Source organism: Tautonia marina (assembly GCF_009177065.1).
In the GTDB taxonomy this organism is placed as follows: domain Bacteria; phylum Planctomycetota; class Planctomycetia; order Isosphaerales; family Isosphaeraceae; genus Tautonia; species Tautonia marina.
Map to the genome: position 1 here is coordinate 173015 of NZ_WEZF01000005.1, position 115343 is coordinate 288357.

106 protein-coding genes and 1 tRNA gene (2 of these 107 running past the window's edge) are annotated in these 115343 nt (G+C 63.1%); 45 read left to right on the top strand and 62 right to left on the bottom strand.

Annotated elements, in window-relative coordinates; genetic code table 11:
• Positions 1-273: the 3' end of a polyphosphate kinase 1 gene (gene ppk1, locus GA615_RS08010; protein WP_152050760.1), read on the top strand. Its footprint begins 1953 nt before the window's first position; only the last 273 of its 2226 coding nucleotides appear in the window; the start codon falls outside the window, past its left edge; the stop codon is at positions 271-273.
• Between the two features lie 52 nt (positions 274-325).
• Here the strand turns inward: ppk1 and sixA are convergent, their stop codons facing one another.
• The 3 genes from sixA to GA615_RS08025 all read right to left on the bottom strand — a co-directional run bounded on the left by sixA (position 326) and on the right by GA615_RS08025 (position 3014).
• Positions 326-820, bottom strand: coding sequence for a phosphohistidine phosphatase SixA (sixA, locus tag GA615_RS08015; RefSeq protein ID WP_152050761.1), 495 nt, complete (start codon positions 818-820; stop codon positions 326-328).
• 45 nt (positions 821-865) lie between these two features.
• The gene (locus GA615_RS08020) at positions 866-1645 is read right to left on the bottom strand and encodes a dimethylarginine dimethylaminohydrolase family protein (protein ID WP_235905219.1); all 780 of its coding nucleotides are present in this window, start codon (positions 1643-1645) and stop codon (positions 866-868) included.
• Between the two features lie 118 nt (positions 1646-1763).
• Entirely contained in the window at positions 1764-3014 is a 1251-nt protein-coding gene (locus GA615_RS08025; RefSeq protein ID WP_152050763.1) for an ornithine cyclodeaminase, read from the bottom strand.
• Positions 3015-3303: 289 nt separating this feature from the next.
• Between GA615_RS08025 and GA615_RS08030 the strand changes: the two genes are divergently transcribed.
• Positions 3304-3489 carry a hypothetical protein gene (locus GA615_RS08030; protein WP_152050764.1) on the top strand — a complete coding sequence of 62 codons (186 nt, stop codon included), beginning with the start codon at positions 3304-3306 and terminating at the stop codon, positions 3487-3489.
• Between the two features lie 61 nt (positions 3490-3550).
• On the opposite strand, the gene nadA is transcribed toward GA615_RS08030, so the two are convergent.
• A complete protein-coding gene (nadA, locus tag GA615_RS08035; protein WP_152050765.1) occupies positions 3551-4489 on the bottom strand; it encodes a quinolinate synthase NadA in 939 nt (312 codons plus the stop codon).
• 460 nt (positions 4490-4949) lie between these two features.
• On the opposite strand from nadA, the gene GA615_RS08040 reads away from it, so the two are divergent.
• The 7 genes from GA615_RS08040 (at position 4950) to GA615_RS08070 (ending at position 12433) form a co-directional block, all read left to right on the top strand.
• The gene (locus GA615_RS08040) at positions 4950-6365 is read left to right on the top strand and encodes a trypsin-like peptidase domain-containing protein (protein WP_235905221.1); all 1416 of its coding nucleotides are present in this window, start codon (positions 4950-4952) and stop codon (positions 6363-6365) included.
• A 134-nt stretch (positions 6366-6499) separates the two neighbouring features.
• Positions 6500-7642, top strand: coding sequence for a glycerate kinase (locus GA615_RS08045; RefSeq protein WP_152050766.1), 1143 nt, complete (start codon positions 6500-6502; stop codon positions 7640-7642).
• Positions 7643-7654: 12 nt separating this feature from the next.
• Positions 7655-8605: a thiamine-phosphate kinase gene (locus tag GA615_RS08050; RefSeq protein ID WP_152050767.1), complete on the top strand. Its 951-nt coding sequence runs from the start codon at positions 7655-7657 to the stop codon at positions 8603-8605.
• 7 nt (positions 8606-8612) lie between these two features.
• On the top strand, positions 8613-9119 hold the full coding sequence (tsaE, locus tag GA615_RS08055) for a tRNA (adenosine(37)-N6)-threonylcarbamoyltransferase complex ATPase subunit type 1 TsaE (protein ID WP_152050768.1): 507 nt from the start codon (positions 8613-8615) through the stop codon (positions 9117-9119).
• 171 nt (positions 9120-9290) lie between these two features.
• The gene (locus tag GA615_RS08060) at positions 9291-9752 is read left to right on the top strand and encodes a PilZ domain-containing protein (RefSeq protein ID WP_152050769.1); all 462 of its coding nucleotides are present in this window, start codon (positions 9291-9293) and stop codon (positions 9750-9752) included.
• The gene (locus GA615_RS08065) at positions 9749-11056 is read left to right on the top strand and encodes an AAA family ATPase (protein ID WP_152050770.1); all 1308 of its coding nucleotides are present in this window, start codon (positions 9749-9751) and stop codon (positions 11054-11056) included. The genes GA615_RS08060 and GA615_RS08065 overlap by 4 nt, the downstream gene beginning before the upstream one ends.
• A 78-nt stretch (positions 11057-11134) precedes the next feature.
• The gene (locus tag GA615_RS08070; protein WP_152050771.1) at positions 11135-12433 is read left to right on the top strand and encodes a BaiN/RdsA family NAD(P)/FAD-dependent oxidoreductase; all 1299 of its coding nucleotides are present in this window, start codon (positions 11135-11137) and stop codon (positions 12431-12433) included.
• Positions 12434-12451: 18 nt separating this feature from the next.
• Here the strand turns inward: GA615_RS08070 and hslU are convergent, their stop codons facing one another.
• Together hslU and hslV are read right to left on the bottom strand one after the other, a co-directional pair.
• Complete coding sequence (gene hslU, locus GA615_RS08075; protein ID WP_152050772.1) at positions 12452-13822, bottom strand: ATP-dependent protease ATPase subunit HslU; 1371 nt, start codon at positions 13820-13822, stop codon at positions 12452-12454.
• Positions 13823-13877: 55 nt separating this feature from the next.
• Complete coding sequence (hslV, locus tag GA615_RS08080) at positions 13878-14417, bottom strand: ATP-dependent protease subunit HslV (protein WP_152050773.1); 540 nt, start codon at positions 14415-14417, stop codon at positions 13878-13880.
• Between the two features lie 217 nt (positions 14418-14634).
• Here hslV and treZ point away from each other — a divergent pair, with 217 nt between their 5' ends.
• The 4 genes from treZ (at position 14635) to GA615_RS08100 (ending at position 19582) form a co-directional block, all read left to right on the top strand.
• Positions 14635-16539: a malto-oligosyltrehalose trehalohydrolase gene (gene treZ / locus GA615_RS08085; protein WP_152050774.1), complete on the top strand. Its 1905-nt coding sequence runs from the start codon at positions 14635-14637 to the stop codon at positions 16537-16539.
• Positions 16540-16688: 149 nt separating this feature from the next.
• Positions 16689-17810 carry a Gfo/Idh/MocA family protein gene (locus tag GA615_RS08090; RefSeq protein WP_152050775.1) on the top strand — a complete coding sequence of 374 codons (1122 nt, stop codon included), beginning with the start codon at positions 16689-16691 and terminating at the stop codon, positions 17808-17810.
• A gap of 99 nt (positions 17811-17909) precedes the next feature.
• Positions 17910-19319 carry an efflux RND transporter periplasmic adaptor subunit gene (locus GA615_RS08095; protein WP_152050776.1) on the top strand — a complete coding sequence of 470 codons (1410 nt, stop codon included), beginning with the start codon at positions 17910-17912 and terminating at the stop codon, positions 19317-19319.
• Positions 19316-19582 (top strand): hypothetical protein, encoded by a 267-nt coding sequence (locus GA615_RS08100; protein ID WP_152050777.1) that lies wholly within the window; start codon positions 19316-19318, stop codon positions 19580-19582. Before GA615_RS08095 ends, GA615_RS08100 begins: the two co-directional genes overlap by 4 nt.
• Before the next feature lie 39 nt (positions 19583-19621).
• On the opposite strand, the gene GA615_RS08105 is transcribed toward GA615_RS08100, so the two are convergent.
• The 16 genes from GA615_RS08105 to GA615_RS08175 form a co-directional block, all read right to left on the bottom strand.
• Positions 19622-20488: an SPFH domain-containing protein gene (locus GA615_RS08105; RefSeq protein ID WP_152050917.1), complete on the bottom strand. Its 867-nt coding sequence runs from the start codon at positions 20486-20488 to the stop codon at positions 19622-19624.
• A gap of 206 nt (positions 20489-20694) precedes the next feature.
• Positions 20695-22005 (bottom strand): hypothetical protein, encoded by a 1311-nt coding sequence (locus GA615_RS08110; protein WP_390622223.1) that lies wholly within the window; start codon positions 22003-22005, stop codon positions 20695-20697.
• Positions 21992-23098, bottom strand: a complete 1107-nt coding sequence (locus tag GA615_RS08115) for a malate dehydrogenase (RefSeq protein WP_152050779.1) — start codon at positions 23096-23098, stop codon at positions 21992-21994. Before GA615_RS08115 ends, GA615_RS08110 begins: the two co-directional genes overlap by 14 nt.
• A gap of 77 nt (positions 23099-23175) precedes the next feature.
• Positions 23176-24135 (bottom strand): class II aldolase/adducin family protein, encoded by a 960-nt coding sequence (locus GA615_RS08120; protein ID WP_152050780.1) that lies wholly within the window; start codon positions 24133-24135, stop codon positions 23176-23178.
• Between the two features lie 41 nt (positions 24136-24176).
• Positions 24177-24401: a EutN/CcmL family microcompartment protein gene (locus GA615_RS08125; RefSeq protein ID WP_235905245.1), complete on the bottom strand. Its 225-nt coding sequence runs from the start codon at positions 24399-24401 to the stop codon at positions 24177-24179.
• A complete protein-coding gene (locus GA615_RS28085) occupies positions 24304-25101 on the bottom strand; it encodes a hypothetical protein (RefSeq protein WP_235905248.1) in 798 nt (265 codons plus the stop codon). The genes GA615_RS08125 and GA615_RS28085 overlap by 98 nt, the downstream gene beginning before the upstream one ends.
• Before the next feature lie 2 nt (positions 25102-25103).
• Positions 25104-25358, bottom strand: coding sequence for a EutN/CcmL family microcompartment protein (locus tag GA615_RS08130; protein WP_152050782.1), 255 nt, complete (start codon positions 25356-25358; stop codon positions 25104-25106).
• Positions 25359-25380: 22 nt separating this feature from the next.
• On the bottom strand, positions 25381-26808 hold the full coding sequence (locus GA615_RS08135; RefSeq protein WP_152050783.1) for an aldehyde dehydrogenase: 1428 nt from the start codon (positions 26806-26808) through the stop codon (positions 25381-25383).
• A 99-nt stretch (positions 26809-26907) separates the two neighbouring features.
• Entirely contained in the window at positions 26908-27255 is a 348-nt protein-coding gene (locus GA615_RS08140) for a hypothetical protein (protein WP_152050784.1), read from the bottom strand.
• A complete protein-coding gene (locus tag GA615_RS08145; RefSeq protein ID WP_152050785.1) occupies positions 27255-27581 on the bottom strand; it encodes a EutN/CcmL family microcompartment protein in 327 nt (108 codons plus the stop codon). The genes GA615_RS08140 and GA615_RS08145 overlap by 1 nt, the downstream gene beginning before the upstream one ends.
• Positions 27582-27619: 38 nt before the next feature.
• Positions 27620-28813, bottom strand: coding sequence for an acetate/propionate family kinase (locus GA615_RS08150; RefSeq protein WP_152050786.1), 1194 nt, complete (start codon positions 28811-28813; stop codon positions 27620-27622).
• 25 nt (positions 28814-28838) lie between these two features.
• Positions 28839-29117: a BMC domain-containing protein gene (locus GA615_RS08155; RefSeq protein WP_152050787.1), complete on the bottom strand. Its 279-nt coding sequence runs from the start codon at positions 29115-29117 to the stop codon at positions 28839-28841.
• Positions 29118-29226: 109 nt separating this feature from the next.
• Complete coding sequence (locus GA615_RS08160; protein WP_152050788.1) at positions 29227-29514, bottom strand: BMC domain-containing protein; 288 nt, start codon at positions 29512-29514, stop codon at positions 29227-29229.
• 3 nt (positions 29515-29517) lie between these two features.
• Complete coding sequence (locus GA615_RS08165; RefSeq protein WP_152050789.1) at positions 29518-29862, bottom strand: BMC domain-containing protein; 345 nt, start codon at positions 29860-29862, stop codon at positions 29518-29520.
• A 127-nt stretch (positions 29863-29989) separates the two neighbouring features.
• A complete protein-coding gene (pduL, locus tag GA615_RS08170) occupies positions 29990-30667 on the bottom strand; it encodes a phosphate propanoyltransferase (RefSeq protein ID WP_152050790.1) in 678 nt (225 codons plus the stop codon).
• Positions 30664-31494, bottom strand: a complete 831-nt coding sequence (locus GA615_RS08175; RefSeq protein WP_152050791.1) for a DeoR/GlpR family DNA-binding transcription regulator — start codon at positions 31492-31494, stop codon at positions 30664-30666. The genes pduL and GA615_RS08175 overlap by 4 nt, the downstream gene beginning before the upstream one ends.
• A 230-nt stretch (positions 31495-31724) precedes the next feature.
• Here GA615_RS08175 and mutM point away from each other — a divergent pair, with 230 nt between their 5' ends.
• From mutM to GA615_RS08195, 4 genes are all read left to right on the top strand, one after another.
• On the top strand, positions 31725-32636 hold the full coding sequence (gene mutM / locus GA615_RS08180) for a bifunctional DNA-formamidopyrimidine glycosylase/DNA-(apurinic or apyrimidinic site) lyase (protein ID WP_152050792.1): 912 nt from the start codon (positions 31725-31727) through the stop codon (positions 32634-32636).
• A gap of 254 nt (positions 32637-32890) precedes the next feature.
• Positions 32891-34915: a sensor histidine kinase gene (locus GA615_RS08185; RefSeq protein ID WP_235905223.1), complete on the top strand. Its 2025-nt coding sequence runs from the start codon at positions 32891-32893 to the stop codon at positions 34913-34915.
• A 120-nt stretch (positions 34916-35035) separates the two neighbouring features.
• Complete coding sequence (gene ftsH / locus GA615_RS08190) at positions 35036-36958, top strand: ATP-dependent zinc metalloprotease FtsH (protein ID WP_152050793.1); 1923 nt, start codon at positions 35036-35038, stop codon at positions 36956-36958.
• A 123-nt stretch (positions 36959-37081) separates the two neighbouring features.
• Entirely contained in the window at positions 37082-37270 is a 189-nt protein-coding gene (locus GA615_RS08195) for a hypothetical protein (RefSeq protein WP_152050794.1), read from the top strand.
• A gap of 196 nt (positions 37271-37466) precedes the next feature.
• Here the strand turns inward: GA615_RS08195 and GA615_RS08200 are convergent, their stop codons facing one another.
• Both GA615_RS08200 and GA615_RS08205 read right to left on the bottom strand, forming a co-directional pair.
• Entirely contained in the window at positions 37467-38081 is a 615-nt protein-coding gene (locus tag GA615_RS08200; protein WP_152050795.1) for a hypothetical protein, read from the bottom strand.
• Positions 38082-38234: 153 nt separating this feature from the next.
• Positions 38235-43856, bottom strand: coding sequence for an SdrD B-like domain-containing protein (locus GA615_RS08205; protein WP_161602227.1), 5622 nt, complete (start codon positions 43854-43856; stop codon positions 38235-38237).
• 1015 nt (positions 43857-44871) lie between these two features.
• Between GA615_RS08205 and GA615_RS08210 the strand changes: the two genes are divergently transcribed.
• Positions 44872-46131 carry a tyrosine-type recombinase/integrase gene (locus GA615_RS08210; RefSeq protein ID WP_161602228.1) on the top strand — a complete coding sequence of 420 codons (1260 nt, stop codon included), beginning with the start codon at positions 44872-44874 and terminating at the stop codon, positions 46129-46131.
• A gap of 46 nt (positions 46132-46177) precedes the next feature.
• On the top strand, positions 46178-46882 hold the full coding sequence (locus GA615_RS08215; protein ID WP_152050798.1) for a hypothetical protein: 705 nt from the start codon (positions 46178-46180) through the stop codon (positions 46880-46882).
• A gap of 33 nt (positions 46883-46915) precedes the next feature.
• Here GA615_RS08215 and GA615_RS08220 read toward each other — a convergent pair whose 3' ends face one another.
• The 10 genes from GA615_RS08220 to GA615_RS08265 all read right to left on the bottom strand — a co-directional run bounded on the left by GA615_RS08220 (position 46916) and on the right by GA615_RS08265 (position 58809).
• Positions 46916-50002 (bottom strand): type I restriction endonuclease subunit R, encoded by a 3087-nt coding sequence (locus GA615_RS08220; RefSeq protein WP_152050799.1) that lies wholly within the window; start codon positions 50000-50002, stop codon positions 46916-46918.
• Between the two features lie 33 nt (positions 50003-50035).
• Positions 50036-52714, bottom strand: a complete 2679-nt coding sequence (locus GA615_RS08225; RefSeq protein ID WP_152050800.1) for a DUF4268 domain-containing protein — start codon at positions 52712-52714, stop codon at positions 50036-50038.
• 211 nt (positions 52715-52925) lie between these two features.
• Positions 52926-54152: a hypothetical protein gene (locus tag GA615_RS08230; protein ID WP_152050801.1), complete on the bottom strand. Its 1227-nt coding sequence runs from the start codon at positions 54150-54152 to the stop codon at positions 52926-52928.
• Entirely contained in the window at positions 54136-54678 is a 543-nt protein-coding gene (locus tag GA615_RS08235) for a DUF4365 domain-containing protein (RefSeq protein WP_152050802.1), read from the bottom strand. Before GA615_RS08235 ends, GA615_RS08230 begins: the two co-directional genes overlap by 17 nt.
• A gap of 70 nt (positions 54679-54748) precedes the next feature.
• Complete coding sequence (locus tag GA615_RS08240; protein WP_152050803.1) at positions 54749-56008, bottom strand: restriction endonuclease subunit S; 1260 nt, start codon at positions 56006-56008, stop codon at positions 54749-54751.
• 49 nt (positions 56009-56057) lie between these two features.
• On the bottom strand, positions 56058-56327 hold the full coding sequence (locus tag GA615_RS08245) for a DUF2283 domain-containing protein (protein ID WP_152050804.1): 270 nt from the start codon (positions 56325-56327) through the stop codon (positions 56058-56060).
• Positions 56328-56435: 108 nt separating this feature from the next.
• Positions 56436-56666, bottom strand: a complete 231-nt coding sequence (locus GA615_RS08250) for a type II toxin-antitoxin system MqsA family antitoxin (RefSeq protein WP_152050805.1) — start codon at positions 56664-56666, stop codon at positions 56436-56438.
• Between the two features lie 22 nt (positions 56667-56688).
• A complete protein-coding gene (locus GA615_RS08255) occupies positions 56689-56958 on the bottom strand; it encodes a DUF2283 domain-containing protein (RefSeq protein WP_152050806.1) in 270 nt (89 codons plus the stop codon).
• Positions 56955-57227: a DUF4258 domain-containing protein gene (locus GA615_RS08260; RefSeq protein WP_161602229.1), complete on the bottom strand. Its 273-nt coding sequence runs from the start codon at positions 57225-57227 to the stop codon at positions 56955-56957. The genes GA615_RS08255 and GA615_RS08260 overlap by 4 nt, the downstream gene beginning before the upstream one ends.
• Complete coding sequence (locus GA615_RS08265; RefSeq protein ID WP_152050808.1) at positions 57217-58809, bottom strand: class I SAM-dependent DNA methyltransferase; 1593 nt, start codon at positions 58807-58809, stop codon at positions 57217-57219. Before GA615_RS08265 ends, GA615_RS08260 begins: the two co-directional genes overlap by 11 nt.
• A gap of 805 nt (positions 58810-59614) precedes the next feature.
• On the opposite strand from GA615_RS08265, the gene GA615_RS08270 reads away from it, so the two are divergent.
• Together GA615_RS08270 and GA615_RS08275 are read left to right on the top strand one after the other, a co-directional pair.
• Positions 59615-59899 carry a helix-turn-helix transcriptional regulator gene (locus GA615_RS08270; RefSeq protein WP_152050809.1) on the top strand — a complete coding sequence of 95 codons (285 nt, stop codon included), beginning with the start codon at positions 59615-59617 and terminating at the stop codon, positions 59897-59899.
• A gap of 445 nt (positions 59900-60344) precedes the next feature.
• Entirely contained in the window at positions 60345-61637 is a 1293-nt protein-coding gene (locus GA615_RS08275) for a hypothetical protein (RefSeq protein WP_152050810.1), read from the top strand.
• A 1365-nt stretch (positions 61638-63002) separates the two neighbouring features.
• Here the strand turns inward: GA615_RS08275 and GA615_RS08280 are convergent.
• The 8 genes from GA615_RS08280 to GA615_RS08315 form a co-directional block, all read right to left on the bottom strand.
• Positions 63003-63076 (bottom strand) — tRNA-Val (locus GA615_RS08280).
• A gap of 98 nt (positions 63077-63174) precedes the next feature.
• Positions 63175-63735, bottom strand: coding sequence for a ribosome recycling factor (gene frr / locus GA615_RS08285; RefSeq protein ID WP_152050811.1), 561 nt, complete (start codon positions 63733-63735; stop codon positions 63175-63177).
• Between the two features lie 103 nt (positions 63736-63838).
• Entirely contained in the window at positions 63839-64642 is an 804-nt protein-coding gene (gene pyrH, locus GA615_RS08290) for a UMP kinase (RefSeq protein ID WP_152050812.1), read from the bottom strand.
• Positions 64643-64846: 204 nt separating this feature from the next.
• Positions 64847-65719 (bottom strand): translation elongation factor Ts, encoded by an 873-nt coding sequence (gene tsf / locus GA615_RS08295; protein ID WP_161602230.1) that lies wholly within the window; start codon positions 65717-65719, stop codon positions 64847-64849.
• A 310-nt stretch (positions 65720-66029) separates the two neighbouring features.
• The gene (gene rpsB / locus GA615_RS08300) at positions 66030-67028 is read right to left on the bottom strand and encodes a 30S ribosomal protein S2 (RefSeq protein WP_152050814.1); all 999 of its coding nucleotides are present in this window, start codon (positions 67026-67028) and stop codon (positions 66030-66032) included.
• A 139-nt stretch (positions 67029-67167) separates the two neighbouring features.
• Positions 67168-67656 (bottom strand): hypothetical protein, encoded by a 489-nt coding sequence (locus tag GA615_RS08305; protein WP_152050815.1) that lies wholly within the window; start codon positions 67654-67656, stop codon positions 67168-67170.
• A 41-nt stretch (positions 67657-67697) separates the two neighbouring features.
• Positions 67698-68402 (bottom strand): hypothetical protein, encoded by a 705-nt coding sequence (locus GA615_RS08310; protein WP_161602231.1) that lies wholly within the window; start codon positions 68400-68402, stop codon positions 67698-67700.
• Positions 68403-68508: 106 nt separating this feature from the next.
• Positions 68509-69261, bottom strand: a complete 753-nt coding sequence (locus tag GA615_RS08315; protein WP_152050817.1) for a DUF433 domain-containing protein — start codon at positions 69259-69261, stop codon at positions 68509-68511.
• 625 nt (positions 69262-69886) lie between these two features.
• Here GA615_RS08315 and GA615_RS08320 point away from each other — a divergent pair.
• The 8 genes from GA615_RS08320 (at position 69887) to GA615_RS08355 (ending at position 78911) form a co-directional block, all read left to right on the top strand.
• A complete protein-coding gene (locus GA615_RS08320; protein ID WP_152050818.1) occupies positions 69887-70558 on the top strand; it encodes a hypothetical protein in 672 nt (223 codons plus the stop codon).
• A gap of 304 nt (positions 70559-70862) precedes the next feature.
• Positions 70863-72425 (top strand): glutamine-hydrolyzing GMP synthase, encoded by a 1563-nt coding sequence (gene guaA, locus GA615_RS08325; protein WP_152050819.1) that lies wholly within the window; start codon positions 70863-70865, stop codon positions 72423-72425.
• Positions 72426-72548: 123 nt separating this feature from the next.
• Positions 72549-73127, top strand: a complete 579-nt coding sequence (locus GA615_RS08330) for a DUF4190 domain-containing protein (RefSeq protein ID WP_152050820.1) — start codon at positions 72549-72551, stop codon at positions 73125-73127.
• A gap of 128 nt (positions 73128-73255) precedes the next feature.
• On the top strand, positions 73256-73840 hold the full coding sequence (locus GA615_RS08335) for a hypothetical protein (RefSeq protein WP_152050821.1): 585 nt from the start codon (positions 73256-73258) through the stop codon (positions 73838-73840).
• A 207-nt stretch (positions 73841-74047) separates the two neighbouring features.
• Positions 74048-74962, top strand: coding sequence for a hypothetical protein (locus tag GA615_RS27775; RefSeq protein WP_201750139.1), 915 nt, complete (start codon positions 74048-74050; stop codon positions 74960-74962).
• 1146 nt (positions 74963-76108) lie between these two features.
• A complete protein-coding gene (locus GA615_RS08345; RefSeq protein WP_152050822.1) occupies positions 76109-77074 on the top strand; it encodes a DUF1559 domain-containing protein in 966 nt (321 codons plus the stop codon).
• A 25-nt stretch (positions 77075-77099) separates the two neighbouring features.
• On the top strand, positions 77100-77483 hold the full coding sequence (locus tag GA615_RS08350) for a hypothetical protein (RefSeq protein ID WP_152050823.1): 384 nt from the start codon (positions 77100-77102) through the stop codon (positions 77481-77483).
• An 81-nt stretch (positions 77484-77564) separates the two neighbouring features.
• Positions 77565-78911 carry a carboxymuconolactone decarboxylase family protein gene (locus GA615_RS08355; protein ID WP_152050824.1) on the top strand — a complete coding sequence of 449 codons (1347 nt, stop codon included), beginning with the start codon at positions 77565-77567 and terminating at the stop codon, positions 78909-78911.
• A 42-nt stretch (positions 78912-78953) separates the two neighbouring features.
• Here GA615_RS08355 and GA615_RS08360 read toward each other — a convergent pair whose 3' ends face one another.
• From GA615_RS08360 to argH, 8 genes are all read right to left on the bottom strand, one after another.
• A complete protein-coding gene (locus tag GA615_RS08360) occupies positions 78954-80090 on the bottom strand; it encodes a sigma-54 interaction domain-containing protein (protein ID WP_152050919.1) in 1137 nt (378 codons plus the stop codon).
• Between the two features lie 124 nt (positions 80091-80214).
• A complete protein-coding gene (locus tag GA615_RS08365) occupies positions 80215-83037 on the bottom strand; it encodes a HEAT repeat domain-containing protein (RefSeq protein WP_152050825.1) in 2823 nt (940 codons plus the stop codon).
• A 306-nt stretch (positions 83038-83343) separates the two neighbouring features.
• Positions 83344-84636 carry a diaminopimelate decarboxylase gene (lysA, locus tag GA615_RS08370; protein ID WP_152050826.1) on the bottom strand — a complete coding sequence of 431 codons (1293 nt, stop codon included), beginning with the start codon at positions 84634-84636 and terminating at the stop codon, positions 83344-83346.
• A 94-nt stretch (positions 84637-84730) separates the two neighbouring features.
• A complete protein-coding gene (locus GA615_RS08375) occupies positions 84731-85669 on the bottom strand; it encodes a hypothetical protein (protein WP_152050827.1) in 939 nt (312 codons plus the stop codon).
• A gap of 27 nt (positions 85670-85696) precedes the next feature.
• A complete protein-coding gene (locus tag GA615_RS28685; RefSeq protein WP_152050920.1) occupies positions 85697-85921 on the bottom strand; it encodes a type II toxin-antitoxin system HicA family toxin in 225 nt (74 codons plus the stop codon).
• On the bottom strand, positions 85918-86124 hold the full coding sequence (locus GA615_RS08385; RefSeq protein WP_152050828.1) for a type II toxin-antitoxin system HicB family antitoxin: 207 nt from the start codon (positions 86122-86124) through the stop codon (positions 85918-85920). The genes GA615_RS28685 and GA615_RS08385 overlap by 4 nt, the downstream gene beginning before the upstream one ends.
• Before the next feature lie 53 nt (positions 86125-86177).
• On the bottom strand, positions 86178-87059 hold the full coding sequence (locus GA615_RS08390; RefSeq protein WP_152050829.1) for a restriction endonuclease: 882 nt from the start codon (positions 87057-87059) through the stop codon (positions 86178-86180).
• Between the two features lie 29 nt (positions 87060-87088).
• Positions 87089-88465: an argininosuccinate lyase gene (gene argH, locus GA615_RS08395; protein ID WP_152050830.1), complete on the bottom strand. Its 1377-nt coding sequence runs from the start codon at positions 88463-88465 to the stop codon at positions 87089-87091.
• A gap of 255 nt (positions 88466-88720) precedes the next feature.
• On the opposite strand from argH, the gene tenA reads away from it, so the two are divergent.
• From tenA to GA615_RS08440, 9 genes are all read left to right on the top strand, one after another.
• On the top strand, positions 88721-89398 hold the full coding sequence (gene tenA, locus GA615_RS08400) for a thiaminase II (RefSeq protein ID WP_152050831.1): 678 nt from the start codon (positions 88721-88723) through the stop codon (positions 89396-89398).
• A 337-nt stretch (positions 89399-89735) separates the two neighbouring features.
• Positions 89736-90275, top strand: coding sequence for a hypothetical protein (locus GA615_RS08405; protein ID WP_152050832.1), 540 nt, complete (start codon positions 89736-89738; stop codon positions 90273-90275).
• A gap of 164 nt (positions 90276-90439) precedes the next feature.
• Positions 90440-91546, top strand: coding sequence for a cytochrome-c peroxidase (locus GA615_RS08410; protein ID WP_201750141.1), 1107 nt, complete (start codon positions 90440-90442; stop codon positions 91544-91546).
• 348 nt (positions 91547-91894) lie between these two features.
• Positions 91895-93040, top strand: a complete 1146-nt coding sequence (locus tag GA615_RS08415) for a hypothetical protein (protein WP_152050833.1) — start codon at positions 91895-91897, stop codon at positions 93038-93040.
• 551 nt (positions 93041-93591) lie between these two features.
• Positions 93592-94734: a hypothetical protein gene (locus GA615_RS08420; RefSeq protein ID WP_152050834.1), complete on the top strand. Its 1143-nt coding sequence runs from the start codon at positions 93592-93594 to the stop codon at positions 94732-94734.
• A gap of 324 nt (positions 94735-95058) precedes the next feature.
• Complete coding sequence (locus GA615_RS08425; RefSeq protein ID WP_235905227.1) at positions 95059-95940, top strand: cytochrome C assembly family protein; 882 nt, start codon at positions 95059-95061, stop codon at positions 95938-95940.
• Between the two features lie 5 nt (positions 95941-95945).
• Positions 95946-97220: a glutamyl-tRNA reductase gene (gene hemA / locus GA615_RS08430; protein WP_235905246.1), complete on the top strand. Its 1275-nt coding sequence runs from the start codon at positions 95946-95948 to the stop codon at positions 97218-97220.
• Between the two features lie 228 nt (positions 97221-97448).
• The gene (locus tag GA615_RS08435) at positions 97449-97913 is read left to right on the top strand and encodes a hypothetical protein (protein ID WP_152050836.1); all 465 of its coding nucleotides are present in this window, start codon (positions 97449-97451) and stop codon (positions 97911-97913) included.
• A gap of 143 nt (positions 97914-98056) precedes the next feature.
• Positions 98057-99022, top strand: a complete 966-nt coding sequence (locus GA615_RS08440) for a tetratricopeptide repeat protein (protein ID WP_161602232.1) — start codon at positions 98057-98059, stop codon at positions 99020-99022.
• A 55-nt stretch (positions 99023-99077) separates the two neighbouring features.
• Here GA615_RS08440 and GA615_RS08445 read toward each other — a convergent pair whose 3' ends face one another.
• Together GA615_RS08445 and GA615_RS08450 are read right to left on the bottom strand one after the other, a co-directional pair.
• Positions 99078-100385 carry a 6-phosphofructokinase gene (locus GA615_RS08445; RefSeq protein WP_152050838.1) on the bottom strand — a complete coding sequence of 436 codons (1308 nt, stop codon included), beginning with the start codon at positions 100383-100385 and terminating at the stop codon, positions 99078-99080.
• Positions 100386-100529: 144 nt separating this feature from the next.
• Positions 100530-101576 (bottom strand): hypothetical protein, encoded by a 1047-nt coding sequence (locus tag GA615_RS08450; protein WP_161602233.1) that lies wholly within the window; start codon positions 101574-101576, stop codon positions 100530-100532.
• Between the two features lie 420 nt (positions 101577-101996).
• Between GA615_RS08450 and GA615_RS08455 the strand changes: the two genes are divergently transcribed.
• A complete protein-coding gene (locus GA615_RS08455; RefSeq protein WP_152050840.1) occupies positions 101997-102764 on the top strand; it encodes a class I SAM-dependent DNA methyltransferase in 768 nt (255 codons plus the stop codon).
• 107 nt (positions 102765-102871) lie between these two features.
• Here the strand turns inward: GA615_RS08455 and GA615_RS08460 are convergent, their stop codons facing one another.
• On the bottom strand, positions 102872-103342 hold the full coding sequence (locus tag GA615_RS08460) for a quercetin 2,3-dioxygenase (RefSeq protein WP_235905231.1): 471 nt from the start codon (positions 103340-103342) through the stop codon (positions 102872-102874).
• 338 nt (positions 103343-103680) lie between these two features.
• Between GA615_RS08460 and GA615_RS08465 the strand changes: the two genes are divergently transcribed.
• Together GA615_RS08465 and GA615_RS08470 are read left to right on the top strand one after the other, a co-directional pair.
• Complete coding sequence (locus tag GA615_RS08465; protein ID WP_235905233.1) at positions 103681-104403, top strand: 3-keto-disaccharide hydrolase; 723 nt, start codon at positions 103681-103683, stop codon at positions 104401-104403.
• 455 nt (positions 104404-104858) lie between these two features.
• Positions 104859-106961 (top strand): sodium-translocating pyrophosphatase, encoded by a 2103-nt coding sequence (locus GA615_RS08470; protein ID WP_152050842.1) that lies wholly within the window; start codon positions 104859-104861, stop codon positions 106959-106961.
• 72 nt (positions 106962-107033) lie between these two features.
• Here the strand turns inward: GA615_RS08470 and GA615_RS08475 are convergent, their stop codons facing one another.
• Positions 107034-108854 (bottom strand): M61 family metallopeptidase, encoded by a 1821-nt coding sequence (locus GA615_RS08475; protein ID WP_152050843.1) that lies wholly within the window; start codon positions 108852-108854, stop codon positions 107034-107036.
• A gap of 149 nt (positions 108855-109003) precedes the next feature.
• Complete coding sequence (locus GA615_RS08480; RefSeq protein WP_235905235.1) at positions 109004-109486, bottom strand: ribosome-recycling factor; 483 nt, start codon at positions 109484-109486, stop codon at positions 109004-109006.
• Between the two features lie 211 nt (positions 109487-109697).
• Between GA615_RS08480 and GA615_RS08485 the strand changes: the two genes are divergently transcribed.
• Positions 109698-110096 carry a GatB/YqeY domain-containing protein gene (locus GA615_RS08485; protein ID WP_152050844.1) on the top strand — a complete coding sequence of 133 codons (399 nt, stop codon included), beginning with the start codon at positions 109698-109700 and terminating at the stop codon, positions 110094-110096.
• 2 nt (positions 110097-110098) lie between these two features.
• Here GA615_RS08485 and GA615_RS08490 read toward each other — a convergent pair whose 3' ends face one another.
• Both GA615_RS08490 and GA615_RS08495 read right to left on the bottom strand, forming a co-directional pair.
• A complete protein-coding gene (locus GA615_RS08490; protein ID WP_152050845.1) occupies positions 110099-110434 on the bottom strand; it encodes a thioredoxin family protein in 336 nt (111 codons plus the stop codon).
• A 26-nt stretch (positions 110435-110460) separates the two neighbouring features.
• Positions 110461-110841, bottom strand: a complete 381-nt coding sequence (locus tag GA615_RS08495; protein ID WP_161602234.1) for an STAS domain-containing protein — start codon at positions 110839-110841, stop codon at positions 110461-110463.
• A gap of 183 nt (positions 110842-111024) precedes the next feature.
• On the opposite strand from GA615_RS08495, the gene GA615_RS08500 reads away from it, so the two are divergent.
• On the top strand, positions 111025-111855 hold the full coding sequence (locus GA615_RS08500) for a lysophospholipid acyltransferase family protein (protein ID WP_152050847.1): 831 nt from the start codon (positions 111025-111027) through the stop codon (positions 111853-111855).
• Here the strand turns inward: GA615_RS08500 and yidD are convergent.
• The 5 genes from yidD to GA615_RS08525 are packed head-to-tail and all read right to left on the bottom strand — an operon-like array spanning position 111840 to position 114141.
• The gene (gene yidD, locus GA615_RS08505; RefSeq protein WP_152050848.1) at positions 111840-112082 is read right to left on the bottom strand and encodes a membrane protein insertion efficiency factor YidD; all 243 of its coding nucleotides are present in this window, start codon (positions 112080-112082) and stop codon (positions 111840-111842) included. The genes GA615_RS08500 and yidD overlap by 16 nt on opposite strands.
• Positions 112079-112486, bottom strand: coding sequence for a ribonuclease P protein component (rnpA, locus tag GA615_RS08510; RefSeq protein ID WP_152050849.1), 408 nt, complete (start codon positions 112484-112486; stop codon positions 112079-112081). The genes yidD and rnpA overlap by 4 nt, the downstream gene beginning before the upstream one ends.
• Positions 112483-112770, bottom strand: a complete 288-nt coding sequence (locus GA615_RS08515) for a hypothetical protein (RefSeq protein WP_152050850.1) — start codon at positions 112768-112770, stop codon at positions 112483-112485. Before GA615_RS08515 ends, rnpA begins: the two co-directional genes overlap by 4 nt.
• 6 nt (positions 112771-112776) lie before the next feature.
• Positions 112777-113100 carry a MerR family transcriptional regulator gene (locus tag GA615_RS08520; RefSeq protein WP_152050851.1) on the bottom strand — a complete coding sequence of 108 codons (324 nt, stop codon included), beginning with the start codon at positions 113098-113100 and terminating at the stop codon, positions 112777-112779.
• Between the two features lie 48 nt (positions 113101-113148).
• Positions 113149-114141, bottom strand: coding sequence for a DnaJ C-terminal domain-containing protein (locus GA615_RS08525; RefSeq protein ID WP_152050852.1), 993 nt, complete (start codon positions 114139-114141; stop codon positions 113149-113151).
• A 213-nt stretch (positions 114142-114354) separates the two neighbouring features.
• Here GA615_RS08525 and GA615_RS08530 point away from each other — a divergent pair, with 213 nt between their 5' ends.
• Complete coding sequence (locus GA615_RS08530) at positions 114355-114810, top strand: hypothetical protein (RefSeq protein ID WP_152050853.1); 456 nt, start codon at positions 114355-114357, stop codon at positions 114808-114810.
• Between the two features lie 109 nt (positions 114811-114919).
• Positions 114920-115343: the start of an Mrp/NBP35 family ATP-binding protein gene (locus GA615_RS08535; protein ID WP_152050854.1), read on the top strand. It continues 674 nt past the right edge of the window; only the first 424 of its 1098 coding nucleotides appear in the window; the start codon lies at positions 114920-114922; its stop codon lies off the right edge, out of view.

Consider the following 115343-nt stretch of genomic DNA (forward strand, 5'->3'; position numbering starts at 1 on the left):
AACTTCAACCGTCGCGTCGAGTTGATGTTCCCGGTCGAAGACCCCCGACTCCACTCCCGGATCGTCCGGGAATTGCTCGGCGTCTATCTGGTCGATAACACAAAATCCCGACTTCTTTGCGCCGACGGCAGTTACGAACGGCTCCACCCAGAACCGGATGCTCCCGCCTTGCGTGCGCAGACCGCGTTGCAAGAGGAAGCCGTTCGGCGAGAGTTTCCCGAGGCCATGCGCGAGGCCCTCTGTCGACTCGGGTTGCCGGATCGCTCGGCCTGAGACAGGCCGAATCGCCCATTGCCCGAGTCGAGCGGCTCGCGGGTCATACAGATCAGCTTCGCAGTCGTCTCAGAACCCGAGGCGTCACCAACCATTCCAACGAGTACCGCCCCGCCGGGTCCACTTCGAAGCAGGCAAGCCCCCCTTTCTTCAACTCGGCCACCACGGGAGTTCCCGCGCCGAGCGGCAAGACGGAAATCAATTCCGAAAACGCGGGATTGTGGCCGACGATCATGACCGACTCGCCCGGCAGGACCTCGAGCCACCGGCGGATCGACGTTGCCGACGCCTGCGGACGCAATTCGTTCACCAGCTCCAACCGATCTTCGATTTCGAGACCCCTGGCCACAATCTCGGCCGTTTCTCTGGCGCGAGGCAGGGGGCTGGCCAGCATCCGATCGGGCATGACGTCAAGAGCCTTGAGCCCGCGGAGTTGCTCCTTCAATCGCTTCCGACCCTTGGGGGTCAACGGCCGCTCGTCGTCCTCAAAGCCTGGAGTTCCATGCTCCACTGCGATGCCGTGGCGCAGGACATAAAGCTGTCGCACGGAAGGATACCCTTTCGGAAGTGGACCCGCGCGAGGATCTGACTGTCAAACAGCCGCCGATCGGTCCGCGATCGATCGCCACAGGGCGGCATCCTCGCCGTCGAGCCGGAAGGTCAGGCACTTGGCGCTGCCTCCGGCCTTGATGAATTCGGTCAGTTTCAAGGGAATTGTATGGTAGCCGTGGCGTTCCAGAGCTTTCGCCAGCTTCGGAGCCCCTTCGTTCAAGATCACCGACCGGCCAACCACCACGGCGTTGCAACTGAACGAGAACGCCTCTTCGGCCGAAACCTCGATCAGGGTCCGGATTCGGTCCCCGAGGACCGATCGACCATACTCGTCAAACGCTCCAGGAAAAGCGATCGCCGCGTCGGGAGCGATCGGGCAGAAGCAGGTGTCGAGGTGGTAATACCTCGGATCGACCAGTTCCAGGGGCAAGACTTCCACGCCAATCCGGTCGCCGACCCACTGCAGCGTCCTCGCGTCTGACCGAAAGCGATACCCCGCGAACAATGTCTCACCGCAAAACAAGGCGTCGCCGGCCCCTTCGAAGTGGTGATCCCCCGGCGTGTGCTCGATCTGGAAGCCGTGATCGGCGAACCAACGGTCAAAGATCGGCGATTCTCCTTGCCGCTCTCCATAGCGGAATCGCGAGCTGAGGAACAGGTTCCGGTACACCAAGCCCGCGTTGGCGGTGAAGACGAGGTCCGGCAACCCCTCGACCGGGTCGAGCAGTTCCACCATCACCCCCAGATCGATCAACGCATCGTGGAGCGCCTGCCATTGACGCATAGACTCGCCCGGATCACTGCCGATACGGCGATTCATCCAGGGATTGATCTCGTAGTCGATCCTGAAATACGTTGGCGGACACATCAAGATTCGGCGCGTCGAGGACATGGCGAGCACTCCCGATTGATCACCGCAGAGGCACCCCTCAATCACCTCACGCCCCGGTCAATTCCAGAGCAAGCGAACGGAGAAAGGGCTCAACATCGGTCACCATGCCGATCGTCTGAAATGTTCCTCGATCCGCCAGTTTCGTCACCGTCGCCGGATTGATGTCGACACAAACCACCTGAACCGACGCCGGCAAGAGATTTCCCGTGGCGATTCCATGCAGGGCCGAGGCGATCAGGAGGGCAAAGCCAACCCCCTTGCACGCAGCCCGCATCGCTCGCTGCGCCTCCAGGGTGTCGGTCATCACATCGGGTAGCGGGCCATCGTCCCGAATCGACCCCGCCAGCACCACGTCGGCCCCGGCCTTGACACACTCGAACATGATCCCCGAAGTTAATCGGCCGGTCTCGACCGCCTGGCGAATTCCTCCGATTCTCCGAATCGTGTTGATCGCCCGCAGGTGGTTCTCGTGACCGTGCTCGATTGCCTCGCCTTGCTCCAGATCCACTCCCAGGCTCGTGTTGTAGAAGGCCTGCTCAATGTCGTGGGTCGCCAGGGCGTTCCCGGCAAACAGAGTTTGAATCCATCCCTCCCGAATCAACCGCGCGACATGCCCGGCCGACCCCGTATGCACGATCGCCGGCCCGCCGACCAGGAGCACCTTCTTCCCTGCCGCCCGAGTCGCTCGAATCGACTCGGCCACGCTTCGCAGGCTCACCGCCTTCGGCTTCTCGCTGGAAACGCTCGAACTCATGAAGGCGAAGGGACTGGACTCCCTCGGGCGCTCCATCGGCAGGACGCGAACACCATCGTGGCCTACCACGATCGGCATTCCCATCGAGACATCCGCCATCGGAATGCAGCGAGCCGACGAACCTTCCGCGTCAATCGTGATGCCGCAATCCATCTCCTGATCGGCCACGTCGATCCATCGCCCGCCGATCCGAACCTGGGTCGGCTGGTTCGTCGTGCTGTAGAACCCTTCGGGGAAGGCCCCGGTCACGTCGGCCGGTTCGATCCGAGCATCCTCGGGGTGCAACGGCCAGGCACCATGCTCGATCACGTCTCCGACAATCTCGTCCAGTCGATCGGCCGTCTCGGCCCTGACCGCGATGACCGCGCGGCTCGGATCGACGCGGCGGGTGCCGATCGTGCACTCGCGGATCTCGAACGTGCCGCCCATCTGAAGGATCCGGTCAAGGATCTTCGGCAACAGGAGCGAATCGACAATATGGCCCCGAACCTCGACTTCTTCGATCGGGCCGGTCTCTCCAGGGTTCACCTCGGTGGGATCCATGACCGTCAGACTCCTTCGGGTTCCTGGAAGACCGCTCGCTCTCGACACGGGCGCAGAGAAATGTTGAGGTCCTGGAATGCGGAATCAACGGGGCTCTTACCCAAGCTTACGAGCCGAATCGTCACCTTAACCGGAAGAACCGGCAGTGGATTGCCAAATTCTTGGTTCCAGGCTCCGAGAACCACTCATTTCAATGGAATCGTTGAAGCAGGTCGGACGCTTCAACCTTCCGATCAAGCCCTCTCGCAAAGAGTCGATCGTTCCATTGAACCGATGAGGAGTCGCGTCGATGAAGCTTACCGAATTCTACCAAGAGGTTGCCCGTCGGGCCGACACGCCGAAGGTCCAGATCAACGCCGCCGACGTCAGTCGAGTCCTCTCGGTCATGTTCGACATTCTGGAAGATCTCAAGCCGGCGGAGGCCTTCGACCTCATCTCCAAGGGGCTCGCCTCGGCCGAGAAGCGACGGCGTTGACGCATTCGAGACGCGGCCGGGTACGACGATCGCTCGGCCGCATCTCACACACGTCCGCGTCTTACTTCAGAAGACTGCGGCGAAGCACCTCACCTGCCTGTTCGAATTCCGGCTGCCAGTGAATCTCTGGCTGACCGTTCTTCAGGCAATCACGAAGCTTCTCCAGCGTGTTGCGTGCCATATGAGGGCACAGGTTGCACGCGCAGGTGATTCCAGGAGCGGGCAGGTAGGTGTGCCGCGGCACGGCATGTTGCAACTGCCAGAGCATGTTGGCCTCGGTGGCCACGATGAACTCCGTCGGATCAGGGAAACCCTCGACGAAGCGGATCATGGCCTCGGTTCCGCCGATATAATCGGCATGTTCCCGAATATTCACCGGGCATTCGGGGTGGGCGATCGTCTTCGCGTCGGGCTGGCGGCGTTTGATCTTCAGCAAATCGCCTACGCTGAAGACTTCGTGAACCATGCACGCCCCTTCCCAGAGAATCATCTTCCGACCCGTGACCTCCTCCAGATACGAGCCGAGATGCCGGTCGGGAGCGAACAGGATCTCAACATCCTCCGGAATCTTGCGGACGATCTCCTCGGCATTGCCCGAGGTCACGATCCAGTCCGACAGCGCCTTGACCGCAGCCGAACTGTTGATGTAAGTGACCGTCTGAAAATGCCTTCCGGCGGCCCGAAGTGCATCTTGCCGACGCTTCAGGAGCGGAGCCGGACAACTGTCGGCCAGACTACAGCCGGCTTGAAGGTCGGGCAGCAACACACGCTTCTCGGGGTTCAGCATCTTGGCCGTTTCGGCCATGAAGTGAACGCCGCAAAAGACAATCGTGCCCGTGTCGACTGTGGTTGCGGCTCGGGCGAGCTTCAGGCTATCGCCGGTGAAGTCGGCCAGTTCCTGAATCTCGCCGTCCTGGTAGTAGTGCGCCAGGATCGTCGCGTCCTTCTCGACCTTCAGGGCCTCGATTTCGTCATAAATATCGATCGATGTGGCAGGCAAGGTTGGATTTCCTTGTTTTTAACGTGGCGGAGGAAGAACCCACGAACCGGCCGGTCCTTTCGTTCCGGCGGACAGGTGTTCCAACTTCTACGACACCCAGGGGTGCTCGGTTCATTATGGGCGATCGATGAAAGTCGTGCGAGGTCTTTCCCTCCTCCCTTGACTCCACTCCCTCCTGAGAGAAGCCAACGAGGCGGACTTTGAGCGTCTGGATGGCTCGCGCTGGCTCGCCGATCGAACCGCACTTGGTCCCTACGGGAATGTTCTGAATCCCGAGAATCAACCCCAATCCAGGGTCGGTTGTTCGGGTCGTACGGGCCTTCGGGTTGACCACCGAAAACCGCATCACGGGAGGCGAAAGCCGGTCCTCACCAGAGACGATCTCTAGCAACAATCACGACCGATCGTGTGAGCGGATCGGCAGAATTTCCTTAAGAGACCCCCAGAGAGGACCACCAACGTGCTCTTGCCCTGGATGAAGCGGCGTTGGATGTTCTGGCTGTTGTTGACGACGGTCGGAGCGTTGGCCTGGGATGCGTCGACCGCCCTCGCGGGCTCGAACTCTCGACGCACGCCTCTGGTCGAAGCGATCGAACGGTCGCTCCCCGCAGTCGTCAACATTACCAGCGAGAAGCGAGCGGCCTCGAATAGCCGTTGGCCCTTTTCTCCCGAGGAAAACCGCCGACCTTTGGTCAGTGGCATGGGAACCGGGGTCATCCTGGATGAGCGCGGCTTTATCCTGACGAACCAGCACGTCGTGGATAAGGTTCAGGACATCCGCGTCTATCTGGCCGATGGCTCCTCCTATCCGGCGCAGGTCCTCCAGGAAGACCGGTCGATGGACCTGGCCTTGCTGAAAGTGGATGCCGGTCGATCCTTGCCGGCCATCACCATCGGGACCTCGTCCGATCTAATGATCGGGGAAACCGTGATCACGATCGGCAACGCCTTCGGATACGAAAACACGACGTCAACCGGCATCATCAGCGCACTCGGTCGAAACGTCACCCTGGCCGATGATCAGGTCTATCGCAATCTGATCCAGACCGACGCCGGGATCAATCCCGGCAACTCGGGCGGCCCGCTGATCAACATCGATGGTGAACTCATCGGGATCAACGTGGCAACCCGAGCCGGTGCCCAGGGAATCGGCTTCGCCCTTCCGATCGACGACGTGAAGCCCGTCGCGGCCGAAATGCTCAGTACCCGAAACCTGTCGGGATCGTGGCATGGGTTGATTACCGCCGAGCGAATCATCGACGGAGTTCGTCGTGTCGTGGTTTCGTCGATCGAAGGTGGAAGCCCAGCCGAGGCCGCCGGCCTGAAGCCCGGGGACCGTCTTGTTCAGGTCAACAGACTCGATGTCACCAATCCGATTGACCTGGAACGAGCCTTGCTCGATGCGGGCCAGAACACCCCGACGCCCCTCATCGTCGAGCGTGGCGGAAATCGGCAGGAACTCGCGTTGAAGCTTCGGCCGATCAACTCCTTGAATCGTCAGACAGTTGCCGCTCCCAGTGCCGAGGATCAACTCTGGCGATTGCTCGGTCTGAAGACGCAGCACGTTTCGGAAGAATACGTTGCGATCGCCTCGACAAAGCTCCGAGGAGGACTCTACGTCCGAGAGATTCTCCCCGGTGGCCTGGCCGACCGCGCCGCGATTCGACCGGGAGACATCCTCGTCGGCATGCATGTCGGCGACCGCCATCTTGAAACGATCCGGCCCGACAACATTCTGTACATCCTCCGACAGGCTGAGTCAGCTGGTTCTCAGGCTGTTCCGTACTACATTGTAAGACAAAGCATTCTCCACCAGGGAACGCTCAGCCTTTCCGAGATTTACCAGGCACAGGCCGAGGGCTCGACGCTCCGGTAACGGTTGGCAACGATTCCTCGATCCGAAGCGCCGGGAGGCGGGAGACCTGGGTCCTCCCGCCTCTCGGCGTTTTGCTTGGAGGAGCGTCGTCGATCGGCTATGGTGAAGCACCCGATCGACCCCCGAGACGTTTCATGCAAATCGTCGTTGCTCCCGACAAGTTCAAGGGCAGTCTCTCAGCCGTCGAGGCTTCCCGAGCGATGGCTCGCGGACTCCTTCGCGCCTGTCCTTCGGCCATTGTGGACGAAATTCCCATGGCCGACGGTGGTGAAGGGACGGTTGAAGCCCTCGTCACCGCCACGCAGGGCTCGTTTCGGATGATCGAGGTCAGCGGCCCGCTTGGGGAATCGTGTCAGGCGCGTTTCGGCCTCTCCGGAGACGGCCGCACGGCGTTCCTCGAAATGGCCGCCGCGTCTGGTCTTGTCCTCGTTCCCGACTCGCAGCGCGATCCGACCCTCACGACCACTCGCGGCACCGGAGATCTGATCCGAGCCGCCCTCGATCTCGGAGTCGATCGCATCGTCCTCGGGATCGGCGGCAGTGCCACGAATGACGGAGGCGCGGGAATGGCCCAGGCCATCGGTTTCCGTCTCCTCGACGCCGACGGACACGATCTCCCTCCCGGTGGCGGCCCGCTCGATCGGCTTGATCGGATTGATTCTTCGAAGCGCGATCGTCGACTCGATCAGGTCGAACTGGCGGTCGCCTGCGATGTGACCAACCCTCTCTGCGGCCCCAACGGGGCCTCGGCCGTCTACGGTCCACAGAAAGGGGCCAATGCGGTGATGGTCCAGCAACTCGACCACAACCTCGCTCGGCTTGCCGAGGTGATCGCCCGCGATCTCGGCCGCTCCGTGGACGATCTGCCCGGAGCCGGAGCTGCCGGAGGGCTCGGCGCGGGGCTTGTCGCCTTCGCCGGAGGGACTCTCCAACGCGGGGTTGATCTCATCGCTCGGACGGTCGGCCTCGCCGATCGCCTCAAAAGCGCGGATCTCTGCTTTACCGCCGAAGGCTCCCTCGACGCGCAAACCTCACATGGCAAAACCATCGCCGGCGTCGCCCGAACGGCGTCCGAGTACGGATGCCCGGTCCTCGCAATCGCCGGCGGCATCCAACCCGGAGCCGAGGTTTTGCTCGATCAAGGCGTCTCCGCCTACTTCAGCCTGTGCGACCGCCCGATGAGCCTCGACGATGCCATCGCCCATGCCTCCCCGCTCCTCGAACGAGCCACTGAACAAGCCGTTCGAGCGTTCCTGGCGGGGCGGGCCCGCCCCTGAGAGAGGCTGACCATGAGCGATGCACCGATCGGCGAATTTGAATTGATCCGACGCATTCAGCAACGGGCCACGTCCCATCCGAACGTGATTCTCGGAATTGGTGACGACGCTGCTCTCCTCCGTCCTCCCGGCAACGATGTTCCCATCGTCGTCACGACCGACATGCTTCTCGACGGCCGCCACTTCTTGCTGGCCGAGCACGGGGCAGAAGCCGTCGGTTACAAAAGCCTGGCCGTGAATCTCTCAGACATCGCCGCGATGGCAGCTCGACCGGTCGCGGCTTTCGTCTCGGTTGCTTTTCCTCGACATCAGGCCGCGTCAATCGCCGACGGATTGATGCGTGGGATGGCCCCACTGGCTGATCGATTCGGCGTTGCCCTCGCCGGGGGCGACACGAACGCCTGGGATGGACCGCTCGTGGTTTGCGTCACCGTCACCGGCGAGGCCGTTCCGCCCGGCCCGATCCTTCGTTCCGGGGCCAGGGTCGGCAATGCCGTTCTCGTCACCGGGCCCCTCGGCGGCAGCCTTCTCGGCCGTCATCTACACCCAGAGCCGCGAATCGTCGAAGCGCTCGCACTGATCGAGCGCACACCCTTGCATGCTTTAGTTGACCTCTCCGATGGCCTCGCTTCGGATCTGGGTCATATTCTTGAGCAAAGCGGCGGCCTCGGCGCGACGATCGACGCCGATGCCATCCCGATCCACCCCGACGCGCAAACCCTCGCCCATCGTTCCGGCCGTTCCCCCCTCGAACACGCCCTGGCCGACGGTGAGGATTTCGAGCTTTGTCTGGTGGTCGCTCCCGAGTCTGCGGATGACTTGCTGGCCTCGCCTCCTCCGGGCATGCGGCTGCACCGGGTCGGAACCATCGACTCCGAACCCGGCCTGAGACTTCGCCATCTCAACGCCCCGACCGAGTCGGTTTCGATCAAAGGCTTCGACCACCTTGTCTCTGATGAGTAACCACCCAATGCACATTCACCTCGGTGCAAGCGCCTTGATGGTCGAACTTGCCTCGGAAACCGAGACGGAGCAAGTCGGCCGCGCGATCGCCGGGGTCATCGAGCCAGGAACGGTGATCGGGCTTGTCGGCCCCCTCGGCGCGGGTAAAACTCGGCTCTGTCGAGCGATTGCCGAGGGTCTTGGAGTTGATCCGGGAGCCATCGCCAGCCCGACCTTCCTCTTGATCCACGAGTACGAAGGACGCCTCCCCGTTTTTCACGCCGACAGCTACCGGCTTGACGATCCGGAGGAATTCGACGCGCTGGGAATCGTCGATGAGTTCGAGGGGCCAGGCGTTTGTCTGATCGAATGGGCTGACCGAATCGCCGATCGGCTTCCTTCAACCGCCTGGTGGGTCGAACTCGAACCCTCCGGGGTCGCATCGCGACGGCTGGTGATCCGGTCTCGCCCCTCAATCCTTGAGCAAATCGCCGAGCGACTCGCCCCCGAGAATCCGTCCCGCCAGGATCGTTGACCAGGTTTCGTCCGCGACCTAGGCTTCTGCCGAGAACCCGAGGGCTCGGCCAGACAGGGGGATCGGTCCGCGCCCCGGGGGCCTCGGCCCGATTCCTCCTGGGCAAGGGGGACGCGGGTCGGATGTTCGATTGGTCCGGAACTCCCTCCCATCCCCGCCTTGGGACGTTTCATGTCGAAGCTGCGGCACTTCGCTGATTTTGTGGTCGATCACCAACACCTTGACTCCATGATCGACCGCAGACATCAGACCCGCTATGCCTCGAACGGAAGCGAGTGCTGGATTGGCTGGTGGCAAGACGGAACCTGGCGACTGACGACCGCGGGCCTCCGAGACATTAGCCAGGGTGGGGCCGGCCTCCGCCTCCATCGGACTCCTCCCCTGAGGTCAACCATCTGGTTCTGTCCGAAGGAACCGGGCCAGGAAGCCTGGGTCGAGGGAACCGTCGTCCGAATGTCCCGTCCCGGAATGATCCGGATTGTCCTGGGATGTCCCTCCGAGATCGGACTCCGCTTTCGAGAAGAATGTACCTGGGAAACCCTCCGAGCCGCGCTGTTCGGTCTCGGCAACACCGGCAAGAAGACGAGGGTCGTTCCTCCTCCCTTGCCACGATTGGGAGAAATCTCCTCATGAGTGCCGGACCCAGTACTCTCCCCTCCTTTGGCTCTGCCGAAGCCAAACTGTTTCGGCCGAAGGAGGTGACCGACTTCACCTCGGCCGGTCTGAACCCTGCGCTGGTCGAGTCGCTCGTCCTGAAGTTCTTGCTGGGTGTCGGGGTTTCGTCCGGGCGTCGCATTGCCGACGAGCTGGGATTGCCCTTCGGGCCGTTCCCCGATTTCCTCCGCGGCCTGAAGGCGAACCAGATCGTCACCTACACCGATACCGCCGCCGCCAACGATTACTACTTCTCCCTCACCGACGCCGGCCGCTCCCGCGCCCGAGGCTACATGGAAGAGTGTGCTTATGTTGGAACGGCGCCGGTTCCCTTTGCGGATTACCTCGAATCCGTCGCAGCCCAGACCATCGCCACCGAACATCCAAAAGAGGCCGACCTTCGTCGCGCCTTCTCCGACCTCTTGATCTCCGAATCGATGTTCCAGGTCCTCGGCCCCGCGATCAATTCGGGCAAGGGAATGTTCCTGTATGGTTATCCCGGCAACGGAAAAACGAGCATCGCCGAACGGATTACCCGATGTTTCGGCACGACTGTCTGGATTCCAAGAACGATCCTCGTGGAGGGCCAGATTCTCAAGCTCTTTGACCCAACCAACCATGAACCGATCGAAGCCCGACGCGGCGGGATTCTTCGAAAAGACGACCAGGACGACCGCTGGATCGAGATTCGACGCCCCACCATCGTCGCCGGTGGCGAACTGACGATGGACGCCCTCGAAATCTACTTCGACAAGGACAACAAAATCTGCGAGGCCCCCTTGCAGATGAAAGCCAATAACGGAACCTTCCTCATCGATGACTTCGGCCGACAGCGCATGGCTCCCATCGAGTTGCTCAACCGCTGGATCGTCCCCCTTGAAAAACGCTACGACTACCTTCGTCTTCCCAATGGAAAACAAATCCAGGTTCCGTTTGATCAGTTGATTTTGTTCTCAACCAACCTCGAACCCAAGGACCTCGTCGATGAAGCCTTCCTCCGCCGCATTCCCTATAAGATCAACGCCGCCGACCCAACCGAAGACATGTTCCGCAAGATGATCGAAATCTTCGCCCCCAAGCTCGGATTCGAGACGATCAACCAGGACGCCGTCGATTACCTGATCTCCCAGCACTACGCCCGCGTCAATCGTCCGTTCCGCTGCTGCCAGCCGCGCGACCTGCTGCTGCAAATTCGCAACTACTGCATTTACAACGATCTGCCTCTTGAACTCAAACCCGAATACTTCGACTTCGCCGCCGGAAACTATTTCACCGTGCTCTGATCACCCGTGGTGGCCTCGGCTCGGCTCTCGATTCGCTATAATGCTTGCGAATCCCTTCTCCGAGCCCGAGGCCCTCCCGTGACCGCTGTTGACTACGATGTTGCCGTCCTTGGCGCAGGTGCCGCTGGCCTCTTCGCCGCCGTTCGGGCCGCCGAACGAGGTCGCCGGGTCGTGGTGGTTGAGAAGAACCGCCGCCCAGGCGTCAAGATCCTCATGTCCGGGGGCACCCGTTGCAACATCACCAACGCCCGCGGTCTGAAGGATCGTTCGGTCGTTTCCGGTCCCATCGACCCCGCCTTCAACCCGAAAGAAGCCCGAGGCTCTCGGAGCATCATGGAGGCCTTCGGCCCGAACGGCCGATTTCTCGGACCGGCTTTGAAGGCTCTGAGCGTCGAGCAAACCGTCCGGCTGTTCGAAGCCGAGGGTGTCGCAACCAAGATCGAAGGCAACGGCAAGGTCTTCCCCGTCTCCGATAAGGCGGTCGATGTGCTCGATGCCCTGGCCCGACGCCTCGATCGCAGTGGCGCGGAACTTCGTACCCTTTGCCCGGTCAGCGCGGTCGAGGCTCTGGACGATGCCTTCCTGGTCCATCTGCCCGATGGCGCTCTCCGGGCGCGCCGAGTGATCCTCTCCGTGGGGGGCCAGTCCTATCCCGGTTGCGGCACGACGGGCGACGGCTACGCAATCGCCCGCTCATTCGGCCATACGATCGTTCCCCCGAAACCGGCCCTGGTGCCGCTGCGGATCGAGGCCGATTGGGTCCGCGAGTTGAAAGGAATCACCGTTCCTGATGCGGTCGCCCGCGTCCTCGTCCCTAGAGGCCCGAAGCTGGCCGACCGTCGCGAGGCGGTTCTCTTTGCCCACTTCGGCCTCACCGGCCCGGCCATCCTCGATGTCAGTGGCCCCGTCGCCCGCTTCGACGGACCAGCCCCCTTAATGCTCGAACTCGATTTCGTCCCTGACACCCGCCTTGAAGTCCTCGATGCCCAGCTTCAGGCGTCTGCTCGATCCGGTCGGCGCCTCGTCTCGAACCTGCTCCCGGAGGAGCTTCCCCGGCGTCTGACGACCGCCCTGATGCGTGCCTGCGCCGTGCCCGAGGACCGGGTCGGCCCCGAACTTTCCCGAGACGAACGCCGCCGCCTTCTTGCTGGCTTCAAATCCCTCCGGCTCCCGATCGCCGGGACCCTCGGCTTTGCCAAGGCCGAGGTCACCAGCGGAGGCGTTGCGCTCGACGAGGTCGATCCTGCCACGCTCGAAAGCCGACTCCAGCCGGGCTTCCATTTGATCGGAGAGGTCCTCGATCTCGACGGTCGGATCGGCGGCTACAACTTCCAGGCCGCCTGGAGTAGCGGCTGGCTTGCGGGAGATTCCGTTTGAGCCCGCTCGATCTTCGGCTCAGAGGATGTAACGGCTCAGGTCCTCATCCTCGGTCAGGGGAGCCAGTACCGACCGCACCCGGTTTGCGTCGATCACCTCGCGCTTGCCTTTGTGGTCAGGAGCGTCAAAGCTGATCTCCTCGACCACCCGTTCCAAAATCGTATGCAAGCGCCTTGCTCCGATATTCTGCGTCGATCGGTTCACGGCAAAGGCAATCTCAGCCATCGCGTCGATCGCATCCTCGGTGAAATCGAGTTTCAGGCCCTCGGTACCGAGCAACGCCTGATACTGCCGAACGAGCGACGCGCGCGGCTCTCGGAGAATGCGGCCGAAGTCCTCTTGCGTCAGGTCGTTCAGTTCCACCCGAATCGGGAACCGGCCTTGCAGCTCCGGCATCAGGTCCGACGGCTTCGAGCGATGAAACGCTCCGGCCGCGACAAACAGCACAAAATCGGTGCGGACCGGGCCGTACTTGGTTGTCACCGTTGTTCCCTCAACGATCGGCAGCAAGTCGCGTTGCACCCCCTGGCGAGAGACGTCCGGCCCTCGGCTCGACCCTTCATCCCCTGCGATCTTGTCGATCTCATCGAGGAAGATGATCCCCGACTCCTCGGCCAGGGCCACGGCCGCGCGGTTGATCTTCTCCGGGTCGAGCAAGGCTTCGGCCTCCTGCTCGATCAGAAGTGGTCGAGCGTCTCGAACCGCCATACGCCGCGTTTGGCTCGGCTTGGGCATGAGTTTCTCGAACATGCCCTGCAAGTCCATTTCCATCTGCTCAGTATTGCCCGCCCCCAGAATGGAGACCGGGGCCATCGCTCGACCGGGAATGACCAGCTCAACCTCGGCGTCTTCCATCTCTCCCGCGGCGAGGCGCGTTTTCATTTTTTCACGGGTTCGTTTTCGGCGTTCGGCGGCTTCATCCACCTCGCCGGTCGGAGTCGCGGCCCAGGTCGTCCGGGAAGGAGGGGTCACCTCGGGAAGCAGGAGGTCGAGCAACTTCGCCTCGGCTCGCTCACGAGCTTGCGCTTCAACCCGCTGCCGCTCCTCGGCCTTGACGAGGAGGATGCTCGCCTCGACCAGTTCCCGGACCATGCTCTCCACATCGCGACCGTAATAGCCGACCTCGGTGAACTTCGTCGCCTCCACCTTCACAAACGGAGCGCCGACCAGTTGCGCCAGCCGTCGGGCGATCTCCGTCTTGCCCACTCCGGTCGGGCCAATCAAGAGGATGTTCTTCGGGGTCACTTGCCTCCGGATTTCTTCGTCCAGTTGTCGGCGCCGCCAACGATTGCGGAGGGCAAGGGCCACTGCTCGCTTGGCGTCGTGCTGGCCGACGATATCGCGGTCCAGCTCACTCACGATCTGTCGAGGGGTCAGGTCGTCGCTCATCCGGGGAACTCCGAGGATCAGGAATCGTCGAGGTCGTGTCGCCAGTCTCATTGGCTCAGGGATTCGGAAGTTCTTCGACCGTAATGCTCTCGTTCGTGTAGATGTCGATTCCGGCGGCGATCTTGAGAGACTCTCGCACGATTTCCCCCGGGGAAAGCTCGGTATGAGCCACCAGCGCCCGAGCCGAGGCCAGGGCATACGCCCCTCCCGAACCGGCGCAAAGGATGCCGTCGGTCGGCTGGATCACGTCTCCCGACCCACTCAACAGCAAGCTATGCCGCTCGTCGGCCACGATCAGCAAGGCTTCGAGCCGCCGCAAGGCCCGATCGGTGCGCCAAAGCTTGGCCAGTTCGATGGCCGCTCTCGGCACGTTGTTCGGGTAGTCTTTCAGCTTTGCTTCGAACCGTTCGAGCAAGGCGAAGCCATCGGCCGCGCTGCCGGCAAACCCGACAAGCACCCGACCGTCGATCAATCGGCGGACCTTCGCGGCGTCGGCCTTCATGATCTGGTTGCCCAGGGTCACCTGGCCGTCCCCTCCCAGGGCGACGCGATCCCCTCGTCTCACGGTCAGAATGGTGGTCGCATGCCAGGTCATCGGGTCGGATCTCCTCCGGCATCGGATCGGGTCGATCGGCACGCAAGGTGCGAGGCCATGCTGGCATCGTATGCCCTCGACGGGCCGCCCGCCAAGGGCGGTCGCCCGTTCACCCAATGGACAGCGAGATCGATCCCGATTGCGAGATTGGGGAGCGGCACTGTAGGTTAATTCAAAATTCTGTTCGTCCTTCCAACCGAACATCAAAGGGAATTCGATGTCCGCCGAGCCTCGATCGAAGACTCCCGTCTCTCACTGGCGCCCCTCGATCGGGGCCTGGCCCGAAGCCGATGGGGTCCGCTTTCGCGTCTGGGCTCCCAGGGAAGCGTCCGTTTCCCTGGTCATCGAAGACGATCCCCCCCGTGTTGAGCCATTGGAGCGGTTCGCCGACGGCACGTTCGGCGCCTTGATCCCGGGAGTCTCGGTCGGAACCCGATACCGCTACACCATCAGCACGGGCACCTTCCCCGACCCCGCCTCCCGCTTTCAGCCCGAGGGAGTCCACGGCCCCTCCCAGGTCGTCGATCCGGACCAGTTCCGCTGGACCGACCGCGGCTGGACCGGCATCACCCTCGAGGATCTGATCGTCTACGAGCTTCACGTCGGCACCTTTTCTCCGGAAGGAACCTTCCGCGGCGTCCTCGAACGGTTGCCCTATCTCCGAGACCTCGGGATCACCGCCGTCGAGTTGATGCCGGTGGCCGATTTTCCCGGCAACCGCAACTGGGGGTACGACGGCGCGGCTCTTTACGCTCCCGCCCGGTGTTACGGCTCTCCTGACGACCTACGCCAGCTCGTCAACGAGGCCCACCGGCTCGGCCTCGCCGTCTTGCTCGATGTCGTTTACAACCACTTCGGCCCCGACGGCTGTTATCCCCCTGCGTTCAGCTCCTACGTCTTTTCCGAAACGCACACGAATCCGTGGGGCCAGAGCCTCAACTTCGACGGCCCACACAACACACTGGTTCGGCAGTTCTTCATCGAGAACGCCCTGCACTGGATTCACGAATACCGCTTCGATGGCCTTCGGCTCGACGCCACCCACGCGATCATCGACGACAGCGACCGGCCGTTCCTTGCCGACCTCGCCGCCCGCGTCCGCCAGTCGGTCGCCGACCGCGAGGTCGTCATCGTGGCCGAGGATCACCGCAACCTCGCCCCCATGATCCGCCCCGAAGGGCAGGGGGGCTGGGGCCTCGATGGCGTCTGGGCCGACGACTTCCATCACATCGTCCGCGTGGCCCTTTCCAGCGAGCGAGAAGGCTATTACCGCGACTTCCACGGTTCAATGACCGAACTGGCCACCTGCATCAACAAGGGATGGCTTTATACAGGACAGCACTCGATTAACCGTGATGAGCATCGCGGCACCGAGCCGACCGGCATTCCTCCCGCCCGGATGGTCGTCTGCATCCAGAACCACGATCAGATTGGCAACCGGGCGCTGGGTGACCGGCTTCATCACACCTGCGATCCCGCCTCCTATCGCGCCTCGGCCGCCTTGCTCCTGTGCGTCCCGGAAACGCCGATGCTCTTTCAGGGGCAAGAGTGGGCCGCCTCGGCTCCCTTCCAGTTCTTCACCGATCACAACGACGACCTCGGCCGAGCCGTGACCGAGGGCCGCCGCGAGGAGTTCCGCCACTTCGCGGCCTTCGCCGATCCGCAGGCCCGCGACCGCATTCCCGACCCCCAGGCCGAATCCACCTTCACCAACAGCAAGCTCGACTGGTCGGAGCAGGACCGAGAGCCCCACGCCTCGACCCTTCGATTGTTCCGGTCCCTGACGAACCTCCGACGCTCGGAACCCGCCCTGCGCAACACGCAAATGCAATCCGCCTTCGCGTTCCCCCTCTCGGATCAAACACTATTGCTCCGTCGCGACGCAACCGAAGGTCCTTCCCTCCTCGTCTGTTTCCATCTGGGAGGATCGGCTGAGGTTTCACTCGCCGGTCTCTCGGAACTGGACGGTCTGGCCCTCGATCGTTGCCAGCTGGTGCTGACAACCAATGACCGCCCCTTCCTTCCCAACGGTCAGGCCCCGGCCGTAACCCTCAACGATCAGGCCCCTTCGATCCACTTCGAAGGTCCCGCCACCGTGATTCTCCGCGCCTGGCCATCCTGATCCGCCTCACCCCGCAAAAAAACCAGGCCGAACCCGCCACCGAAGGCGTGCGAATCGGCCCCGATCCGGCGATGATGGGAGCGTTCGCGTTCCGATTGCGTGGGAACGCTTCGCTTCGATCTCCGTCTGGAATCACCCCCAAGACTGCCATGGCGATCCGATCCAACCAGCCTCCCGTCCGCATCGCACTCATCGGTGCGGGGGCCGTCAGCGATTATCACCACGTCCCCGGTATCCGCATCGACCCCCGCGCCGAGCTGGTCGCCGCCTGCGACAGCGACGCCAAACTGCTCGAACGTCGCAAGACCGATTGGGGGATCGACCGCGTTTCGACCAACTATGAAGAGATCGTCAACGACCCCGACGTGGACGCGGTCGTCATCGCCACTCCGAACTTCACCCACCGCCCCATCAGCGAAGCCGCCGCGAAGGCCGGCAAGCACGTCATGTGCGAAAAACCCCTCGGCTTGAATGCCGCCGAGGTCCGCTCCATGTACGAAGCGGCACGAGACGCTCAGGTCGTCCACATGACCGCCTTCACCTATCGCTTCGCCCCGTCGATGCGTTACCTGCGCCATCTGGTGAAGTCCGGAGCCCTCGGCGAGCCCCGCCACTTCCGCTCGCAGCGATTCCTCGACTTGCCAGAAACGAGCTGGGGATGGCGCCAGTACACCGATAAGGCCGGGGCCGGCGACCTGTTCGATATGACCATCCACCGAATCGACTTCGCCATGGATCTGCTCGGCCCGATCGCCCGCATCTGCGGAGCCGTCGCCCGCTTCGCCCCCCGCGACCGGACCGCCGACGGTGCCTCGTGCCCTCCGTCTCAGGTCGATGACTGGTCGAGCATCATCGGCGAATTCGAATCCGGCGCCACCGGCGTCTGGGAAGGCACGACCCTCGCCAAGGGCTACCACCGCGACGGCTTCGGCCACGAATGGGCCGAGATCAACGGCTCCGAAGGCTCGGCCGTCTACCGCCTGCACGAACCGAATACGATCCTCATCGGCCGGACCGGGCACGACCTCGCCCCCGAGCCCGTCCCCCCGCACTACCTCAAACCCGCCTCCAGCCCCCGAGACCCCAACGAGGGCGCCCCCGCCACCATCTTCCGCTACGACCTGATCTGGGAATTCGTCTCCGCCATCGTCGAGGGCCGCGACGCCGTCCCCTCGTTCCTCGACGGCCTCAACGCTCAGCTCATTGCTGACGCTACCCTCCGCTCCCACGCCGAACGGACCTGGATCGACACCCCCCTCGCCACCCCCTGACCCACCCTTGATCCGCCGCTCCCTCTTGACAACTGTCAGACACCTGCGATAATCGTCCTTGTTTGACAGTTGTCCGAGGCGGGGAAGGGGGGTATCCGGATGCGGGCTCAACTGCAGCGCTGGTGGGCCGCCTGGCTCGTGCTGGCGATCGTCCCGGTCGGCCTGGCGTTTTCCTCCCATCGAGCCGTTCCCGAAAGCGCCGGGTCGAGTTGGATCGGCGAGGGCAGTGGGCGCGTTCGCGTCGAGCGGGTCGGGCCAACCCTGATTCACGCGGGAGTTGTCCGGGCGACGACGCAAACGACCATGATTCCGGAGGTCGAGCTGATCTCCGGCGTCCCTCCCACCCTCGGAACGCTCGGAATCGCGCTGCCGACCCGAATCATCGACCTCGTTCCCGAAGGTTCAACCGTCCGGAAAGGAGACCCAATCTGTCGGTTCGATCCAAGCGTGTATCAGGAACACGCCCGGCTTCAGCGGATCGAGGTCGATCGCTCCCGGTCCTCCCTGGCCGTGGCCGAGCGTGACCTCGCGGTCGCCCAGGCAGAGCTGGTTGCCTTTCGAGAGGGGGACCGGGTCCAGCGCGAGCGCCAGCTCGAAACCGAGCTGGCTATGGCTCGGGTCGATCTATCTCGGGCGGAGGACTCCCTGAACTGGTCCCATCGCATGGGGACGCTCGGCTACCTCGCCTCCGCCGATCTCGCCGAGCAGCGACTCGCTCGCCTCCGCGCCGAGATCGCTCGGGACAACGCCGAGGTCGCGCTTCAGACTTTCCTCCGAACGACGGTCGAGAAGCAGCTCCGCGACCTCGAAGCCCGAGTCGAGCATGCCCAGACCTACCGAGCCTACGCTGCGGAAGCACTCCGCGCCGCCGAGGCTCGCCAGGAGCACCTCGATCAACAGGTTTCCCACTGCACCATGACCGCCCCTCACGACGGCACGGTCCTCTACGCCGATATCGCCTGGCGAGAGCTTTATCAGGTCCGCGAAGGGGCAGAGGCCTACCCCCATCTCCCCCTGTTTGTCCTCCCCGACCTCTCCCAACTGGAGGTCGAGATCCAGGTCCACGAGCGGTATTCCTCCCAGATCGTCCAGGGGCATCAGGCGACCGTCTCCTTCGAGGCTTTGCCTTCCCGTTCGTACCGGGCTCGGGTGACCACCATCGACCTCCTGCCGACTCCCGACTGGTACCACTTCGGTGAGTGGCAGCAGTTCCGGGTGCGACTCACCCTTGACGAGGCCCCCGCCGGTCTCCTGCCCGAGATGACAGCCCAGGTCGCATTAGAGATCGGACCGTCCCGATCGACACTGACCATCCCCTCCGACGCGGTCGCATGGAACGATCGTGGTCCGTACTGCGTCGTCGAGACCCCCTCGGGACAGGTCCCTCGCGCGGTTCGCGTCGATCGAGGAACGGTCGATCGCCTCGTGGTCCTTGAGGGCCTGGAGGCGGAAGAAACCGTCCTCCTTCGTCCCAGAGCCCGCGATCGATCGGAAGGATTGAGCCAATGACCACCCGATCCCTGATGCAAGGGATCGCGGGCCTTGCGATCGGGTTCTGGCTCTTGATCGCTTTGTTCCGTACGGTCCCAGTGAGCCGCCACCTCCGCCCCGACTCTGCCATCCCCGGCGCATTTGTCCGTGATTGGTCTTACTGCGATCGCCGGCCGTTCGTCTCGAAGTTCCTCCGAATCGTCAGTGGGCGTGCCTGGCCAGGCGAGTTCACCTGTCCAGATCATCCAGACGACCCGTACGTCATCGACCCCGACCTCTGATCGTCAACGATCATCGAGGCCGGGGAGGAACCATTTCGATTAATGAGGGTGGTGCGCGGCGTTGACGATCGGCTGCGTGCCGCGGTCGCTGCACAGTACGACCAGCAGGTTACTGACCATCGCCGCCTTCTTCTCGTTGTCCAATTCAACAAGATTCTGGCTCGCAAGCATGCCGAGCGCCATCTCGACCATGCCGACCGCCCCTTCGACGATCTTCGCCCGAGCCGCGATGATCGCATCGGCCTGCTGCCGCTGGAGCATCGCACCGGCAATCTCCGGAGCGTAGGCCAGGTGGCTGATCCGGGCCTCAATCACCTCGACCCCTGCCTTGAACAGGCGGTCCTGAATCTCGGTCCGCAGGTGATCGGCCACCTCAGCCGTGTTCCCCCGCAGCGACAGTTCGTCCTCGATGTGGGCGTCATAGGCGTATCCACTCGCCAGGTTCCGCAGCGCAGCTTCGCTCTGGACCTCGACGAAGTGCTCGTACCGATCGACATGAAACAACGCCTCGGCCGAGTCGACCACCTTCCAGACAACCACTGCCGCGATCTCAATTGGGTTGCCGTTGCGGTCGTTGACCTTCAGCTTTCCACTCTCAAAATTTCGAACACGGGTGGAAATGGCGATCTTTGAATAAAAGGGGTTCACCCAGCGCAGGCCCGGGCGCCTCACTGTCCCCTTGTACTCCCCAAACAGTTGGAGGACTTTCGCCTCATTCGGGCTCACCGTAAAAAGGCCGGTCAGGCCGATGATCGCCACCACAATTCCGACAAGTGCCGAGACCACCACCACCGCGATCTCACTCCCGATGCCGGCGATGAGACCCAGGACCGAAGCGATCAGCAGTGTCAGAAAGCCGGTGAGCCAGGCGAACCCGGACACCGGGTCCACCTCAAACTCTTTCATCGGCAACTCGGGTTTCCCCGTCGGATCGTACAGTTCTTCCATTTCATCCTCTCCGGGGGCCAGGAGGCCCAGTCAACGATTCGTCGCAGAATCGGGTTCCGGAGTAGGTTCGTTCCTCCAGCCGTTTCATTAAGGAGGTGGTTCGTCGATCGCTTCATCCGATTCTCCCCAGCCGAGCAGGGGGCCTGCGATGGCGATCCCGAAACTTATGCCCCCAGCCCCAGACGACGACGGTGATACTCCAGTCGCTGGGCAACATCCATGCGAGCAAAATCGGGAAGTCCCCCGTCTCGGGTCGGAAAGCCGTTGCGGTCAACCTCCCCCATCGGATCAGACTTCGAGGACGCAGAGCCATCACAGGTCCCACACCCGCAATCGCAACCGGCCTTCGGTGCATCGGCAACGATCGGGCTAGCCATTTGACGGGGCGATCCATTCAACGATGGCTCCGGCTTCGGCGGGACCACGACGGAGGTCGCCCCCCCTCCATAGCTCATCGAGGTCGCCATCGGTTTCAAGTCGTCATCGAGCCGTCGATGAGGACGGATTCCTAGATGATCCAGCACCGCATGGTAAGCCCGAACCGCCTCGGTCGCGCCAATCTCCCCATCAGCGATCAATCGCAAGAACTGAATAAACGCCAGTTGATTTTCAGCGTTGTTGATCTTTCGACCGTAGAGCGCCACCTTCGCGCCGTACTTCTTCGCCTCGGCCAGCAGATGGAAGGCGTCGAACGTGGTACCGGCCGATCCTCCCAGGATTCCCACCACCAGATGGGGGTCGTACCGAACCAGTTCCTCCAACGCCTTCGGCCCGTGATACACAATCTTCAAGAACACCGGCCGCCCGGCCCCGGCCACTCCGGCCAGCATCCGAGCGATCATGTCGTTGAGAAAGTGCGGCAAGATCTCGGGGTCAATTGTCCCCGGCACGTTCGGGTCAAATACCTCCAGGAAGTAGCGAAACCCCTTCCGCTCGGCTTCTTCCCGGAACGCATGAAATCGTTCGAGCGTATAAAAATCGTGCTCCGGGATATTATTGAACGTGACGCTGTATAGCCCCAGATCAGCGCCTAGCGATCGCTCCTCAGGCGAGCAATCGACATGCCCGCACATCGCATGATCGAGCAGGGCCGACCGATGCGGCTGAGCCGGGTACTCCGCGTAACGTGACCCCCTTGCCAGATGCACATCCGTTGCATCATTTGCCCGGATCGCCGGGGTCACGTGCGAACCATCGAACAATCGTTCTTCAATCGTCAGATGATAATTCGTGCTGGCCGACATCAGCATGATGTCGACTAACCCCTGCCTCGTGTTGAGGCGAATCTGTTCGCGGTATTCCTCCAAGGTCCGGAAACGCACTTCTCCCGCGTGATTCTCAGGAGATTGTCCCGGCGCACCGATGCCGAACGCCATGTCCGCGTCCTTGGCATCGGCCAGGATGAATTCCCGACAGCCGTGCGGATCGGCATGAATCGCCGCCAGTTTGCGATCGAGCGACTTAGTAACCACCACGTCCTCCGCCCGACTGCCCGGAAATGGTGACCCTTGGGCGGGCCGTCACGTTCCCCCCGCTGGCTCCCATCGTCACCCGAACCGCGTGACCATTCGACGAGGGGAGCCCTCCCGCAGGTTTGGAACCGGTGCCGCCCCCCGACGCCGCCTTTGCAGCTCCTGGATTTTTCTGCAGGACCATGTCAATCGTCTCTCGCAAGACCCGAGACGACTGCTGCAACGCCGACACTTCCTTCGGCCAGAGGTCGATCTCCAGTTGAGCCCGGACCCCTCCGCGCCCGACCACCGTCGGAACCGAAGTGCACACGTCGCTCATTCCATATTGACCATCCACGAGCGAAGAGACCGGCAGGATGCGCCTCGAATCCAGAGCGATCGCATGGATCACTTCCCGAATCGAAATCCCGACCGCGAAGCCTGCTCCCCCCTTGAGCTTGATCACCTCGGCACCGCTGCCCTTGGTTCGCTTGAACAGCTCATCACCGGTCGTCGGGGTCCATCCAGGATATTTCTCCAGAGGAAGCCCCGCCGCCTGCGCCGCCGACCAGATGGGCACCATGCTGTCGCCGTGCTCTCCGAGGATCGTCGCCGTCACCTGAGTCGCGGGCAACCCGATCGCCTCGGCAATCAATCCCCGGAACCGCGACGAGTCGAGCATCGTCCCGAGCCCGATCACCTGCGACGACGGCAACCCCGTCCGCTTGGTCGCCAGATAGGTCAGCACATCCACTGGATTGGAGACCACCAGGACAACCGCATCACTGCGGAGTCCCCCAGCCATCACATCATCGAGAATCTTCAGGAACAGTTCCACGTTGCGGTTGATCAGGTCCAACCGACTCTCATCCGGCTTCCGACGCAGCCCGGCGGTGATGCACACCAGATCGGTCTCGGGAATCGCCTCGTATCCGGTCGCCCGAATGCGTTGATCGGCGACCAGCGGAGCACCGTGTAGGATATCCAGCGCCTGGCCTCGGCACAGGTCGCCGTTCACGTCGATCAGGTTGATCTCGCTCACCACGCCGCCGCATTGCAAGGCGAAACCGGTGCACGATCCCACCAGGCCGCCACCGCCGACGATGCTGACTCTCATATCTCCACCTTCTTCTCGTTCGCGATTCTGTTCCGTCGTAATCTGGGAGAAATGCCCGACGCCTCGCGCCGAGTGTGTCAGCACGCCCCTGCGTACGATCCCGATCCACCTGCTTGCCCATTGCCCGACGATCCCGCACCACCCCCCATCACCCGCATCACCTGTTCGGTGATCGCCTGAACCATCGCCTCGAACTCAGCTCCATCCGCCTTCGCGGGTTGGTTCGGCATCGCACAGGCAGCCTGCTGGACCGCCTGCTGGAACTTGTCCGGAATGAAGGCATGCGGCTCGGGCTTGAATGACTCGTTGTATCCTTCGCGGAACAGACTGTTCCCGCAGAGGTCGCAATTCTCGAGTCCCAGCTCGAGACGCACGTCTCGCACGCCGATCCCCGGCTTCAAGCGGATCAACTCGGCCGCCTTCGCGTCGTTGTAATACTTCGGTCCACCCAGCGGCTTGGTCAGGATCAGGATCCGGCAATAGGCGTCGATGATTTCTGTCTTGAAATACGCATCCATCAGATCACTACCTGCCGTCACCGTTCCGTGATTGGCAAGCAGAATCGTATCGGTATCCTTGATGTACGGGATCACCGTGTCGGCAAACGCCTGTCCGCCCGGCGTTTCGTAAGGAGTGATGGCCACCTCTCCCAGAAACACCTCGAACTCGGGCATCGTGCACTTCGGGATCGGCTCCTGTGCCACCGCGAAGGCGGTTGCATGCGGCGGGTGGCAGTGCACGACCGCCCTCACGTCCGGACGCTGCTTCATGATCGTCAGGTGCAGCAGAATCTCGCTCGATCGCTTCCGCTTCCCGGAAACCTGATTGCCGTCGAGGTCGACGATGCACAGATCATCCGGCTTCATGAACCCCTTCGACACGCGGGTCGGCGTGCAGAGCACCCGGTTCTCATCGAGCCGATAGCTGATATTTCCGTCGTTGGCCGCGGCGAATCCCTTGGCGTAGACCCGACGGCCCACCTCGCACATTTCCTCGCGGAGCTTCCATTCTCCCATGAAATTCCCGTTGACTGACATTGTCTAAGACTCCTGTGAATGGGATCGCGCTCGCGGTGATTTCAGACGTTGATTTGATCAAGCAGGCAGGCACAATATGCGTCGACCGGAACCTTTTTTGGTCCGAACGGGTTGGCCGCCTCTCCCCCCTCGCTGATGCCGATGATTGCCCCCCGGCCCGCGCCCAGCTCATCGAACACGACCAGTTCCTCCCCTCGCCGGGACGAGCCTTCGGTGATCGCCTCCCGAGGCATCGGGACGACCACCAGAAAGCGCGGATTCCGCACGCTCGGGTGCAGTCGAGAGCAGGTCACGCGGCCGATCACCTCGCCGATTCGCATCGTCGGTCCTCCCATCAAGCCAGTCGGGACATTCGGGAGCACCCGATTTCCGGAACACCTTCACGCAGTGCAACAGCGAGGGAAGTGAATGCCCCGCGGGTTCGAGGACCAGCAGATTGACCCCCAGATGCTCAACCGCGCGGGCCACCCCGTCCGCATCTCCCGGAGCCGCCGATCGAACCCCGGCCACCTGTGCAGCCAGCCAGCATGCCACCGACCCTTGATCGGTGAAGACGACCGCGCCTCGCCCTTCCTCGCTCGCAACCCATTGGGCCGCCTCGATCACTCCCTGCCCCGCCTCGTGCCAGGACCCCTCCGAGCCGAGCAGCGATCGTCGGATCGGATCCGCCATCGCCACTCCCTCCTCGATCACGAATCCCCATTCTCCGAGTCGTCCCGCGAGATGCTCAGACACCCATCGGATCAAGATTCCTCGACGCTTCAAGTGATCACGAGCGATTGGCGTAATCACCGTCGTGGGGGCAATCCGAACCTCCCGGATCTCAGGCCCCAACCGTTCCACCTGACGTTCACCGAGCAATCGCCCCGCGAACACGCCGGACGATCGACGATCGGGCCGAGGTGCTCGGCGCAATCCCGCCAGCACGGCCCTCACGGCATCATCGACCTGTCCGATCGTTGGCACGGTCATGAATCCGGCAACCCCAGGACACTCCACCGGCCGGGCGTATTGCGGCCCAGCATTCCCTGCAAGACTCGTCCATCACTGGTCAGGATCACCCGGTCACCCTTTCCGGCCCCGAGCCGGTCGAAGGCGAGCACCGGGTCACCGTCATCTCGGCCATCGGTCCCTTCCAGCTGCACCACGATCAACCGCTCCCCTTGAAAGGTCGGATGCTTGATCGTCGAGGTCGCCGAACCGAGAACGCGGCCGATTTGCACGGGTCGATCCTCCGAGTCGCACTCAAATAAACCGCATGCCGCCGATGATCGCCGTCCGACGCTGGCGGGTGAACGTCAAGGGGGTCGTCACCCCTTCACCCGTCGGCCCGGCAATCGAGTACGAGCCCACCCCTTCGCCTCCCGTTCCGAGCCCCGCAACGCAGGCCCCGTTGATGACGAAGATCGTGCAGTCCATCACTCGCCCCATCTTGTCCATCACGGTCGTGTCCCGAGAGTGGAGGATCGCCGTGTGGCCGTAGCCGTGCTCCGACTGCTTCGCCAGCTCGATCGCCCGATCCACGTTCGTGACGCGCACAAACGGGATAAACGGCATCATCTGTTCATGCTCGACGAACAAATGATCCGCTCCGGTCTCCCCGAACAAGATCTGGGTCCCCGCCGGAATCGTCGCGCCGGCGAACCGCGCCAGTACGTCCGGGTCCTTCCCGACCAGATCCTTGTTCACATGGGCTTTCCCATCATCCCCCTTCACGAATGCCGCCCGGGTCAGGGCGTCGATCTGGTGCGGATCGAGCCGATAGCCCCCGAACCGCCCCACGGCATCCATCAACTTATCGAACACATCCGCGGTGGCGAACACCTGCTTTTCACCGATGCAGAGCAGGTTGTTATCGAACGCTGCCCCGGTGATGATCGACTTCGCCGCGTTGTCAACGCAGGCCGTCCCATCCACCACCACTGGCGGGTTCCCCGGCCCGGCCACGATGGCTCGCTTGTTACTCGCCAGGGCCGCTCGCGCCACCATCGGCCCACCGGTGACCACAAGCAACTTCACCCCTCGGTGCTTGAACAACGCGTCGGCCGACTCAATCGTGGGCGGATTGATGATCGTCAGCAGGTCATCCAGGCCAATCGCTTCTCGAATCGCCCTGTTAAACGCCTGAACCCCTTCCGCCGCAATGTTGGCCCCCGACGGATGCGCGTTGAACACGACCGTATTCCCGGCCGCAAGCATGTTGATCGCATTACTTGCCAGGGTCGGCAAGCTGTGAGTCACCGGGGTGATCGCACCAATCACGCCGAACGGGGCGTATTGAGTCAGGGTCAACCCGTTGTCGCCAGCGTTGTTCTCAGTCCGCAGGTATTCCACCCCCGGGATCGGCGGAATCGCGTCTCGCAGCTTGGCGATCTTGTGATCGAGGCGACCGATCTTCGTCTCACTCAGTTCCTTCCGACCCCACTCCTCGGCCCGCTCCACGCAAAGCCGCTTGATCTCCTTCACCGCCCGGTCCCGGTCGGCCAGAGGACGCAGGCGGAAGGCTCGGAAGGCTGCCTCCGACGCCGCCACCGCAGCATCCGCCGTCGGATAGACGCCATCATTCCCACTGGGGCGAGACACGCCAGGGCTCGCCTGCGAGCCATTGCTGCCCATCTGAGACAGCACTTGCTGCACCACGTTGCGAATCAGGTCCTCGGTCATCGGTTGCATGGCGATCACCCTGGGAAGGCGAAGGGCTTGGCCCAATCCGGGCCGCGCCCGGCATCGACCGCGCGATCGTTCGATCGGCCGATGGGCTCGTGATTCAGTTTATCGACGGCGTTTGATTCGAAAGGGGAGGCAAATCGCAATCGCGGTCAGCCACCCGTAAACGAAGCAGGTCATCCAGGCCAGCGGAAGGAGCATCAGGTTCGTGACTCCTCCCGCCGGAGCCCCGGCTTCGGCGGCGACCACTCCGAGCAATCGCATCGGCGGCCACCAGTAAATTGAGAAGAGGATTCGAGCCGGTGCGTTCGGCGGCAAGGACAGCACCTGGGGCCACCATCCCGAAACATGCCAGGCCACTGCGGAGTGGACCAGGGCAAACAGGATGGCCAGCATGATCTCCAGTCCGCATCCGAATCGCCCCCAACGTCTCGGCTCCTGTCTGGTTTGCATCAGCGATGACGATCGTCGTCTCGACCGGAGAACACGACCGTTCCACCGATATCCACCGTGTCCACCAGGCCGATCACCACCGCGTCGATCGGCAATTTCTCGGTCTCCGGCGTCAAGCGGGCACTCGACCCCTGACAGATCAAGACCATCTCACCAATTCCCGCCCCGAGGGTATCGACCACCACGAACGTCCTCCCGGTCGGAACCAGTCGGGTGTTCGAGTCGGGATCGACCCGGTACGGCTCAACCGTCAGGAGTTTGTGCCCGGTCATCGACGCAACCTTCTGGGTTGCGACCACAGAGCCGGTTACTCGGGCAACAAACATCAATGCGCTCCGATTACCTGAAGGTCGGTACCCACCACTCAGATCGTTCCCGCCAACAGATCACGCGCCTGGCGAGCCACGATGATCTCTTCATTCGTCGGAATCACCCAGACCTCGACCCGGCTGTCTGCCGTCGAAATCTTGTGCTCGCCGCTGACCGCCTCGTTCAACTCGGTATTCAGATGAATGCCGAAGAATCCGAGATCCTGACAGACCATCGATCGAATCCGAGACGAGTTTTCACCAATGCCCGCCGTAAACGCGATCGCGTCCGTATCCCCCAACTCCACCAGATAGGCGCCGAGGTAGTGTCGGATCGAGGTCACGAACATCTCCAGCGCGAGCTGGGCCTTCGCGTCTCCCGAATCCGCCGCCGCCTCCACGTCTCGCAGGTCGTTCACCCCGCAGAGGCCCAGCAAACCCGACTGCGACGCCAGGACGTCGAGCGTTTGTTCCAACGACATCCCGGTCGCCCGCATGACCGCGGGCAAGGCAAACGGATCAAAATCTCCCACCCGGTTGTTTTGAAACAGTCCCGATTGAGGACTCATCCCCATGCTCGTGGCGACCGACTTTCCTTCCTTGATCGCACAGAGTGAGGAGCTTCCCCCGAGGTGACACGAGATTACCTTCAGGCCGGGACGGCGAATTAGCTCCGCCGATCGTTCCGCGATGTATCGATGACTCGCACCGTGGAATCCCCAACGAAGCACGCCATGTTCGGTCGCCCATGCTTCCGGAACCGCGTAGCGCCGGGTCCGATCCGGGATCGTCGCATGGAACCCCGTCTCAAAGGCCGCCACCAGAGGCATTTCCGGAAATCGCTCCGAAAGCATCCGCATCGCCTTCACATAAGGGGGATTATGTGCGGGTGCGACATCATTGAACGCTTCCATTGCGACCAGCAGCGATTCATCAACCCGTTGAACGCCGCTGACACCTTTCGCATGAACCGCTTTGAATCCGATCGCGGCAACCTCGTCAGCCGATGCAATCACCCCCAGCATCGGATCGGTCAGTTGCGCCAGGCAAAGCCGCACCGCCTCCCCGTGATCAGGGATCGGCTGCTCGCCGTCGGTCTTCCCTTTCGACGAGCTGAATGCCACCTTCGACTGCGGCGCACCGATTCGTTCGACCGCTCCCCGAGCCAGCATCGGCTCTCCCGGGGCTCCCAGGTCGTACAGGCGGTACTTGAAGCTGGTGCTCCCGAGGTTGGCGACCAGAATCTTCATCGCGCGTCCCTTTCAAGCATCCGGGTCATTTGCCGACGAAGGCGGCAACCACGGCCGGGTCGGGCCGGGGAATCACGTGCGCCGCGTGCAGCTCGCCGCAACGGGCCGCGGCCTCAGCCCCAGCCTCAACCGCGGCCCGAACGCTGCTCACATCGCCCCGGATGATGCCACTGACCACGCCGCCGTCGAGCTTGATGACCGCCGTAGCCACTTCAACATTCGCAGCCTTGAGCATCGCGTCATACGCGTAGATCAGGCCGATGAGCCCTCTCGTCTCGATCAGGCCCAGTGCCGAGCCGTTCATAGATGGTTCTCGATCATGGAATGGGGTGAGAGGAGCGATGCAAGGCGGGAGGACAGGCCCTCCCGCACAACTGCCCAGGACAATCATCGGCCCGATCGGCCGAGCCGGCTCAGGCGAAGAACGTGCCGAGCACGGCCGGGTCCGGCCTCGGGATCACATGCGCCGAGACCAGGTCTCCCACCCGGCTGGCCGATTCGGCCCCGGCTTCGACCGCTGCCCGAACGCTTCCCACGTCCCCACGAACCACCGTGGTCACGTAGGTTCCGCCCACGCTGATCCGCCCCACGTGCGTCACGTTGGCCGCCTTGAGCATCGCATCGGTCGCTTCGATGATGCCGACCAGCCCTCGGCACTCGATCATTCCGAGTGCCTCTCCTGAAGCATTTCCGCTCGCCATGGGTCAGGCTCCCTCTTTCTTGGGGGTCGTCGGGGTGCCGGCCTGAGCCGCCGCCTTGGCCTTGGCGAAGCTCAACACGCCGCCAAGCTCCTCATGCGGACGCGGAATCACCTGAACACTCAAGACCTCGCCGATTCGGCTGGCCGCTGCGGCACCGGCATCAACAGCTGCCTTGACCGCCGCGACGTCGCCCACGACAAACGCCGTGACCAGGCCGCTGCCGACCTTGTCCCAGCCGGCCAGCTCGACGTTGGCCGCCTTGAGCATCGCATCGGTCGCCTCGACCAACGCGACGAATCCTTTTGTTTCGATCATCCCGAGCGCTTCGTGGATAGATCCATTTGCCATGATCGGTCCCCTGCAGTTCGGCCGTCGACCGGGGTCACGCTCCCCGATACGTCGGCATGGTTCGTAGTGGTGTCGGTCGGTGTGGGTGAGTGACGGCGATCGAGGCACGCCGGCCTCGCTCCGAACCTCACGGCTTGATCAGTTCGACCTTGGTCGCATGGACCAGGTCACTCGCGTTTCCTTCGTCGGTGTCGATGTGGACCTCCAGCTTCCAGTCCGGATGGGTCCGAACGAGCAGGCCCTCCAGCGTGGTCGGGCAGGGGCCGTGAATCCGAAGGTTCATCCGGTCCTTCGCCTTGACGCCGTAGTATTCGGCGTCTCGATCTCCCATGTGAACATGCCGCTCGGCCCGGATGACCCCCTTGGTCAGCTCGACGCTCCCCTTCGGACCAATCAACAAGCAGCCCGGCGTTCCCTCGATATCCCCGGACATCCGCACCGGAACATCGATCCCCAGGCTGATCGCGTCGGTAAACGACAGCTCGACCTGGCTGAACTTCCGGCAAGGTCCCAGGATGCGAATGTTCGGGATCATTCGCTGTCGCGGGCCAACCACCGCCACCGTCTCGTTGCTCGCAAAGTCGGTCGCCTGATAAAGGCGCTTCATTTCGGTGAGCTGGTATCCCTGGCCGAACAAAATGTCCACATGCTCCTGTGTCAGGTGGACATGCCTGGCCGAGATGTTCACCACCAGGTTCGGCCGGTATCCGGTCGACGCCTGGCCGTTGCCGGAGAATTGCTGCTGAAGGATCGACCGAACAACCTGTTCAATCTGTCCTCGGCTGATCGCGGTGGTCGCACTCATCGGGAGACGCTCCTCGATCCGGGGGTTCGGGCCGACGCTCGGCGGTCGGAGTTGTCTTCAATCGGGTCGATCGGAGCGATGGTCAGCGCCACACCGGCCTGTTCCAGCATGTCCCGATCCTGGCCGGAAATCTGCGAGTCCGTCACCACGTGATCAACCTCATCCAGCCCGCAAAGTTTCGACAGGGACTGGCGGCCAAACTTCGAATGATCCGCGGCGATCAGAATCTCCTGCCCGCATGTCATCATCTGTCGCTCGGTCTCAACCAGCAAGCTGTTCGAATTGAACACGCCCTCACCTGTAATTCCACCGGCTCCCAGGACCGCTCGTCGCACGCGAATGCCTTGCATCGTGGCCACGGCAAGCGGACCCATCGCCACCCCCGTTCGAGGGTAAATGTAGCCGCCGATCAGGATCAGGTCGGTTTCCTTGCTCGACGCCAGCAACGCCGCAATCGGCAAACTGTTGGTCACCACCTGCAAGGGCCGCCCCACCAACGCCCGGGCGACTTCCAGCGTGGTCGTCCCCCCGTCAAGCAAGACAGTTTCGCCATCCTCGATCAGGTCGCACACGGCCCGGCCAATCGCTCGCTTCTCCTCGGCCGCAGTCGTCACCCGGTCGTCGAGCGCGGGCATCGACCGCACCTCTCCCGAGCAAACCGCGCCGCCGTGAGTCCGCTTGATCGCTCCGGCCTGGTCCAGCGCTTCCAGATCGCGCCGAATCGTGCTTTCCGAAGCCCCTGTCGCCCGGACAAGTTCCTCCAGGGAGGCAAACCCCTGGCGACTCACCAGCTCTAGCAGGGTCCGTCGCCTCGATTCGACCAGCATGTCACCCTTTCCGGCAGTGTTCTCGCACGTTCCTTCACTAGATTCCAATACCGACCGAACCCCGTCAAGAACCCCCTGAAGAAAATGATCGCTTTTGCGCGATTTTGGAAACACTTCTGACCGTTTGCGATCATCCAGTGAAGTATTCGTGAACGATCCGCGAAGGCGTACAATCAATGCCGGTTTGTCCTGATCCACCGGAACCTCTGCCCCTCGCCGAGTCTCCTCCCATGCCCGAGCTTCCCGAGGTCGAAACCATGGTCCGCGGCCTGCGACCCGCCTTACAGGGCCGGACCATCCGCAAACTCTCGGTCATCGACCCCCACCTTCTCTCGAATTGCAACGCCGAGACGCTCGAACGCAAGGCCCGGGGAGCCGTTGTCGAGTCCGTGAACCGCCGCGGCAAGTGGGTCGTCATTGCCATGACCGCACCCAGAGGGATCATCGTCATCCAGCCGAGGATGACCGGAGCCTTTTACCTGGTGGACTCCGAACTGGCCCGGCACATTCGGCTTACCTTCTCGATGGCCGACCCCGAGCCCTACGCCGCCGTTCACTACAACGACCCTCGGCGGCTCGGTCGGATCGCCTGGTACCCCGACCTCGACTCCGCCACGCTCGCCTTTTCCAAATCCCACGGTCCTGACGCCCTGGTCATCTCTGCCGACGACCTCGCCGCCCGGCTCTCCCGCACCTCCCGACCGATCAAGCCCACCTTGCTCGACCAGAAGGTCCTCGCCGGCATCGGCAACATTTATGCGGATGAGATCCTCCACCGATCCGGCATCCATCCCGAGCGACCCGCCAACACGCTCGACCGCCCCTCCATCGACCTCATGCACCGCGCCATGGGCGAGGTCCTTGCCGACGCCATCGCCGCCGAGGGCTCCAGCTTCGACCAGGGCTACCGCACCGTCCTCGGCCTCGAAGGCGGCTTCCTCGCCGTCAATCACGTCTACGGCCGCACCGGAGAACCCTGCAAAATCTGCCAGACCCCGATCGTTCGCGCCCGAATTGCCGGCCTGATCGGCCGCTCCAGCCACTTCTGCCCCACCTGTCAGCCCGGCGACGGCCCGCTCGTCGAATCACTCCCCCCCACCCGCAAGCGATCGAAGAAGGACCGCTCCACCCCATCGACATAAGTTGTTGCATCGTATTCTTGGGAGCCGATCGCAGTCTGGGCGGTGCTCTACGATCCAGCACGCTGATCGATCGCCCATTTTGCAGAGGAGTGAGGGTCATCTAGGCGACCACGCCCCGATCGGGTATCCTGAAAATTGATTCCAGGGAAGGACCCGAGCCGACGATCGCAAGCGTCTCAAGACCCGCCGGTCGGACCTCGTTGCGTCCGTTGGCGGATCGTTTCGTTCTCCGAGCGTCCCGACGGAGACCGCCGGTGTCGTATCGCACCTTCAAGCACCTGCTCGGCGAAACGAGCCTGGAGCGAAAGTGCCGGTTCATCTTCGGCGGCGGCATTTTGCTGCTGGTCACGATCAGCTTTTATATCTACGGTCGCAAGACCGAGAGCCTGGTCATCGGCCAGAGCCGCCAGGCGGCCCGGATGCAGGTCAAACCGATCCTTGAGGAGATTCACCTCAAGGCTGCCCTCGTCCGCCCCGAACTGGCCCCGATCGTTGACAAGGTTTCCCGAGAGCTGACCCCCAAGGACGGCTTCCAGCATTTCGACTGGCACGTCGTCAAACCGTTTGCCGAGGAGACCGAGCGCCGCCCTCGCGACGAATTCGAGCGCCGGATCGTCGACCGCTTCCTCCAGGCCGCCATCCGCCAGCGAGGCGATTGGGACGCCAATGGCCTGACCCGCCCCTACAGTTTTCCCGACGGCACCCCGGCCGAGTACACCGAGATCGGCCCAGATCGCTCCGAGTACACCTATGTGCAAGCCGTGCTCTTTCGTCCCGGCTGCATCGCCTCGTGCCACGCCAGTCCCGCCGCCGACCCCGTCCCCGCGATGGTCCCGATCGAGATGACCCGCCAGGGCATGGAGGTTCCCGAAGCCGGCCTGGAGCCGATCGTCCCGCCGCTTGACCCGATCGACGACGAACCCGGCCTCTCCTACGCCGCCCAGTACCATGACATGATCCGGCTCGACGAGTCGGGCAAGTACGCCCGCACCCAGCCCGGCGACCTCGCCGGCGTCGTCCTGGTGAAGCTGCCGATGGAGCAAACCAACAAGGCGATCAACCGCAACCGAGCCATCCTGATCGCCACGGCCCTGGTCACGGCCATCCTGGCCATGTTCGCCTCCTGGACGATCGTCCGCTACATCATCGTCCGGCCGGTGAAGCACCTGCGCGAGGTCTCCGACGCCATCGCCGCCGGCCGCCTGAACATTCGCAGCCGCATCCAGACCGGAGACGAGTTCGAGGAGCTCTCTCACGCCTTCAACCGCATGCTCCACAACCTCGTGGCCATGCAGCAGGAACTGCGCGACGTCAACGGCGACCTCGATCGCAAGGTCGATGAACTGGCCCAGGCCAACATGGCCCTCTACGAGATGAACCGGATTAAGAGCGATTTCCTCGCCACCATGAGTCACGAACTCCGAACCCCTCTGAATAGTATTATCGGTTTCTCCGAAGTCCTGTCCGGGAACGAGCAACTCAGCGAAAAACAGCGCCGGTATGCCTCGAACATTCAGAACAGCGGCCGCATGCTCCTGTCGATGATCAACGACATCCTCGACCTGGCCAAAATCGAATCCGGCAAGATGGAGGTCCGCTCCGACGACTTCTCCGTCCGAGAGGTCTGCGAAACCCTGGCCGTGCAAATGCGCCCGATGGCCGAGCGGAAAAGCATCGAGCTGGAATGTCGGCTCGACGAGGCCATTCCCCTCGTCCGACAAGATCAAGGCAAACTGCGCCAGATCGTCTACAACCTCCTTTCCAACGCCATCAAGTTTACCCCCGAAGGTGGCCGCGTCGTCCTCTCGGCGAAGGCCGAAGGACGCTCCATCGTCGTCGCCGTGGCCGACAACGGCATCGGCATCGCCGCCGAGGACCGCGAGGTGATCTTCGAGAAATTCCGCCAGGCCGGCATCCCCGGCCAGTCGGCCGATGTCCTGATCCGAGAACACCAGGGAACCGGCCTCGGCCTCTCCATCGTCCGGGAACTGGCCCGGATGCTCGGCGGAGACGTGTCCCTCGACAGCGAACCGGGACGGGGCAGCACCTTCACCGTGGTTATTCCCCAGCAACTTCCCGGCGACCGTCGCATCGAGGTCGCTCTCTCCGATGGGACCATCGACCTCTCCAAGGCTCGCCGGATCGAACACCACCCCGCCGCCGCCTCAACCGTCGGGGCACCCGCTCCTGCTCCCGCCGCTCCCGATCGCCGCCCCCGTCCTGATGCCTTCCGGGCTCGCTCCGGATTACGCATCGATCCTGGTCAAAATGACTCATAACGCGCCGAAGCCGCCACATCATGCCGACACAAACGATTGCGTGAAACTGATGCAGTCGTGACTCGCTCTCTGCACCACCGTCGCCTTCGCCCTTGCCTACGATCACCGAGACGACCCCCGATGAGCGCGCATCATTCTCAATCGTCCGACAACGCCTCAGGCCCGAGACGGCCCCTTTACTGGGGCCTTGCGATCGCCTCGGTCCTGATCCTCTTCACCCTCGCCGCGGTCATGAGTCATCGCGCCTCAATGACCGAAACCTGGACCTACGGCCAGTTCCGCCGCGCTCTGGTCGACGGGAAGGTCAAATCGGTCGAACTCGGAACACGAAGCCTCGACGCCGAACTCCGGACCCTGCGACCCGACGGCCAGCCCAGACGGGTCCGCGTCTCCTGGTCTGGTGCCCAGGCCGATCCGAACCTCACCGAACTCCTCGATCAGCATGCCGACGATTACGCATTCCAGCGCGACCTGAGCGCCCTCGCCTCCGGCATCGCCACGCTCGGCCTCATCCTCCTCTTGCTCCTTGGCCTCGTTCTCATGACGCGAGGCGGTGGACTCGGCCCCGCGATGGCCTTCACCCGAGGCAAGCCCAGAACCCGGAACTCCTCCACCCGCCGCGTCACCTTCGATGATGTCGCCGGGCTCCGCGAGGCCATCGAGGAACTCCAGGAAGTGGTCGGCTTCCTCAAAACCCCCGAGCGCTACGCCGCCCTGGGTGGTCGCATCCCCAAGGGCGTCCTCCTCGTCGGCCCCCCCGGCACCGGCAAAACCTTGCTCGCCCGTGCCGTCTCGGGAGAGGCAGGGGTGCCGTTCTTCGCCCTATCAGGCTCTGACTTCATGGAGATGTATGTTGGTGTTGGCGCGGCTCGGGTCCGCAACCTCTTTGCCAAGGCCGAGGCCAAGGCTCCTTGCCTGATCTTCATCGACGAGATCGACGCCATCGGCAAGGTCCGGTCCTCCGGCGCTTCCGGGGCGCAGGATGAGCGCGACCAGACCCTCAACCAGCTCCTCGTCGCCATGGACGGGTTTGATGTTAACAGCGGCATCATCGTCATGGCGGCCACCAACCGCCCCGAGACTCTCGATCCCGCCCTGATCCGCCCCGGGCGCTTCGACCGCCATATCCGGGTCGATCCCCCCGACCTCGTCGGCCGCGAGCAGATCCTCAAGGTTCACTCCCGAGAGGTTCCGCTCTGCGACCAGCTCGACCTCCGCCAGGTCGCCGCCATGACCTCCGGTTTCGCTGGCGCCGAGCTGGCCAACCTCGTCAACGAGGCCGCCCTGCTGGCCGCCCGTAAGGGGAAAGACCGCGTCGAGCGGGTCGACTTCGAGCAGGGCTTCGAGCGCATCCTCGCCGGTCCCGAAACCCGAGGCCGGATCATGCGCCCCGACGAGCGCCGACGCATCGCCGTGCACGAGGCCGGCCACGCCCTCGTCTCCGCCAGCCTTCCCGGAACCGACCCCGTCCACAAGGTCACCATCATCGGCCGGGGCAATGGCATGGGTGGCTTCACCATGTATCGACCCGAGGAAGACCGTTTCCTCCACACCACCGAATGGCTCATGAACTGCCTCGCCGGGCTCCTCGGCGGCACCGCGGCCGAGGAACTTGCCCTTGGCTCCATTTCCGACGGCGCCACCAGCGACCTCCAGCGCGCCACCCAGATCGCCCGCCGCATGGTCACCGACTTCGGCATGAGCCCCAACCTCGGCCGCGTCTGCTACGGCATCGATCCCTCGTCCGGCCAGGGAGGCCCCGGCTGGAGCGAACGAACCATCCGAGAAATCGACCTAGAGGTCCGCCGCATCCTCGACGAGGCCCTGGTCCTGGCCCACTCCGTCCTCCGCCGCCGCGCCGGCGCGCTCGTTGCCCTCACCGAACTGCTTCTCGAACGCGAGACGATCGACGCCACGGAACTCCACGCGGTCCTCGACCTCCACCCCGACCCGACTCCTCCTCCGACCCTCGCAAGCAACCCTCGCTCGTCCCATCCTCCGCAGCCCCGTTCCCTGGCTCATGAAGCCATGGAACCAAACTGACACAGACACACAAGAAATCAGGATGGAGAGCGAACCTCTTACCGAACGGAGCTGATTTGCTCGCCCGACTTCTCTCGGGTTCCCCAGCCGCTTTCTCTCCTTCCCCGTGTCGGAGGCTCCCTCATGTCGAATGTCTGGACAGTCCTCGCCTCGATCCCTTGGTTCGCCTGGATCGCGATTGTCGCGATCACGTCAGGCTCCGTGGCTGGGATCTTCCACTCCTGGTTCCAGCATCGCGAACGCATGGCCATGATCCGCCAGGGCATGCGTCCCGACCTGGCCGAGGAGAAATCCTCGTTCCCCGATCTTTGATCAATGCGAGGCTCCCTGCCCCCCATTCGCTCTCATCCCATTCCTGAGCGCTCCTCGGCGTTCCCCTTCAAAGAAACGCAAACCGGCCCTGATGGTTCTCGCCATCAGGGCCGGTTATGTTCCATCACTGACCAGATAATCCTCAGCGCCATCGATCACACGGCCCGAAGCCGGCGACAAGAACCTTGGTCCCGCATCATTGCGGATCGGGTCTCCGTCCGCCCCGGGCAGAAACAGGCAGCAAGGCCGACTGGCCTTGCGCAATGAACAGGTTCACCTTCTCGGCGTGGAGCCGAATCAACTCGGCGGCCAGCGGATTGTGGCTGGTCTCGAAGGCCAGAACTCCTCCCGGAATGAGCTCATATTCAAAGGTGATCTCATCGGCAAGGTCAAAGATCATCCGAAACACCAGATCACGTTGGTAGATTCGCGCCCCGCGTTCCAGGCGTTCCTCCATCTGTGCCACGTGTTCCTGAAGCACCTCCACCAGCCAAGGATAGGCCTCGGGATCACTCACCCAGGTGAGGGCCATCACTCCTGATCCATGCTCATCTTCGTAATCATGAACGACATGCCGGATGAGCAGGGAATGGTTGAACAGCAAATTGTGAATGTTGCGCCCCTCGGCTTGCGAGAGGGCTTCGTCTCCCGGCCCAGACACGCGGTCCTTGACCTGCGCCCAGGCCATCGACGGCACACTCAGGAAAACCACGAGCGCTCCCGTCGCGATTCCTGCGGCAAGGCAATGCCTTCGTCCAGGCAGGCCCCCGCGTCTCGGATTGAATTGGTGGTGTGTGATGATGCGTCTCATCGGATTGTCCTCCGGCTCAGGAAGCGCTCGGATCGATTCGGACAATCAAACAGAAATGAGTTCGTGATCCAATCACCCTCAAGGGCGGCATCATGACTCAAACCCTTGGCTCGCCGACCGGCAATGCTCGGCCGGCGAGCCTGGGCATGGTGGTCAGTTCCACCGCCAGTCATCCAGTTCGTCCAGCGCCAGGTCGATGACCTCAAGCGCCTTCGAGGTGTCCGTCACCCCCGCGAGCCGGGCGGCCGAGGCCGATCCGGTCCCCAGGGCATGATCCGTGGCGGCCAGTCGGCTCGCCAGCGGAGCCAGCAGCGGAACCGTCCGGGCACCGTTCGTCCCGAACAGGATCGTCCGCACATCCTCTGTCGAGCTGTCGCGGATCGTCCACAGCGACGAATCCTGACGGAAGGTTGCCAGGTCGATCCGGCCATCCGCGTCGTATTCACCCGGAGCTGCAACGTCCCCGGCCGCCCCCGTCGCCACGGCATAGCCGAGGTTCGTCGACGAAGGCAGGATGAACCAGTGAGCCGACCCCGCGAGCAGGTCGCTTTCCGAACGATACGTCGCGATGTCGGCCTTGCCGTCGCCGTCGTAGTCGGCCGGTACGGGCAGATCCATCAGGTTCGCCGCGCCGAAGGCAATGTGATAGGCCGAGCCGCCGCCCGAGGGCAGAATGAACCATTCCGCCGCGCCGGGGGTCACGTCGCTGTCCGGTCGGAAGGTGGCGATGTCGGCCTTGCCGTCGCCGTCGTAGTCGGCCGGTGCGGGCAGATCCATCAGGTTCGCCGCGCCGAAGGCAATGTGGTAGGCCGAGCCGCCGCCCGAGGGCAGAATGAACCACTCGGCCGCGCCGGGGGTCACGTCGCTGTTCGGCCGGAAGGTTGCAATGTCGGTGATGCCGTCGCCGTCGAAGTCGGCCGAAACCGGCATGTCCATCATTCCCGGAGCGCCGAAGAGGACCTCCCTCGTGCTGCCGGTCGACGATTCGATGATTGTCCAGCCGGCGGCATCCGCGATGCCGTCGCCGGTGATGTCGACGTTCGGGCGGAAGACGGCGACATCGATGATGCCGTCGCCGTCGAAGTCGCCGTGAACCGGGATGTCTCCCATCTCGCCCAGAGGAACGAGGTGGGCCGATCCGTCCGAAGTCTGGCGAACTTCAAACCGGCCACCCGTCGCGTCGTCAGAGGTGTAATCGACCAGGTCGGTCAGGCCGTCGCGGTCCATGTCACCCGGGGTCGCCGGGGTTGCTTCGACCACGACCTGGAAGCTGCTCGATGGTCCTTCGACCCCGTCGTGATCCGTGGCCGAGAGTGTGACCTCGAACGTTCCCGCGGTCAGATAGCGGTGCGACTGCAGACCGATCGGGCCCGCCTCATCAACGACGACCGTCCCCGTCGTGCCGTCTCCCCAGTCGACCACGACCGTCCAGGGGCCATCGTCACCAGGATCGACCAGCGTACCAAGGTCGATGACGACCGTTGTTCGCTCATCCGCGGCCTGTCCGGCCGGAGCGGTGATGGTCGGCGCCACGTCGAGCACCGTCACCATCGTCTGAGCGTCGGTGCTGCCACCGTTCGAATCGAAGATGCGGGCAAAGACGGTGTACGTGCCGTCGTCGCCGAAGGTGAACATCGTGCTGGCGTCTGCCGACGCCTCCCCGAAGCTCGATGCCAGGCCGGCCGGGGTCAACGCGAAGCTGTAGCGGAACTCGGCGGCAGGGTCGTCCGGGTCCAACGGATCGGTGAATTCAACCGTCACCGGGCTCCCTTCATCGACTGGCCCGTTGTTCGACAGGGTCGCGGTCGGGTCGTCCGGGACCGCCAACACGTCGATCGTTGCCGTGGCCGGAGCACTCTCGGCCGTCCCATCGCTGACGATAAAGACGAACGAGTCGGCGCCGAAGAAGTCCGCGTCGGGCTCGTACGAGAACGAGCCGTCAGGGTTGAGCTGCAAGGTGCCGTGAGCCGGTCCGGTCACCAGGATGACGGTCAGCAGATCCCCTTCCACGTCAGAAGCATCTGCCAGCACTCCCGGAGCGGCAACCTCCAGGGTCGTGTCCTCGGCGACCGAGAACGACATGTCCGCGGCCACCGGCGCCGCGTTGATCGTCAGCAGGTAATCCTCAACCTCACCGGCCGCTCCATCGCCGGTCGGGGTGAGCTCGCCGGTCCGGCTGAGGCGGAACCGGGCATAGGTCGTCGCGCCGGCCGAGGCATCGACAGGCACGGTGAAGGGCAGAAGGTTCTCACCCTCGACCACTTCCTGCGACACGAGGATTTGCTCGCCAAGGTCGTCCCAGTCGCCGTCGGCGTTGAAATCAACCCAGGCATCGAGGAATCCGGTCCCGCCGGCCAGCGAAACGAGTACGGTCAGCGTGGTTTCCTGGCCGGGGCGGAGCACCGTCGAGGAGAAGGTCACACCATCGTCGCTCGGGTCGCCATCGGCTCCGACGGTCGGCTGACCGTCGAGTTCCCCATCGATCAGCTCGCCAAGCTGGAAGTTGCCCGTCACCACGTGAGAGGCACCATCAGAGGCGATCAGGGTCGGATAGGTCGGATCGGGGGCATCACCGTAATCAAACTGGGCCAGGGCGCCATTGATCTCCGTGATCACATCGCCACTGGCGAAGGTCACGGTCGTGAGCAGATCGTTCGGATCTCCCGAGCTGGGCACGTAAGCGCCAGGCGGAATGATCTGGATCGTATACGTTCCTGGTCCCAGGTTGGCCAGCGACCACATGCCGTTGGCATCGGTGAGGGTGAGGAAGACGGTCGGTTCGGTCTCTTCGTGACCACCGGCCGAACCGCCTCCGCCGTGGCCGCCACCGCCGCCACCACTGCCGTGTTCCGATTCCTCCACCGCCAGTTGCACCATCACCGTCACGCCGGCCAGGCCCGGTTCATCGAGCCCCTGGACGCCGTCGAGGTCGTAGTCGTCGAACACCGTGCCGCTCACGGAAACGTCGGCGAAGTTGCCGAAGTCGAGCCCGTAGGCGGGCATCAGGTGCCCCGCAACGAGGCGATAGATCGACCCGGCGCCGTCGTTGAACTGGATCGGGGGTCCGCCCCCCTCGTGCGCAATGTCGGTGCCCACGTAAGGAATTTGCAAGACGCCGCCGTCGAACGAGACGGGCGTGCCGCTGCTGGTGTAAACTCCCATCCCCAGCGCGGTCAGGTCAATCTCAAGCAGCATCGAGAACGAAACGGGAATCGCTCCGTCTTCCGTTTCCTCCTCACCGTGCTCGCTGCTACCGCCGAACTGACCGTCAGCCGGCTGCAGGAGCCGCACCGTAACCGGTCCCATGATCTCGCCGGGCGTACCCTCGTGCCCTCCGACCATGACGTAGCCCGAGAGTTCGAGGCTCTGGAAGGTCGCCGGCACCGTCTCGGCCGTGCCATCCCCGTCCTCGTCGGTCGCGGCGAAGCGCTCGACCACCCCCGTTCCGAAGAGGGTCAGGTTCAAGGGATCGCCGCCGTGACCGGCACCGCCGCCCCCACTGAGCAGCGAGAACTGCGCCAGCAGCGGGAACGTGTCGGTGGCCGGCCCCAGGTCTGCCAGCCAGGTCGCGGTGCCGTCGCTCTCGGCATCCACGTAGGGCGCGCTGCCGATTTGGCCAGGGACCACATCGATGAAGTAGGAGACAGCGCCACTCTCGCCACCGGGGTAGGTCTGCAACCAGGTCACGTCCCCCTCGGGAGCAACCTGACGAATCTCGTAGGTCCCCGGGATGACGTCGACGAACGAATACATCCCGTCGTTGTCGCCATCGGTGGCCGAGATCGTCGAGGCCACGACCACGCCGTCGAGCGTGACCAGCTCAACCGTCCAGTCGTTCAGGCCCACTTCGGTCGGATCACGAAGTCCGTCGCCATCGAAGTCCTCGAAGACCTGGCCGATGATGATCCCCACGTCCGAGGCTGCGTAAATGGTCACGGCGTAGTCTTCGACCTCGCCGTCGCTCGCCTCGCCAAGCGGGCCGAGCCCTGCGTCGGTGCTGAACCGGAACCGGGCAAAGGTGTCGACACCCTCCTCTAGCTCGCCAATCGCGGTCAGGTCGAGATCGACCTCGTTGTCACCCGCCACGAGCGGCTCGTCGGTCAATACCTGATCGGTCGGGTCGAAGACCCCGTTGCCGTCCAGATCGAGCCAGGCGCTGAGGTTGCCGGCCCCCGAGGCGTTGACGATGATCGTGTTGACCCTGCCCGCGACCAGGGCGGACGTGAAGTTCACGCCGTCTTCGTCGTCATTGCCGTCAAGGTCGTCACCCAGTGCCTGCCCGTCAGGCTGGCCGTCCTCCTCGGGATCGACCGACCCACCCAGCCGCAAGGCACTGACGATCTCGTGCCGGGGCCCGTCGTCGGCCAGCAGCGTTCCATAGCTTTCGGGCGCGTCGCCGTAGTCGAACCCGCCCAGTTGCAGGACGTTACCGAAATTGAGGATCTCCGTCCCGCCGCTCGTCAGGAGGATCGTGTACGAGAAATCGGGCGCTCCCGGCAGGGTCTGTACCCAGGGCAACGCCACGCTCTCGGTGACCTTGTAATAGCCTGGACCCAGTCCTTCGAGCACGTACGACCCGTCAGCGCCGGTCGTGACTGTCACCGGACCACTAGGGGCATGACCGTGTCCTGGAGGAGGTCCAGCCTGACCACCCCCAGGGCTCCCGCCGTCTTCCGTGTCCAGCTCGGTCCCGAGGCTCTCGATGACGATTTCCCAGCCTTCGAGGCCAGGCTCGCCTTCATCAAAAACGCCGTCCCCATTGATATCCTCAAACTTCTGCCCCTCGATCGCTCCGAGTCGGAAGACCCCGAAATCGGCCCCCGGTGTCGGCGTCATCGACGAGAAGAAAAGCTCACCCTGCTGCTCACCGGCTTCGTTGAACAGCACCACCGGCGGCTCGGTCCCCCGTTGCTCGTACACGTGGCCAAAGGCCGGGAAGCGAGCGATTTCACGGGCGAGGAATCCGATCGCGGACTCGTTGATCAGGGGAGAGGTGACATTGGGCCAATCATCGGGCACGTCGATCGAGACGTACAGATCAAACGACCCATCAGCCAGCAGGGGCGTATCTTGCCGGGCCTCGACAAGGCCGGTCGACGCAGGCGTTTCCCGGAGTGTCAGAGAGATCGGTCCCTGATACCCTGCCTCGTGCTGGTCGGATCGGAGAATTCCGTTGAGCGTCAGTTCGGTCATCGTGGCCGTAACATCGGCCAGACCATTGCCGTCGGCATCACCTCCGGGAGAGGCGGTGGTCACCACCGTGGCCATCCCCGAGAACGAAACCCGCGACGGCCCGATCCCCTGCGGACCGAACTGGAACAGGAAGTCGCCGTTCATGAAGTAGGATTGGGTGCTTTCCGGGCCCGACGTGGGGATCTCATCGATCCAGCCTTCCGTTGGGTCGGTCAGCGGTGTGTCGGACCAGGCGCCGATGGTCTGGTTCGCCGAGTCAATTCTCAGGAAATACGGCCGTGCGGCATGCTCGACCATCGGATAGGTCTGCACGGCATCAGCCGCTTCAGGAGCGATCTGAAGCTGATAGTCGCCGACAGGAACAGGTTGGCCATCATTGCCAAAGGAATAACGTCCCTGCGTATCCGAGATCGTGGTCCGATACGGCTCGGTCGAGCCATCCACGATATTGAACTTCAGGAGTTGAACCTCAACCCCCTCAATACCCACTTCGCCCACATCCCTCAGGCCATCGCCATCCATGTCTTCAAAGAGCTGACCGAAGATCTGGGACAGCAGCGTCCGATCTTCGAGGCGTTCCAAACGGCACCCCGTTGGTCGTCGCGAGTGCCCCGACCACCGACGTGCATTGAGAGACGCCTTCCGGGTCAGCCCTGATCTCGATGTGAGAAGATGAACCGACATGAGACTCTCTCCTTCCTTCTACGCAAAGCATCGACACCTGTAAGAGGCTCAGTCATGGCGCACAAATCCCCGGTCACCGAGCCTCCTCCGGTGAACCGCTCTCATTCACTCACGGCGAGATACCCAATGGGTCGAATCTGCGCACCGGCCCGACTCGACCCAACAAATCAGGCAACTGCCCTGTCAAAACGCATTCATCATTCCTTGGGTCTCCTTTCATCCAGACAGCCGGATACGAACACAAAACTTCAACAGACAATCAGATGATTTTAAAAACACAAGCTCACGCAACACTCACAAAAAAAAGCCAAACCCTGACCACTCATGGCCTGGTTTGGCTCTCACAGCCGTTAAGCCACCCATCGAGAGTGACCTATAAGATAGGATAGCAACCGTCTTCTAGGTCTTCAAGAGGTCTAACACAAAAAATTTTCCCCGTCCTACCGGGCACCCACTCGACCCCCCAGCTCGCACCCGTTCGCTCCCCCACCAGCCCAACCCCCGCCAACCACGCCGAAGGAGTTCAAAAAAAACGGCCCCACCGGAAAACCCGATGGGACCGAATCGTTGAGATCAACCACTGAAATCAGTGATTGTTTAAGTTGACGTCCACCTATCAAGTAGGCTGACATTAGTGGGCGATACAGGGCTCGAACCTGTGACCTCCAGTGTGTCGAACTGGCGCTCTAGCCAACTATAGCATTCCTGCCATCCGGCGACACCACCTGCCATGAAGTGAAATAGTCGAAATTCCCAGGGAAAACACGGAAAACAGTGCGAAAAGAATAAAAAAATTTCCACGGTTTATTCCGACACTTTCTGCCACGTAATGTAGGATGCTGGTACAGCCAGGGGGGCAGCCAAGATCATCCCCCCGGCGATAACCACCAGGATCATTACAATGGGCAACGTGATGAAGCTGACGTCCACGCGGTATGTGGACAAGAACGGGTGCCGCGTGTCGAAGCAGACGCCGGGGGCACGGAAGGTCAACGAGCGGTCGACGAAGTATTACGGTCAGTACGTCGACGCCGATAGCAATCGATGTCGAGTGCCATTGAGTACAGATAAGACGGTCGCCCGGCAGCAACTCGCCGAGATCGAGCGTCAGATCGAACTGGGCAAAGCAGGTCTCGTCGATCCCTATGGTGCCCAGAGAAAGGCACCGATCGCCTCGCAGATCGACGCTTACGAGGCCCACTTGCGGAACAAAGGGGTCACGTCGAAGCACCTCGCGGAAACCATGAGACGGCTCCGAGCCGTCCTCGAAGGCTGCCAAGTCCGATCTCTGGCTGATCTGAGAATCGAGGCCGTCGAGCGGTTCTTTTCGCTGCTCGCCGATCGCGGGACAGGCGCGACGACTCGGAATAGCTACCGGATGTCGGCCAAGGCGTTCTCCCGCTGGTGCCTGATGACCCGCCGAATGGGGGAAGATGCCCTGGCAAGCCTCGGCCCCGCCTCCGGGGAGATCAGGCGTCAACGCCGAGCGCCGACCGAGGACGAACTCTCCCGACTCATCACCACCGCGAGGGAACGACCGCTCATCGAGGCGTTGACCGTACGACGGGGCAAGAATAAAGGGAAGCCACTCGCAAGCGTCCGCCCCGAGGTGCAGGACGAGCTGAATCGACTCGGGCGCGAACGCGGACTGATGTACATGACGCTCGTCCACACTGGACTTCGCCGGGGCGAACTGGAGGCACTGGAGGTTCGGCACCTCAACCTCTCGGAAGACCGCCCCCAACTCATCCTCCCCGGTTCGATGACGAAGAATGGCAAGGAGGCCCGCATCCCCCTCCGTTCCGATCTCGCCGAGGCGCTTCGAATCTGGCTGGCCGAGACCGGCAAGTGGGGCTTCGACCGGGTGTTCCGCGTCCCGGTCCAACTGATCAAGATTCTCCGACGCGACCTGAAAATGGCCGGCATCCCCTACCGTGACGACAATGGCCGGACGATCGACGTCCACGCCTTCCGGCACACGACGGCGACCTACCTCGCCAAGAACAAGGTCTCGCCCCGCGTCGCCCAGAGCTTCATGCGGCACAGCGACATCAAGCTGACGCTCCAGACGTACACCGACCTCTACGCCCTCGACGAAGAGGAAGCACTTGCTGCCCTACCACCATTGCCCCGCGTGATGAGTCCAGACGAGACCTCGCCCCCGACAGAGTGACACAAATTGAAGGACACCCGACCAATCACCAATAAGGATTCCGACTATGAGTACCAAAACGATCAATTCGTGCGGCAACTCAGCCCTCACGAAAGACCCTGAGGGACTCTACAATCTCCTGATCAAAACCGATGCGTGCCTGTACTCGCGAGAGGACTTCGGCTACATCGACGTCTATGAGGGACGGGTCATCTTCTCACCGTACGAGGGCTCCCCGGAGCGTGCCGGATCGTTCATGGCCACCGTTCTCCGGGGGACCGAGGCAATATCGTCCGGGTATCCGATCTCTGAACTCTGGGATTACACCCAGTCTCTTCACGACTGCTATTCGGTTCTCTTCGACCCGAGATCAGACGAGTATAAGAAGTCTATCCGGAATCGCTTCGAGCCGCTGAGCCTCGATGTCCTCGTCCTTGACCGAATCGAGGTCATGCCACGCCATCGTGGGAGATACCTCGGTCTCGCGGTCGCAGACCGGATGATCAACGTTCTCGGCCGAGGATGCGGTCTCGTGGTCTGCCGACCCCTGCCGTTGCAGTTCTCCGAACGGGTCATGGCCGACCCTGTGAAGCGGATGGAACTTGCGCTCGACGAGTTCGATCCGCAAGATTGGGACGGTGCGTGCAGTCGACTGAGACACTATTGGTCGAAGCTTGGATTCGAGCGGATCGGCACGCAGAAGGACTACCTCGTGCTGTCGCCCGCCTTGGGACGCCCGCGTGTCGAAATGCTCTGCCCGTGGCTCATGTAACGGCACCAGCTACGACGAGGCCGGGTTGCCGCGTTACGCTGCCCAGTCCTTGCAAAGCGTCTCAGCCTGGGCGAGCACCGTCATCGTCGCCTGCTCCTGCTTGTCCGGCGGGTAGCCGTGCTTGCGGAGCAGGCGTTTGACGATCGTCCGCAACTTCGCCTTCACGCTCTCCTTCTCCGTCCAGTCGATCGAGACGTTCCGCCGGACCACGTCGGCCAGTTCTCGGGCGATCCCCCGAAGCGTCTCGTCCCCCATCACCTTGACGGCGCTGTCGTTAACCTCCAGGGCATCGTAGAACGCCAATTCATCCTCGGTAAGCCCGAGAGACTCCCCCCGACGATGGGCGGCTCGCATCTCCTTGGCGAGTTCGATCAATTGAGCGATCACCTGGGCCGTCTCGATCGAGCGGTTCTGATAGCGCTGGATCGCCTCCTCCAGCATCCCGGCGAACGATCGGGCCTCGACCAGGTTCTTGCGCGACCGCGACTTGATCTCGTCGTTGAGCAGTTTGCGGAGCAGTTCCAGAGCGAGGTTCCGCTGGGGCAGGTCGCGAACCTCGGCCAGGAACTCGTCCGACAGGATCGAGATTTCGGGTCGCTTCATCCCGGCGTCGGTGAAGATGTCGATCACCCGGTCGGTCGTGATCGCCTTCGAGACCAATTGCCGGATCGCCGAGTCGACCTCGTGCTCCGACTTCCCCTCGGCCGGCGTGTACTTCACCAGCCCCGCCCGGACCGCCTGGAAGAACCCGACCTCATCACGGATCGTCAGGGCGTCATCGTGAGGCACGGCCAGGGCGAAGGCCCGGACCATCTTGGAGACCTCGTCCATGAAACGGGACTTGAGATTGTCCTCGGGGGACTGCTGGTCCCGCTCCAGGATGAAGTTCATCGCCCCCGAGACGACCCCGAGACGACGCCCCGGATCGTCGCTGTGGATCGGCGAGAAGTCGAACCCGAATAGCATCGCCGAGACGACTTCGTGCTTCTCCAGCAGCAGCGCAACGGCCTCCTCCTTGGGGATACCGGCCTGACGCCGATCCCCCTCGGTGTACGAAGCCAGGGCTTTCTTGAGCACGTGGGCAAGCCCGAGGTAGTCGACGATCAAACCGCCGGGCTTGTCTCGGAAGACCCGGTTGACCCGAGCGATCGCTTGCATCAGGCCGTGCCCTTGCATCGGCTTGTCAGCGTACATCGTGTGCAGGCAGGGGGCGTCGAAGCCGGTCAGCCACATGTCGCGGACGATGACGAGCCTGAGCGGGTCGGCCGGCTCCTTGAATCGCTTGGCGATCGCTTCCCGACCCGACTTGGTGCGGATGTGGGGCTGCCACGCTTGAGGGTCGGAGGCCGAGCCGGTCATCACGACCTTGATGGCCCCCTGGGAGTCGTCGTCGCTGTGCCAGTCAGGGCGGAGCTTGACGATCTCGTCATAGAGGTCGACGCAGATACGCCGACTCATCGCGACGATCATCCCTTTGCCCTCCAAGGCAGCCGTCCGTTGCTCGAAGTGGTCAACGATGTCTTGGGCGACCAGTTCGACCCGCTTCTCCGCCCCCACCATCGCTTCCAGCCGCGCCCACTTCGATTTCAGCTTCTCCTTCTTCTCGACTTCCTGACCCTCGGTGACTTCCTCGAACTCGTCATCGAGCTTGGGTTTCTCGCCCTCGTTGAGCGCGATCTGTGCCAGTCGCCCCTCGTAGTAGATTCGGACCGTCGCTCCATCCTCGACCGATCGCGTGATGTCGTACACATCGATGTAGTCGCCGAAGACAGCCTGGGTGTTCTTGTCCGTCGCCTCGATCGGCGTGCCGGTGAACCCGATGAACGATGCGTTGGGCAGGGCGTCGCGCATGTGGCGGGCGAAGCCGTCGATAAAGTCGTACTGGCTGCGGTGGGCTTCGTCGGCAATGACGACGATATTGCGGCGGTCGGAGACGAGAGGGTACTTGGCCCCCTTGGTCTCGGGCAGAAACTTCTGGATCGTCGTGAAGACCACCCCACCCGACGCGACCTTGAGCATCTCGGCGACCTGATCGCGCCGCTCAACCTGCACCGGAGCCTGTCTCAACAACGATTGGCAGTTCGAGAAGGTGCCGAAGAGTTGATCGTCCAGGTCGTTGCGGTCGGTCAAGACCACGAGCGTCGGGTTCGCCATCGCCGGGTCTTTGACGATCTTGCCCGCGTAGAAGGCCATCGTCAGACTCTTGCCGCTGCCCTGCGTGTGCCAGATCACCCCGACCCGCTTGTCCCCCTCCGGCGAAGCTGCCCCGACGGTGCAGGCGACCGCCTTGTTGACCGCGTGAAACTGGTGGTAGCCGGCCAGTTTCTTGACGACCGACACGCCATCGGACTCGAAGACGACGAAGTTCTGGACGAGGTTCAGGAACCGCCCCTTGTCGAAGACCCCCTTCACCAAGACTTCGAGTTCGGGCGTCCCCTTCGGCGCCACATCGTCCCCCTCGACCGTCCGCCAGGGCATGAACCGTTCGAAGTCGGCTGTCAGCGACCCGATCCGGGCCTGGAGCCCATCAGAAACGACCAAAACCTCGTTGCGTGCGAAGAGGCTGGGAACGTCGAGCTTGTAGGTCTGGAGCTGATTAAACGCCCCCCGAACAGTCGCGTTCTCGTCGCCTGCGTTCTTCAACTCGATGACGGCCAAAGGCAATCCATTGACGAACACGACCATGTCGGCTCGACGTTTGCGCCGATCCTCGACGACGGTGAACTGATTGACGACAAGCCAGTCGTTTCGCTCATGGTGAGTGAAGTCGACGAGCCAGACCTTGTCCCCCGCGATCGAGCCGTCCGGCCGTCGGTACTCAACATCGACCCCTTCGGTCAGCATCCGGTGGAACCGGCGGTTGTTCTCAACCAGGCTCGGCGTCTCGGTCCGAAGCACCTTCCGCGCCGCCTCGTCGATGGCCGTGGCGGGGATGCCCGGATTGATCCTGGCGAGGCTCGCGCGGAACCTCCCCTCCAGCACCACGTCGGCATAAGAGTCCCGCTCCGCGCCCGGCTCGCCCGGCGCCAGGTCGGGGCCATGCGCGACCTCGTAACCCATGCCTTCAAACCAGGACAGGGCAGCGTCCTCGACGACGGACTCGGAGATACCAGGGCTCATCGGCGTCACACTCCAGCGCGATCGGGAACCAATCTACCCGGCGTCGGTCGCTCCCTCATCCATGTTCGCCCCCTCGCTTGCGTCATTGACCATATCATCAGTCTCGGCGGTTTCCAGGTCTTCAGGGCTGATCGCCTTGATCCTCGGGACGAAGACCCGATGGAGGCACTCTAGCTTCTCCCGAAGCCACTGGTGCTGATCGGGCCATTCCTGACGGTTTGCCAGATCGACGCCCTCCCGCTTGATCCTGATCTTGCTGTGCCTCCGATCACCTTGGTCTTGCCACTCCAGCGGTTCACCAATCTCGGCCTCGATTGCCTCGCGATCACGCGAGAGGATGGTGTAGTACGCCTGGGCCTGGTCATACCAGAAGGTCAATTCCACCGCGATCGAGGCTTCGCGCCAGCCCAGGATGGTGGCCAGTTGGGTATGAGACCTCCCGGCTGCAAACTTGTACCACGGGTCAGGCTGCGGCTTCCTGGGCTTCACCGGCGAGGACGAGTTCGTGAGCAAATCTCGGAATGCGAACCAGTAGTCGAGTCGGAACTGCTCGGCATCGGAGACACCCTCCCCGTGATTCGCGAGCCGGTCAGCTTTCGGCGTTCGAGTGATGTGCGGGGCCAGAACTCGTCGAAACGTTTCCAGCGATCGCCGCATCCAGTCGTAGTACGACGGCCAGATCGTCTCGTCGGTCGGGTCAACGGGGTTGCGAAGGACGATCAAGGAGTCACCCCCCGGTCGGGCGGTCCAAATGAGCCGCGAGCCGATCTCCGCCTCAATGGCCTCCTGGTGCTGCCGGATCGCGTGGAACTGCTGCTCGGCCCGCTTGCCGTGAAAACATGCGCTGACGGCTAACCGTCGGTTCCTGAGATTCAAATAGGCGTAGAGGGGTTTCCCAACTCCCAATCGCCCGCACAGGTGCCTGTACCTCGGTCCGGGCTCGGCCGGGTCCAACTCGCTCCCCGACTCCTTGAGATGGTCACGGAAACCCGTCCAGAACCGGAGCCGCAGATCGAACCGCGACGGACCGATCCGAGCAGCCTCATCGCTGGCGCGCTCGACCGGGACCGCCGGGCCTGGCCAGATGCGGCTCGCGTCCTCGGCCATCCATCGGGCACGTTGCTCAATCTCTGCTTCACCCCACGACTCGCTGTCGGCCACACGTCGGGTCAGGACGATGTTGCTGTTCTTGTATCCTTCTCGCTTGATCGCGAAGGGCTTGTTCAGCAACTCGGGGTTATACCCGGTCAGAGTCAGGTTCCCCGGCGTGTGCAGCCAGGTCGAGTGAATCCGGGCCGACTCGTCCCCGAGCGTCTCACGCCAGGCGTCGGTGAGGGTCTGGGGCATGATGTGCTCGACCTGGGCCTTCGACAAGACTACCGGCTCCTTGTGCCCCTGGGCACGCTCCAGGGCAACCAGAACGGCCTTCCGGTAACGACTGTGATACAGGTCGAACGTCACGAACGCGCGGACGAAACGCGGCGTGTCGGGGAACCCGCGCGACTCCAGGAATCGCCGCAAATCATCCACCGGCGATTCACCGATCGCTCCGGCGGCCTGCACGAACAGCCGGGCATAGCCGCGCGAGTTCTCCCCGCAGACGAGCCGACGCAGGATGAACCCGGAGAGCAGGCGAAGGCACTCGATCAACTCCTTCGGGCTCAACGCCCCGCGATCCCGGCGCTCATACAGGTTCAGCAACAGGGCGTCCGTCGTCGAGCTTTCCAACTGCCGGAACTGGGCGAGCACCGCCTCGACCTCCGGGTCGGAATCGGGCCGGTTGCCTAGCAGAATCTCGTACCAGCCCGACGCCTTCTTGGCCTCGATCGTCACCTGGACGGGGTCGAATGCCGTGGCCGAGTGCTTCCGCTGAAAGGCGTCGAACGTCTCGGCGGGCCGGATATACTCGCCGTGCCGCATCAGGTGATCGCGCAGGAACGACGACAACCCCTCGGCGTCGAGAATCCCCTGTTGATCCTCGAATCGCCGCTCCATCGGCTTCCAGTGGGCTTGGTCGAATGCGTCCTGATGCTCGACCGGCAGGTTCATGAACACGAAATTGCGGATCAAATCCGCCGGGCCGAGCGGAACGCCCGTCGAGTTCAAGCTCTTGAAGATGTTGAACGGGTTCTCCCCCTCAAGCTGAGCGTAGACGAACTCCAGGCGCTGGCTCAGGAGGTCGTAGAAGGCCCGCAGACCGGCCTCCGTACCCGCCTCGGGGATTGTGGTCAACCGGCCTGCGAAATACCGCACGGCGGCCCCCAGACGGCCGTCGGCGGGCGTCTCGCCGTTGATGCAGGCGACATACTGCTCACGGTCCCGAAGCTTCGGGAAGACCCGGAAGCGATCCTCCCCCGTCTCGAACTGGTGAACAAGAGTCGAGAACTCGATCTTCATCGCCAGATCGTCGAACCCAGCCAACCTTGCCGCGTCTCTCAGGGCGCACAAAATCAGCGAGAGCGTCGTCAAGCGTTGCTGCCCGTCGATCAGATGCGATCGGTTGATCCGCCCCGGCATGAACGTCTCGGGCACCATCACGAGGAACCCCATGAAGTGCCGGCCCGTCCGATCCGGTTCCTGCAAGTCCACCAGGTCATTCCAGAGCTTGTCCCACTGCGGCTGGTCCCATCGGTAGTAGCGCTGAAAGACCGGGATAACGTACTGGCACGGAGAGGCCAGCACCTCGCCCAGGGTCAGGTTGTTCGACTTCATCGACAGACCTCGTCATGCTCCCAGAGGACGCTGCGCCCGAACCTCCGGGTCGGAATGGGAGCAATCCTCAGATCACTCCTTCCCTACGAGCAAAGGCGGAGGCACGGCGGCACCGGCAACGCTCCGGTTCCCCCTCCGCATCGGGGAGCCCGTCCCCCGATCATCGCAATCCGGCCAGGCGGCCGGGGCGACACCGAACACCGCGTCCCACTCAAGACGACGACGCCCGCAAGGGCGTAAACCCCGTGACTTCCACGATCCGGTGGGCTCGATCGCCCATCATCAGGATGCCGTGGAGCGCAACGTACTCACCGGCCAGATGGGCTTCCCCGGCCTTCTGGTAATCGTCGGCGTCCAGGGTCACTCGGGCACGAATCTTCTCCTTTTCCTCCTGATTCAGGATCAACAGTTGCACATCTCCGCTCACACGCCCCGACTCCTCCCGGTCGCCGTGCAGGGAATCGACCAGGCCGACGAGGAACGACTTCTTCGGGGTATGGGTCGGCCGCAGCTTGACGGCTAACTTCGCGATGGCAGGGAAGTACTCCCGGCGCAGGTGGACCGCCGACGGCGGGGTCGCGGTCCGGGGCGGGGGTAAGGTGCGAGCCCAGGTTGCCAGCACCGACACCTGCGAACGGTCCCCCTCCGGCTCCATCATCATCAGCGCGTCGCAAAGGTTCGCGCTCAGGCTTGGTTGTCCCGCCGCCGGTTCAACAAGGCTGTCCTCCTGGTCGCCGTCGATGGCCGATGCGATCCGTGCCAGCGACCGCATCAACAAGCCGGTGGTCTGACGCGCAAACGGCTCGGGTCCGGCGGCATCGGGGGTCTCGACGGACGGGCCGGAATCGGTGCCCTGCTGACCTTCGAGCATCGCCAGCAGCGGGCGATCCCCCGCCGACTCCGGGCCGGCGGCGTCGAGCGGGCAGGCGACGACGGCCGTGAAGCTGCCCCGCTCCGTCTGGCCCAGTCGGCAGGCCCGCACCAGTTGCTCCGCCTCTCCCCGGCTCAAACGCGGGTAGAATTTCTGGGGCTGCACCACGGCACACGCAGCCGACAGGATCGCCTTCCTCGCGCCGTCCAGGAGTTCGATCCCCTGATTCAGGCTCACATCCCCCTTTTGCGTCCCCGGCCCGATCATCCGGAACCGGAGCACATCCGAGGGCGGCAGCAGCAGGTCGTCCAGGATGTCGCTGGCGGGGCGCCCCTCGTGCTCGGCAAGGGTGGAAATGACCTCGGCCATCCGCCGGGCATAGTCGGCCAGACCCGCGTCGAGCGGGATGAGCAACTGGTCCAACTCCGAGGTCGGATGGTCAAACACCGCCACCTTGCCATTCACGCCAGTCACGCGCTTCCAGCCCGAGGCCGCCACGTAGTGTCGCGCCTCGACGGGGTTAATGCGGGAAACCAGGTGCTCGGGGAGGTCAAACGGGTTGCTCATAGTCGATCCTCTCGCCGCGCGAAACCCGTGTCAGGACTGATCGCAGGCCCGCGACGGAGAAGAGGTTGCTCGAAGGAAGATAGACCGTTTGCGACGACTTGTTCGGGCTGTCCGGGGCGGCTTGCAGGCTGACCCAGTAGGCGCACCGCTGGGCGATCATGCGTTCCGCCGAGTGAACCAGCCACTGCTCGGGGTCGGGCGGGAGATACAGCACCACGAGGAATTGCTGGGCCTGACGGTCCGTGTCGCGAAGCTTGTTGTAGTGGTCCAGTCGCAGGGGAAAGGGATAGCATCCCCGATCGTCAAGGTTTGGCTCGCCGCTGGTCGCCTTCAACTGAACGTCGATGCTGAAGTGCGTGAAGACCGAGTCCGGAGCAAACCGCTCCCTGGCCCGGATCGTCGCATCCACGCCGGCCCCGTCGCTATACCGCTCCGCCTTCTGAACCTCGCACCCGGCCCGCGAGGCGACCGCGTGCAGGTAAGCATAGCTAAGTTCCGACTTGATGTCGTTCTCGGTGAGCAACATCGAGCGACCTGCCCCCCAGGGTCTTCTTCCGGCAACCGGCCAACCATTCACGATTGTACGATGGCACCGCTCACTGAACAACCGTGCTCATTTCCTCGATCCGAACTTCGCCGGAGAGCAGCTTCGGCAAGAGGGTGTCGCGCAGAGCGGCGAGCGTTGCCGCCTCCTCGTCGTGTGTCTTTTGATTCGCCCAGCAGGGCGTCAGAACCTCGACGAAGCGGCGTTGAAGCTCAACGGGTGGCTCGATCACCGGCAAGCTGTAGAAGTCGTCGCGGCTTGTCGAAGGGATCGCGGAGCCGCTATCCATCCCGTTGATGTCGAGCCGAAGCATTTCGTAATAAGCCCAGCGCAACTCGATCTGGGACTTCGGCTCGACGTAGTAGGCGGTGTCGATGACGAAGAACGGGGCATCGTGGTAGTGAACCCCGCGATACGCGCCCTTGCGGCCGATGATGATACCTGGGTGACTGCAAAGCGGCTCGACGTGCCGACCGATCGGTCCGTTGGTGCCAAAGACAGTAAAGGGGCCGTCGCTGTCTTCGTAACTGCGCAGACTCTTACCATATTCGAGCCTCACCAGATCGCCCCATCGTCGCGTATGCCAGCCCTCCGGGATCGGGCCGAGGGGGGAGTCGGCGAACGAGGAGGGGAACAGGGCGGCGGTCTCGGCGTCGAGGCCGGGCGGCTGGCGCCCCTCACTCTTGGCCCGCACGGGGTCGAAGTCCACGAACCACGACCGGAACACCGCCCGCGCCATCCCCTCCAGCGTCCCGTTCATCCTCCGGTTCAGGTCGATCTTGTCGTCGAGGGCACCGAGGATGGCCGCGATTTCCCGTTGCTGGTCAATGGGGGGAAGGGTGATGTGGAGGCGTTTCTGATCGACCAGGCTCAAGTACGGGGCCATGTCGGTCGAGGTTTTCATGCTCGAAAGCTGGCCTTCGAACTCGCGGCCTCGTGACCAATACCGGAGGAAGCCGGGCCAGAGTCGGTCCAGGTCGAGCGAGCGCCAAAAGCTCAGGTGTGGTGAGTAGACGAACCTCGGCATCCGATCGTCAACGTATGTCACCCGGCCCGTGCTATTCCCCTTCGTCGTGACGACAACATCCCCCGGCTTCGACATCTTGGGAAGGACGCGGTCGGTCAACTCCGCACGAAAACGATCAACCCCGTCGAAATGGATGTGCGAATCGGTCACATGCCCCGCACGAAGGAAGATTGGCCCGTCGCCCCCGAGTTCGGAGTTCTTGGCACGGTAGCCATCGCTGATCTGCAAAACTCCTTCGCCGATCAGGTCGCCGAAGGTTGACTCGGTCCAGAGGTCAGGCATCATTACCGATGGCTCGCATGTTCACCCAAATGTGCCCGTCCAGCCGCTCTCTTCAGGCGGCGTGTAACGGTGCCAGTTCCGACGCGGCAAGCTCCGGCTGGTCGAGTTGCCGCAGCACCGCGTTGACGCAATCGACGGACACCGCCCCCGGATCGACGAGTTCCAGGCCGATCGGCCGACCATCCTCGGCGCGGTCAATCACGATCAGATCGTCGATCGGCTCGCTCCGTACGGCGCGGTCCCCCGGCCTCCGAGGCAGGTACAGGTAGGCCGCGATGGGCTTTCCCAGGCGGAAGGTCACTTCAAGGTATGGCTGGTTCATGACGACCCCCTGGCATCAGCCGTGATCACGAGCAACCGGAGGCTCGACTCACCCCGCTCGACAATGACTCGGCCTTCGGCTTCAACAGTTTCTCATCTCCACCTCGCGTCAGCTCGCCGCCGCGAATCGCCGCACATCGACCTGGGCACCTGCCTGATGGAGCGCCTCGGCAATCTCCAGCAATCGAGCGGATTCGGCCTCGCCGATGTAGGCTTCGCCACAGTTCGGGCAGACGGCGGCGGGCACGTCCTTGATGACCAGGGTCGAGCCGTCCCGTTCCAGGGTCACGGTGGTCGAGCCGGGCTCGGTCTCGGCCCGCTTGCAGATGGCACAGATCATCGCGTCCTCGGTGAGCCTCTTCTCAGGCGGCGTGCAACGGTGCCAGTTCCGACGCGGCAAGCTCCGGCTGGTCAAGTTGCCTCAGCACCGCGTTAACCCGATCGGCCGACACCGCAACCGGATCGACGAGTTCCAGGCCGATCGGCCGACCATCCTCGGCGCGGTCAATCACGATCAGATCGTCGACCGGCTCGCTCCGTACGGCTCGGTCCCCCGGCCTCCGAGGCAGGTACAGGTAGGCCGCGATGGGCTTTCCCCGGCGGAAGGTCACTTCGAGGTACGGCTGGTTCATGACGACCCCCTGGCATACGCCGTGATCACGAGCAACTGGCGGCTCGTCTCGTCTGGTTCAACGACGATGTCCCAGTCGCGCCCATCGTATCGTGCCATGATAACAAACCGTCCTTCCGACGCGGACGGCCGGTAGCCCGATGCGGAGGCGAGCATCGCACGCAAATCGACCTCGTTGAATCCCCGATCGACCATGCGCTTGAGCAGGTGGGGCGTGAATTCGAGTTCCCACTCCCACCAGTCCGGCCAGTCGAGGGGATCAGGCACCATAGCCAAGCCTTTCCAGGTTCGTCGTGATGGCGGCATCGAGCCGCGCCGCCTCGGCCTGCTGCTCCCGGAGCGTCGCCACCAGCCGCCCCATCTTCTCCTCGAACGGCTCGCCGTCGTCCTCCACGTCCTCGGCCCCGACGTACCGCCCCGGCGTCAGCACGAACCCATGCGCGGCGATCTCTTCCTGCGTCGCCGCCTTGCAGAAGCCCGGCACGTCGGCATAGGGGCCGGCATCTGGCTCGCCGCGCCAGGCGTGGTAGGCGCGGGCGATCCGGGCGATCTCGTCGTCCGAGAGTTCACGGTGGGTCCGATCAACCAGGCTCCCCAGCTTGCGGGCGTCGATGAACAGCGTCTCGCCCCGGCGATCACGGAACCGCCCGTTCGCCTTGTTCCGGGTCAGGAACCAGAGACAGGCTGGGATCGGCGTGGTATAGAACAATTGCCCCGGAAGGGCGATCAGGCAGTCGACCAGGTCGGCCTCGACGATCCGGCGCCTGATCTCCCCCTCGCCTGACTGGTTCGACGACATCGACCCATTCGCCAATACAAAGCCCGCCACCCCCTTCGGCCCCAGGTGCGCAAGGAAGTTTTGCACCCAGGCGAAATTCGCGTTCCCGACCGGCGGCGTCCCGTACTGCCATCGCGCATCTTCGCGGAGCCGGTCGCCCCCCCAGTCGCTCACGTTGAACGGCGGGTTCGCCAGGATGAAGTCGGCCTTCAGGTCTTTGTGCTGGTCGTTGTGGAGGCTGTCGGCGTGGTGCGGCCCGAGATTCGCCTCGATCCCCCGGATCGCCAGGTTCATCTTGCAGAGCTTCCAGGTCGTCGGGTTCGACTCCTGCCCGTAGATCGACAGGTCGGTCTTCTTCCCCCCGTGCGCCTCGACGAATTTCTCCGACTGCACGAACATCCCGCCTGACCCGCAGCAGGGGTCAAACACCCGCCCCTTGTACGGCTCGATCATCTCGACCAGCAGCTTCACCACCGACTCGGGCGTGAAGAACTCCCCGCCCAGCTTCCCCTCGGCGGCGGCGAACTTCCCGAGGAAGTACATGTAGACCTGTCCCAGCAGGTCTTTCGACCGATGATCACGCTTGCCGTCGAACAAATCAGCATCTTCGCGGTAGACCAGTTCGATCGTCCCGATCAGGTCGATCAACTCGCCCAGCCGGGTCTGATCGAGCGTCGGCCGTGCGTAGTCCTTCGGCAAGACCCCCTTGAGTGACCCGTTCTCCTTCTCGATCGCCTCCATCGCGTTATCAACGCGCTTGCCGATGTCCGCCTGTTTCGCGGCGTCCTGGAGCGCCTGCCAGCGTGCCACCTTCGGCACCCAGAAGACATTCTCGGCCAGGTACTCGTCCCGGTCTTCCGGGTCGGCGTGCGGCTCGTCCTGGAGCGCGTCGTACCGCTCCTGGAAGGCGTCGCTGATGTACTTCAGGAAGATCAGGCCCAGCGCGACGTGCTTGTACTCCGCCGCGTCCATGTGGCCCCGCATCTTGTCGGCCGCCGCCCAGAGCTTCTCCTCGAACCCCAGGTTCGCCCCGCCCCCGTTCTTCTTCCCCGTCCCCGCTTTCGGCCGCCCCATCGCGCTCCACCCTCCACCTCAAGCCCTCGGTCGTCGTGCCCCATTATGCGTGCCAACATGCGGGGTGTCGACGACCCCCTCCCATGCTCGCTCCTCTCCCTCCCCATCCCCCCTCCGCCCGATCCCGCAACGCCCCAGAGACCGGGACTCTCCACTCACGGTGAGTGAACGAACCCATCCATCCTGAAGCATATCACCAAGGGGCTTCAAAAACTCCGCGAGCGGTGGGTTACGCCCACGATGGCTCGCTCGGGGGGGACCACGCCCCTCTTCCCGCAAGTCGTCACCCCTCAAGACCTTGGGCCTCTCACACACGAACCTCTGACTGGAAACTCACCCCTCTTGAGAATCAATTCCCATCAATCCACTCTCTCTCGCTCGCCTTCACCTCAACGACCCGACCGTTCCTTGACCTGGCTTCGCGCCCGTCTGAATCTCCCTCACCCTGGCCCGATCCCGCTCCCTCGGCCTCCTGACCGAGGTGAGAACCGCGCGGTTCTCACCCTCCTCCGAGGGGTCGAGTTGGGGCGCGTCCGTCTCGTCAACGACCGTTCCTTCCCCTGGTCGCCCCCCAATCAATCCGATACGCCCTGGCTCGGGTTCTTCCTCGTCGGAGGACACGCTCCCCTTGCTCGGCGCCTCGTGACTGTCCTCCATCTCACACCCAGAAACCAACATCAACGAAATTTTTTCGAGATTCTTTGCCACCCCGAAATCGTGTTTTACGGTCGAGTGTCCTCGGTCGGTTCGCCAGCCGATTGAGTCCCCCAACCCTGAGATACCCCTTTGAAATTCGAGCCCAATCATGACCCCGAACACCCCCGACCCGAACATCCTCCCGATCCCTGAACCCGCGCCTCCCTCCAGGGGGCTCCTCATCGACATCGCCGAGCTTTCGACCCTGCTCGATCGTTCGGTCCGCTCGCTTCACCGCGACGACCTCGCCGGCCGCATTCCTGCCAGCCTTCGCCTCGGCCGCTCGAAGAAATGGTCCCGCGCCGAGATCGAGGCATGGATCAACGCCGGCACACCTCCCAGACGCAAGTGGGAAATCATCAAGAAGTCGCCCCCTTCCCGCCAGGCCGGCTGACCGACCATCGCCCCTGAAGGGCTTCAACGGCCCGGCTCGGCCCCTCGGAGCCCGATCGTTCCCTCGCACCGGCGGGCCATCCTCCCGGCCCCTCCGCCCAGGTCAAGGATCGGCCTCTCCCTCTGGATCGCACCCCGACCACCACCCCGCCGCCATCGGACCGACGGAGTCCCTGAGACTCCCGCATCGGTGACGGCCCAGTCCTCCCTGGGGATCGTCTCCCCAGCGGTCACGTCACCCCTGCGCGCCGACCTCGATCCCTTCCCAGTGGGCCGAGCGTTCGGCCCCGCGCGCCTCCCCGTCTCGCGGGAGTCGCATCACTGCCTCGCGATTGTCGCAAACGACCATCCGATCGAACCCATTCACCCCAACCCCGCCCCACTGTCGATGCCGGGCAAGCAACGTCGCTGGCCCGGCAGGTCAACCCCCATCTCAGAGATCACCCATGAGCCTCGCATTCGAATTCGAACACACACCGCTCCAGGATGTCACCTCGGAGCGTGAGCCAATCGCCCTCTGGAACCCCTGCGATTTCGACCCGACCGACTTCCTGACGGTTTCTGACCGCCGTCTCGGCGACTGTGCCCGCTACATCCTGCACCTGGTCCACTACCGGGGGATATTCGACGTGCGCCTGCGAGGCACGTTCGTCCCCCTGAAGGCCAAATACCTCCGCCGCTTCTTCCCCGACAACACATCCTACACGCGAGTCCGTGACCAGCTCATCGAGAGCAAGGTGCTCCTCTTCGACAATCACTACGAGGTTGGGAAAAAGTCCAAGGGCTTCAAGCTCGGCCCGGCGTTCTCCGCGATGCGACAGCGGAAGGTCGCCATCGCCGATCCCACCCTCTCGCGTAAGATACTGGCCAAGCGGCGAGACTGGTGCCACGCTCCCTCAGACGTTCATCGGCATCTGCTGGCATACTTGCGCAGGATCGAGATCGACTTCCCGGCCGCGCTTGCCTGGTTGCTCGGCCACTCGGAGTTCGAGCCGGCCCACGAGACCTCGATCAGCATGCTCCACGATCGAGACCTGTTCTTCCACGTCGACTCCTATGGCCGCGTCCACACCAATCTGACGAACCTTAAGACCGAGTTGCGCGGCTTCCTCTCCTACCAGGGGCAGCCGCTCGTCAACCTCGACATCAGGAACTCCCAGCCCCTCCTCTTCTCGATCCTGCTCCAGCAGCACTACCGGGGGACCGGAGGGCTCCCCCCGGATGTCGCGCGGTACATCGACCTGGTCCAGGACGGACAATTCTATAATTTTCTGATGGATGCGACCGGCATCCCCCCCGAGCAACGCTCCGACTTCAAGCGAAAATTCTTCGGGAATACGTTCTACTGCGAGAACTGGCGTCGGACCGATGCGGCCCGCGCGTTCGATGCCCGGTTCCCAAACGTGTACCGCGTCGTCCGGGCGCTCAAGGAGGGCGACCATACCCGGCTCCCGAAATGCCTCCAGGGGGTCGAGTCCGACCTGATCATCGGCGGCGTCGCCCGACGCTGCATGGAGCAGTTGCCGAACGCCTTCATCGGCACCATCCACGACTCGATCCTCACGACCCCCGATCACGCCGAGGCGGTTCAGGAGATCATGACTCAGGAGTTCTCCCGCCTCGCCCTGGCCCCGACGATCAACATCGAGCGACTCAACCGGCCAGCACCCCGGACACTTGTACGAGACCTACACCGTAATGGTCTTCCCTCCGTGCCTGCCCCTGGTGCTGGTTGGTAATGGTGGTTTTTGTCCGTCTGGCAATCCCTGGCAGCTCCAATTTTGAATTTACGAGTGCTTGAACGATGTTGCGAGTCTTCTCCGACCTCGCACGGCGAGATCAAGCCTTGGGAGCTTGCCGGGGATTCGACGACACCCGGCTCACCGTTTCGCAATGTCCCTGGCGGCTCGTGACGCGCCGTCAGGTGACATCCACATCCAGGGCAGGAACTCCGCGCCGACCTGATCTTGTCCGGCAAGCCGATGATCAGTCAGTCGCGGCGTTCGCCTCGAAGGACGAACCCTCCATCATCGCAATGATCCGCTTCTTGCACTCGCGGCGCCGAGTCGTCCTGGATCACCGCCCCCAGCGGCCCAGGAACCCATTTCGCAGGGGATCAGCCCGAGTCACCACCCCGATAGCCACAGGATGATCCTGGCTCCCCTCGACCGGAACTCGACCTCGTCTCATCGGGAGTCGGCCAGGCCGACCAGTCACCTCCCCTCCCACACGCCATGTCATCCCGGTCGGGGACTCTCCCCAAACACCAGCCTCGCTGCGGGGCCTTCTCAGCGGCCTCCGCCTCCCTCCCATCCCATCGCCCCTCGCCTGCGGGGTACTCACGATCGCGCAGGCCACCCAGGGCGCCACCGCAGCAGCGCTGCCGAGCAAACATCCCGCTCGCCCGCCCGTGACCATACGAGCGATGGAGACCGCCTCACAGGCGGCCGGTCGATCGCGATATGGACCAGACAAGCGCGTGCCGGCTCACCCGATGCCCGTGACACCCTCTCTTCCGCCCCAGCGCGTGCCCGGTCCACCTCCCTGGCGACTGCCCCAGTCCGAGGCATTGCCCCATCCCGAGCCCTGTGATCCGAGCCCGAGCGAGGAACGCTGCCCGAGATCGGTGCGCTCCATCAGGTAGGGATGAGCACCCACGAAGCGGCGAATGAGATCACCCCCCTCCGACATCGTCGGTCAAACACGCACCGAGCATCCTTCCCGCCCAGGGCGCGAGCCGATCATCGGCAACAGGATCGACCACTCGGCCTCAATGCGAAATGATCAGCCCAGGACACACCCACGCATGGACGCGTGCGGAAACATGTCAGAGGGAAGACGTGCCTAGTCTCGCTGCCCGCTCGTTGCAGGATGGGCCAGGTGATTCCGGGCACGATGACACGTTGTCCAAGCGGTCGCTCTCAGTGAGCAGTCCGGTCGTGGACGTGTCCGGCAAGCTGACGAACCCGAGATGATGACAAAAAACAACACGGCCCCGCTGGTGAACACCACCGGGGCCGGTCATGTAAGAATTGACCTATGAGTCAGCCGAAACAGATGGGCAGCCATAGGGGCAGCCAGGTGATCGGCTTGACGTAAGTCTATGGGCGATACAGGGCTCGAACCTGTGACCTCCAGTGTGTCGAACTGGCGCTCTAGCCAACTGAGCTAATCGCCCGAGAGGTGTGTCTCGTGTGAAGGAGATTATGACGGAGAGGGCGGGTCAGGTCAAGGGGGTGGTGACCGGACCCGCGATCGAGGCGAGCGGAGGAGGGGTCACTCCTCCATGATCTCGGCTTCTTTCTTCTCGGCAAGGTCGTTGACCTTCCCCTCGTACTTCTTGGTGAGGGTCTGGATCTCGTCCTTGGTGCGGGCCTGATCGTCCTCAGTGAGGAGCTTGTCGGCGGTCTCGGCGTCGGTGGATTTGTTGGCGTCGCGGCGGATGTTGCGGATCGAGACGCGGGCCTCCTCGGCCAGATCCTTTACGCGACTGGCGAGCTTCTTGCGCTGCTCGACCGAGAGGGGGGGGACGTTCAGACGAACGACCTTGTTGTCGGAGTTCGGCGTCAGGCCGAGGTCGGAGGTCTGAATGGCCTTGATGATATCGCCAATGATGCCGGTGTCGTAAGGGCGGATCAGGATCTGCTGCGGCTCGGGGGTGCTGAGGTTGGCCAGTTGCTTCAACGGGGTCGGCGAGCCGTAGTACTCGACCCGGATCGACTCGACGAGCCCGGTATTGGCTCGGCCGGTGCGGATGCCCCGGAGCTGGTCGGCCAGCAGGGAGACGGACTTCTCCATCCGCTCTTCGGCCTCAAATGTGATCTCTTCAATACTCATGAACACGGCCCCTGCCTTGCGGGGAATCGGAATCGGGATCGTCTTCAGGGACGAGCCGAAACGGTCCTCAAGGCGAGGCCGTCGAGGATCGTCCCAGGACCTGTCATTGTGACGGGGACGGGGCCGGCTGGCCAGTCTCGGCCGACCGAGCGGTGGGCCGGGGCTTATCACTGACCCAGGTGCCGATCGACTCACCGGCAACGACCCGTTCGATGTTCCCTTCCCGCTTGTAGTTAAAGACGATGATCGGCAGACGGTTATCGCGGCACATGCCGATGGCCGCGCCGTCCATGACCTTCAGGTCTTCTCGCATGACCTGATCGAAGTTCAGGGCCTCGTAGCGGACAGCATGAGGGTTCTTCTCCGGGTCGGCTGAGTAGACCCCATCGACGCGGGTGGCCTTGAGGATGATGTCGACTTCCAGTTCCTTGCCTCGAAGGGCGGCGGCCGTGTCGGTGGTCACGAAGGGGCTGCCGGTCCCGGCGGCGAGGATGATGATCCGGCCGACGGAGAGGTGGCTGAGAGCCCGGCGGCGGATGTAGGGCTCGGCGACCTCGTCCATGCGGATCGGGGTCATCAGGCGGGTCTCGCAGCCGATCCCTTCGAGGGCATCTTGCAAGGCGAGGCCATTGATGACCGTGGCCATCATGCCCATGTAGTGGCCGGTCGCCTCTTTGATGACATCGGAGCCTCGGGCCAGGGTGGCGCCTCGGAGGATGTTGCCACCGCCGACGACGATGGCCAGCTCGACTCCTCGACGGGCGACCCGGGCCGCCTGATCGGCAATCCGGCGAACCTCCTCGGCGTTGATCCCCCCTTCGCCGGGCCGGGCGAAGCTTTCTCCGGAGAGCTTCAACAAGACGCGACGGAACACAGGGGCTTCGTCGGAGGGGGGGGCCGGGTCCATGAACTCATCCTCGAAGGGCAAGGAGCAAGGGGGGATCGAACGGCGAGGTCGGTGGATCAGAGCATCAGGGGACTCGCTCGAACTCGGGCACGTGCGGCGAAGGGAATGCCAGAAGGTGGTTGACCTGCGAGAGGGCCTCCGGACAGCTTTCCTTGGCCGCTGCGAGGTCGAGTTCGAACGAGCCTCGGCGATTGAGCAGGGCAATCAGTCGGCCGACTCACCCACGGCAAGCCGAGCGAAGCCGCCCAGTTCGATCTCCTTGCCGACCGAGCTGATCTCCTCGTGGACCTTGCGAGACGGATCCTTGACGAAGACCTGATCGACCAGGACGATCTCGCTGTACCAGGCGTTGAGCTTGCCGTCGGCGATCTTCTCGCGGATGTTCTCCGGCTTGTCCTCGGCCTGAGCGATGAAGATGCGCTTCTGCTCGGCGACGGCGTCGGCGGCAACCTCGTCGCGGCGGGCGGCGAGGGGACGGGTGGCGACGACCTGAAGGGCCAGGTCCTTGGCCAGGGCGATCACCCGGTCGCTGCCGGCGGTGGCGTCGTCCGGGCACTTGAGCGAGACGATCGCGCCGGACTTGTTGTCGTGGTGAACGTAGGCATCGACCCGTCCAGGGCCGTCGAGCGAGAGCCGGGCGGCTCGGGTGAACTGAACGTTCTCGCCGGTCCGGGAATTCAGGTCGAGCAGGAACTCGTTGAGTGTCTTGGGACCGATCGACTGATCCTTCAATGTCGAGGCGTCGATGGTGCCGGTCGTGCTGAGGCCAAGGACGAAGTCGGCCAGCTCGACGGAGGCCTTGCGGAAGTCGTCGTTGCGGGCGACGAAGTCGGTCTCGCAGTTCAGCTCGACCATGGCGCCGGAACGGCCGTCCTCGGAGATGACGACCTCGACCCGGCCGGCGGTGGCGGCGCGGCCGGCTCGGCCGGCGGCCTTGGCCATGCCGCGTTCCTTGGCGAGGGTCTCGGCCTTGGCACCGTCACCGTCGGCTTCCTGGAGGAGCTTCTTGCACTCCATGAGTCCGAGTCCGGTGCGTTTGCGGAGTTCGTTGACAGCCTGGGCCGTAATCTCGGCCATCGTGCGGGTCTCCCTGGCAGGCGTGCGGTGGAGTTGAGAACGAGACGTCAAGACGAGGGACAGTTGTCTGCGAAGGCTCTGGCGGTTGGACTCGATCCGAGCCGGATCGAGCGGATTGCCAGACCTGACCGTCATGGCCAAAGAACGCTGGCTCGAAACCGGCTCGCGGCGGGGTGAGATCTTCCGATCGAAGGGCCGGAGCAGCGCATCGAGTCAGCGTTCGGTCGGTCGGGAGCGACGCTGGCCGTCGGGAGCGAAACACTCGACCGACGGCCAGGAATCGGGGAATCTGACAAGGCTCGGAGCGGAATCAGCCCTGAGCAGGAGGCTGCTGCGGCTCGTCCGGGGTGGCCTCAGGCGAGGGGGCTGCCTCGGGAGCAGCCGGAGGAGCCTGAGGTTCGACAGCTGGTTCACTCGGAGCGGCGGATTCGGGGGCGGCGGCCGGTTCGGCCGACGCGGTCGCCTCGCCGGACTCGGCCGGAGCAGGGGCCGACGCCGGAGCGCCGGGAGCCGCCACAGGAGCCCCCGGGGCGTCACCCGGTCGCGGGCCGGAGCCTCGCCGTTCGAGTCGGCCGCGCTGGCCCTGTCCACCCGGCTGGCCCGGCTCGGGGCGCTGAGCTTCGGGAGGAGCGGCGGCCTTGCCGTCGATGATGGCGGCGGTCAGGCGGTCGAGGATCAGCTCGATGGCTCGCATGCTGTCGTCGTTGCCGGGGATTGGCAGGTCGACAACGTCGGGGTCGCAGTCGGTGTCCATCAGGGCGACGACCTTGACGCCGAGCTTCCGGGCCTCGCTGACGGCGATCTTCTCGCGGTGCGGGTCGATGACGAACATGGCCTCGGGCCGGCGAGTCATGTGCCGGATGCCTTCGAGGTTCCTCGAAATCTTACGGCGCTCGCGGTTCAGGGTGCTCAGCGCCTTCTTCGAGTAGGTCAGCGCCATATCGCTATCGAGCGTCTGCTCCAGCTCGTCAAGGCGGTCGAGGCGGCTGCGAATGGTCTGGAAGTTCGTCAGGGTGCCGCCGAGCCATCGCTCGGTGACATACGGCATGCCGCACTTGGTGGCGTGCTCGACCACGATATCGACGGCCTGGCGCTTGGTGCCGACGAAGAGGATCAGGCCGCCGCCGGCGGCGACGCGGTTGAAGTACTTGGTCGCCCGCAGGAGGCCGCGGACGGTCTCCTTCAAGTCGATGATATGAATCAGGTTGCGCTTGCCGTAGATGTACGGCTTCATCTTCGGGTTCCAGCGGCTGGCGCGGTGGCCGTAGTGCACGCCGGCTTCGATCAAGTCCTTCACAGCGATCGCCACGGGCAATCCCCTCCGGGGGCAGTCAGAAGGTCGTCCGGCCGATGGTCCGGGGGCGACATGCCCTCGGGGCGGCCTTGCTTTCGGGATGGTCGAGTGGGGTTCGGTCAACACGGAACACGACTCGGTCGAGCCGCCAAGTTTACCGACCTCGGAGGGAATCGTCAAACGTGGGAGTTCTGGCGTCGTAATGCCGGAGAATCGGCAGGGCAACCTCGTAGGCAAACCTCCCGTCGGCGTTCGATGCGAAGGCTCGGGCACGGCCGGTCCCCGCGCCGGTCGGCCAGGCCGGCGCGGTCTGTTCGGCAAACCGCCAGTAGGCCGCTGTTTCCCGGGCAAAGGCGGCGCGTCGGAGGCAGGCCAGGGCCGCCTCTTGCAGGATCAAGGCGTCGTACGGTTCCCCCGATCGCCTGGCCAGTTCTGCCCCGTCCAGGAACCGGGCGGCAAAGGCCTGCTCGACCGGTTCCCGTGCCTCGAACGCCTCCGCCGACACGATCGCCTGAGAGCGGTTGTGCGCCGTCAACCATGCCAGGAACCAGGAGCGGACTTGCAACACCCCTCCGAACGTCACGGCGACGACCGCGATGATCCCCATCAACCGGCCAATGGTGAACCGTCCGAGACGAGGCATGAACGGGGCTCCGGTGGGGAATCGAGGCATCACGAGCGTGTTCAAGGATTCGCGTTCCGCCAGAAGGACCAGACCGATTGGTCGTGATGCCAGGCTCTCCAGGCGGGATGCCCGCCGCGCTCGTGACTCGCAGGGGTGAACGATCGGAGTCGGCCGTGGTCGTCGAAATCGAGGACGAGGTATCGCAGCGAGCCGGTCGGGGCGGCGATCCAGGTGGAGGAGGAAGCCTTCCAAAGGGTTGCGAGCGTCGTGCCTTCGATGAGCGGAGTGCTGAGAACCCGCCTCACCTCGTCCTCCGGGAGGTCGAGGCTCAGCCGTTGGACGGGGACGCCCCCACCATAGAGGACCCACCACGTCTGGAGAGACACGGCCGCCAGGGGGACGAGCACCACCAGCGCCGCAATGCGAACATACCGGGATCGAGGCCGACCCGCAGCAAGCCCGAGGACGATCACCGACACCGAGAGGCCGGCGACCGTGGGGGAAAGACGCCGGGCCAGGGTCGGCATTGGGGGACGGATCATCCGAGGATCACGGTAGCCCCTTTCCGCATTTCCCCTCGCGTAGAACCAACTCCCGTCAGGATTGACAGCATGCATTCCCCGTCCGTTGCCAATGGAGACGGGCAACGAGGACCGACGCGGAAAGGCTTTATGAGTCGCCGACGCGGCGGCGAGGTCGAGGGCAATGAGAGCGATGGCGAGCATCATCCCGAGGACCGTGAATCGCGGGTGTGGAATGCGCATCGGCTGGACCTCGCTCGGTGATCGTCGGCGGCTCCAAGGCAATGAACCTCGGCGGAAGACAGGCAAACGCCTGCCCGACACGAGTCTTGAGCGAGATCCGGGCTGATCAAGGCCCGGAATTGTCGTCGGGCAGATCGTCGAGGACGGGCAAACCGGGCGGGTAGGGGCCGTCGGCGGGGTCGAAGGGGCCGCAGAGGCCTTCGGCGTCGCAGGCGCGGCAGGCGGCGATGTCGGCGCGGGTGAGGCCGGGGTACCAGGTCATCAGCTCCTCCTCGGTCTTGCCGTCGGCGAGCCAGGCGGCGACGTCTTCAACCTCGCGGCGGAGGCGGAGGAGGACGGGCCATTGCTCGCTCATGCTGCGGACGAGGGCGATGTGAGATCGCCAGTTGGCTGAGGCGTCGGCAATCTCCTCGGGGGTGGACTCGGGGAGTGGGGCAGGGGAAGGATCAATGGCCGAAGTCGAGGAAGTCGACGAGCGCGAGGGCTTCGAAGGTCGGGGAGCAGAGCCGGCCTTGTGGTCGCGGTAATGGCGGAGGTCCTTCAGGGCGGAGCGGAAGTTGCGGTCGGCGAGGGTCTGGTACCGGCACCAGGCGAGGTCGGGGATCTCGGTCGCCGATTCGGCCTGCGAGGCTTTGCGGAGGCGCTGGGCGGCAAGGATGAGGAGTTCGACGAGCAGGCGCTCCTGAGCGTCGCCGGGAGCGACCGAGGCGAGCAGACTCGTCGTGAGGGTGGCGAACGCGGAAGGGTCGGAATCGAGCAGGGCCAGGATCGTCGTCGAGGGGTCGGCCGACGAGGACGAGGTGGTGACATTCGAATCCGACGAGCACGACGGCGAACTGTTCGAGGGGTGCATGTCCATGATGACAGGAGGATCCCGGGCGAGGAAGTCGGCGGCGGCAAGGCCGGGCGGGTCCTTTGGTCATCAGCCCGGTTGCCGTGGGGTGGTCGCCGTCTCATCCCGGCGCGGTCCTCGGCCGCCCCTCGACGGCCAACGGCGGGGGGCGGAGCGGTCCTCAATTGCAACGTGCCTTTGAGGATATCATCGAGAAATCGGGGAGGTTCAGTCACAAAAAATGGATTGATCGGGTGAAGCAAACTCTTCCGAGGTGCGAGCGCGGCGGAGAATCGGAGTGATCGGGGGGGCGATCGCGGGGGCCAGCTGTCCCGTCGCCCGGCCCGGGGTCCGCTCCACGGAACCCGGGGCACTCGAGACGGCAGCGGACCCCAGGGACCGGATGGCCGATGTACCCGAGGCAGCAGCGGATGCCGGAATCCGGATGGCCGTGACACCCGAGGCGGCAGCGGATGCCGGGGTCCGGATGGCCGGACAATGGGGGAGCCAGGCGCGGAGCGTCGGGGCCATCGGGGTGCGATCCGAAGCAAGGGAGGCAAGGGCAGCGTTTCGCCGAACGGGGGAGTGTGCCTAGAATGAATTGAGCAAACACGCCGGAACCGCCGACCGAAGCCGCCGGGAGAGGATCGCCATGCCGCCGTTACTCTGGGCCGAGTTTTCGATTCAGTATCTTGTGCCCGCGATCTTCCTGGTAATCTGGGCCTTGAATCAGGTCTTTGGGAAATCCGAGGCCCCACAGCCGCCCATGAAAGAACGGATCGGTCCCCGGCCGGTGCCGCCGGGCGGACCCTCTCGGGCACCGCAAACCCCGTCGAGAGCGCCCAGGGGGAATGCTCCGGAGCGATCGAGGACCAGCCCGAGCCGGGGTCAGGCTCAGGCGACTCGGAGCGCAAACCGATCGGCAACCCGGAGCCGATCGCAAGCGAAGCAGGAGGAGCCCGCCACGTCTTCGAATCGCGTGGGGGAAGCGCAGCGCGTGCCGAGGCCGATTCCGGCCGACATCCAGGAAGTGTATGCGATCTACGATGACGACCGGATGGACGCCGCCGAGATCAAGCGGGGGCTGGGTCCGATCTCGGCCGAAGCAACGCGAGGATCGCGGTCACGCGGCGCAGTGCTGCCGGCGGGTCTGTCGGCCTGGGCGAACCTGGGAGGGGAGCAGGGGGTAAACCTGAATCGGCTGCGAGAGGCGATCATCCTCTCAGAGATCCTCACCCCACCGCCGAGCGTGGCGCGATTGCGGCAGGCGAGAACCGGCCGGCCGATGCCGCTGATGGAACAGGAGCCTCCGGTCGAATCGTGATGAGGGAGGCAGGGTCAAGCAGTCGGCGGGAGGCAGATCTTGTCTGCGGCTGGGGCGAGGGGAAGGACGCAGCGCCCTGTGATTCGGCAACGGCCCCCTCACACGGCCTGACGGCCACCCTCTCTCCCGTAAGCGGGGCGAGGGTTGATGATGCTCGATCGGATCGACCGGCAAGGCCGGGCGGGTCTGAACGGCTCGGGGGATCTTTGGGCCGATTGCGATTCTCAACGGGTGGTTGGTCGGAGTAGAATCGCGGTTTGGTTCGCGACTCCTCTTTTCGCCGTCCTTGAGGTTCGTCCCGCCGATGCAGCCCGCCGACCAGTCCCGGCGTCCGGTTCTCGTGCTCGATTTCGGTTCGCAGTACGTTCAGTTGATCGCCCGGCGCGTCCGGGAGCGGCGAGCGTTTGCGATCATCGTGCGGCACGACATCACGGCAGATCGGGTCAAGGAACTCGACCCGATGGCCATCATCCTCTCTGGAGGCCCGTCGAGCGTTTACGAGCCGAACGCCCCGAAATGCGATCCAGGGCTGTTCGAGCTGGGCGTGCCGATCCTGGGCATCTGCTACGGGATGCAACTGGCCTGCCAGGCGCTCGGGAGTAAGGTCGACTCGGTGCCGTCTCGCGAGTACGGACCGGCGGCCTTGACGCAGGTCAACGACGGCTCGCCGTTGCTCGCCGAGGTGACGACGGGGACGACGGTCTGGATGAGCCACGGCGATCAGGTGCATACGCTCAGCCCTGACTTCGAGGGGCTCGCGGCGACCTCGACCTGCCCGATGGCGGCGGTTCGGCACCGATCGAAGGAGGTTTATGGCCTTCAGTTTCACCCTGAGGTCAGCCACACAACCCTCGGGAGCCACATTCTGGGGAACTTCCTCGACCGGATCGCCGGCAGCCCTGGCGACTGGACGATGGAGGCGTATCTCGACCAGGCGGTCGAGGCGATTCGGCGGCAGGTCGGGCCGGACGAGCGGGTGGTGTGCGGAGTGTCGGGCGGGGTCGATTCGTCGGTGACGGCGGCCTTGCTGGCGAGGGCGCTGGGAGAGCGGGTCGTCTGCATCTTTGTGGATAACGGCTTGCTCAGGGCAGGGGAGCGAGCGTCGGTCGTCGATATGTTCGGCAAGCACTCGAAGGCCGAACTCAGAGTGATCGACGCCTCGGAGCGGTTCCTGACGGTGCTCGACGGCGTGACCGACCCGCAAGAGAAGCGGGTGAAGATCGGTCATACGTTCATCGATGTGTTCCGAGATGAGGCGAAGTCGATCCCGAACGCCCGGTTCCTGGCGCAGGGGACCTTGTATCCGGACGTGATCGAGAGCGGGGGATCGGCCGATGCCCCGGCAGCGACGATCAAGCATCACCACAACGTCGGCGGCCTTCCGGCGGAGCTGGGCTTCGAGCTGATCGAGCCCCTGCGCGACCTGTTCAAGGACGAGGTCAGGCGGCTCGGGATCGAGCTGGGATTGCCCGAGAGCCAGGTCTGGCGGCATCCGTTCCCCGGCCCCGGCCTGGCCGTGCGATGCCTGGGAGCGATCACGAAAGAACGGCTCGAAGTGCTCAGGCGGGCAGACACGATCTTCCTCGAAGAACTCCGCGCCGCGGGCCTGCTGCGAGCGACCGGACAGGCGTTTGCCGTGCTGCTGCCGGTGCAGTCGGTCGGGGTGATGGGGGACGGGCGCACCTATGAGAGCGTCGTCGCCCTGCGATGCGTGGACACCGACGACTTCATGACCGCCGATTGGACAAGGTTGCCCCCTGAACTGCTCGCCCGGGCGTCGAGCCGGATTATCAACGAGGTGAAGGGGGTGAACCGGGTGGCCTACGACATTACGAGCAAACCGCCGGGAACGATTGAGTGGGAGTGATCTTGATTGGTCCCGGCCCGATTTTTTTCGAAACGGGTCGGAAAGATCGGAATCGGTTGAGCGAAGACTCTTTGACCCCCGAAGTTCGGTCCCTTTCGATGCATCCTGGCTGGAGTCCCCGCCATGTCGACCTCCTGGTCCGCGACCGACCATGACTATGACCCGGAGTTCGAGGAGGCGCCGGACAAAGGAGCGCCTCAGGACTTGCCGACCGAACGGCTGGCGGTGGTCAGCCTGGTGGCGGGGATCGCGGGATTTTTCCTTCCCGTGGTGGGGCCGGTGACCGCGGTGGTGTCGGGCCATGTGGCGCGGGGAGAGATTCGGAAGTCGAACGGCAGGCTCGGGGGCGATGCCCTGGCAAAAACCGGGCTGATTCTGGGCTACATCTGGATCGGTCTGACCGTGCTGGCAGTGTTGGTGATGCTCAGCTTCACGATGGTTCTGGTGAGGAGCAGCCCGGAGCACACGGTGGTGGTGGGAGGGAGAGAATTCCCAGCGGGCATTCCACATGACCAGGAATCAAACGTGGTGATTCAGCGATTGGAAGATGGCCGGGTGATGATCGAACATGAGGGCGGGCACGGGGAATCTCCGAGACCCTCCCTCCGAATCCATCCACGGGGCCTGGACCGATCGGGGCTTGAGTTGCGTAAGCCTCCGGCTCCTCCTGAACTCCCCTCGGATCTGCCTGAATTCCCATAAGGTTGGGTCTTGAGTGTTCGGCGCCCATTGGGAGGCGGGCTCGGATAGACCGTCTCGGAGCCTAAGAGGCACGATCCCGGATCAGGTCGACGGGCCCTGGTCGGTTCGAAATGGCGGAGCAATGAGGCATGGAACCGAAGGTGCCCGCCGGAAATCGACCCGGATCGCGACGAACTCGTCCGACGATCGGCGAACTGATGATCGTGGTGGCGGGGGTCGGGGTGGGTCTGACGTTGGCCTTGCCGATCTTCCGTGATAAGCCGTCGCTGGGTGAAGGGTTTCTGGTCCTGGGAGGTGCGCTGCTGGGCGGGGTCTCGCTGGTGGGTGTGCCGTTTTTGCTCTGGGAGCGTTGGCGAGGGAGTCAACGCCGCTTCGGGCCGGGAACCTTGCTCTGGTTTGCCCACGGGACGGCGGCCTGGTTGCTTTGGCCACCGATCATCATCGGTCGGCGATCGAGTGCCCGAGGGCAGAACCCGCCGATCGTCGATCCCTCGGCCGCGGAGATCTGTTTCTTCTACGGCACGCCGTTGATGGCCGTGTATGTGACGGCGTCGCTCCTGGCCGGTGGTTGGTTGCGGAGGCGGAACCGGCGGAACCGACGGGCACCGGTACCAATGCCGTGGCGCGAGCGATTTGGGCGTATTCTCGGAATGGGATGGGCCGTGCTGGGCCTGTATGTCCTATCGATGATTTACCGGAGCAAGTTCCGGTGATCTCCTGCTCCACGATTTTGAGCGGGATTCCGTAAGAAATCGGGCCGGGATGCGATACACTCTTTGGAAATTGACCGATCGTTTGCAATGCTCCGAGACGTGGCAGCCGCCTCGGGACGATTGCGTGAGGCGCCGACCTCGCATTCGCATGCGATGATCTTTTTCTCCAAAACACCTTCCTTGATTCTCGATTGACCGAGGCGATCCATGTCGCAAAGCGACCCGTTCGGACCCGAAAAGTTTGACATGTATCAGGAACCTCAGGCCACGGCGGCGCCTCCGGAGCGCAAAGGGCCGGGATGCCTGTTCTGGGGGTGCTTGATCTCGGGCATTCTGTTCGTGGTCACACTGATCCTGATTATTGCGCTGGTCTTCTTTGCCCGAGGGAAGCTGATTGGAGTGATCGAGGAGTACACCGATCCCGAGCCGGTCGAGCTGCCCGAAATCCAGCTTGCCGAAGAGCAGCGCCAGGAAGTCATCGCGCGCTGGGAGACGTTCAAGCAGGCGATGGACGAAGGTCGCAAGGACGAGCTTTCACTCGACAGCGATGAGTTCAACCTGGTCGCCCAGCACGTCGTTTCGGAGGCCGAGGGCCGGGTTCACTTCACGATCGAAGGGGACAAGCTGCGAGGTCAGGTCAGCCTGCCGGTTGAAGACGTGGGACAAAAGCTCCTCGGCACCAACAAGCTGGACGGCCGATATTTCAATGCCTCGGGAACCTTTGACGTTTTCCTCCGAAACGGCGTCCTCGTGCTTCAGATTCAAGAAGCCGAGGTGAAAGGGGAACCCGTTCCGGATGAGGTGATGGATCAGGTTCGTGGTCAGAACCTGGCCGAGTCCATGACCGAGAACCCGGAACAACGTGAACTGTTCTCGAAGTTCGAGAGCATCGAAGTCAAGGATGGCCGGATCATCTTCACCTCGCAGGGCGTCGAACCGGCCGAACCGGCCGCGGAAGGTGAAGCAGATGCGGAGGCCGAACCCGCTGAACCGGATGCAGGGGCCGAACCCGCCGCGGAAGAAGGCGCCGAGCCTGCCGAGACGGCGGAACCCGAGCCGACTGCGGAACCCAAGCCACAGCCTGAACCGGCTGAGGAGCCGGAGCCGGCCGCGGCGCCGTGAACCTGATGTGGACCTGTTGACTTGACATGACGGAACGGCGAGCGAAACGCCCGTCCTCGTCGGATCCGCCCATCGGGGGAGTGCCTGGATCGTTCCGATCCAGGGCTCCCCCGTTTCGATGATGACCGTGGCGCACGTGTGATACGGAGTCCCTCAAAAAAAATTGGAAGAGTGTCCTTGCGATCGAGCGCAGAATCCGTTATCGCTAGATGTTCATTCTCTTCGATCGGGTCGTTCGTGCCCAATCGACTAGGGTTGCTTGGTTCGCAATTCTGACCTCACCCGACACGAGACTCGGCCGGATGCGATTGCAGCGCCTTCCTCAAATCGATCGACTTCAACCACTGGCCCGCAGGCTAGGGGTGATGCTGGTCGTGTTGGGGACGGTTGGCCTGGTCGCTTCGACCGCTCAGGCGCAACACTGTGGCGCCTACGTGATCCGGCCTGGTGAGGACGCGATGATGGCCGTGCTAGGCCTGACGATTGACCCAGAATCTGCTCCAAGCTCCGACGAATCTGCTCCAGTGCCGAGACAGGACCTTCCCTGTGATGGGCCGGGATGTTCGAACGCACCTGCGGCACCAAGCTCATCACCGGCTCCGCTGGAACCGCCGAGCGTTGAACACTGGGCCGTGAACGGGCCTCTGGGGCAACTCCTTTCCATCGCTCCGCACCTCCTGCCGCGATCGGAAGCCCTGCGCCACCTCTCCCCTCGAAGCAGAGGGATCTTCCATCCTCCTCGATTCTTCGCTTGAGGCGGATTCCACTTGTTTGTCTGCGACGCGACATCCGCCACAGTCCCGCAGCGGACCGTGTGGCTCAATCGCTTTCGCGCGTGCGACCTTGGGAATGATTGGATCGAGATCGCTCCGTTTTGAACTGAGCGTGATCGGCCAATGCGCTCTCGATCGCATTCAGGGATGCCCAATCCCTTTGCGTGAAACCGAAGGTCGTGGACACGGTTCAACGCGAGCCTGGGTCGCATTGCGCCCAGCCGTGTCGCCCGGTCTCATCGCGTCGGATGAATCCGAACGAGTGTGACTCCGTCTTCAATCATCGTGTCGCCATTGCCCCATTCAGGCATCGCAATCGAATGTGCCGATTGCGCAATTCACGAGATTCGAAGAAGACGAGAGGACCGAACGAATGAGCTTACGCCGATCTGCATTTACCTTGATTGAACTGCTGGTCGTCATTGCGATCATCGGTGTCTTGATCGCCTTATTGTTGCCCGCGGTGCAGAGTGCTCGTGAGGCCGCGAGGCGGGCCCAGTGCCTGAACAACCTGAAGCAACTCGGGATTGCGCTGCATACATACCACGACGCGAATGGCATGTTTCCGCTGGGACGAACCATTCCGTTTGACACCTCCTATTCGTCGATTGCCCGCATTCTGCCGTTTGTGGAACAAACGACGGTGGGCAATGCGATGAACGTTGACCTGTCCTGGTCTGGCCTGGAAAACCAGACGGTCACGACCACGAACCTAAGCCTGTTGCTCTGTCCGTCAGATAGCGCCGAGCTGCCGGTAGGCTGGGCAGGGACGAACTATCGGGCGAATGAAGGAACACGTGTTTCCATGTGGCATGGTTCGAGTGATCCAGGGGGAGTGAACGCGGGGATGCCCGCGCCCAATGGTCTGTTCTTCGCGTCGGTCGGGATCAAGGCGGCGGACATCCGCGATGGACTGAGCCAGACCGCAGTCTTCAGCGAGCACGTTCTGGGCGACTTCGATAACACCCGAGCCACCCGAGACGCCGATACCTTCTGGCCCCAGACGTATCCGGCCAACGCCGATGATGCCGTGCGGTTGTGTCGGGAGATGGATTGGCGAGACGTGCAATACCAGCGCGTCAGCGACGTGGGGGCCCCCTGGATTTACGGGTATCACTCGACCACGAGCTACTGGCACTCCGGCCCGCCGAATTCGGTGTCGTGTATGTTTCCCCCCTCGCGGATCATGACCATCGCGAATAGCCGGCATCCGGGCGGGGTCAACGTGGGGATGGCGGACGGTTCCGTTCGGTTCATCAAAGAGACGGTAAATCTCGAAACATGGCGGGCGTTGGGATCGCGGAATGGTGGTGAGGTCATCTCGGCCGACGCCTTCTAACCCTTTTCTGTTCGAGGAATCCGTGATGACTCGTCTTCACGCTGCCCCAGTGGTGGCGCTGATCGCCGTCTGCGCACTCGGATGCACCGATCGGCGACCACCGTATCGAAGTCTCGATCAATCCCTTGCCCGCGAAACGCTGGTCGAGGTGCTGGAGTCCTGGAAAGGGGGACGGTCGCATGCCGACCCAATGGGCTCCGACTCCTCGATCCGGGTGGCCGATGAGGATTGGCTCGTCGGCCGTCGATTGACGGAATACCGACTCTTGTCGGGTGAGTCCGTGGTGGGTGATCGGCTCTGCTGCCCGGTCGCTCTTACGCTGAAATCACCGGAAGGACGAACCACCGAGTCTCGCGTGGTGTACCAGGTTTCGACCCATCCCGAGCTGAGTGTTATTCGATCCGAATGATTGCGAGCGTCTTGAACCCGTCATTATCGTCTCACATCTCGTCAAGTTCGATCGACTTGCAACCGTGCAGGAGCAATGCTGATGCGTCAACTGAGCCGTTCACGTTGGTCAATCCTGATCATGATGGCTGGAGTTCTTTCCGCTTCGATCACCTCGGCGGACGAGGACGTATCGGATCAGCCCAATCCGATTCCTGAGACGAGAGCTGATCTGAAACGAGCACTGGAAGCCTCGAAGCAGGCGAAGCCTCGATTACCGTTGCCACCTCTGAGCCCCGAGGAACGCGAGCGGGAAGGGGCAGGAGCGTGGTCGGTGGTCCATAACGGGCGGATGAGGCGGTGGTATCTTCCTGACGGGTTTACCTCGGGAGGGTTCCCCAAACGGGACGAGCCGGGAATGACGCTCGGCTATCCGTTTCAGACCAAGCTGTTCTGGATCGTCTCGCGGGCCAATAATTGCACGTATTGCCTGGGACACCAGGAAAGCAAACTTGAATCGGTGGGAGTGCCGGAGGCAGAGATTGCCTTGCTTGATGGCGACTGGTCCGGCGTAAGTCCCGCGGATCGGGCAGCGTTCGAGATGGCCAGGACCATGACGCTCAATCCGCTGGAACTGAGCGAGGCTCACCTCGACTCCCTTCGATCATGGTATTCCGATTCACAGATCGCAGAGATCCTGTATGTCGTTGCCAGCTTCAACGCCATGAATCGTTGGACCGGAGCGTTGAACATTCCTCAGGAAGCGCATCGGGATTATCTTTCCACGCTCGATCCTGCCTTCGCCTCGGTGTCCACTCAGGTCGCACCGCTCGGGCCAGCCCGAAAACCAGGAGGTCCGCGCCTTGCCGCTCCCCAGGCACGCCCCCCCCTGGAATCGTGGGATGAAGTCATGGCGAAGTTGGAGGAGTGCCGAGAACGGCCGATTCAGCTCAAGCTCGTTTCTTCGGATGAGGCGAAGGCGAGGCTTGGAGGTCACGCGACCAACCTGAGCGAACCGCTGCCGCACTGGGTTCGCTTGCTAGCCCAGTTCCCCGGAGTGGGGGTCGAGCGGGTGGCGATCTTGCAGGCGGTCAAGGAGGAGGGATCGCTCGATCCGATGCTTCGAGCCCAGGTCGCCTGGGTCTCGGCCCGGCAGGATCGGGCCTGGTACGCGGTCGGTCACGCGCTGAAGCGGCTCCGCTCACTGGGTGCATCGGACGTGCAGATTCAGGCAATGGACGGGGATCGGGCCGGGCTTGAGGACCAGGATCGTCAGGTCCTGGCCTTTGCCGAAGGGCTGACGGTCGACCCAGCCCTCATCACGGATGCCGATGTGGAGAGGCTTCGATCATTCCTGTCGGATCAGGAAGTGGCCGAGTTGATTGCGGTCGTTGCCGAGGCGGTCTTCTTCAATCGATTGACCGAAGCCGCTGTGCTGCCCCTGGAATGATCAGGGCGGGCGAGCAGGACCAAACCGGGACGGGCAGGACGATCACGGCTCGTCCCGGTCGGTCGGGGCAGGGGAGGATCCATCACCGTTCGACGCGGGAGTGTCGAGCCCGTACTCGGTCAGCTTCTTGTGCAGGGTGTTGCGGTTGATCCCGAGGCGGGCGGCCGCCTTGATCTGAACGCGATCGCACGAGGTGAGCACCTGCTGGATCAGCTCGCGCTCGACAGGGGCAACGATGCGTCGAATCAATTCATCGGCATTGGGTCCGGCGGCAAGCAGACCTCGGCGCACGAGATCGGAGATCAGGGTGTCGAGGTCGGGGGATCGTCCCCGAATGGGTCGGGGAGGAGCTTCGCCCCGAAGCTGGGGAGGGAGATGTTCGGGTTTCAGCTCCGGTCCCTCGCCCAGAACCACGGCTCGTTCGACATAGTTTTGGAGCTCGCGGACATTGCCGGGCCAGTCGTAACGAACAAGCAACTTCATGGCTTCCGGATCGACCCGGCGCATCTCTCGCTGGTTCTGATCGCTATAGCGGGCCAGGAAGAACGTGACGAGGGGGGGAATGTCGTCGCGGCGGTCTCGGAGGGGTGGAAGGTCGATCGGGACGACGTTGATCCGATAGTACAGGTCTTCTCGAAATCGACCGGCGTCGATTTCTTCGCGGAGTTCGCGGTTGGTCGCGGCCACGACGCGGACATCAACCTTCTTGGTGCTGACGTCGCCGACGCGCTCGAACTCCCCTTCCTGGAGCACACGGAGCAGCTTGACCTGAAGCTTGGGTGAGGTGCTGTTGATCTCATCAAGAAAGATCGTGCCGGTATGAGCTGCCTCGAATCGTCCGGTGCGGTTTTCGACCGCGCCGGTGAACGAACCCTTGACGTGGCCGAACAGCTCCGATTCGAGAAGGCTCTCGGTCAGGGCTCCGCAGTTGACCCGGATATAAGGGCCGGAGGCCCGAGGGCTGAGGTCGTGGATCGCTCGGGCGATCAATTCCTTGCCCGCGCCGGTTTCTCCGACGATCAGAACGCAGGCCCGGGACCGGGCAACCTGGCGCGTGACCCTGGCGACCTCGTGCATGATCGCGCTGCCGCTGATCACACCGGGAAGACCTGAGGAAGGGTCGTCGGGGCCTCCCGATCGTGTGGCGTGGTCGGGTCGGTCGCTCAGGTGTGAGGGCATGGCCATCTCGTGTCGCGTCCTTCCTGGGGTCGGTCGAGTCGAGCGAGTGATCACCCGAACTGCGACCGACCCTCCCAGGTCTGGCCCCGATCCTCAGGGCCGAGCGGTCTTCAAGGGTTGAGACTCAATCGGTGCTGGGGGCCGACTCAGGCTGCAAAGGAGTGGCGCTGAGGGATCCTCGAACATGGTTGATGACATCTTCCAGCGCCGCTCTGAGTTCGGCGTCCTCCGCGCGGTCTTTTGCTCGGATCAGGCGACTACGCTGATCGAGGGCGAGCAAGGGGCCGAACTGCTGAACGCTGCGACGAAGCGCGTCGGCCGCGGCCCTTTGGGTTTCGAGGGCTCGCGACGGGTCAATTGCGTTTTCCGCCAGGGCTCGCTGGGCGTCGAGGGTCGGAACCACCGACAGAGCCTGAGCCGCGGATGCCGCGAACCTCGGGTCGGCCATCAGGCGTTGCAAGGACGGAACAACAGCGGCCATGTCGGTCGCAAAGGGCCCACCGGGACGATCGGCGATCTGAGCCAACGTGTCGGCGGCCGACTGAACAATCGCCAGGCGCTCATCGGGCGTATTCGGTCGGATGCCGGCCTCGTCCCAGGCTCGGTACAGGGCACGTTCCACCGCCATCGGATCGCCCGGTGCCGCGAGCAGCGAGACGTGATCGAACTGGCCGGCCAGTTCCTCAACACTCAGGCGAGCGGTGCCACTAAGCGGAGCCACGGCAATGTCGTAGTCATAGATGCTCAAATCCAGCTTGTACATCGCCAGATAGCCGTAGAGGTATCGCTCGACCGCCTGCACGCGAAGGTCGTACACGCCTGGAACGTCGATTCGAGCAGACAGTGAGCCAATCCCTTGAGCCACCGGCACTCCTTTCGTCCCCTCGCGACGATCGAGCCAGAGGACGACGTCGGTGGGCTTCAGCGTGCTTCCCGGAGCAGGTTCGATGATGGCGGAGATGGTGTCGCCCGAATCGAGGGGGCCAAGGGCGTAGAGGTCTCCGGAGATGTCTGCCACCGGAGCGGGGGAATCTGCGGCGTCATCCCGCGGGGGGAATGGGGGCTCCTCGGGTTCCTCTTGATCCTCCTGTGGCGGCCATTCCCGCTCGGGTTGTCCGAAGGGGGGACGATCGGTCGGAGAGAGCCGGCCGTTGATCTGGGCCCGACGGGGACGGCCGACGAAGGCAACCGGAGCGGCCCGAGCGGGAATGTCGTTCGGCTCGCGTTCCGCCTGGAAGAACTCATACTCCTGGGCTCGAGCAAGAGCTCGGGCCGGGTCGATCGGTAGGGGCAGAAGCACCGGGAGCCGAGCGGTTCGGGCATCGGCCCGAAGGTCGATCAGCAGGTCGCGAGCGTCTCGACGCCCCTGGAGGAAGGCGGGGTCCACGATGACGGCGTCGACCCCCGCGGACTCGGCGGCGCGAAGGAATCCTTCGTCGGCGGTGGAGGCAGTGATGGGTTCGAAACCGCGGTCGCGTAACGAGGACGCCAGGTTGGTCAGCGTCGTCGGATTACCACTCACCACCACGATCTGAGGCTGGGCCAGGGTGCTGTCGATGGATCGGGCCAGGCTGGGAACGACCCGACTGGAACCAGGGAACGACCGAGCAGGGTCCAACGCAACAATGGCGCGGGCCGCGGCAAGTTGCACGCGGCGGTCGGGGGCCGACAGAGCCTGAACGATTGGTGAGGGGGGATCGCTCGCCAGCATCGAGGCATCGCCGGTCAGCGCCAGGGCGGTGATCAGGGCCGGCGCGGCCTGGAACTTCTTAGACTGAAGGGCCAGTCGCAAGGCGTTCGTCAGGCTGTCCGCACCAAGGCCGACCAGTTCGGTTGCGAGGTCCTCGGGAAGTTCACCGGGAGCCGCGAGTTCCGCCGGGTCTCGGCGCAGAAGGGCCTCGCGGACCTGAAAGGTGGTCAGGATGGCATTAGCATTGGGATCGTCCGGGGCGATCTCGTGCGCGGCCTCGGCAAAGCGGAGGCCGAAGACGGTTTCCACGTCCGAGGGAGCGACATTCTGGGGAACGACCGTTCCGGCCTCATTGTTCCAGGTCCAGAGGACGACCTGGGTGCCGGGAAACTCGTGCAAGCCCAGCAGGTAGCGGCGAGCCTCGTCGAGGATCAATCGAGCCGGCGGCTGGGAGAATTCGTCGAGCGGTTTGCCGGAGAGCCGGAGGACGGCCTCGGCAGCTTCGGCGGACAGAGGGGCTCGTTCGGCGTCGGTCGAGGCGGCGTCGGCAATCAGGAAGGGCAGGGCGCGTCGATCTCCGATCCGCCCAAGTGCCGAGGCGACATCGGCGGCGAGTTGGGGATCGGGCGCATCGAGACCGGCGATCAGGGCCGGCACAGCCCGACGCTGGAGACGACCCATGTTGGCGACGAGCAAGGCGCGATCGGCGGAATCGGGCGGCAAGGCATTGATGGCTTCGAGGAGGACGGGCACGGCATACGGGCCGGATTCCCCGAGACGGTTGAGAGCCTCGGATTGCTGAAGCGGCGAGCCGGTGAGCAGACCGACATAGCGGCGAATCCGATCCTCTCGCTGCGCATTGCGTCGCACGGCAGCGTTCAGGCGGGAAAGGATTTCACCGACGCGATCGGCGGTTCGAGGATCATCCTGAAGTTTCAGGATTGAGCCAATGCCGAAGCGATCGCGGAGCGTCAACAAGGTGTCGTCGTCGGGATTGGCGGCCAGGAACTGGTCGAGGAGCGGAAGGGCCTGATCGCCAAGACCGACCCGAGTGAGATAGGTAATGGCCGACCAGAGTTCGAGGGGGGTTTCCGGAGGCTTGGCGAAGCGATCGAGGCCCGGAGGCTGGGCGGTCGCAGGGCTGTCGACGGGGCCAATCGCTCCGGTCGCCAGGGCTACGGCCATTGTCGCAAGAACCCGGCCGAGGGCACCGGCTCGGCCCGGCTCGCGATTGCGGGGGATCGGGTTCGGGAGCATGGTGCGGGCCTCGTCGTTAGGGTCGAACATGCGAAAAGGAACAAAAAAAGGTGAAGCGACCGCGGTGCGGGTCCGGGAATCGAAACCGGCACGCAGAGACCGTGCGCCAACGGAACGATGGCTATGGCAATGATGACCGATGATTGTCCAAGCGTCGGCTCCGGGGACGAAGGAATTGTCCGGATCGCGGTATGATCGCCTCGCTCGGCAGGAACTTCGTGGCCGGTACGGGCTGAAGATCGGTCGGAACCGCGAGGATCGCCACAACCGGCCCGGCGGTGGCGATCCGATCCGAGGGCATCCGGCTCAGGCTTCGAGTGCGACCATTTCCGGCCCGATCAGGTCGTCGAGCGTTTCCCGACGACGGACGAGCCGGGCGTCGGAGCCACTGACGAGAATTTCGGCCGCGCGGGGCCGAGTGTTGTAGTTGGAGGCCATGACCATGCCGTAGGCCCCGGCCGAGAAGACGGCGAGCAGGTCGCCGCGATCGACGGGGGGCAGGGGACGGTCCTGGGCGAGGAAGTCGCCGCTCTCACAGACCGGGCCGACGATGTCGCGCGGCTCGGTGCCGGGAATGGCGGCCTCGAAGCTCTCGGGCCAGGTGGGCAAGCCTTCGGGAACCTGCACAGGCCAGATGCGGTGGAACCCTTCGTAGAGGGCAGGGCGGATCAGGTCGTTCATCGCAGCGTCCTGAATCACGAACCGCTTGTCGCCTGATTGCTTGGTGTAGATGACCCGGCTGAGGAGGATGCCCGCGTTGCCGGCGATCGACCGACCGGGCTCCATCGCCAGGCGGCAGCCAGTCGGCTTGAGGACGGGGACCATCACCTCGGCAAAGGCGGCGAGCGGCTTCGACTCGCCACCTCGGTAGTCGATCCCGAATCCTCCTCCCATGTTGCACCAACGGATCTCATGGCCCATGTCGCGCAACTGGCCGATCAGCTCGGCGGCCTTGGCCGAGGCTCGCGCGTAGGGCTCGGTGCTGGTGATCTGAGAGCCGATGTGCATGTGCAGACCGGTCATCGCCAGGCCCTCCATGCTCCGGACGCGATCAGCCGCGCGGAGGGCACGGTCGATGTCCATGCCGAATTTTGACTCTTTTTTGCCGGTCGAGATGTAGCGGTGAGTCTTCGGATCGACGTCGGGATTGACCCGGAGGGCGATCGGGGCCTTCACCCCTTCGGCGCGGGCGACGGCGTCGATGGCGTCGAGTTCGGCCTCGCTCTCAACGTTGAACAGGAGGACGCCGGCGCGGAGGGCGTCTCGGATTTCCTCATCGGTTTTGCCGACTCCGGCGAAGACCGACTTCGCGGCCTCACCCCCGGCCGTGGTGACACGGTGCAACTCGCCTCCCGAGACGACATCGAAGCCGCTGCCGTGCTCGGCCATCAGCTTGAGAATACCCAGGTTCGAGTTCGCCTTGACCGAGTAGCAGACGAGCGGGTCCAGCTCGGCGAAGGCCGTTTGAAGTTCCTTGAGCCGACCGACAAGGGCCGCGGTGCTATAGACGTACAGCGGGGTGCCGAAGCGCTCGGCCAGGTCCCGGGCGGGGAGGTCTTCGCAGTACAGTTCGCGGTCACGGTAGTGAAAATGGTCCATCGGGAGATCGTTCCAGGTTGGGCGAGCCTGGGGCTCGCCTGAGTGAGAGGGTTGGATTGCAAATGTTCAAGCCAACACGCGGTTGCCCGATTCCTCAGCCTTTCCGGCGAATCGCGGCATCGCGCAACGGGTCGCGGGGCGAGGGAGGGTCGGTTCGTTCGTCGCCGACTCGGGCGGGGATCATCGCGGCATCATCCAGACCTTCGAGTTCGGGCTCAGGCTCGGGTGCGGGGCCGGCTCGGAGATCGTGGAGCATGGTAACGGCCTGGGGGCGGTTGAAGAAAAGGCAGGCGTTGTAAAAGGCGTCGAACTCCTGGCCAGAGGCCGGGTCGTGGAACGCGATGGTTTCAATCAGATCTTCCCAGGAGAGGCAGACCAGGTCGAGCTGGCGAATCGTGGGCACGAACCAGTCACGGAACCAGTCGTCCCGGGTGCCGGCGTAGTCCTCGACGCGGCGACGGACCTTACGGAGGATTGCGCCTCGGGCCATTTCGTCGGCAAAGACGCTCTCGTCGATGCGTTTTCGAGGTGCGACAAGGACATACGCCAAATGTTCCAGCTCGATCGGGTGGCGGTCGGCTCGCCTCAGGATCTCGGCCATGCAGGCCACCGTGCGCGCGGCCTGATCGTACCAGGGAGCGTTCTTGACGCCGGCCGAAAGCCTGCTGAACATCTTCCCCTCGACAACGACCAGTTGCGCCGCCTGTGGATTGAGAACCACGTCGGCCCACCCTCGGTTGCCCGTCTCGAAATGGCCGATGATCCCATCGGCATGTGTCCACGACTCGGCCAGACGATCCTTCCGGAACCTTGGCAAGAAGGCCGACGGCAACCAGCCTTCGGCAAACCAGGTCGCCGAGGGCATCGGCACCAGCGGGAACCCGGCCGCGTCATCCCCATGCGTCATCATCCAGTCGATCGCGAGCCGCAAGAGCCAGTTCTCGTTGTAGAGCATCGTCGGTGGCAACGCCGGGGCGTTCCCGTCGCACGATTGCAGGAGGCTGGTGATGCGGTCGAGGAGCATGACACTCACGATTTTGGATGGACTCGGCCCAGTGACTTACGATGCGTTGATGAATTCCGAGGTTGTCAGACCCGCTGCCCGGATCAGGCTCCTGAGTGTTCCTTTGGCGACTTCCTTATGGTCAGGAGCCGAAAGCGTCGCTTGATGTTCAGGATGAATCAGAATGATGTGGCTCGAACTCTGTCTGGCAACGTACCATCCGAATTGTTCAAAGATCGCCACCACTTGACGCCCGCTCCTCACAGGAAGTTGGGGCATCAGACGGAAACCTCCACCTGTTGCGATTCGATCGTCAGGGGCATTCCCCGTTCGGCGCGCACTTCCAGGCAGAGCTTGATCGCGTCTTTAATCTGCTCCAAGGCTTCTCCCTTCGTCGACCCCTGGCTTACACAACCAGGGATTGATGGACACTCCGCGATCCAAACACCGTCCTCGTCGCGATCAAGGGTCACCGTAAATTTCATGGTCCGATTCCTGAGAAAAACGATTGGCCGGTGGAGTTCCTCGACGGTCCCAGTCAAATTCCTCTGAACCAATCCGCGTCAATCGTGACGTGCTCGACCATTTCGACTCGGATTCCGAGGCCAAGTTCCTTGAGCTTGTCGGCGAGTTGGTCTCCATCAAGAAGGTCGATCGGGGGGGCACCGTCCCGGGTGGCCTCTTTGACCGCCTCACGAGAATAGGTTCCTGTGGTGAGAAAGAGCCCTTTATCCGCTCGCCCAACCATCGCTCCACGGAAATCACGGATCTCGGAAGAGGAGACAACTCCCTGATAACGTTTGCACTGAAAGATCACATGAAAACTCATCAGCCCATGAATTCGCGCAATCCCTTTGCCGTCGATTCCTCCGTCTCCGGATCGTCCCGTGACTTCGACCTGAATAAAACCTGATTCGCGGAGAAGACGTTGAACGAGCCGCTCAAAGCCATCAGGCGACAATTCGCGGGTCAACAAACGATGTAAGATCGATCTCCAGGGTTGCGGATCTATGGTTTCGGATTCCTCGGCAAGGGGTTCGAGTTCTCCTTCCCGAGCCTTCTGACGTGATAATTCTCGCACGCGCCGGGTGACTTCTGAGGGGTCAACCGCATGAACATGCTCAGCGTTTTTGGTCAGAGACCATACCCCACGAACGGAATTGTCGATCAAACCGTACTTCTTGAGGTAGGTTCGGGCCCAGGCAAGTCGGTACTCGATCTCAGTCTGATTTCCTTGTTCGGCATTGTGAAGTTGAGCCAGAGCGGATTCGCCGAGTTGCAGCAGTTCGACCGCCTTTTCATCGATTTCTTGAATCGAACCAGACCCTCCGAGTTCCCTCAATGCCGTGAGGAGAGGGTTGAAGAGTTGGTGGTAAGGCGGCACCTCATCACCTGCGAAAGACCAGATGTCATGCTGCATGGCCAGCATCCCAGAGTCGAGAAGCCGGATCAGCTCAGCCGCGTTCGCCACTCGGCAAGTTGCGATTGAACCTGATCCGGCGCGGTGGAACCGTAGGATCGGAAGGCCTTGACGGCATTTGCGACGCCGAGGGAGTGGACGACATCTTCCGCGATGGCGGGGCAGGCGGCCTGGAAGTCGGCGAGGGAAAGGTCGGCGAGGCGGCAGGAGCGGGATTCGCAGAGCGAGACGAGCTTGCCGACGACCTCGTGACCGGTGCGCTGGGGAACCCCTTTAAGGATGAGGTATTCCATCAGCGTTGTCGCGTCGAGGAAGCCTTCGTCGAGTCGAGAGGCGATCCGCTCGCGGTTCAATCGAGCCCCGGAGACGACGACAGAGGCGAGTTCGAGACAGGACGTCACGGTGTCCACGGCATCGAAAAGCGGGAGTTTGTCCTCTTGAAGGTCGCGGTTGTAGGCGAGCGGAAGCCCCTTGATCAGGACGAGCAGGGTTTGCAGGGAGCCGACAACCCGGGCGGTGCGGCCTCGGATCAATTCGAGGACGTCGGGATTCTTCTTTTGGGGCATGATGCTGCTGCCGGTGCAGACGGCATCGGGCAGGGTCAGGAAGTTAAACTCCTGGGTGCTCCAGAGAATCCATTCCTCGGCCCATCCGGAGAGATGCTCGGCAATCAGGGTCAGACAGAAAACCGTTTCGACCAGGAAGTCGCGATCGCTGGAGATGTCGAGGCTGTTGGCCGCCACGCCGGCGAACCCGAGTTCCTCGGCCACGAATGCCCGGTCGATCGGCAAGGTTGTGCCCGCCAAGGCAGCAGCTCCCAGCGGGAGCAGGTTGAGGCGGCGGCGAGCATCGGCCAGACGGTCGCGATCGCGTGCCAGTTTTTCCACGTAAGCCAGGGCGTAGTGGGCCGTCAGAACCGGCTGAGCCCGTTGCAAGTGGGTGTAACCGGGGAGAATCAGGTCTGCGTGCCGGTCAGCCAGATGGAGGAAGGCGCGTTGTAATTCGATGAGGCGATCGTCAATGGCGTCGATCGCATCCCGAGTCCAGAGACGAACATCGGTCGAAACCTGATCGTTGCGGCTGCGGGCCGTGTGGAGCTTCCGGCCAACGTCACCGAGCCGGGCGATCAGGGCCGACTCGATGTGCATGTGGATGTCTTCCTTCTCAATCGAGAAGTGAAACAGGCCATCGGCGATTTCCGCCCGAATCTCCGACAGCCCTTGCACAATCTGTTCGCACTCAGCCTCGGAAATCAGCCCAACGCGCGCAAGCATGCGGGCGTGAACGATCGATCCACGAATGTCATGCTCGAAAAGTCGGCGATCGAAGGAGATGGATTCGGTAAACTGCTCGACCCGGCGGTCGGTTTGATCGGCGAACCGACCTCCCCAGGGCTTCTCGGCCACGATCTCTGCCTCCGTCCGACACCTCACCTGCCCAAGGAAACAGCAGGATATTGCATAGCTTAGGCAGGGTTGCCCCGCGAAGTCAATTGGCCGTTGCGGTGTCGAGGTCTGGGGAATCTGAGCGGGGAGAAGAACCCACTTGCCGACACGAAATCCTTGCCGTCTCAACGTTTCTTGACCATCATCCCATCGGTTTGGAACCAGGCAGGAACCGTACTTCATCGACAACGATTCTCCGAGGTGGAGTAGATTCTCGTGGCGACCCCGGATTCTCGATTCACGGAACAGCTCTGGAACGCAATTGTCCCGATTTATGACGCGATCCTCGAACACCCGTTCGTCTCGGGTCTGACCGACGGCCGGCTCCCGCGCGACCGGTTCGCCTTTTATGTTGTGCAGGATGCAATTTATCTGCGGAGTTTTGCCCGGGCGCTGTCGGTTCTCGCCTCGCTCGCCCCGGACAGCAACGCCACTCGGATGTTCAATCAGCATGCAAGTGACGCGATCGCCGTCGAGCAATCGCTGCACGACGGCTTTCTCGCCGAGCTGGGTCTGCACCCCGAGCAGATCGACCAGACTGAAGCGTGTCCCTCGGCACGAGCCTATTGCGACTTCCTGATGGCCTCGACCACGAATCAGCCCTTTCATGAAGGGCTGGCGGCAGTCTTGCCCTGTTACTGGATTTATCAACGTGTCGGGCAACAGTTGCTGCCAAAGGGATCTCCCGACCCTCTCTATCAGCGCTGGATCAACACCTACGGAGGGGAGCAGTTTGACGAGGTCGTGCAGCAGGTCCTCGACCTGACGAACCGGATTGCCCCGACCCTGACGGACGATCAACGCGATCGCATGACCGAACGATTCGTTCTTGGCACACGATATGAATGGATGTTCTGGGACGGGGCCTATCAGCTCCAGCGATGGCCGGTCTGAGGTCGCCTTCCGACCCCCGGAAGATGGCCAGGGCCGATCACGTTGGTTTCCCGCGATGAGGCTCGTGCGTCGATCGATGGTTCAGCCGTTCCGCGAACCGGCAAAAACCATCGACGTCCGAGCATCTGTCGGGACTGATGGCCGGTTATGGCCCCTTGTCGGGGCCGGCCTGGTGTGTTAAACAGCCCTATGAGTCTGAACCGTGGATCAACCTCGACCTTGGAGCAGCCGTACACCCTGCTTGCAAGGGTTTGGGCTCAACCAGGACTCAAACGATCGTGCCCCCGGCAGCGATCGCTCTGTTGGACTGCCCACTCTCCTGAGGAGAACGTCACCCATGATTCGTTCCCGGAAAATCGGCCTTTACGGGGCCGGCGCGTTGCTGGCCGTCGTCTCGTTGGCCTTCGCCGCTCAGCAAGGGCCGGGAATTCTCTTCCCGGACTGGTCCGAGCCGACCAAGGGAACCTGGGAGAACCCGGCCGCCGAACTGGGCAAGAAGGTTCCCGATTCCCGCCCCTGGAGCGTGACCACGTACACCTCCTCAATCGAGGGGAAGGTGCTTGAAGGCAAGCCGATGACCGTGGTCGGCGAGATTGTGGACCTGTCCTGCTACCTTCAGGTCGGCAAGCGAGGGGACAAGCACCGCGACTGCGGTCAGAAGTGCGCCGAGCAGGGCCAGCCGATTGGGTTGCTGACCAAAGACGGCTCACTGTTTATTCTGATGGATGAGGAACACAATCCCCGTCGAGACGGCCTGACCAACTTCCGGAAGGCGGCGATCGAGAACATGGCCTACGTCGTGACGGTCCACGGCACGTTCTCTGAAGTTGCCGGCCAGAAAGCCCTTTACGTTCAAGGGTATCTGACCGAAGGTTGAGTTGCCGCTCGGCACTTACGCGACGGCCCGCGGGGCGGGCCGTCGCCGATTTTGGAACAAGCCGCTCCACAATGGTAAGCGACCGGACCCCGACCCGCCCCCGGGTCCCGGTCATCGACCCTCCACGTCGATTGCCCGAGAATCCCAAAGGGGAACGAGAGCCGATGAGACGAACGATCATCACCGCCCTGGCGACACTGGGCCTGGCGGCGACCGCCGGAATCGGAATCGCCCGCACCGGGCCGATGGCCAAGCCCTCCCTGCCTCCTCCGACCGAACCCAAGCCTGCGTGGCCTCCGCAAGAGGAACCCGAGGTGCCACTGGGTCTCTTCCCGATCTTCTGGCCCGAGGATAACCCGTACAGCCCGGAAAAAGCTGAGCTGGGTCGTCTGCTCTATTTCGATACCCGCCTTTCCTCAGATTCGACGGTGTCGTGCGCCAGTTGCCATGATCCGAGCCAGGCCTTCACGGATGCAGCCCCGTTTTCCACAGGGATCGGTGAACAGAAGGGGGGACGGAGCGCTCCGACGGTCATCAATCGGGCCTTCACAACCCTTCAGTTCTGGGACGGACGCGCCGCCTCGCTCGAAGAGCAGGCCATCGGCCCGATCGCCAATCCGATCGAAATGACCGTGGAAACCGACGTGGATAAGGCTCACGAAGCCGTCGTCCAGCGGTTACGAGACATTCCGGGCTACCGGAAGCGATTCGCCGAGTCGTTCGGCACCGACGAGATCACCATCGACCACGTCGCCAAGGCAATTGCGACCTTTGAGCGAACCGTGCTGTCCGGCAACTCGCCCTACGATCGCTACAAGGCCGGGGATGAGGACGCCCTGACCGAGTCGCAGCTTCGCGGCATGGACGTCTTCTTCAACAAGGCCGCCTGCGACGCCTGCCACCTCGGGGTGAACTTCAGCGACGAGTCGTTTGTGAATATCGGCATCGGTTATGACCCAGAGACCGGCTTGTTCTCCGACATCGGCCGAGCCGAGGTGACGAAGAACGAACGCGACACGGGTGCCTTCAAAACCCCCACCCTGCGCGAGATCGAGCACACAGCCCCTTACATGCACGATGGCAGCCTGGCGACCCTGGAAGAGGTCGTCGAGCATTATGACAAGGGTGGGATTCCCAATCCTTACATTGATCAACGCATGGAACCGTTGTTCCTGACCGCCCAGGACAAGGCCGATCTCGTTGCCTTCCTCCGAGCACTGAGCGGCGAAGGCTGGCAACACCTGGAAGCGCCGACGGAGTTCCCGGAATAAGGCAAGCATCCAGGCCCCTCGTTCACGCGTTCCAGGGGCTGGCTCCCCATCTCATCAGGGACCGGCCCCGACCTGATTCGCCACCAAGCCCACATTTGTCTTAGATTTCTTTGAGATCGTGAGATTCCATTTTCGTTAAATTTTCTCTGAGAATTGACTTTCGTCAGTACGATTCCCTTAGAATAAGAAGTCACCTAAATCTTTACGGTGGCTGCAATTCTCGGTGACGTTTTTCTGGACGAGATCCGGTCTGACTTGAGTCAATACTTTTCTCTAGTCCATTGATCGAGTTTCCGCTAGAACCTAGATCCGCTTGAGCGTATTGAACGGGAAAGGAGTTGGTGGTCGATGAGTACTGGTTCTTCGCCTCTCGGACAACTCGCCGATCTCTTGAGGCGAGTGGAAGCCAAAACCCGAGCACAGGAGTTGACGGAAGAATTGGAACTCGCCGCCGAGGAGTTACGGCGGACCGAAGAGACGATTCGTACCATCGAGGCGCGTGCCAATCAGGTTCGCCCCGCCCGTCAGCGCGAGTTACAACTGGCTGAAGGAGACGAGCAGCTCCTGAGAGAGTTGATCCGGAGAACCGCTCAGAATCGCTCGCTCATGGGCGAGGCCGAGTTCCATGAAGCCGAGCGCCTGATTGAGGTCTCTCGGGTGGAAGTCGAGCGAAGACGGAGTGAAGCTCAGGAGGAACTCGAGGAGATTCAGGACGCCCTGGATCATGCCCGAATCGAGGTTCGGGCCGCCCTGGATCGCTACCACCATGTCCGGCGAGAGCTTGAGCGTTTGCAAGTTCCTGCCGACGAGCAGATGGAGGAAGGTGATCGTCTGGCGATGATCGCCGAGGAGCATTTCCCCGAGTATCAGGTCCGCGCCTTCGCCCGAGAGGTTGACGAGGCGACCGCGATGTTCGGCCAGCTTGATCGGCGCGAACAGTACGCCCAGATGCGGATCTGGATAGGACGGCTCCGTCGCTTCCAGTTCGCCGGCCCCGCCGAGGACGAACGGGACATGCTGGAAAGCATCTTCCGCCGCCTCGTGACCCTTTCCAAGCAGTACGAACCGGGATACATCGAAGCCTTCAATCGTCAGTTCTCGGCCGACTGGGATCTGTACATTGCCGAGGCGCAGGAGTCGCTGCGTCACGCCACCGAGGAAGCTCGCCGGCATCGATCGCAGAATGGCGATACCCACGCGTTCGACGACGACGACGAGGACGACGACTCGCAGGAGATCGAGACTCGACGACTCGCCGAGCAAGCCCTCGACCATCTCAAGGCCTTGCTCTTGGTCCGTTACGACGATCCCCAGGTCAAGGCCGAGCGATTCCGGGAAACGCTTGCTCGCGTGATCGAGGGCTATGGCCCCGCCGATGACGCCCTGCTCGACGTGGTCCGCCCGTACCGCGAGTGGATCAACGGAATGGAGTTTCGGTCCCTCCGAAAAGCCCTCGATCAGGAGCGAGAGCAGACCGAGGATGTCAATTCTTGATCCTTACTTCCGCAATGGTTCGGCCTGAGTTGAAACCCCGCTGGCCCTGCGACTGAGGTCCGCGCGCTCCTGAACCTGATCGATTGGGAACGCGGGGTTGCCTGCTTTTTTTGTGATGGACCATCTCGACCGGGTCCCGAGGGCTGTCGGACGATCTCGACGCTCGTTCCTTGGGACCGTTCCCGCCTCGTGACAGATTGACTCCATGGAAACCCTTTCGAGACGAACCAGGATGGTTCTCGATCGCCGCTGATCGATTCGTGTGACTGCGTGTTGCGGAAGGGTGTTTGCTCACGGACGCATGGACGAATCGGGCCGACTCGACCAACGCGAAGGACGCCCGTTGCCTGGTGAGTGCTGGTGGGAACGTTGCTCGTTCCCGATCGAATTCTCGGATTGCTTCAATTTAGATTTCTTCGTATCACACCGGTTAACGATCGGTGTGATCCCTCCCGCGCACTGATTGAACTCACGTGAACACGTTGCCTTTGCTCACTCCCTCAACGGATGCGGGAGGGGGAGGTCACCTCCACGGATGCGGAGGAATGCTCATGGCAGTCGATCGACGGAGACGGAGTCAATGGACGGTTCGTGATTGCTTCGTGTGCCGGACCATTGGTCCGTTCGCATTGCTCTTGATCCTGACCCAACCGGTCCTTTCGCAAAGCGATGAGACCTCTCAGGGTCCCGACACGCCAAACCTCTCGCTGATCGACCGATCGATCTCGCTCGTTCGTCCCGAGCAGGGCGAGCAAGGAGATCATCGGCGACGCTGGCTCACCTGGCGCATCGAATATCGCTTGCGCAATGCCCAACCCACCCCCCTTCGCTTCGATCCCGAAACCCTCTTTTGCACGGTCGAAGGCTGGGCCTCCAACTCCCGGGCCGAGGGGCACGGCCTCCCCCGACGAGCCGATCACGCGATCCGAGGCGGAGAGCTGTTTCAATCTCGCGTGTGTTTGATCGATCATGAAGATCCGACACTCGCGTGCAGCGAACGAGCCACCTTGCAACTCTGGGCTGATGCGCAAGGCACACCCGAGGCTCCTGCTTCGGGAACCCCCACCGAACCGTCTACCGAGGGGATTCTTGTGGAACCGGGAGCCGTCCTCCGGGTCCGGCTGCTTCTGGAGCATTCCCACCATCTCTACGGGCTGTCAGAACCTCTGCTTGGCACTCGAGAGCTGAATCTCCGGGTTGGCCCAGCCGCCTTTCGAGACCGTCTCGACCTCGATCGGCCGCTCGCTCCCGATCGTGAAATGGATCGGCTGAGTCCGATTCCCGAGGAACGGCGCGATCCTCGCGTCTACTTCTCTCCGCCCGACAGCTTGTACCTCGATGCCGCTCTGTCCGGTTTTCGATCCTTTCAGTTTCGAGACCTGAAAGTCCCGCGCGACGCTCCCATGCGCCTGAGCTTCCGCTACTTCCGATCGAGTGATTCGACCGGAAAAGTTCGAATGGAGCTGAAGCAGTACAAGGACGTGCCCAACTCGTATCAGGTTCTCACTCAGGCCAAGCGAGTTGAGGAACTGCCCGAATTGGGAGAATGGGTGCTGGTCGAGCATCGTTTTCATTCCGACCCGCTGGCCACCACCATGCAACTCCGGTTTTTGATCGACTGTGAGGGAGACGGTCCCTCGGCGGTCTGGATCGACGACGTGGTCCTTGAACCGATCGACTTGGCGGCGAATTGACGGATTGACTTCGCGCGTCAAGAACGGCAAGTCCCGAGTCGGGGCAATGCGGGTTGCTTCCGTTGCCTTGTTCTGCCCTCTGTTTGCCAGGGGTTCGAAGGACCGAAGGCGGGGCAGAACGGTTCGGCGTGGCGGTCGCAACCCGTTTGTTCGGAGTTCTCGGAACGCGAAGACGGCGATCAACGCTGGGCTCGGAGGGGACGAGCCATTATAATTTGAGCAACGTCGGGCATTCGCAGTGAGGAGAACCGCCAAGGGTTCGACTCTCAGAGAGTTTGCCTCAGTCCGGCGTTTCCTCCGCCCTCCCTCCTGTACCAGCCCGCCATGATCGACCGCCTCAGTGTCCTTTGTTTCGCCGGGACCTACGGTCTGGCCCTGGCCGCGGATCTGGCCCGCCTGATCCTGAGGGTTCCGGTGCGCTGGCAACTGGCCGTCGGGCTCACGGCGCTGGGATGGGTGGTGCATACGGCGTTCCTCGTCAATCTCGCCTGGCGAGTTGGGGAGGTCCCGATTGCCACCGTTTTCCATTCGTTGCTGGTGCTGGCCTGGATTCTCTCGGGAATCGGCCTGTATTTGACCTTCAGAGCGCCGAAACCCTCGGCGATCGGGGTGTTCGTGCTTCCCCTGGTGCTGGCCTTGCTCGGAACGGCCGTGGCGATGCCGGCTCAGGCGAGAGCCGACTGGACCCGGCTCGGAGGGTGGGAGACGGTCTGGGGAACGATTCACGGAATCCTGCTGCTGCTCGGAGCGGTGAGTACCTGCGTTGCATTTCTGGCCGGCCTGATGTACCTCGCCCAGGCCGACCGGTTGAAACGGAAGCGTCCCCAGCGGTTCGGAATCGCCTTGCCCAGCCTTGAGCAATCAGAGCGATGGAACCGCGCAGCGATTACGCTGGCCTTTCCGATGCTCACCGCCGGGCTGGCGATCGGGATTGCGCTGAATGCGGGTTCGAGACGGGTCGGCAACGCCGTGCTCGACTGGTCGGACCCGAAGGTCATCAGCGCGGCGGGGCTTTGGGTCGTGTTCGCAGCCTTGCTTCACGTCCGCTATCGACCCGAGTGGCGAGGGAAGCGGGTCATGTTACTGACGGTTCTGGCCTTCGCCTTCATGCTGTTCACGCTGCTTGGCGTCGACCTGCTGCTGCCGACCGCTCATGGGGTGGCCCGTGGGGCGATCGTCGGCCAGAGCCTGGAGGTGTCGCCGTGAAGCTGATGGCTCTGGGGGTGGATCATCACTCGGCACCCCAGGCAGTGCGTGAGGCCCTCGCGTTCGACGGCCCGAAGCGAGCCGACGGGCTTCGGGCGATGAAGGCCCGTTTCCCGGACATCGAATTCGTGGTGCTTTCGACCTGTAACCGGGTTGAGCTGTACGTCGCGGGTGATCCGGAACTGATGCCGCAGGTCGGCGACCTGACCCAGTTCCTGGCCGATTTCCACGGGATTTCCGTCGACCACTTCGCAACGCACCTGGTCGATTACCACGACGAGGAGGCCATCGAGCACGCCTTCCGGGTGACGAGCAGCATCGAGAGCCTGGTGATCGGCGAGGGACAGATTCAGGGGCAAGTGAAGGAAGCCTACGAGGCCGCGAAGGAGATTGGCACGGTCGGGCCGATCTTGCACGAGGTTTTCCAGCAGGCTGCCCGAGTCGGCAAGCGCGTTCGAGAGGCGACCGGCATGGATCGGGGCCGGCTGTCGATCGCCAGCGTGGCGGTCGATGTGGCTCGTCGCGTCTTCGATCACTTCCAGGACAAAACGGTCCTGGTGATCGGTGCCGGGAAGATGGCCGAGTTGACCCTTCGCCACCTCGATCCGCTCAAGCCGGGGCGGCTCCTGGTCACCAACCGCAGCTTCGACCGAGCCCGAGACACGGCGGCCCTGTGGGGAGGGGAGCCCCTCCCGTTCGACGACCTGTATCGGGCACTGGTCGCGGCGGATGTGGTGGTGAGTACCACGGCGTCGGCCGAACCGATCGTCTCGTACGAGCTGTATGCCCGAGTGCTGAAGGCACGCAGGTATCGCCTCTCGTTGATCCTCGACATTGCGGTCCCTCGCGATTTCGACCCCCGGATCAACCAGCTGGAGATGGCCAATCTCTACAGTGTGGATGACCTCCAGGCCGAGGCCGACGCCAACCGCAAAGGTCGGCTCCGCGCCGTGGAAACGGCCTCCATGATCGTCAGCGAGGAGACGGCGGCGTGCGTCGAGGCAATCCGGCACCGGCACCACGCCGGCTCGATCCTCCGACAACTGGGCGACTATTCCGACGCGGTCCGGAACCGGGAGCTGGATCGTCTGTTTGCCTCTCGACCCCACCTCGACGAGAGCGACCGCAAGGCGATCGCCCAGACACTCCACCGCTTTCAAAATCAACTGTTGCACCATCCGAGAACCGCGCTCAGGTCGGCTACGACCGTTGCCGACGGTTCCGGACGATCGTTGATCGACGCGGTGCGCCACCTGTTTGGTCTGCGAGAGGGAGCCTGAAGACTCTCGTGGAGAAAACTGGGTGGGCCAGCTCGACCGAACCCGCCCACCCGACGGGAGTGGTCCTCGCCGCCGGTGACTTGTCGGACGGTGTGATCACTCGTAGCATGATCTCGAAAGGGGCGAGTCCCCGTCCCGTCCTTACCGCCCGACCGGGCGACCGATTGCACCGGTCTGCGAGCCTTTGCCCGCGGCCGAGTCCGTCACGCTCCGATTCGGGGGCCCGTCATGGCCGATTCCTCCTTGAAACGCCTGCTCCTCATCGTCACCGGCAGCCATCTTCGCGCGGAAGAGGTCGATCGTCCCCTGGCGTATTACCTTCGCAAAGAAATCGAGCGATCCCTGGAAACTCTGGAGGATGCGGGGGGCTTTCAGGTCCGGGTCGTCTCTGACCTGCGATGGCTGCACGATGAGGTCTTTCAGGAGATGCCCACGATTTCGCTCGGCGGCCCTGGGGTCAACCTGCTGGCTCATCGCTGGTTGGAAGAGCTGCCCCTCTCCCTGGCGGTCGAAGATCAGTACTTCATCCAGATGGACCCTGACCTCTCAGAACTGAAGGTCAGTATCTGGGGCATGGATAATCCGAAGACGCAGATTGCGGTCTCGGCCTTCGTGAGCCGGTTTCTGCCGCGGTTTCTCGAACGATGTCTGATCGAAACGCCCGATCCGATCGACCTCGACGACTTTGAATAAGCCCTCTCCTTAATGTTTTGTCTGGTATGTCGCGCCGTCGCCCCTCCCAATCTCGCTTTCGAAGATCGCCCAGGTCGGCTCCCACGGATCGGGCGACGAAGGCTAAGGTACGACGCCCGGTGGTCGCGGCCCTGGGGTTGACGATGCTCCTCCTGATCCTCGTCGGTGGGATCATCTGGAGAACTCGCCTCGGCGCGTCGAGAGACGGGACTCCGGCTCCCTCGTCCCTTGCCGGTGATTGGAAAGGGGGCGCGGGTGATCGTTCGGCCTGGTTGCGACGCATTGATGAACTGAGGGTCGAGGATCGACCGATCGAGGCCATGACGACCGGATGGGCGGCCTATCGCTCGGTGGCCCCCGGAGAGCGCACCGAGGTTCTCAAGGCCCTGACCCTCGCCCAGCTGGCGGACGTTCCCGAAGATCAGGCGACCGCCTCCTTGCAACGGAGGGTTGAGGCCGATCCGGACGAGCTGGACGCCAGGGTGGCCTTGCTCCGCCGTTCGCTGGTGGCCAGCCCCTTGCCGCTCGATCAACCTCGAATCGGCCGCTCCTCGGAGAGAACGGAGCTCGCCTTGAACGAGCTGACGACCTTGCTGGAGCAGCACCCCGATCATCCCGGGGCTCGGGAGGCCGTGATTGACGCCTTGCTCGACTCGGGACGGATTGAGGAGGCGCGATCGCTCTTGCGAGCGTGGCCAGAGGCCTTCGTAGACGATCCGAGACGCTTGCGACTTCAGGCCCGCCTCGATCTTGATTTCGAAGGCCGGCCCGACCAGGCTATCGAGGCGCTCACCACACTGCTCTCCTCGACTCCGCACGACTGGCACCTTCGCGCCCGACTCTCTCGGGCCCTGGAGATGCAAGGAGCATTTGAAGACGCCCGCCGTCAGGCCCGAATCGTCGATCAGCTCCGGGAACGTCTCGATCCCGATCGGCTCGGCCGACGACTTGCAACCGCGATCCGAAGACTCGACACCCCGGAATCTCTCGACGACCTGGCAAACCTCTGCGCCTCGGTCGGGTTGACCAAACTGGCCTCGGCCTGGCGGCTCGAAGCGGAAACGCTTCGAGCCGCCCAGGCGTTGCGTAATCGACCTCCAGGCACCTGATGACCTGGAACAGGGGACCCCGCCGATTGGTCAGACGAGGCCCTCGGGAGTCACATCACTCGCTGACCTGGGTTTCGAGGAACCGGGCGAGGCGATGGAAGTCGGACTTCTCTTTGATGAAACGGACCACGGTGATCAACGTCTTCGGATCGACGAGGTGATCGAAGTCGACGTAGTTCAAATCGAGCTGACCAGCCACCGAGATCATCACGCCGTCGCGGTTCTCTTCCACCAGCGCTCGATACGCCCCGACGCCAAGCTGACTGCCGAGCATCACGTCGAAGGCGTGCGGAGCCGCGCATCGGGATTCGTACCCAAGCTGCAGGCCGGTCACTTTCCGAGACTTGCCCGTTTCCTTCTTGTACTCCTCGGAGACGAGGCGGGAGAAGGTCCGGCCGAGATCCACCTGGGCAATCGAGATGTGCCCGTGATCGTCTCGGGGAATTCCCTTGAGGTACTCGGACGGCAGGAACTCCGCGAGCCCTTCGGCCAGGACAATGACGCCGAATTCCTTGCCCTCGCGTTCCCGAGTCCGCATTGCCGAGACGATGTGGCGCACGACCTCGGGCAGGTTCATGATCTTCCGGGTCTTGGTCTCGCCGGTGTTCGGGTCGGTGGTCGTTTCCTGAGACGCAAACCGACCGGAGACGTCCTCGACGCTCAGCACCAGGCTCGCCTCGCCGGCCATGGCCGCGCCATAGGCGAGCCACCCGGCCGATCGGCCCATGGTTTCGGCCAGATAGTAGGCCCGGGTCGCCTCGGCATCGGCCAGGAGGTTCCGGATCTCGCCAGCCAAGGTTTCGACTGCGGTGAAGTAGCCGAAGGTGAAGTCGATTCCGAGGTAGTCGTTATCAATCGTCTTCGGAACATGGACGACCCGAATGTGCCGGGAGCCCTTGTCCAGATGCTTCTGGACCAGTCGAAACTTGTTGGCCGACTTCAGGGTGTCGTCGCCACCGATCGAGACGAGGGCATCGACCTCCAGCGAGGCCAGTGCGGCGTGAACCGTCCGGAGCGGTGCGTTCTTCTCGGAATCGGCCAGGTCGTCGGGATGGTTGACGTGCTTGCCGGGGTTGGTCCGGGCCGTGCCAATCATGATCCCCCGGCTGTTCCGGGTGCGTCGGAGACGCTGAGCGTCGATGGTGATGTAGTCGCGGCCCTCGACCAAGGGGCGATCGGGAGCGTACTCGACCAGATGCGAGTAGCCATTCAGGATGCCAACCACCGAGATCCCTTGCCTCAGGAACGAGGCGGCTGCCGTCGAAATCACGGCGTTGGCTGCCGGGGCGGGTCCACCGGCAAAAAGGATGGCGACGCGGCGAATCGGCGGCTGGTCGCCGGACCCCTGGTTCTGCGCAGTCATGGGAGCTCCAAAGGCATTTCGGAGAATGATCCAGAATCCAGAGGGATCATACCGAAAGTCCAGGGTCCTCTGGAACTGCGGAAACGCCTTGGCAGTCTCAGGGAGTCATCGTCGAACGCTCGAATATCTCCCAACGGGGAACGGTCATCGATGGACCGACCACCACCGCCGAACCCCCGACCCCATGCGACGACTCCAGGTCCAGGCCCTGGCGGATCGAAGGGAATCGAGTCGCACCGAACGTCGGGCTGAGGCTTGCGCCTCGATCGCCGATTGCGTCGCGGCCTGAGCTTCGAGCAGTTGAGCGCGGGCATCGTGAAGCCGTTGACGCTCGTCGGAAAGGTGGCGAGTGAGCAACTGGGTCTGAAGGCGATACCAGTTTCGCTCGGCCTGAAGCTCATCGAGTGCCGGGTCGGGATCGCACGGGTAGCCGAGCACGTCGAAGGTCTTGCGTTGCTGATCGGCAATCGTCTCGGCAATCTGGGCCGGAATCAGCTCGCGCCAGATGCCGGGGCGGCCCAGGCCAAAATGGTACTGCCAGACCTGGAGATTGGAGCGCCGGGCGTCAATGGTGAAATAGCCGACGACCTCATGAGGGGGTCGGATGATCCGGTGATCGATGCGGAGGGCCAGGTTTTCGAGCTTCGGGATCGGATCGGCCACCAGATCCTCATAACGAACCTGGAGCACGCCTGGCCGGTCCCACCAGGCAGGGCTGAACGTCAAGACGGCTCCGGGATGCGAAATCCCGGCATATTGCCGGAACTCAAGACTGATGGGAGACGCCCCGCGAAGAGTTCGTGGCGTACCGGTCGCATCGGTCCATTCCGGCGCGGTCAGGGTGTGTTGCGCGTAGTTCAAGGCCGAAATCAAGACATCGAGGGGATGCCGGGCCGGCGTCAAGACCCGAAACCCATGCCGGGCGATCAGGGCATCGAAGCTCGGGTCGGGGTACTGATGAATCTGGAGAATACAGCGCGAGGGAAGGTGATCCCAGTCGAGTTGTTCCGGGCGGTCGACCGCCAGTTCCACCAATCCGTAAAGGGACGCAATAAGCCCTCGGACCCAGGTGTTCCCGGATCGAGGTGTCCCGATCACCGCCAGTCGAAGTGGCTGATTGACCAACTCGGCTTCCGGAGTCACCACAAGCCGATCCGCTCCTTCGAGGGATCGACGCTCGACCTCACTCATCGTCACAGGTCCGACTCCTTCTCCCTCGCCATTCCCCTCCTCCAAACCGGGGCTTACCACGGATCATTCCCCCTGGCAAGACAAGAATCCGACGAATTCACAAGCTGGGGCACCTGGCGAAACCAGGTGAGCTCCCCCCCCGAATTTCAGCCCTTGGTCATCGCTCGACCGATCGCTCAGTACGGAACCCACACCCGACCAAAATTCGATTTGACACATCAACACAATCAACACTCGCAATCTTCTTGTGACAACTTCTGAGATTCTTGGCTCGATTCTCGGTCGGCGACCCGTTATCATGGGAGAGTCGAAACGTTTGACGCGGCATGGTTTCAGGCAGCGTTCAAGGCACCATGATGCTCAACGCCGAGACATCTTTTCCTCTAACCTTTCAACATTCATTTTTCTCGACAACTTAAGATGACGAAACGCCATCGAATTCAGTTTCCTCGTGAGAAACAAGATCTTGCGCAGAATGAAGCGTTCTTTTACTTGCTGACAGGTGATTCGAAACGCAAGATCCGCTTCCACGATTACGATGAAATCTACAAGATCCCCGGCCTTTATGAACAACTGTTCTACGACCGCTTGAAATGCATTTCTCACAAAAAGGTTTGTGAGATTCTCAAGTCGGCCGTCGACCAGTCCAAGGACAACCTCTCCGAGCTTCGAGTCCTGGATCTCGGCGCCGGCAACGGCATCGTTGGCGAAACCCTCAAGACGATGGGAGTCTCGCGGGTCGTCGGAATCGACATCATCCCCGATGCCGCGCAGGCGACCGAACGGGATCGGCCGGGCGTCTACGACGAATATTACGTCGCGGATTTGACGGATCTCTCCGAGGAACAGTCTGAGGAGATCCGAACATGGTCGCTCGACTGCTTGACGACCGTCGCGGCCCTCGGGTTTGGTGACATTCCTCCCCGGGCGTTTATCTCTGCGGTCAACCTGTTACAAAACGAAGCGTGGGTCGCATTCAACATCAAGGAATCGTTCCTCGATGAGAATGACATGAGTGGGTTCTCCCAGATGATCAGGCAACTGATCTTCTCAAAGTACCTCGACCTCTATCATCTGGAACGCTATCGTCACCGCCTCTCCATCACCGGCGAACCCCTGTATTACTTCGCGGTCGCGGGCCGAAAGAATGCAGACATCCCGATTGACTTTATGAAGCGGGATCGCTGAGTCAGGGGTGCCATCCGATCGAGGTCAGCCGAAACCCCGGCATCGGGGTTTCGGGGTTTGGGACGAGCAGGTGGCAAGCCGTTTGAGCGACGAGGGCCCACGCCGAATCAATGGGCGGGCAGACGAATTTCGAGGCCGTAGCGGGGAGCGGCTTCGATCAAACGATCGATCTCTTGCTGTGAGGGAGGTGTCGGCTCGTCTCCGTCCGCCGCAGGCCGGCCAACCTCCAGAAAGAACTGTTCGAGGCCGGCCGGCGTGGTCATGATCAGCATCCGGGCGGGAGTTTCCCCAACGTTGCGAAACCAGTGGAGACTTCCCCTGGCCAGGCTGATCCATGCGCCCGGATCGGGCCGGAAGGTCTGACCATCCGCGTGAAATTCGAGGCTCCCTTCGAGGATGTAGAACGCCTCGTCTTCACGATGATGAAGGTGAGGAGGGGGACCGGATTGCGGAGAAACCCAGGCTTCGATCATCGAAAAGGCCCCTCCCGTATCGTCTCCCGAGGCCTTGATCGTATACCGATCTCCCACGACCCAGATGGACGGGCCGTCCCCCGCTACGGTCATGCCGGTTCGCATGGATTCGATCCCCTGAAGTCGGACGTTGCCATCGAGTGCGATGTCGGATGATTCTGCCGTCTCTGAATCATCGGCACCGCACCGCGACACCTGAAGGGTTGGAGAGATCGTCCGGCAGCGGGGTCCGATCCGTCAAGGGTCGTCCGGAACATGGCACCCTTCGACACCAAGGGGACCGGGAGGTTGCGGCGCGTCGGGCCCTCGGCGACACTCAGGCGACGAACGACACCGAGCCGACCTCGTCCGATCCTTTCGCCGAGCGTTCCGACGAGAGGCCGACCGGTCGAACGAACCCTGGGGTGTCGTCGATCCGAAGGCTCAACCAAGGACTTCACACCATGTTTCAACTGACGATTGGTCTGGCCGGCCTGCTCGCCCTTGCTCCGGTGATTCCCAGCGATGAGCACTCCGAGGGAGTCTCGCAGGCGATCATCGACGGCACCGGACCGGGCTGGCGAGCTCTGGGTGAAGACGACTTCGTCAACGTCAATACCGACGACGACACCTGGTCGTTTGAAGGAAACCTGATCCGATGCACCGGGCAACCGGTGGGCGTGACGCGAACCAAGGAACCGCTGACGAATTTCGAGCTGGTCGTGCGATGGCGTCACATGAAGCCGGCGGGGAACTCGGGGGTGTTCGTCTGGGCTCCGGCCGAGGCGCTCGAGGGGATTGCTCGAGGGACCTTGCCCCGAGGAGGGATTGAGGTGCAGGTCCTCGACCCCGCCTTTGCCACGCAGTACGAGGAACGCACCGGCCGCAAAGGGGATTGGTTCACCACGCACGGCGACGTCTTCCCGGTCGGCACCTCGACCTTGACGCCGTACGCGCCGACCTCTCCCGATGGCTCGCGAGGCTTCCCGCGCGAGGAGCGAACCCTCGGCACCGGCGAGTGGAACCACTATTATATCCGAGCCATCAACGGAGAGGTTCGGCTCTGGGTCAACGGGCAGGAAGTCTCTGGAGGAATGAACGCTCAGCCGGCAACCGGCTACCTCTGCCTCGAATCCGAGGGGTCGCCGATCGAGTTCGAAGGGCTCCGCATCCGGGAATTGCCGTGATCCGGAGCGACTGAACCTCCACTCCGTCACCTCGGCGGGAACGATCCCCCCCCCAAGGACGATCGACCTTCTGAACCTTCCGGTGTTCACGATTCGAGGAGTCCTCGGCTCGTTTCGGCCACCGGAAGGTTTTTTTGTTTTCGTTAGGCGGTTCGAGCCTCGTCGCGCCGAAGTCTCCCTGGTCAGGCCACACCTTTGAACGGCCTGTCCAAGACGGAGGGTGGTCGAGTGTTTGGATTCGACAACGAGCTGTCAAGGAAAATCGGCGGCAGTCTACCGAGCGATTCCCGTTCGTGATAAGTTATCTGTTCGTGATGGTGTTCAGCGTCAGGCTTGAAGCTCGACTCTTGGATGACACTTGATCGAATCTGACTCGTGGCATGCTTGCGTCTTGATCCCATCGTTGCGGTTCCCCGCCCCCCTTGAATGAACCGAGAGAGAGAGAGGATCGGTCGATGTTGACCTTTTCGTTGTTGATCGGCGTCGCGTTGCTGGCGCTGGTCTTCACCGTTCTGACCGCGCTGGCCGTTCTGAAACACAGCCCCGGCAATGATCGGATGCAGGAGATCTCGGGGTACATCCGTGATGGAGCCAAGGCGTTCCTCCACCGGGAATACAAGATTCTCGTACTGTTTGTCCTGGTCATTGCGATCTTGCTTGGCGTCTTCATTGCCTGGGGAACGGCCCTGTCGTTTGTCGTCGGAGCGGTGATCAGCGGCGTGGCGGGCAACATCGGCATGCAAATCGCCACTCGGGCGGCCGTTCGAACGACCGAAGCCGCCAAGACCAGCCTCAACGAAGCGCTCCACGTTGCGTTCCAGAGCGGCAGCGTCATGGGCTTGAGTGTCGTCGGCCTGGGATTACTGGGCATCTTGTGCCTTTACCTGGGCTTTGGCGTCGAGGCGAACCGCGACCGCCTGGATTGGCTGCTCGGGTTCAGTTTCGGTGCGTCCGCGGTCGCCCTGTTCGCCCGTGTCGGCGGCGGGATCTTCACGAAGGCGGCCGACGTGGGGGCCGACCTCGTCGGCAAGGTCGAGGCGGGGATTCCCGAAGACGACCCGCGCAATCCGGCGGTGATTGCCGATAACGTCGGTGACAATGTCGGCGACGTGGCGGGCATGGGGGCCGACCTGTTCGAGAGCTACGTCGGGAGCATCATCTCGGCCATGATCCTCGGCGCGATCGCCTACGGGGCCGAGGGGGTTCTGTTCCCCCTGGCGATCTCGGCGGTCGGGATCGTCGCCAGCATTATCGGCACCTTCTTCGTCAAGACGAAGGACGAAGGGCACGTGAACGCAGCCCTGCACCGAGGGACCATCATCGCCTCGGTCATCGTGGCGATCGGCACCTTCCTGCTGGCGAAATACGAACTGGGCGATCTCAACCTGTTCTGGGCGAGCCTGGCCGGACTGGCGGCCGGAGTGATCATCGGCCTCTTGACTGAATACTACACGAGCTACCAGTTCGGCCCGACGAAGGCGATCAGCAACGCCTCGCTGACCGGTACGGCCACAAACATCATCGAAGGGCTTGCCGTCGGTATGCGGAGTACCGCCTGGCCGATCCTGGTCCTGTCGGTGGCCATCGGCATTGCCTTCGCCATGGGAGGATTGTACGGCATCGCCATCGCGGCCGTCGGGATGCTCTCGACCCTCGGAATCTCGCTGGCCGTCGATGCGTACGGCCCGGTTGCCGACAATGCGGGCGGCATCGCTCAGATGGCCGCCCTCGACGAAAACGTCCGCCACACGACCGACGCCCTCGATTCGGCCGGCAACACCACCGCAGCGATCGGCAAGGGGTTTGCGATCGGCTCGGCGGCCCTGACCGCACTGGCCCTGTTCAGCGCCTTCACCACTGAGTCGGGGCTCACCGGAATCAACCTCTCGGAACCCAAGGTGGTCATCGGTGTCCTGATCGGAGCGATGCTACCGTTCCTGTTCAGCAGCATGGCGATGACGGCGGTGGGCCGGGCCGCCTTTGCAATGGTCGAGGAAGTGCGTCGGCAGTTCCACGAGATCCCCGGCCTGATGGAAGGCACCGGGATTGCCGACCACGCCCGTTGCGTCGACATCGCCACCAAGGGAGCTCTCCGGGAGATGATCCTTCCCGGCCTCCTCGCTGTGTTCGCTCCGGTGGCGATGGGCTTGATCCTCGGGATCGAAGCCCTTGGCGGCATGCTCGCCGGCACGCTTGCCAGCGGTGTGATGCTCGCCTTGATGATGTCGAACTCCGGTGGAGCCTGGGACAATGCCAAGAAGTACATCGAAACCGGGAAGCACGGCGGCAAGGGAAGCAACGCTCACAAGGCCTCGGTCGTCGGCGACACCGTCGGCGACCCGTTCAAGGACACCGCCGGGCCGAGCCTGAACATCCTGATCAAGCTCATGAGTATCGTCGCCCTGGTTTTCGTGCCGGTCTTCGTCGACTTCGGGAGCCTGATCGGCGACCGCCTGATTGAACCAACGCGTCCCTCGGTCGAATCCTCCGTCTTGCTGGACGTTCCCGCCGAGGACGCAGAGGTCGCTCCCGTTCCCGAGGTACTCAACCCCGAGTGATCCGATCCGAAATGCCCCGGCCCGTTGACGGATGAATCAAGGCATCCGTCAACGGTGAGCCCTTGGTCGAATTTACTCTCCGAGCCATCGAGAGCGGCGGGCGATCTGCTCGTCGGTCGCCTCGGGATCGGCCTCGATGCGATAATGGTCGGGGGGCGAGGCAACAAGGGTCACGTCAAGCCGCATCAATTGCTCTCGACGAGCGATCAGTACCGAGACGGTTTCGCCCGGGGGGTACTGACCCACCCGTTTCGTAAATCCGTCGGGTGGAACCCGCAGATCGCCGATGGCCAGGATCTCATCGCCGACGTTGAAGCCGGCCTCGAATCCAGGTGTCTCTCGCTTCACGGCGGAGACAACCAGGCGGCCGCCATCGGTTTTGGTTTCCAGGCCGATCCAGCCCCGGTCCGGGTCGGTGGTCGAGCCGTCTTCGGGTGCTTCTGGCTTTTCGATCGGCACAAAACGAAGGCCGAACCAGTCAAGCGCCGGCTCGTAGTCGAGTTCCTCGGTCGATCGCAATGCCCGAGCGAACCAGGGGTCGAGATCGACCCCGGCAACCTCCGTGACCACACTCAGGAACTGCTCGGACGAGAAACCCGACTCCCCCGAATAGCGCTCGAAGGCCCGTCGCATCACGTCGTCGAGACTCCTGGCGTCGTTGGTGGCGCGGCGGATCTCGGCGTCCAGCAGGAAGGCGACGACCGCCCCTTTCGTGTAGTAACTGATGGAAGTGTTTGCCGAGTTCTCGTCGCGGCGATAGAGCTTGATCCAGGCATCGAAGGAAGATTCTTCGAGCGGATGGACGAGTCGGCCGGGGTTTTCGTGCAGACGCTGGATGTCGTTCTTCGGGCGGTCGTCTCCCGAACCGGGGCGGGGCGGATCACCCGCCAGAAGCTCCTTCACCGAGCAAAGGCCGGCCCTCTTCACAAAGAGGCGATCATAATAGCTTGTGATCCCTTCAGCGACCCAGAGGCTCCGGGTATGCACCTCCTTCTCGTAGTCGAAGGGTCCCAGCTCGACCGGCCGTAGCCGCTTGACATTCCAGGTGTGAAAGTATTCGTGACTGACCAGATAGAGCCAGTTCAGATAGGTCGACCGGCTCCGAGTTGCCCATCGGCTGCTCATCAGGACCGTCGAGTTCCGGTGCTCCAGTCCACCCCCTGAGCCGGTCAGGAGGTTGAAGAAGACGTACCGGTCGTAGGGCAACGAGCCCCAGAAATCTCGCTGCGTGCGGACGATCGTTTCGACATCACGCGCCGATCGGGGGCCATCCCAGATTCCCGCCTCTCCTTCGTTGACGAGCAGGTGGGGGATTCCGTCCACCTCGAACTCGTACACGTCGGGATTGCCGGCGTAGATCGGCGAATCCACCAGAATCTCGTAGTTCTCGGCCACATAATGATGGGGAGCCCCCCCGGGAGCATCGGGCAAGCCGGTAATCGATCGGGACCAGTCGGGATGAAGTTCGAGGGTGACTTCGTGCGGTCGGGGGGGAGAATCTGCTGGGCTCAAGAAGGTCGGAGCGCCGTTGATCATGGCAAAGGAGGCATCGATCCAGTTCGTCTGAACCCCCATCTCCCGGCCATAAACGCGGTAAGACACGATGACACGATCGAGTCCGTCCGCATCGATGCTCCAGCGGTTTTTCCGCACCTTCCGAACCGCGAGCGGCGTACCCTCGGAATCACGAGCGGCCACGGCCTCCACGTGCCGCGAAAATTCCCGGATCAGGTACGAACCGGGCGTCCAGGTGGCCATGAACAGTTCAAGACTTGGGCGGCCGTCGGTCGGCACCTCGGCCTCGACCTCGACGTAGTGCGTCCGAGCCTCGGGGAACCGGAGCACGTAGCGGACGGGGGTCGGTGTCTCGTCGGCAATCGTGGGTATTGGCATGATCAGAATCGCAAGACAGGCAACTTGAAGGGTTCTCACGGGCTCGGGTTCCTCCGAGGCAATCGGCCAGGGTCGAGAAGCTTGACGCGTCAGGAGAGGAACGGTTCCGCCCCATGATGCTCAAGACCCGTGCCTCGGAGCAATCCGCTTCAGCCGCCGATCTCCGCCACCTTGGCGGCGATCAGGCGGTCGATTTCGGCGACAGCGGCGTCGGTGGCCTCCTGAACAGCGCGTTCAGAGCCTCGCCCTCTGGCGGCGATTTGCTTCCGGGCGTCCTGCCGGATCATCCGAACGGCAACCTTGGCCTGATCGCCGAGTGATCGGACATGGCGGCATACCTCCTGTTTCTGCTCCCCGCTGATCGGCGGAACCGTCACGCGGATGGTCGTTTTGTCCATCGCGTAGGCCGAAATCCTGGCCTCGTTCAGGGCTTTGACCACGGCCGGCACCACCGCAGGGTCGAACGGTCGAATCAGCAACTGATCTGCGCGACCCGAGACCGACGCCAGCCGATTGATCGGCAACGAGTTGCCCTGGACCGAAACACGCACGCTTCCCACCATGCCCGCGTCGACCGTACCCGATCGGATCCCCACCAGTTGCTCGGCCAGGTGGCGGACGGTTCGGGTCATCCTCGGCTTCCAGTCGTTCATGAGCATTCGAAAGGGCTGGGCGAAACGGTACACTGGTCGGAGAATCCATCCGACGCCTCGGCTCAATGGTATCCGGATCACCGTCCGACGGCACCCTCGCGCCTCTCGGGAACGCGAACCTGGATCGCCTCGAATTTCTCTTGGATCTCAACGAGCCAATGGGACGTGATTGAACGAAAGGAACAACGCCATGTCCATCGTCGCTCAGATGCGAACGCAGTTGAAAGACTCAATGAAGGCCCGCGACGCCGTTCGAACCAACTTCCTGCGCTACTGGATCGCGCAGCTCACCACCGGCAGCGGCGAGGAGGTGGCGGACGAGCAGGCGATCAAGAAAATGCGAGCGATGCTCAAGGAAGCCCGAGGCGGCCAGACTTCGTTCAGCCCCGAGGAAGTCGCCCTGATCGAGGAATGGGTTCCGCCAACCCTCGACCGCTCCCAGATCGGTCTGGAGCTCGCCCCCGTTGCCGATCAGATCAAGGCCGCCCCGAAGGACGGTCAGGCCATGGGGATCGCCATGAAGTCCCTCGCCGGGAAACCCGTCGAGGCCGACGACGTGAAGGCCGTCATCGCCGAGCTGCGAGGGTGATCCTAATCGGCCGGATCAAAACCGGGGTTCACGAGCGCTGCGAACCCCTCCCGCAGTTCATCCGGATCGGGCCGTGAAACCTGGCAAATCACCTCGCCATCGCGGAGAAAGACGAACGTCGGCCAGAGCTTGACCCGGAATGATCTGCCGAGCGGGCGGCCAGGTCCGTCCTCGATGGGAATGTGGATGATCTCCGGGTGAGCGTCGAGCAGGGCATCACGCTTGGGTGCGGTCGCCTGACAGTGGCCGCACCACGACGCCCCGAATTCGAGCAGGACGAGGCCCTTCATTTGGTCCACCTCGTCTCGGGTCGGTTCGCGGTCGAAAGAGGTGCTCATCGCAAGGAACCTCTCGGGCCTGCCGGTCAAGAAGAGGGCAGTTCGTCGGCGTTCCCCTCCGGTTCGGAAGGGCCGAAGGAGGCGATCGCCTCGGGGACCGTGCGGTAGAGGTCCCAGTGAGCGTCCATCTGCATTGTTTCGAGAACCTCCATCGTCGATCGGCCGACCCGGGCGAACACAACCTCACCGGATCGTTTCCGGATCTGTCGCGTCAGGGTCATCAGCAATCCCAGCGCCGACGGTCCCAGCGGGCCAACCCCGCTTAGCTCGAAGATGAATCTCCGGTGGCCCGCGTCGAGCAGGGCGTCGAGATCGCGGGAGGCATCATGAAGGCTGGCGTCGTGGATGACACCCGCCAGGTTCCCGACGACCGTCACACCGTGGTCCATTCGGTAGTCGATCGGCATGGGTGTTCCTCCCATTTTGCTGGAGCCGACAAGGCCCATTGAACCCCGAGTGTCCAAAACGCACAATCAATGCCGTACCGCGAAGCCCGCGATGCGAGCTGATCGAGGTCGATCAGGCAGCCACCAGACCGGGCCGGATTCCCCATCGTACGGGAGTCCCGAGGCGAACGGGAGAGCGATCGGATGGATCATGCCGGCAAACGGGACAAGGCGACGAACGCGCCGGCTCCTGGCCCCAAGATGATCACGGCCGACAAGTCCGGATGGCCGACACACGCCGTCCATGCCTTGATCCGCTGGAAGCTCCGCGGGCACTTTCACGGGATCCATGCCCAGGGGCTCGGCTCGCTTCGAAAGGCGATCGACGACGATCCGACCGGCGTTCTGTTCCTGGCCAATCATTCCAGCTGGTGGGATTTCTTCATGGCCCACTGGATCAATGTGACGGTTCCCGTCGATGGGTACGGGATGACCGAGCACTCGAATATGATCAAGTACGGATTCTTCAAGCGCATCGGCGCCTATTCGGTCGATCGAAACGATCCAGGGTCGGTCCGAGCCTCGCTGGATTACACGGCCGACTTGCTCCGGCGTCCGAGGGCCGGGGTCTGGCTGTTTCCGCAGGGGACAATCGCTTGCAACGACGTTCGCCCGCTGGAGTTCCAGGGAGGGCTGCGGCTCTTGCTTCGTCGCGCCGGGCGTTTGCGGATTGTCCCCGTCGCCCTGCGGTTCGAATACTGGCAGGACGAGCGGCCCGAGGCATTCGCCCGGTTCGGGACTCCTGGCTGGGCCGATCGCTCCGAACGGTCGGGGGTAATTGAGCGCTGGCAATCGCGTCTGACCGATGAACTGGATGCCCTGACGGCCGATGTCCTCACTCAGGACGCCACGCGGTTTGAGCCGATTCTGTCGGGCCAGGGGTCGATCAACGAGCGCTACGCCCGGTTTCGCTCGCGCTTCGGAGGGCCTCCGGCCGACTATTCGACCGCCCGGAAGCCTCAAGGGGGATCATAGCCACCGGGATGCCACGGATGGCAGCGGAGCAGCCGGCCGGTTCCTTTCCAGAGCCCACGAACCAGGCCATACTTGCGTAAAGCTCCGACCATGTAACGGCTGCAACTGGGCTCGAACCGACAGGCATTGCCGATCAAGGGGGAGAGGAGCAACTGATAGACCCGGATCAGCAGGCAGAGCCCCTCCACGGCAATTCGGCCGGGCCATTGCCAGGGTCGCAGCCTCATGGCAAGGTCTCGGGGGCGGGACGAGGATCGCGAGGGCGTGATCTTGCTCGGTCCCTCGCCAGTCGACCGGCGACCGCGTTGGCCAGGTGGGGCAAGGATCGGTTCGCCTGTTCGAAGGTCAGGGCGGGGCCTCGGGGCACGATCACCAGATCGACTCCGGCGGGAAGGACCTCCTTGTTCAGGCGAAAGGCTTCCCGGATCAGGCGTTTGACCCGGTTGCGGTCGGTCGCCTTGCGGACCCGTTTCCGGCCGACGGAGATGCCGAGCCTCGGATAGTCGAGGCCATTCTCTGCGCCATAGACGATCAGGGCCTCATCCGAGGCGGATCGACGGCGATCGAACGCTCGTCGAAAATCAGCCGGGCGAGCAATGCGTTCGTGAGGGCGAAAGGTCGCGGCGGTCATGAGGGGGTCTCGGTCTGATCGCCGTTGCGATCGCGGTCGATGGTGCCAGGTGGCTCGGGGTCGGGCCAGGAGATCGGTCGGGGTTGCGCAAGTCGCTGGCGGATCAGCCGACCCCGCCGAGCGAGGTGCCAGAGGATCAGGGCCGTGAGTGAGGCGACCGCCACGAGCAGCACCGCAAGAAACTCGGCGTAAGCCCGACCGACCCGACGCCGTACGGCCGGGTCCTTGGCGATCATCGTTCGGAGGGGTCGAGGCGACGGCGGGTTCGCGTGGGGATCGGGCATCCGGCGTCAGTCCTCGTCCGATCCCTCGACGTCGTCCTCATCAACGATCGCCTCGTCAAGTTGTTCGGCCAGGTGGTGAAGCTGGCGGCAAACGCGATCCAGGCGAGCCTGCATTTGGAGGATCGCCTCGATTCCGGCCAGGTTGATTCCCGCGTCTCGGTGGAGGCTGACCACGGTCCAGAGGCGACGGACATCCGACGGGGAATAGCCCTCAACCTCTCCGGAGCGAATCACCTGGACCAGTCCCCGACGTTCGTAGGCCAGCAACCGCCGGGTCGAGATCGCCAGGTGGTGAGCGACGTGATCACGAGGGAGGATCGTCGGGTTCATCGGCGAGGGTTCCGACAAGAACAGCCTTGAGACGATCGAAGGACCCGATTACCAGAGTCCCTGGCGAGGGTCCGACGGATTGCGGGAGGCGAACTGCTCGATCAATTGGCGGCTTTCCTCGTCCACCGATTTGGGCACGACCACCTTGAGGACCGCAAACAGATCGCCGGCGGGCCGTTCCCCCCGAGCAGGAACCCCCTGTCCTTTGAGGCGAAGTTTCTGGCCGCTGGAGCTTCCCGGAGGAATCGTCAAGGTTTTGACCCCCGAGAGGGTCGGGCAATCGACCCGAGCCCCGAGGATTGCCTCGTTGACCGAGATCGGCAGGTCCACCAGCAGATCACGCCCATCACGGCGGAAATAGCGGTGCGGGTCGACGTGGACCGTGATGACCAAAGAGCCGGGCGGGCCACCACCTGTCCCCGGATTTCCCTTGCCGCGCAGGCGGATCTTGGCGCCATCCTCAATTCCCGGCGGAATCTTCACGGTCAAGGTTTCGGTCGCGCCGTCGGGCCGGGCAATCACGATCGGCTGTTCGCCACCGGTTACGGCCGTGAGGAACGGAATCCGCAGGGAGGACTCGACATCCCCGCCCCCACGGTGTCCCCCTCGGCCGGCGCGACGACCACCGCGGACTCGACCGAGAATTTCCTCGAAGATGCCGCCACCGACGTCAAAATCCTCGGCCCCTCCGGGAGCGGTTCTTCCTCCCGCGGCGGTACCGAAGAACTGCGAAAAGTCGACATTCTCAAAGCCTGGCCCCTGACGAGCCGACCACTCGGCCCCACCGGCTCGAGGTCCGGCCGCGCCAGCCCCCTCGAAGGCGGCCTTGCCGTACAGGTCGTAGAGCTTCCGCTTCTCGGGATCGCTCAGGACGTCGTACGCCTCTTGAAGCTCTTTAAAACGCTTCTCGGCCGCCGGTTTATCGTCGGGGTTCAGGTCAGGGTGATGCTTGCGAGCCAGGGAGCGGTAAGCGCGTTTGAGATCCTCGGCGGAGGCTCCCCGGTCCAGGCCCAGCACCTCGTAAAAGTCGCGTTCGGGCATCGCGATGGCGACCCTTTCCGGCCAGATCGGGGCACAGCAAGACGCTCTCGCTCGTGGAGACCTTACTCATCATAAGAGGACTCGACATTGCGTTTCAAGCGAGGTCACGATTCGTCGGCACCCGAGTCTCGCCCCAGGATTGACCTTCGTCTAGAATGTTGTACCGATTTCCAGCCATTTTCGGGAATGAGCAGTCCGGGATTCGAGTCTCGCATGACCCCTCGCCAACTGGTGGTGATTTCTGAACGCCGAAGCACCTGGGCCACACAGCTCCGAGCCCGGCTCCAGAATCGCCCGGTCATCTGGCGAGAAACGCGAGGGACGAATGACCTGCTCGCCGCGGTCGAGGGCTGGCCGTGCCCGATCGTGGTGCTCGACCTCGGAACCCAACCCCGGGACGCCCTGGAGCGGCTGGTTCGTCTTTCCGTGCTCGCCCCTTCATCCCTGGTCCTGGTGCTCGATCGACTCTGTCATCCGGATCTTCACGAGCTTGCCCGGTCGATGGGAGCCACGCGGGTCTGGTCGGGGTTTGCTCCTCCTCCGAGGGTCGCCGAGGTGATCGACGGATGGCTCCCCCTGGCCCGAAACCGGACCTCTCAGGCTGGCCGCGCGGCACTCCCCCAACCCGAACCCGACCCGAGCGATCCGATGGCTCTGCTTGAGCTCTGATTCCGAATTGCCCGGCAACGTTACCCAGAAACTTGCCTCACACCGTTTGATCTCGTCTTGCGCACACCCCGCCTTCTGGTTCCCTTTTTGCTTCGAGAGGATTCGCCCGATGTCCGCTTCTCACCCTGCCGGACTGACCGAACAGGACGTCTTGCTCGCCCTGAAAGGAGTCCAGGACCCGGACCTCAAGCGCGACCTGGTCGACCTCGGGATGATCAAGGACATCCGGATCACCGATCAGCTCCTTGAACTGACGGTCAATCTGACCACTCCGGCCTGCCCCCTGAAGGGAAAGATCGAGGCCGACGTCCGCGAGGCGATCGGCCGGAACCTCGGCAACGCCCGACAACTCCGTGTCAACATGACCGCCGACGTTCGGGGCAAGGGAGTGATCGAGAAGGGGGACATCCCCGGCGTTCGCAACGTCATCGCCGTGGGATCGGGCAAGGGGGGGGTCGGCAAATCCACGCTTGCCGCCTCGCTCGCCTATGGCTTGCAACACTATGGGTCGAAGGTCGGCCTGATGGACGCCG

Coding starts and splice junctions, on each gene's coding strand:
- GA615_RS08020 (WP_235905219.1), bottom strand. CDS start 1,645: ATGAATCGCCGTATCGGCAGTGATCCGGGCGAGTCTATGCGTCAATGG.
- GA615_RS08025 (WP_152050763.1), bottom strand. CDS start 3,014: ATGGATCCCACCGAGGTGAACCCTGGAGAGACCGGCCCGATCGAAGAA.
- GA615_RS08030 (WP_152050764.1), top strand. CDS start 3,304: ATGAAGCTTACCGAATTCTACCAAGAGGTTGCCCGTCGGGCCGACACG.
- GA615_RS08045 (WP_152050766.1), top strand. CDS start 6,500: ATGCAAATCGTCGTTGCTCCCGACAAGTTCAAGGGCAGTCTCTCAGCC.
- GA615_RS08050 (WP_152050767.1), top strand. CDS start 7,655: ATGAGCGATGCACCGATCGGCGAATTTGAATTGATCCGACGCATTCAG.
- tsaE (WP_152050768.1), top strand. CDS start 8,613: ATGCACATTCACCTCGGTGCAAGCGCCTTGATGGTCGAACTTGCCTCG.
- GA615_RS08060 (WP_152050769.1), top strand. CDS start 9,291: ATGTCGAAGCTGCGGCACTTCGCTGATTTTGTGGTCGATCACCAACAC.
- GA615_RS08065 (WP_152050770.1), top strand. CDS start 9,749: ATGAGTGCCGGACCCAGTACTCTCCCCTCCTTTGGCTCTGCCGAAGCC.
- hslU (WP_152050772.1), bottom strand. CDS start 13,822: ATGAGCGACGACCTGACCCCTCGACAGATCGTGAGTGAGCTGGACCGC.
- hslV (WP_152050773.1), bottom strand. CDS start 14,417: ATGACCTGGCATGCGACCACCATTCTGACCGTGAGACGAGGGGATCGC.
- treZ (WP_152050774.1), top strand. CDS start 14,635: ATGTCCGCCGAGCCTCGATCGAAGACTCCCGTCTCTCACTGGCGCCCC.
- GA615_RS08090 (WP_152050775.1), top strand. CDS start 16,689: ATGGCGATCCGATCCAACCAGCCTCCCGTCCGCATCGCACTCATCGGT.
- GA615_RS08095 (WP_152050776.1), top strand. CDS start 17,910: ATGCGGGCTCAACTGCAGCGCTGGTGGGCCGCCTGGCTCGTGCTGGCG.
- GA615_RS08100 (WP_152050777.1), top strand. CDS start 19,316: ATGACCACCCGATCCCTGATGCAAGGGATCGCGGGCCTTGCGATCGGG.
- GA615_RS08105 (WP_152050917.1), bottom strand. CDS start 20,488: ATGAAAGAGTTTGAGGTGGACCCGGTGTCCGGGTTCGCCTGGCTCACC.
- GA615_RS08115 (WP_152050779.1), bottom strand. CDS start 23,098: ATGAGAGTCAGCATCGTCGGCGGTGGCGGCCTGGTGGGATCGTGCACC.
- GA615_RS08120 (WP_152050780.1), bottom strand. CDS start 24,135: ATGTCAGTCAACGGGAATTTCATGGGAGAATGGAAGCTCCGCGAGGAA.
- GA615_RS08135 (WP_152050783.1), bottom strand. CDS start 26,808: ATGCAACCGATGACCGAGGACCTGATTCGCAACGTGGTGCAGCAAGTG.
- GA615_RS08140 (WP_152050784.1), bottom strand. CDS start 27,255: ATGCAAACCAGACAGGAGCCGAGACGTTGGGGGCGATTCGGATGCGGA.
- GA615_RS08145 (WP_152050785.1), bottom strand. CDS start 27,581: ATGTTTGTTGCCCGAGTAACCGGCTCTGTGGTCGCAACCCAGAAGGTT.
- GA615_RS08150 (WP_152050786.1), bottom strand. CDS start 28,813: ATGAAGATTCTGGTCGCCAACCTCGGGAGCACCAGCTTCAAGTACCGC.
- GA615_RS08155 (WP_152050787.1), bottom strand. CDS start 29,117: ATGAACGGCTCGGCACTGGGCCTGATCGAGACGAGAGGGCTCATCGGC.
- GA615_RS08160 (WP_152050788.1), bottom strand. CDS start 29,514: ATGGCGAGCGGAAATGCTTCAGGAGAGGCACTCGGAATGATCGAGTGC.
- GA615_RS08165 (WP_152050789.1), bottom strand. CDS start 29,862: ATGGCAAATGGATCTATCCACGAAGCGCTCGGGATGATCGAAACAAAA.
- pduL (WP_152050790.1), bottom strand. CDS start 30,667: ATGAGTGCGACCACCGCGATCAGCCGAGGACAGATTGAACAGGTTGTT.
- GA615_RS08175 (WP_152050791.1), bottom strand. CDS start 31,494: ATGCTGGTCGAATCGAGGCGACGGACCCTGCTAGAGCTGGTGAGTCGC.
- mutM (WP_152050792.1), top strand. CDS start 31,725: ATGCCCGAGCTTCCCGAGGTCGAAACCATGGTCCGCGGCCTGCGACCC.
- ftsH (WP_152050793.1), top strand. CDS start 35,036: ATGAGCGCGCATCATTCTCAATCGTCCGACAACGCCTCAGGCCCGAGA.
- GA615_RS08195 (WP_152050794.1), top strand. CDS start 37,082: ATGTCGAATGTCTGGACAGTCCTCGCCTCGATCCCTTGGTTCGCCTGG.
- GA615_RS08200 (WP_152050795.1), bottom strand. CDS start 38,081: ATGAGACGCATCATCACACACCACCAATTCAATCCGAGACGCGGGGGC.
- GA615_RS08210 (WP_161602228.1), top strand. CDS start 44,872: ATGAAGCTGACGTCCACGCGGTATGTGGACAAGAACGGGTGCCGCGTG.
- GA615_RS08215 (WP_152050798.1), top strand. CDS start 46,178: ATGAGTACCAAAACGATCAATTCGTGCGGCAACTCAGCCCTCACGAAA.
- GA615_RS08220 (WP_152050799.1), bottom strand. CDS start 50,002: ATGAGCCCTGGTATCTCCGAGTCCGTCGTCGAGGACGCTGCCCTGTCC.
- GA615_RS08225 (WP_152050800.1), bottom strand. CDS start 52,714: ATGAAGTCGAACAACCTGACCCTGGGCGAGGTGCTGGCCTCTCCGTGC.
- GA615_RS08230 (WP_152050801.1), bottom strand. CDS start 54,152: ATGAGCAACCCGTTTGACCTCCCCGAGCACCTGGTTTCCCGCATTAAC.
- GA615_RS08235 (WP_152050802.1), bottom strand. CDS start 54,678: ATGTTGCTCACCGAGAACGACATCAAGTCGGAACTTAGCTATGCTTAC.
- GA615_RS08240 (WP_152050803.1), bottom strand. CDS start 56,008: ATGATGCCTGACCTCTGGACCGAGTCAACCTTCGGCGACCTGATCGGC.
- GA615_RS08245 (WP_152050804.1), bottom strand. CDS start 56,327: ATGAACCAGCCATACCTTGAAGTGACCTTCCGCCTGGGAAAGCCCATC.
- GA615_RS08250 (WP_152050805.1), bottom strand. CDS start 56,666: ATGATCTGTGCCATCTGCAAGCGGGCCGAGACCGAGCCCGGCTCGACC.
- GA615_RS08255 (WP_152050806.1), bottom strand. CDS start 56,958: ATGAACCAGCCGTACCTCGAAGTGACCTTCCGCCGGGGAAAGCCCATC.
- GA615_RS08260 (WP_161602229.1), bottom strand. CDS start 57,227: ATGGTGCCTGATCCCCTCGACTGGCCGGACTGGTGGGAGTGGGAACTC.
- GA615_RS08265 (WP_152050808.1), bottom strand. CDS start 58,809: ATGGGGCGGCCGAAAGCGGGGACGGGGAAGAAGAACGGGGGCGGGGCG.
- GA615_RS08270 (WP_152050809.1), top strand. CDS start 59,615: ATGACCCCGAACACCCCCGACCCGAACATCCTCCCGATCCCTGAACCC.
- GA615_RS08275 (WP_152050810.1), top strand. CDS start 60,345: ATGAGCCTCGCATTCGAATTCGAACACACACCGCTCCAGGATGTCACC.
- frr (WP_152050811.1), bottom strand. CDS start 63,735: ATGAGTATTGAAGAGATCACATTTGAGGCCGAAGAGCGGATGGAGAAG.
- pyrH (WP_152050812.1), bottom strand. CDS start 64,642: ATGGACCCGGCCCCCCCCTCCGACGAAGCCCCTGTGTTCCGTCGCGTC.
- tsf (WP_161602230.1), bottom strand. CDS start 65,719: ATGGCCGAGATTACGGCCCAGGCTGTCAACGAACTCCGCAAACGCACC.
- GA615_RS08305 (WP_152050815.1), bottom strand. CDS start 67,656: ATGCCTCGTCTCGGACGGTTCACCATTGGCCGGTTGATGGGGATCATC.
- GA615_RS08310 (WP_161602231.1), bottom strand. CDS start 68,402: ATGCGCATTCCACACCCGCGATTCACGGTCCTCGGGATGATGCTCGCC.
- GA615_RS08315 (WP_152050817.1), bottom strand. CDS start 69,261: ATGGACATGCACCCCTCGAACAGTTCGCCGTCGTGCTCGTCGGATTCG.
- GA615_RS08320 (WP_152050818.1), top strand. CDS start 69,887: ATGCCGCCGTTACTCTGGGCCGAGTTTTCGATTCAGTATCTTGTGCCC.
- guaA (WP_152050819.1), top strand. CDS start 70,863: ATGCAGCCCGCCGACCAGTCCCGGCGTCCGGTTCTCGTGCTCGATTTC.
- GA615_RS08330 (WP_152050820.1), top strand. CDS start 72,549: ATGTCGACCTCCTGGTCCGCGACCGACCATGACTATGACCCGGAGTTC.
- GA615_RS08335 (WP_152050821.1), top strand. CDS start 73,256: ATGGAACCGAAGGTGCCCGCCGGAAATCGACCCGGATCGCGACGAACT.
- GA615_RS27775 (WP_201750139.1), top strand. CDS start 74,048: ATGTCGCAAAGCGACCCGTTCGGACCCGAAAAGTTTGACATGTATCAG.
- GA615_RS08345 (WP_152050822.1), top strand. CDS start 76,109: ATGAGCTTACGCCGATCTGCATTTACCTTGATTGAACTGCTGGTCGTC.
- GA615_RS08350 (WP_152050823.1), top strand. CDS start 77,100: ATGACTCGTCTTCACGCTGCCCCAGTGGTGGCGCTGATCGCCGTCTGC.
- GA615_RS08355 (WP_152050824.1), top strand. CDS start 77,565: ATGCGTCAACTGAGCCGTTCACGTTGGTCAATCCTGATCATGATGGCT.
- GA615_RS08360 (WP_152050919.1), bottom strand. CDS start 80,090: ATGCCCTCACACCTGAGCGACCGACCCGACCACGCCACACGATCGGGA.
- GA615_RS08365 (WP_152050825.1), bottom strand. CDS start 83,037: ATGCTCCCGAACCCGATCCCCCGCAATCGCGAGCCGGGCCGAGCCGGT.
- lysA (WP_152050826.1), bottom strand. CDS start 84,636: ATGGACCATTTTCACTACCGTGACCGCGAACTGTACTGCGAAGACCTC.
- GA615_RS08385 (WP_152050828.1), bottom strand. CDS start 86,124: ATGAAATTTACGGTGACCCTTGATCGCGACGAGGACGGTGTTTGGATC.
- GA615_RS08390 (WP_152050829.1), bottom strand. CDS start 87,059: ATGCAGCATGACATCTGGTCTTTCGCAGGTGATGAGGTGCCGCCTTAC.
- GA615_RS08405 (WP_152050832.1), top strand. CDS start 89,736: ATGATTCGTTCCCGGAAAATCGGCCTTTACGGGGCCGGCGCGTTGCTG.
- GA615_RS08410 (WP_201750141.1), top strand. CDS start 90,440: ATGAGACGAACGATCATCACCGCCCTGGCGACACTGGGCCTGGCGGCG.
- GA615_RS08415 (WP_152050833.1), top strand. CDS start 91,895: ATGAGTACTGGTTCTTCGCCTCTCGGACAACTCGCCGATCTCTTGAGG.
- GA615_RS08420 (WP_152050834.1), top strand. CDS start 93,592: ATGGCAGTCGATCGACGGAGACGGAGTCAATGGACGGTTCGTGATTGC.
- GA615_RS08425 (WP_235905227.1), top strand. CDS start 95,059: ATGATCGACCGCCTCAGTGTCCTTTGTTTCGCCGGGACCTACGGTCTG.
- hemA (WP_235905246.1), top strand. CDS start 95,946: ATGGCTCTGGGGGTGGATCATCACTCGGCACCCCAGGCAGTGCGTGAG.
- GA615_RS08435 (WP_152050836.1), top strand. CDS start 97,449: ATGGCCGATTCCTCCTTGAAACGCCTGCTCCTCATCGTCACCGGCAGC.
- GA615_RS08440 (WP_161602232.1), top strand. CDS start 98,057: ATGCTCCTCCTGATCCTCGTCGGTGGGATCATCTGGAGAACTCGCCTC.
- GA615_RS08445 (WP_152050838.1), bottom strand. CDS start 100,385: ATGACTGCGCAGAACCAGGGGTCCGGCGACCAGCCGCCGATTCGCCGC.
- GA615_RS08450 (WP_161602233.1), bottom strand. CDS start 101,576: ATGAGTGAGGTCGAGCGTCGATCCCTCGAAGGAGCGGATCGGCTTGTG.
- GA615_RS08455 (WP_152050840.1), top strand. CDS start 101,997: ATGACGAAACGCCATCGAATTCAGTTTCCTCGTGAGAAACAAGATCTT.
- GA615_RS08460 (WP_235905231.1), bottom strand. CDS start 103,342: ATGCGAACCGGCATGACCGTAGCGGGGGACGGCCCGTCCATCTGGGTC.
- GA615_RS08465 (WP_235905233.1), top strand. CDS start 103,681: ATGTTTCAACTGACGATTGGTCTGGCCGGCCTGCTCGCCCTTGCTCCG.
- GA615_RS08470 (WP_152050842.1), top strand. CDS start 104,859: ATGTTGACCTTTTCGTTGTTGATCGGCGTCGCGTTGCTGGCGCTGGTC.
- GA615_RS08475 (WP_152050843.1), bottom strand. CDS start 108,854: ATGCCAATACCCACGATTGCCGACGAGACACCGACCCCCGTCCGCTAC.
- GA615_RS08480 (WP_235905235.1), bottom strand. CDS start 109,486: ATGACCCGAACCGTCCGCCACCTGGCCGAGCAACTGGTGGGGATCCGA.
- GA615_RS08485 (WP_152050844.1), top strand. CDS start 109,698: ATGTCCATCGTCGCTCAGATGCGAACGCAGTTGAAAGACTCAATGAAG.
- GA615_RS08490 (WP_152050845.1), bottom strand. CDS start 110,434: ATGAGCACCTCTTTCGACCGCGAACCGACCCGAGACGAGGTGGACCAA.
- GA615_RS08495 (WP_161602234.1), bottom strand. CDS start 110,841: ATGCCGATCGACTACCGAATGGACCACGGTGTGACGGTCGTCGGGAAC.
- GA615_RS08500 (WP_152050847.1), top strand. CDS start 111,025: ATGGATCATGCCGGCAAACGGGACAAGGCGACGAACGCGCCGGCTCCT.
- yidD (WP_152050848.1), bottom strand. CDS start 112,082: ATGAGGCTGCGACCCTGGCAATGGCCCGGCCGAATTGCCGTGGAGGGG.
- rnpA (WP_152050849.1), bottom strand. CDS start 112,486: ATGACCGCCGCGACCTTTCGCCCTCACGAACGCATTGCTCGCCCGGCT.
- GA615_RS08515 (WP_152050850.1), bottom strand. CDS start 112,770: ATGCCCGATCCCCACGCGAACCCGCCGTCGCCTCGACCCCTCCGAACG.
- GA615_RS08520 (WP_152050851.1), bottom strand. CDS start 113,100: ATGAACCCGACGATCCTCCCTCGTGATCACGTCGCTCACCACCTGGCG.
- GA615_RS08525 (WP_152050852.1), bottom strand. CDS start 114,141: ATGCCCGAACGCGACTTTTACGAGGTGCTGGGCCTGGACCGGGGAGCC.
- GA615_RS08530 (WP_152050853.1), top strand. CDS start 114,355: ATGACCCCTCGCCAACTGGTGGTGATTTCTGAACGCCGAAGCACCTGG.